Raw genomic sequence first — 111,381 nt, forward strand, 5'->3', positions numbered from 1 at the left:
GCCGGCGCCGACGAGGCGTGGGATCCGATGGCGGAGCTCCTGCTGATGACCGCCGCGCGCGTCCAGCATGTCCGCCGCGTGATCGCGCCCGCGCTGGCGCAGGGCCGGGTCGTGATTTCGGACCGCTATGCGGGCTCGACGCTGGCCTATCAGGGCACCGGGCGCGGCCTCTCCGAGGCGTTCATCCGCACGCTCCATGCCGAGGCCACGGGCGATCTCTGGCCGGATCTGACGCTCGTCCTCGATCTCGAGGCGGGCATCGGCCTCGCCCGCAGCCGCCGGAGGCTCACCGGCGAGACGCTGGACGAAGGCCGGTTCGAGAGCCTCGATCTGGCCTTCCACGAGCGCATCCGCGCGGCCTTCCTCGCGCAGGCTGCCCGCGACCCCGGCCGCCATGCAGTGATCGATGCCTCGGGCACGCCCGAGGAAGTGCAGGCCCGGGCCTGTGCGGCGCTGGCGCCGTTCCTCGCGCAGGCGCCGGTCTGACGGACCCGGTCGCGGAATCGGGCCCGGATCGCCTTTCCCCGGATCGCTGAAGATCGGCGGTCTCGCCCCTGCCCTGCGCCGCGCATCTGCCTCGGTAGGCCGGGATCGCATCCGCAGCCGAGCCCCCGTCTCACTCAGCCCAGAAAAGCCTGCCCATCCAAGGCGGTCGCCGGATCGTCTCAGCCTGTCCGCGCCGCGAGGCGGAGAGCGTGGCTCGGGTCGGAGGCGGCCGCGGGAAGGACCGGATCGTAGGCCGCGCGGATCACCGAGGCGATCTCGGGCCGCAGGATCAGCGTCTCGCCCGCGCGCGCCAGCGGAGAGCTCTCGGCGAAGGCACGCTCGGACCAGAGCAGCATCGATTGCACCGCCTGCGTGAGCGCCAGCGCCTCGGCCGGCATCGCCGAGAGATGCGCGTCCATCCGCAGGAAGACGAAGCAGGCGCGGATCGCTCCTTCGGCATCGAAGCGGAAATGGCGATACTGGTTTGCCCCCGCCGCCGCCAGCCGCGCACAGAGCGGCCCGAGATCGGGGATCATCCGGTCGAGGTTCGGCACCTCCGGCAGCTCCTCCCAGTCGCGGAAGAAGAAGATCATGAGATTGACGCCGAGTTCGGGATCGGTCTCCGCCATCCGGTGCCCGGCAAGCGCGACCACCGCCTCGACCGCGCCCTTGACGGTGGCGAGCGTGGCCTCCTCGACGCCGAACACGACGGGCACGAGCGGCCGGCCCCAGCGCGCGAACCGGAAGCGCCCCTCCGCGTCGGTGAAGAGCGCCTCGACGTCCGAAGGTGTCATGGCCGCCCTCCCCTGCCGTTCGAGGCGGGACATAGGATCTTTCCGCCGCACAGGCAACCGGGGCGGCTCCGGCGGGACCTATGAGCTTGGCAGCGCAGGAGACGCATCCTCGGGGCGCGGGATCCTTGCGCCGAGCCTGCAGCTCCTCCCCGTGCCATGGCGATCCGGTCTGCAGCGCCACGACTGTCGCCGTCCGCACGGCGCAGAGGCTCACCGCCGGCACTCCCCCGAAGATCGTCTCGGAGCGATTGACTCGCCCGGATCCGCCCGGACAGGATGGCGGCCTGATCGGAGAGACCCATGCCGCTTGCGACCACCTACGCCTTCCTCGTCCTTGCGATCCTTGCCGAAGTCGTGGCCACCACGGCGCTCGCGCGCTCGGACGGGTTCACCCGGCTCTGGCCCAGCGTCGTCACCGTGGTGGGCTATGCGATCGCCTTCGGCTGCCTCTCGGTCACGCTGAAGGTGATGCCCACGGGCATCGTCTATGCGGTCTGGTCGGGGCTCGGCATCGTCTTCATCGCGGCCATCGGCTGGATCGTCTATGGCGAGCGGCTGGACCTGCCGGCGATCCTCGGCCTCGGCCTGATCCTCTTGGGCGTGCTGGTGGTGAACCTCTTTTCCAAGACCATCCCGCACTAGCCGAGCCCGTGCCGGCCGCATGAGGCGAACGACGCGAGGCGCCTGCGCGCGGCCGCGGCGAGGCCCCGCGGGCTTGCCACGAGGCAGAACCGCTTGCCCGGGGCGACGCCTGCGTCAGTCATGCCGTCTGAGGCCGGTAGCCCCATTTGCGTCGATTTGAAGCCCGGGCGAGGGGCAATGCGGGGCGGGCGAAACCGACGTCGCGCCCGATCCGGGCAAAGCCCGCCTCTCGGGTGCGTCACCGCAGGCCACCGCCAGGGCCCTCTGCCTCAGCCGAAGAGATCCGACTGCCCCGGCCCCTTCGGCGGCTCGATCCCCATGTGACGCCAGGCCTTGTGCGCCAGCATCCGGCCGCGAGGCGTGCGCTGGATCAGGCCCTGCTGCAGCAGATAGGGCTCGATCACCTCCTCGACCGCGTCGCGGCTTTCGGACAGGGCGGCGGCGATGGTCTCGATGCCCACCGGCCCGCCGCCGTAATTCTCGGCGATGAGGCCGATATAGCGCCGGTCGCCGAGGTCGAGCCCCAGATGGTCCACCCCGAGCCGGGTCAGCGCGCGGTCGGCGATCGCCTGCGTGAGCCGCCCGTCCCCCTCGACCAGCGCGAAATCGACCACCCGGCGCAAGAGGCGACCCGCGATCCGCGGCGTGCCGCGCGCGCGGCGGGCGATCTCGCGCGTGCCCTCGGGGTCGCTGTCCACGCCCATCATGCGCGCGCCCCGCGCCACGATCAGGTCGAGCTCGTCCTCGGTGTAGAACTGGAGCCGCGTGGGAATGCCGAACCTGTCGCGCAGGGGCGTGGTCAGCAGGCCTAGCCGCGTCGTGGCCCCCACCAGCGTGAAGGGCTGCAGGTCGATCCGCACCGTCCGCGCCGCCGGCCCCTCGCCGATCACGAGATCCAGCGCGAAATCCTCGAGCGCGGGATAGAGCACCTCCTCGACCACGGGCGAGAGCCGGTGGATCTCGTCGATGAAGAGCACGTCGCGCGGCTCAAGGTTGGTGAGGATCGCGGCGAGGTCGCCCGGCTTGGCCAGCACCGGGCCCGAGGTCATGCGGAATCCCACCCCCAGCTCGCGCGCCATGATCTGCGCGAGCGTGGTCTTGCCGAGGCCCGGCGGGCCGTGGAAGAGCGTGTGATCCATCGCTTCGCCGCGCATCCGGGCGCTCTCGATGAAGACGCGCAGATTGGCGCGCGCCTCGGCCTGCCCCACGAATTCCTCGAGCGACTGCGGGCGCAGCGCGCGGTCCATGTCTTCGGGCAGCCGCTCGGGGCGAAGGGTCGGATCGGAACTTGTCATGCGCTCGCTCGGATTTGCCGGAACATTCCTCGAACGGGCCGGCGGATGCAAGCAGGAAGCGCCATCAGCTCCACGGACCGCGGCGCGCGGCCACGCGGGGAATGCGCGAGGCCTGCGGCGCGCCCTCGGCCATGGCGCGGAGCGCCGCGATCCGGTTGGCGGTGTTCGGGTGGGTCGCGAACAGCCGGTCGTGGCCCATCGCATGAAGCGGGTTCACGATGAACATGTGCGCCGTCGCGGGGTTACGCTCGGCCCGGACATTGTCGATGCGCTGCGCGAGCCCCTCGATCTTGCCCAGCGCCGAGGCGAGCCAGAGCGGACGGCCGCAGATCTCGGCGCCGATCCGGTCCGCCTCATATTCGCGCGACCGCGAGATCGCCATCTGCACGAGACCCGCCGCCAGCGGCGCGAGGAACATCAGCGCGAGCGTGCCCACGAGGCCCATCGGCCGCTCGCCCTCCTCGTTCGAGCTGCCGCCGAAGAAGAAGGCGAAGTTGGCGAGCATCGAGATCGCGCCGGCGAAGGTCGCGGTCACGGTCATCAGCAGCGTGTCGCGGTTCCGGATATGGGCGAGCTCGTGCGCCACCACGCCCGCCACCTCTTCCGGGGTCAGCGCCCGCAGAAGGCCCCGCGTGACCGCCACCGCAGCATTCTCGGGGTTGCGCCCGGTGGCGAAGGCGTTGGGCTGGTCGGTCTCGATCAGATAGAGCTTCGGCATCGGCATCCCGGCCCGGTCGGCCAGCCCCCGGACCATGTTGTAGAGATCCGGGGCCGCGCGCGGGTCCACCTCATGCGCGCCATGCATCGAGAGCACGGCCCGGTCCGAATTCCAGAAGGTGAAGAGGTTCATGCCCGCGGCGATCACGAGCGCGATGATCGCGCCGCTCTGCCCGCCGATGAGCGCCCCGACGCCGAGGAACAGCGCCGTCATGACCGCCATCAGGATGCCTGTGCGAACGTATCCCATGGATGCTTCTCCCTCACCGGAAACCGTTGCAGATATGGCCCCGCGGAGCCTCTCCAGCAAGATCGGCGGGGCCCTCGCGGTTCCCTGCCCGGCAGCCGCGGGCGGGGGCGGGATCGGGTTATGACTTCGGCGCGAGCAGCTTCAGGGCGGCCCGGATCAGCGCGGCCGTATCGGCGTCCGGGCTCTCGCCTGCGGCCTGCGCGACGGCCTGCGCCGCATCGGTCGGCTGGTAGCCGAGATTGGCGAGGGCCGAGAGCGCGTCGGCCGTGTGGCTGGGCCGCGGCGGCTCGGGCGCGCGGGTCTTGCGGCGGCTGCCGGACGACGTGCCGGGCTCGGGCTCCGGGGGCTCGGAGGGCGCCAGCGCCGCCGTGCCGCCGCCCATTGCCATCAGCGCAGGCGCCTTGCTCTTCAGCTCCAGCACCACCCGCTGCGCGATCTTGGGCCCGATCCCTGGCGCGGCCTGGATCGAGCGCGCATCGCCGAGCGTGATCGCCCGCGCGGTCCCTTCCGCCCCGAGGGCGCCGAGGATCGCCATGCCGGCCTTGGCCCCCACGCCCTGCACCGTCATCAGCAGCCGATGCCATTCCTTCTCGATCATCGTGGGGAAGCCGAAGAGCTGCAGCAGATCCTCGCGCACCACGAGCTCGGTATAGAGAGCGACCCCCTCGCCCAGACCCGGCATCGAGGCCAGCGTCCGGTCCGAGACATAGACGATGTAGCCCACGCCGCGGACGTCGATCAGCACATGATCCGGGCCGCGGAAGTCGAGGATCCCCGCCACCTTGCCGATCATCGCGCGGCCCTCGCCAGTGCGGCCTCGAGCCGGCCGGAGGACTGCACATGGTGCGCATGGCAGATCGCGACCGCGAGCGCGTCGGCCGCGTCGGGACCTGCAAGGTGAACGCCCGGCAGATGCAGCCGCACCATGTGCTGGATCTGCTCCTTGGCGGCATGGCCCACGCCGACCACGGTCTTCTTCACCGCGTTCGGGGCATATTCGCCGACCGCCAGCCCCGCCTGCGCCGGAACGAGGAGCGCGATCCCCCGCGCTTGCCCGAGTTTCAGCGTCGCCACACCGTCCTTGTTGACGAACGTATGCTCGACGGCCGCCGTGTCGGGCTGAAAGCGCGCCAGCACATCGGTCAGCTGGCCGTGCAGCGACAGAAGCCGATGCGCCAGATCGCCCGAATCGGAGTGGCAGATTCCGTTTGCGACATGAGCCAGACGCGTGCCCGACACGTCGATCACCCCCCATCCCATGTTCCGCAGACCGGGGTCGATGCCCAGAACCCTCATGTCGCCCCCTGCTTCGCGTTGCCGCAAGGGCTAGCACGAAGCGGGAACACCTGCCAGCACCTTCCGCGTCCCGCACGGCGCCACGGCGCGAAAGCCGCAGCCATGGTCGAAAAACGACACTTCTTCCGCGTGATACGACGACGGGGCCGTTCCGACCAAGCGCCCGGGATACAAGACATTTTCATGAATTGGAGCCTTGCGTTTTCTGCAATGCGGCATTGCTCCGGAACCAATTGCCGACATCAAGCCGCCGGCTTATTTGCCTGTTCAGACGCAGCGATGCTGTGATCTTCAGCAGTTTGAAAAAAGGACAGACGCCATGGCCGCCTTCGAGACGACCCGCCCGGCGCCCTTCGGCGCCATCTCCACCTTCCACTTCGTGCAGCGCATGAGCGACCTCCTCGCCACCGTCGTGGCCTGGAACGACGCCCGCGCCACCCGCGCGGCGCTGTCGAAGCTCAGCGATCGCGAGCTCGACGACATCGGTCTCTGCCGCGGCGATATCGATGACATCTGCGCGCTCCGCCGCTGAGGGCCCGCAGAGGACGGGACGCTCTCTCCCGGACCATCTGCCAAAGGCCGCTCCCCACCGGGACGCGGCCTTTTCCTTTGCCTGAGAGCGATCGGCGCCCGGGGAGAAGCCCCTCGTGCAGCCGCGCCACGAGGCCGGCCGCCGGATCGGGGCGCAGGAGCAGGCTGCCCCGCCGAAGCCCACACCGACACCGCCGTTTCCGGCCGAAGGCGGCATGGCCGCCGAGCGCGGCAGAAAGCGGACAACGTCCCGTGAAAGCAGGAAGCCTGCGCCACACCATCGGCGGCGCCGTGGATTTTCACGCGCCGGGCGCGCCCGGGATCCGCGCGCTTGCCCGGGCCGCGCCGATGCTCAGGGACGGCGCATCACGAGGCAGCACCATTCGCCGAGATCCTCTCGCTGGGCGAGTTCGAATCCTTGGGCGAGATAGGCCTCGGTGATCGAGTCGGCCTGCACCACGAGCAGTCCCGACAGGATGGCCAGCCCGCCGCCCGGCGCCACATGGGCGGCCATGGCGGGCGCGAGCTCGATCAGCGGGCCTTTCAGGATGTTGGCGAAGACGAGATCGAACGGCGCGGCCGCGGCGATGTCGGGATGATCGAAGCCCGCGGCCTCGAGGCAGGCGACCCGCCCGTCGAGCCCGTTGATCGCGACATTTGCTTCCGCGACCTCGACGGCCACCTCGTCGATGTCGGAGGCCAGCACCTGCGCCTCGGGGAAGACGCGCGCGGCCGCCATGGCGAGAACCGCCGTGCCGCAGCCCACATCGGCCACTTTCGCAGGCACGAAGCCCGCCTCCACCAGCCGGTCGAGGGCGCGGAGGCAACCCAGCGTCGTGCCGTGATGGCCGGTGCCGAAGGCCACGGTCGCCTCGATCTGAAGCGCGATCCGGCCGTCCGGCACCTTGTCCGCATCGTGGCTGCCGTAGACGAAGAAGCGCCCGGCCTCGACCGGCGAGAGCTCGCGGCGGACCTTGGCCACCCAGTCGATCTCGGGCAGTTCCGACAGGGCAAAGGGCTTTGCGCCGAAGGCCGTCGCCAGAAGCTCGAGCACCGCCTCGGAGGGCTGTTCGAGGAAGTAGGCGCCCACCTCCCAGAGACCCGAGCCGTCCTCGATCTCGAACACGCCCACGCCGGTCGGCTCGGGCTCCATCCGCTCGAGGGCGTCGGCAAGGGCCTCGGCGGCCTCCTCGCCTTCGAGCGTGGTCAGGGCGGAATAGGTGGGCATGGGGCAGCCTCCGGTGCGGTCGGGGCGGGCCTATCCCCGCCCCCGCCCCGCGTCAAGCGCCGCTCAGCGTGCGGGCGACGCGGCGCCGACCCCGGTTCCGATCGGGCAGGACACCCCGGTGCCGCCCACGCCGCAGTAGCCGGCCGGGTTTTTGGCCAGATATTGCTGGTGATAGGCTTCGGCGAAGTAGAAGGGCGGCGCGGGAAGGATCTCGGTTGTGATCCGGCCCCGGCCGGCCGCGCTCAGCGCGCCCTGATAGGCGGTGGCGGAGGCCCGGGCGGCCTCGGCCTGTTCGGGCCCGTAGGTGTAGATGGCCGAGCGGTACTGCGTGCCGCTGTCGTTGCCCTGCCGCATCCCCTGCGTGGGATCGTGGTTCTCCCAGAAGAGCTTGAGCAGCATGGCATAGGAGACGACGGACGGGTCGTAGATCACGCGGACGGCCTCGGTATGGCCGGTGCGGCCCGAGCAGACTTCCTCGTAGGTCGGGTTCGGCGTGTAGCCGCCGGCATAGCCCACCATGGTGAGCCAGACCCCTTCCGGCACCTGCCAGAACTTGCGCTCGACCCCCCAGAAGCAACCCATGCCGAACACCGCCTCGGCCATGCCCGCAGGCACCGGCGATTTCAGCGGCAGGCCCGACAGGAAATGTGTCTCGGCCGTGGGAATCGGATCAGGCCGGCCGGGCAGCGCCTCGGCGGCAGAGACCATCTCGGACTTCTTACGGTTGAGCAGGAACATGGTGCGGCCTCCGGTTGACAGGGGACGAATATAGGGAGGGCCGCCTGCCGGTGCGAGTCACGCTGACGGCACCGGAGGCCCTGCACGATCACGCTCGCGCCATCGGAGCGCGAAAGGGGCACGCGCGCTTCTCCATTGGACGCAGCAGGCCTCCTTCCGGTGCAGGGGGGCAGCGCGCCGTCGGATGGGAAGGCCCCCTCCGGCACGGGGGGCGGCCGCCGTCAGAGGAAGCTCTGCGGATCGATGTCCACCGCGAGTCGCAGGTTCGCGGGCAGCTTCACCTGCGCGATCCATTCCGCGAGCGCGGCCTGCAGCGGCGCGCCCTTCCCCGCCTTGACCAGCAGGCGCACCCGGTGGCGGCCCCGCACCCGGGCGATGGGCGCGGGCGCGGGGCCGAAGACCTGCGCCCCGATCCGGCGCAGGGGGCCGTCGGCCCGGGCAAGCTCCGCGCCCGTCTCGAAGACCTGCGCCACATCGGGCGAGGACAGGATGATGCCCGCAAGGCGCCCGTAGGGCGGCATCCCCGCCACGCGCCGCTCCTCGGCCTCGGCCCTCCAGAAGGCTTCCTCGTCGCCGCCGAGGATCGCCCGGATCACGGGGTGTTCGGGCTGGCAGGTCTGCACGAGCGCCACGCCCCGCCGGCTCGCCGAGCGCCCGGCGCGCCCTGCCACCTGCCGCACCAGCTGGAAGGTGCGCTCGGCAGCCCTCAGGTCCGATCCCTGCAGACCCAGATCCGCATCGATCACGCCCACCAGCGTCAGGAGCGGGAAGTTGTGCCCCTTGGCCACGATCTGCGTGCCGATGATGATGTCGGCCCCGCCCTCGGCGATGGCCGCGATCTGCTCCTTCACCGCCCGCGCCGAGCCGAAGAGGTCCGAGGACAGCACCGCCACCCGCGCCTGCGGAAAGCGCTCGGCCACCTCCTCGGCCAGCCGCTCGACCCCGGGTCCCACCGGCGCCATCCGCCCCTCGACCCCGCAGGAGGGGCAGGCCTCGGGCATGGGCTTCGTCGCGCCGCACTGGTGGCAGACGAGGCGCTTCTGGAAGCGGTGCTCGACCATCCGCGCATCGCAATGGTCGCAGCCGATCTGGTGGCCGCAGGCGCGGCAGATCGTGACCGGCGCATAGCCGCGGCGGTTCAGGAACAGGAGCGACTGCTCGCCCCGCGCGATCCGGGCCTCGACCGATCGGGCCAGAGCCTCCGAGATCCAGCGGTTCGCGGGCAGCTTCTCGGGGCGCAGGTCGATCGCATGCATCTCGGGCAGCTCGGCCGCGCCGAAGCGGGCACCGAGGTCGAGACGCGCATAGCGGCCCTGCGCGGCATTCACCCAGCTTTCGAGCGAGGGCGTGGCCGAGGCCAGCACCGCCGGGCAGCCGCAGATCGAGGCGCGCAGCACCGCCATGTCACGCGCATTGTAGAGCGCGCCCTCCTCCTGCTTGTAGGAGGTGTCGTGCTCCTCGTCGACGACGACGAGGCCGAGGTCGCGGAAGGGCAGGAACAGGGCCGACCGGGCCCCCGCCACGAACTGCGCCTGCCCCTCGGACACCATCCGCCAGAGCCGCCGCCGCTCGGTCGCGGTCACGCCCGAGTGCCATTCGGCGGGTCGCGCGCCGAAACGGGCCTCGACGCGGGCGAGGAATTCCGAGGTGAGCGCGATCTCGGGCAGGAGCACGAGCGCCTGCCGGCCGCGGCGCAGGCACTCGGCCACCGCCTCGAGATAGACCTCGGTCTTGCCCGAGCCGGTCACGCCCTTCAGAAGCGTCGTGCTGTAGCTGTCGGCCGCCACCGCCGCGACAAGAGCCTCGGCTGCCGCCACCTGATCGCCCTCGAGCCGCACGGGCGCGGCACCGGGATCGAGCGGCGGATAGGGCAGGTCGCGCGGCGCCTCCTCCTCGAGGATCGCGCCCGCCTTGACCAGCCCTTTCACCACCGAGCCCGTCACCCCCGCTTCGGCCGACAGCTCAGCGAGCGTCACCGGCGCTCCGCCATAGGCGGCCAGCGCGTCGAGCACCCGCTGGCGCGGCTCGGTCAGGCGCGCGGGCTCGTGGCCGGAGGCGCGGTAGACGCGCCGCACCGCCGGCGGCTCGCCCAGACCCGGCGCGCGGCTCGCGAGCCGCAGCATCGCGGGCAAAGGGGTCAGGGTGTAGTCGGCCGCCCGCGCCAGAAAGAGCCGCATCTCCTCGCGCATGGGCGCCGCGTCGAGCACCCGCTCGATCCCGCGGAGCTTCGCCGCATCGAAGCCGCCCTCGCCCGGCCCCCAGACCACCCCCATCACCCGGCGCGGCCCGAGCGGCACGACCACATAGTCGCCCAAATCGCAGCCCCCTTCGGGCGCGCGATAATCGAGCACGCGGCCCAGCGGCTCGGTGGTCAGAACGCCCACCCGTGCGCCCTCTGCGAAGCGACCTGTCACGCGGCTTCCCTTTTCCCTTGCGCCCCGATGCGCTATTACACCGCAGACGGCGGGGGCGACACCCCCGCGGAACCCCGAGCCAAGGAAGATCCCCATGAAATTCTTCGTCGACTCCGCCGACGTCGCGGCGATTGCCGAACTCAACGCCCTCGGCATGGTGGATGGCGTCACGACGAACCCGTCGCTGATCCTGAAGTCGGGCCGCAACATCCTCGAGGTGACGAAGGAGATCTGCAACCTCGTCTCGGGCCCCGTCTCGGCCGAGGTCGTGGCCGCGAAGGCCGAGGACATGATCGAGGAAGGCCGCCATCTGGCCGAGATCGCCCCGAACATCGCGGTCAAGGTGCCGCTGACCTGGGACGGGCTGCGCGCCTGCAAGGTGCTCTCGGACGAGGGCCGCATGGTCAATGTCACGCTCTGCTTCTCGGTCAACCAGGCGCTTCTGGCGGCCAAGGCGGGCGCCACCTTCATCTCGCCCTTCATCGGCCGGCTCGACGACATCAACCTCGACGGGATGGAGCTGATCGCCGACATCCGTCAGGTCTATGACAATTACGACTTCAAGACCGAGGTTCTGGCCGCCTCGGTGCGCACGCCGAACCATGTCGCGGACTGCGCCCGGATCGGGGCCGACGTCATCACCGCCCCGCCCGCCGTCATCAAGGCGCTGGCCAACCATGTGCTGACCGACAAGGGCCTCGACATGTTCAACGCCGACTGGGCCAAGACCGGTCAGTCGATCCTTCTGAAGTGAGCCTCTGACCGGCGAGGACGGCATGATCGAACAGGACCTGCGCGACAAGATCCTCGCGAGCCCCGAGGTGATCCTCGAGGATCGCGACCTGATGAAGGCCCTGATCGCGGCGAACGAGCGCGCGATGGGGGCCAACGTGATCGACCTGCGCGGCATCGCGATGGAGCGTCTGGAGGGCCGGCTCGACCGGCTCGAGGACACCCATCGCTCGGTCATCGCCGCGGCTTACGAGAACCTCGCCGGCACCAACCTCATCCACCGGGCGATCCTGCAGATGCTGGATCCGTTCGGCTTCGAGGAGTTCCTGCTGAACCTCTCGACCGAGGTCGCCCAGACGCTGCGGGTCGAGAGCATCCGGCTGGTGCTGGAAAGCCCGCAGCGCGAGGCCGATCCCGCCATCGACCGGCTGGGCGGCGTGCTTCAGGTGGTCGAGCCGGGCTTCGTCGCCGACTATGTGGCGGGCGGGCGCAACGTGCCGCTGCGCACGGTCACGCTGCGGCGCGCGCTGCCCGGGACCGCGCTCTACGGCGAGCTCTCCCCCCGCATCGCCTCCGAGGCGCTCATGCGGCTCGATTTCGGGCGCGGCCGGCTGCCGGGGATGCTCGTCATGGGCTCCGAGGATCCCGAGCATTTCAAGCCCACGCAGGGCACGGACCTTCTCGCCTTCTTCGCGGCCGTGTTCGAGCGGACGATGCGCCGCTGGCTCTCATGAGCCTCGCGATCCCGCCCGCGGCGCGCGACGCGCTCGAGGCGTGGCTCACGCATCAGCGCGCGATCGAAGGCGCCTCGGCCCATACGATCCGCGCCTATACCGCCGATGTGACGGGGTGGCTCGCCTTCCTCGCCGGGCATCTGGGCGAAGGCTACGGGCTGAAGAGGCTGGCCTCGGTGCCCCATGCCGACCTGCGCGCCTGGATGGCGCATGAGCGGGCCCGCGGCCTCGGCGCCCGCTCGCTCGCCCGGTCGCTGTCGGCGGTGCGCCAGTTCACCGGCTGGCTGGCCGAGCGCGAGGGCGTCGACGCGACCGCCGTCCTCTCGGCCCGCGGCCCCAAGTTCCGCCGCAAGCTGCCGCGGCCTCTGTCGGAGGCGGATGCGAAGGCGCTTCTGTCCACCGTGGCCGAGGACGCCGCCGAAGACTGGATCCGCGCCCGCGACCTCGCCGTGGTGACGCTGCTCTACGGCTGCGGGCTGCGGATCTCCGAGGCGCTGGGACTGCCCGGCACCGCCCATCCCCTGCCCGAGGTGCTGCGCATCACGGGCAAGGGCGACAAGGAGCGGCTGGTGCCCTCCCTCCCCGTCGCGCGCGCGGCGGTGGCGCGCTACGCCGCGCTCTGCCCGTTCGACCTCGCCTCCGGTGTGCTCTTCCGCGGGGCCCGCGGCGGCCCGCTCAATCCGCGCCTCGTCGCCCGCACGATGGAGCGGGCGCGCGCGACCCTCGGTCTGCCGCCCACCGCCACGCCCCACGCGCTGCGCCATTCCTTCGCCACCCATCTGCTGAACGCGGGCGGCGACCTGCGCTCGATCCAGGAGCTGCTGGGCCATGCCTCGCTCTCGACGACGCAGGTCTATACCGCCGTGGACGGGGCCCGGCTGATGGAAGTCTATGCGAAAGCCCATCCCCGCGCCTGAAGGCCGGAGGATTCGCTTCAAGTCGCGGCACTTTCCATGTCCGGGTAAAGGAATGGTGCACCAGTTTCACATAATGTGGCTTCGTGATCCTTTAGACAGGAGGCAGCCATGACCGTGATTGCGCTTTCCGGAACGGCCCGGTCGTCCGCGGTGATTGCGGCCCTGCGGCAGGCCCTGCCCTGGCAGCCGGGCCCGGCCGGCGGGGGCACCGCCCCGCCCGCTCCCGCCATTCCGCCGCCGGACCCCGTGCGCGGCACTCCCCTGCGGACAGACGGCCGGTCCCTCTTTCTGGCGCTGGTCGAGGCCGGCGACACCGATGGCGACGGATCGCTCAGCGCGGCCGAGCTCGACGCGCTTCTGACCATGGAGAGCGGTGGCGAGGCGGAGGATGCCCCCTCCAGCAACCCCCTCGTGGCCCTGGCCGATCAGGACGGCGACGGGGTGATCAGCGCCGACGAGATGATCGCCGCTCAGGCCGCTGTGGCGCCGCCCCCTCCGCCGCCCGCGAAGACCGGTGGGCTCGCGGTGCTGATCGCCCGGGCGGACAAGGATGGCGACGGGGCGCTCTCCTCCGCCGAGATCGAGGCCGCCCAGATCGGCCCGACGCCGCAGAAGGCCGAGGAAGCGGCCGACCGTCAGGCGGAGACCGTCGCCGCGGCCGCCCCCGACCCGGCCACGAACGACCGTCAGGCGGAGCGGGCCGTGGCGATGGAGATCTTCCGCCAGCTGCTGCTCGACAGTTTCGCGCGTCCCGGCAAGGCCCCGGATGAACGTGAGGATGCGACGCGCACCCGACGCTTCCTCGAACGGCTGCGCGAACTGGCCTGACGCTCCCCTGCGCCTGACGGCGCGCCGCACCGGGGTCCGATCGAGAGCCGGAACGGCTGCTGCGACCGTCGGCCTGACTTGCCTCAGGGCGCGGGATGCGGCATGACGGGCAGATGAATGCACGCCTCAAAGCCCTGTTCGTCCACCTGTTGACTGCCACGGGCGCCGTGCTCTCGATGCTGGCCATGCTGGCGGCGGTCGAGGGAAAATGGAGCCTGATGTTCCTCTGGCTCGTCGTGGCGCTCCTCGTCGATGGGGTCGACGGGCCGCTGGCCCGGCGCTACGACGTGAAGCGGAACTGGCCCACCTACGACGGCGTGCAGCTCGATCTCATCATCGACTATCTCACCTATGTCTTCATCCCGGCCTATGCGCTCTTCAAGTCGGGGCTTCTGACCGGCTGGACCGGCTGGCTCGTCATCATCGTCATCGTCTACGGATCGGCGATCTATTTCGTCGATACGCGCATGAAGACGAAGGATTATTCCTTCGCGGGCTTCCCGGCCTGCTGGAACATGGTCGTGCTCGTGCTCTTCGCGATTTCGCCCGGGGAATGGACCATCCTCGGCATCGTCCTCGCGCTGACCGCCGCGATGTTCACCAACCTCAAGTTCATCCATCCGGTGCGGACCGCCCGCTGGCGCATGATCTCGCTGCCGGTGGCCTCGGCCTGGGTCTTCTTTGCCGCCTGGGCCGCCTGGGTCGAGTTCAACGAACAGAGCTGGGCGCACTGGGGCCTTGTCGTGACCTCGATCTACCTCGTGCTGGCGGGCGTCGCCCAGCAGATCCTGCCGCCCCGCGAGAGGGCCTGAGCCGCCCTCAGAGCCGGGTGAGCATCACGCCCGCCACGATCAGCGCCGAGGCCATGGCCTTGTCCCGCGTCATCCGCTCGCCGAAGACGAGCCATCCGATCAGCACGGCAAAGAGGATCGAGGTCTCGCGCAGCGCCGCGACCACCGCGATGGGGGCGACCGTCATGGCCCAGATCGAGATCGCATAGGCCCCGTAGGAGGCGGCGCAGGCGGCCGTGCCGGAAGCCCAGGCCCGGGCATCGGCGCGCAGGAGCGCCGTCCCCTTCCAGGCAACCATGCCGGTGCCGAAGATGAGCCCGTCGGCCACGAACACCCAGGCCACATAGGCCACCGCGTCGCCCGAGACCCGCGCGCCCAGCCCGTCGATCATCGTGTAGCAGGCCGTGGCCGCCGCCGAGCCCAGCGCAAAGGGCAGAAGCCTGCGCTCCTCGCCCGAGGTGAAGACCCCGCGCGCCATCAGGAGGATGCCCGCGCCGAGCACCGCGATCCCGGCATATTGCCCCGCGGTCACAGCGTCGGACAGCGCGAAGGCGCCCACCAGCGCCACCGCCATCGGCGCCGCCCCCCGCGCGATCGGATAGACGCGGCTCAGGTCGCCATGTTCGTAGGCGAAGGTCAGGAAGGACTTGTAGGCGAAATGGCAGCAGCCCGCCGCGAGCACCCAGGGCCAGACCTCTGCCGCGGGCCAGGGCCGGGTCAGCGCGATGGCGAGCCCGATGGGCACCTCGGCCACCGACAGGATCACCATGGCCGCGACCTTCGAGGTCCCGACCTTGATGATCGCGTTCCAGCTCGCATGTAGGAAGGCCGCGCCGAGCACCGCCAGAAGGACAAAGAGGCTCATCCGCACCGCCTGCCACAGGACCCTCCACCGCTAGCCGGGCGGCGGCGCTTCCGCAAGGGCGGCTCAGATCAGAAGCGCGCCCTCGTGGCGCAGGAGCGCGATCTTGGTCTCGATCCCGCCCGGCGCCGAGAAGCCGCCGAGGCCGGTCGCGCCCAGCACCCGGTGGCAGGGCACGAGGATCGGCAGCGGGTTCTGCCCGCAGGCCCGCCCCACCGCCTGCGGCGGAATGCCGAGACCGCGGGCAAGCTCGCCGTAGCGGCGGGTCTCGCCGAAGGGGATCGCGAGAAGCGCCTTGTGAAAGAGCGCGGCCCGGCCGGAGCCCAGGGCCAGCGGCAGCTCGAACCGGGTCAGGCGGCGGTCGAAATAGGCCGCGATCTGGGCCGCGGCCTCGGCGAGAAGCGGGCTCTCGCCCTCCGCTTCCTCGTCGCTCCAGGAGAGGCGGACGAGCGTGCCGTCCTCCTCGATCAGCACGACCCGGCCGACCGGCGTGAGGACCGCGCCCTTCACCGCAGGGACAGCCGCACCGGCCCGCGCACGGTCGCGGGATCGACGGGACGGCCCTTCTGGCTCATGACGAGCCTGCCCTCGGCCACGCAGAGATCCGCCACGCGGCGCACCTCCTCCATGTGGGCGCGCCAGTCGGGGCCCATGCGGCGCGCGGCCTCGGAGGGGCAGAAGCTCGCGCCCCTGCCCCGCGCCTGCGCGAGATCCATCAGGATCGCGCGCACCCGCTCATCCGAGCGCGTCATTGCACCGGGCGCAGGTGCCGGGGTGCTTGTGCGTGCCCACGTCCGGCAGATATTGCCAGCAGCGTTCGCATTTGGCGCCCTCGGCGCGCTCGAACACGACGCCCACCCCCTGCACTTCCGGCAGGCGGAAGGCCTCGGACGGCATCGGATCGCCGGTCAGCGCCAGATCGGAGGTGATGCAGACCTCGGCGAAATCGACCGACTTCAGCGCCGAGAGCACGTCGGGCTCGCGCACATGGACGACGGGCGCCGCCTCGAGGCTGGCCCCGATCACCTTCGCCGTGCGCTGCACCTCGAGCGCGGCCGTCACCACGCGCCGCACCTGCCGCAGCGTCGCCCATTTGGCGGCGAGCGGCTCGTCGCGCCAGTCCGCGGGCGTCTCCGGCATGTCCTGCAGATGGATCGAGCTGTCCGCGCCGGGGAAGCGCGAGAGCCACACATCCTCCATCGTGAAGACGAGGATCGGCGCGAACCAGGTGGTCAGCCGGTGGAACAGCAGATCCATCACCGTGCGCGCCGCGCGGCGTCGGAGGCTCGAGGGCGCGTCGCAGTAGAGCGCATCCTTGCGGATGTCGAAGTAGAAGGCCGAGAGATCGCTGGTGCAGAAGGTGAAGAGCTTCTGGAACACGCCCTGGAAGTCGTAGGCCGCATAGCCGCGCCGCACCTCGGTATCGAGTTCGGCCAGCCGGTGCAGCACCCAGCGCTCGAGCTCCGGCATGTCGGCGGGGGCCACGCGCTCCTCCTCGGAGAAACCGCCGAGCGCGCCCAGCATGTAGCGCAGCGTGTTGCGCAGCCGACGGTAGCTGTCGGCGGTGCCCTTCAGGATCTCCTTGCCGATGCGCTGGTCGACCGTGAAGTCGGCCTGCGCCACCCAGAGCCGCAGGATGTCGGCGCCATACTGGTCGATCACCTCCTGCGGGACCACGGTGTTGCCGAGCGACTTGGACATCTTCATGCCCTTCTCGTCCAGCGTGAAACCGTGGGTCACGACGCCCCGGTAGGGCGCGCGTCCCTTGGTGCCGCAGGCCTGCAGCATCGAGGAATGGAACCAGCCGCGGTGCTGGTCGGTGCCTTCCATATAGACGTCGGCGATGCCGTCCTCGGTGCCGTCCGGCCGGTCGCGCAGCACGAAGGCATGGGTCGAGCCGCTGTCGAACCAGACATCGAGCACGTCGAAGATCTGCTCATAGGCCTCGGGATCGTGGAGCCCGCCCAGCACCTCCGCCTTGAAGCCCTGGCGATACCAGACGTCGGCGCCCTCGGCCTCGAAGGCGGCCGAGATGCGGGCATTGACCGCCGGGTCCTTCAGCAGGAAATCCGGGTCGGTGGGTTTCGCCCCCTTCTTCACGAAGCAGGTGAGCGGCACGCCCCAGGCGCGCTGGCGGCTGAGCACCCAGTCGGGCCGCGTCTCCATCATCGAATGGAGGCGGTTGCGGCCCGAGATCGGCGTGAACTTCACCAGTTCCTCGATCGAGCGCAGCGCACGCTTGCGGATCGTGTCGCCATACGTGCCCATCCCGTCATCGAGCGGATGGTCGATGGCGACGAACCATTGCGGCGTATTGCGGTAGATCAGCGGCGCCTTCGACCGCCACGAATGCGGATAGGAGTGCTTGAGCTTGCCCTTCGCGAAAAGGCCCCCCGCGCGGGCCAGCGCCTTGATGACCTCGACGTTGGCCGGTCCCTCCTTGCCCTCGGGCGTGATGATGACCTGCCCGCCGAAGAGCGGCAGGTCCGCCCGGTAGGAGCCGTCCTCGAGCACGTTGTAGGTCATGGGCAGGCCGAACTTCAGGCCCAGCTGATAGTCGTCGTCGCCGTGCGAGGGCGCGGTATGGACGAAGCCCGTTCCCGCATCGTCGGTGACATGCTCGCCCGGCAGCATCGGCACGTCGAAGTCCCACTCGCCCGCCGAGCCTTCGAGGCCCCGGAACGGATGGGCCAGCGTCAGACCGCGCAGCGTTTCCGCCTGCACATAAGCGAGTTGTTTGAACGCAGAGACCTTCGCCTGTTGGAACACGGAAGCGGCCAGCTCGCACGCAAGGATCAAGATGTCCCCGCTTTTCGCCTGCGCATTTTCCAGAGTTTGCTCGACCCGGTAGATTCCATAGGCAATCTCTGGGTTGAACGCCACGGCGCGGTTCTGCGGGATGGTCCAAGGCGTCGTGGTCCAGATAACGACGTGAGCCTTTTCGATCTCGCTGTGGACAGTCTCGTCCACACCGGCGCTCTCAACAAACGCAAAAAGCCGGTCCTTGACGGCCACCACCGGGAACTTCACCCAGATCTGGTGCGAGGTATGGTCGTGATATTCGACCTCGGCCTCGGCCAGCGCGGTCTTCTCGACCGGGCTCCACATCACGGGTTTCGAGCCCTGATAGAGCGTGCCGTTCATCAGGAACTTCATGAACTCCTCGGCGATCACCGCCTCGGCATGGAAGTCCATCGTCAGGTAGGGGTCGGCCCAGTTGCCGGTGACACCCAGCCGCTTGAACTCCTCGCGCTGGATCTGCACCCAGCCCTCGGCGAACTTGCGGCACTCCTGCCGGAAGGCCACCACATCCACATCGTCCTTGTTCAGGCCCTTGGCGCGATACTGCTCCTCGATCTTCCATTCGATCGGCAGCCCGTGGCAATCCCAGCCCGGCACATAGCGCGCGTCGAAGCCCATCATCTGATGCGAGCGCACGATCATGTCCTTGATCGTCTTGTTCAGCGCGTGCCCGATATGCAGGTGCCCGTTGGCATAGGGGGGGCCGTCATGCAGCGTGAAGGGCTTGCGGCCCGTCTTCTCGCGCAGGCGGTCGTAGATCCCGATCTCTTCCCAGCGCGCCAGCCACTCCGGCTCGCGCTGGGGCAGGCCCGCGCGCATCGGAAAGTCGGTCTCGGGCAGGAAGACGGTGTCCTTGTAGTCGGGGACGGTGGTCGTGTCGGCGCACATCGGATGCGGTCCTTTGGGGATGTGGGGGATCGGGCGCGCCCCCGGGGGCCTTGCGCCGCGCAAACGTCGTCACCCGGCGCCTGAGATCAGGACGCCGGGCCGGTAATTCGGGCGATGATCGCGATGCGATGCCTCATGGGCTGGCTTATAGCCGTGCCCCGCGGGCCGGTCCAGTGGCCCGCGGCAGCGCCGGTTCACCGGTCGAAGAGGCCGGTGAGGCTGCGGCTGATGAGGTTCGTGACCTTCGGGCGCGGCGCGGTGTGGAAGGGCAGCGGGCGGCAGAGTTCCATCGCGGCCACCCCCACCCGCGCGGTGAGGGCGCCGTTCACCATCCCCTCGCCGAACCGGCGCGAGACCTTTGAGAGCACGCCCCCGCCCGCGACCGAATGGAGCAGATCGTCGGTCATGGCCACCGCCCCCGCCGCGATCAGCGACGAGAACACCCGGCGCAGCAGCCGCACGCTGCCGAAGCTGCCCGAGCGCCCGCCGTAGATCTCGGCGATGCGGCGCACCATGCGGAGGTTGGCATAGAGCGCGGTCGCCACATCGGCGAGCGCCAGCGGCACCAGCGCGGTGACCGCCGCCACCTGCCGCGCCGCCGCCTCGATCTCGCGCCGCGCGCTCTGATCGAGCGTCACCAGAAGCTCGTTCTCGGCCAGGCCCAGAAGGCCATCCACGTCGAAGACCTCGGCCTGCCGCTCGGCCAGCCGCGCCTTGCCCCAGCGCAGATCGGCGCGGTGGCCATACATCTTCTCGATGGAGGTCACCACGCGGCGCGCGGCCTTGAGATCGTTCGTGGCGCGCGCGGCGATGGCGGCCTCGCGCAGGCTGTCGAGCCGCTCGAGCCGCACATAGGCCCACCATTCGCGCAGCGCGAGCGCCAGCGCCGTCAGGACCGCCGTCCCGATCAGCACGAAGGCCGCGGCACCGAGCACGCTGTTGCGCGACAGGAGCGAGGTCACGAAATCCCAGGCCGCAACCGACAGGACGAAGCTCAGGAGCGTGCCGAAGATCCAGCCGGCGAAGCGGCCCAGACGCGAGCTGCGGACGGTGGCGATGCGGCTTGCGGCCAGCATCGCCTGCCCCTGCGGCAGATCGAGGTCGGGCACCGGCGGCACGTCGGCGGGCGTGGGCCCCGAGACGGTCTCGGGCGCCGCGGCGGGGCGGCGGGCACGGGGCGCATCGGCCGCCGTTTCCTCGCGCGTGTCCCAGTCGAGGAGCAAGGGCTTCTTCGGGGGCTTGTCGCTCACGGCGTCTCTCCCAGCGGATGAAGGATGGCGGCCCGGCGGGCGATCGGATCCCGCGGGGTCCGGGCCGGGCGCAGGCCCGCGGGCGTGGCCCCCGGGCGCCTCACAGCCGGTCTCCGATCAGGAATTCGGCCGCGCGGTCGAGCCGGATGTGAGGCGGCCCCTCGCCCGGTTTCAGCAGAACGCGCGCCGGCGCGAAGGTCATCAGCGCGAATTCCGCGTCGAGCCAGCGTTCCACCCCCTCGCGGGCGGGCGAGAGGATCCGCGACGGGTCCGACGGCAGCTCGCCCGGATACATCGCCACCTGCCGGCCGTTCGCGAGAAGCCGCCCGCGCACCGCCTCGACCGTCTCGCCGTGGCGCGTCACCTCCTCCTCGACCGTGGCGCGGATCGAGGCCAGCGACATGGCAGCGGTGAGCGAGCCCGCGAAGGCCGCCCGGTCGCGTGCCTCGCGCAGCATCGCCTCCATGATCGCGGTCAGTTTCGGGTGCTGCGTGTGGTGCAGATGGTCGGCCATCGTGGCCGCGAACAGGATCCGCTCGACCCGGTGGCCGAGCAGCAGCGTCGAGAGGAACGAGTTCCGCCCCGGTCGGAAGGCCGTCAGGATCTCGGCCATGGTGCGGCGCAGATCCTCGAGCGCCTGCGGCCCGGCATGGATCGCCCCCAGCGCATCGACCAGCACCACCTGCCGGTCGATCCTGGCGAAATGCTCGCGGAAGAAGGGGCGGACCACATTCTCCTTGTAGCTCTCGTAGCGCCGTCCCATCTCGCGCCAGAGGCTGGTGCGCGTGGCCTGCGCGGGCATCGGCAGCGGCGCGAAGGTCAGGACCGGCGAGCCCGCGAGATCGCCCGGCAGCAGGAACCGGCCCGGCGTGCAGTCCGACCAGCCCGCCTTCCGCGCCGCCTGCAGATAGGCCGTGAAGCTCGCCGCCAGCGCCTGCGCCTGTGTCTCCTCGAGCGGCAAAGACCCGTCGGCCGCCCGCGCCGTCGCCATGAAGTCGCGCGCCTCCTCGCGGGTCGCCAGCCGCTTCAGCGTCTCCTCGGACCATTGCGCATAGCTCTTGTCGAGAAGCGACAGATCGAGCAGCCACTCGCCGGGATAATCCACGATGTCGAGATGGACGGTGCGCGGCCCGGTGAGGCCCGAGATCATCCCCGAGGGCCGCACCCGGAACGACAGGCGCAGCTCCGAGATCGAGCGGGTGGAGGAGGGCCAGCGCGGGTCCTCGCCCAGGATGGCCGCCAGATGGTTCTCGAAGTCGAAGCGCGGCAGCGTGTCGTCGGGCTGTGGTTGAAGGAAGACCGCCTCGATCCGGCCCTCGGCATGGGCGCGCAGCTGCGGCATCCGCCCCCGGTCGAGCAGGTTCGCCACGAGCCCGGTGATGAAGACCGTCTTGCCGGCCCGCGACAGGCCGGTGACACCGACCCGGATCACCGGCTCGAAGAAGGTTTCGGAGACGGTGCTGACGGCGCCCTCGATGCCGCGCGCCACACCGTCGGTCAGTCTGCGGAAAACCACGCGCCTGCCTCTCATTGTGCCGCTCTCAGGATAGGCGGCCCTTGCCCATGGATGTAGGCGCGCCGGGCCGCTGTGCCAACAGGCCGCAGCGGAAGTGCCCGGAGGTGGCCGCCGAGGGGCCGCGATGCTTCCCCTCCCGGCCCGCGCCGCAACCCCGACCCCTCGCCCCCGCCATTCGCGCTTCGTGAATGGCGGGCCTCGCCCGCTTGGCAGCGCGGGGCTTGAATGCTAGGGGGCCGTCATGCCGAGATATGCGCTCAGGATCGAATATGACGGGGGCCCCTTCGCGGGCTGGCAGCGGCAGGCCGCGCAGGCCTCCGTGCAGGGGGCGATCGAGACGGCGCTCGGCAGGCTCGAGCCCGGCCCCCACACGATCGCCGCGGCGGGGCGGACCGACACCGGCGTCCATGCGAGCGGACAGGTCGCCCATTGCGACCTTGTCAGGGAGTGGGATCCGTTCCGCCTCGCGGGGGCGCTGAATGCGCATCTGAAGCCCCTGCCCGTCGCCATCGTCGCCGCAGCACGGGTGCCGGAGGAGTTCCACGCCCGCTTTTCGGCCGTCGAGCGGCGCTATCTCTTCCGGCTGCTCGCGCGCCGTGCGCCCGAGGTCCACGACCGCGGCCGGGTCTGGCGCGTGCCCCATCCGCTCGATCCGGAGGCGATGCGCGCGGGCGCGGCCCATCTGGTGGGACGGCACGATTTCACCACCTTCCGCGCCGCGGGCTGTCAGGCCGCCTCGCCGGTCAAGACGCTCGACGCGCTCACGCTCGAGACAGTGGAGGGGATGAACGGCACCGAATACCGCTTCCACCTGCGCGCGCGGAGCTTCCTGCACAATCAGGTCCGCTCCATCGTGGGCACGCTCGAACGTGTGGGCGCGGGCGCATGGACGCCCGATCAGGTGCGCGAGGCTCTGGACGCCCGCGACCGCGCCGCCTGCGGGCCGGTCAGCCCGCCGCAGGGGCTCTATCTGACCGGCGTGGGCTATCCGGCCGACCCGTTCGCCTGAGGCGCGACGGTCCGAGCCTTTCCCCCTGCCCGCAGACCTCAAGCCTCCCGGGCGGCCAGCCCGATCCGCCGCGGGCGGTTCGGTGGCACCAGGGATAGGGGGGAAAGCTGCTCGGGTCTCGCCGGGCGCTGCCCGCCGCCCGGCGCGCCTTGCGCAGGCCGGCGGTCCGGGTGGGCACCGCGTCGGACGCCCGCCGACCGCTCAGGCGTCGGTCAGATGCGGCTCGTTCAGGTCCTTGAGCAGCCGTCCGTGCCGGCGCACCTCCGAGAGCACGGCGCCGAAGGTCTCGAACCCCCGCCCCTGCAGCATCGGCAGCAGCTTGAGGAAGGCATCCGCCGTGGCCACCGTGTCGCCGATGGCCGTGTGCCGCGCCTCCTCGGGGATGGTGATACCGAGCCGGTGGGTCAGCGCGTCGAGACTGTGCACGTCGCTCTGCCCGAAGAGCACCGCCGAGAGCAGCACGGTATCGAGGATCGGATTGTCGAAGCGGCGGCCGATCAGCGGCTCGGCCCGGCGCAGGAATTCCATGTCGAAGGGGGCGTTGTGGGCCACCAGCACCGCGCCCTCGGCGAACTTGTGGAAGCGGCGCCCCACCTCGACGATGTCGGGCGCCTCGGCCACCATCGCATCGGTGATGCCATGGACCTCGGTCGAGGAGGGCGGGATCGGCCGGTGCGGATTGACCAGCGTGTCGAGCACCTCGGCCTCGACCCGGCGGCCGTTCACGATCCGCACCGCGGCGATCTGCACGATCTCGTCCTGCGAGGGCATGAGGCCCGTCGTCTCGGTATCGAAGACGACATAGGTCAGATCCTCGAGCCGCGCCTCGGCCACCTTCTCGTAGCGCGCCTTCGACAGAAGCTCGAAATCATAGACCACGGCGCGCGGAATGGGCCGCGGGCGGCGGCCCGTGCGGCGCGCGGTGCGCAGCGGCAGGCAGAGGGCGGAGGCGCCGGCCCCCGCGGGCTCGGGCCAGATCTCGGTCGTGTGGGTCGAAAGCACCGTGCGCCCCGTCACCTCGGGCACGCCCGGCTCGAGCGGCTCGCCGAGCCAGTCCTCGAGAAGGCCCACGGGCAGCGGCTCGCCGTGCCAGACGAGCCGCAGCATGGCCTCGGTGCCGTCCTCGGTCAGGGTCACGCGGAAATCGTGGCCGGTGCGCCGGGCCGCCACCCGGGCGGCCAGCGTCGCCACGAGGCCGATCACCTCGAAGCCGTTGCAGCGCAGGAGGAGCGGCGCCTCGCCGATCTCGGCCGAGAGGCCCGCCTGCTCCATCCGGGCGTGCAGCCCGTCGAGCAGGTCCGAGGCGCGCGTGAGCGACAGCGGCCAGCCGTCGTGGCGGCTCTCGTCGTGGCGCGCGCCGAGTTCGGTCACGGCGGCGGCGAGACCCGCCGCCTCCTGCCGCAGCGCGCGGTCCATGTCAGGGGGCGGGCAGCTGCCGGGCGGCAGCACCTCGAACAGCGTCTGGAGGTTCGCCGCCGGCCGCCGGATCCGGTCGAAGACCTCGGCCAGCAGCGCCTCGCGCCGGGCGTAGGAGGCCAGCGCCGAGGTCACGTCGCGCAGCGTGAGCACATAGCCGGGCTTCGTCGTCTCGCCCCCGATCAGCCGCATCCGCGCGGCCAGCACCCGCGCCCCCACGACCGTGGTGCAGAGGATGTCCGAGGCCGCATCGGGATCGCCCGCCTCGATCAGCCGCCGGTGCGCATGGCGGATCGGCCCGTCGCGCAGATAGTCGAAGAGGTTGCGGTCGAGCCCCGGCGCGCCGGCCGTATTCATCAGGTCGGTCGCGGGGCCGTTGTAGAAGACGAGCTGATGGTCGCCCGAGCAGAGCAGCAGCCCCACCGGCACGTCCGACAGAAGCGCCTCGAGCCGCGCCTTCTCCGAGGACAGCCGCGAGGTCTCGCGCGCCACCGACTCGGCCAGCGCGTCGCGCGTCTCGGCGAGGGTGAGGGCGGTCGCCGAGGCGGCCGGCGCCAGATCGCCCAGATAGCGGGCGGTCGGCTCCTCGATGCCGCCGTCGATGCGGGCATGGGCGCGGGCGCGCAGCTTCGAGGCCAGCCGGATGATCGGCAGCGCCACATTGGCGTCGAAGAGATACCAGATCCAGGTGACGAGCCCGAGGATCACGAGCCCCGCGACGAGACCCACCTGCTCGAAGGCGGGCAGAAGCTCGGGGGCGTCGAGGCGCCGGTAGGCGAGGAAGAGCCCGATCGCCACCGCCACATTCGCCCCGCCCGCGAGCGCCGCGAAGAAGAGCAGGATCCGCACGCGCAGGTTGAGGCGGTCGAGCATGGCTCAGCCCCCCTCGCCCAGCAGCCGGCGCACCTCCTCGCGCAGGGCCTTCAGCTCGAACGGTTTCGAGATGAAGCCGTCGGCCCCGAGCGCGAGCCCCTTCTTGCGCTCGATGGCCGAGCCGCGGGCCGTCATCATCAGGATCTTGACGTGGGCGAGCGTCGGATCGAGCCGCACGCCCTGACAGATCTCGTAGCCGGAGACCTCGGGCAGCATCACGTCGAGCAGCACGAGATCGGGATGGGTCGAGCGGATGCGGCCCAGCGCCTCCGCGCCGCTGGCCACCCGGTCGTGCTCGTAGCCTTCGCGCGTAATCAGATAGTCGAGCGCGATGGCGATATTGTCCTCGTCCTCCACAACGAGGATCCGGCGCTTTCTGGCTCCATCGGCCATGTCACCCCTCCCTGCAGGCCGCCTTCAGCAGTTCGTCCTCCTCCCCGACCGGCGACCAGCCGGTGCCGGTGAGGGTGCCGTCGGGCCGGAGTTCCGACCCGGTCTCGAGATTCGCCGTGCGCCGGCCTCCGCAGTCGAAGGCCATGGGAACGCGCTGGGTGTTGTGCCAGCGCTGAACCACCACCACGTCGGCCCGCCGGATGCCCGGATCGCTCTCCGACCGGAGCAGCCCGGTGCGGTCGAGCGCCATGAAGCGCGTGGTGACCGGAAAGAGCATCGTCCAGGGCCGGAGGCCCACGCGGTCCTCGGGCGTCGAGATCATCACGACCTCGGCCGGCAGCGCCGCGGCGACGCGCGGATACCAGGTGTATTCGTTCCAGATCGAGAAGAAGAGCATCCCCGCCCCCGCCGCGATCGGCACGATCCATTTCGGCAGCCGCCGGCGGCTGAGGAGGCGCAGGAGCAGCGCGATCCCGGCAAGACCGGCTCCGGCGGCGAGGGTGGCGAGGAGGTCCATGACCATGGCGGGGCCTTCAGGTGCGCGCGCCGCGGGCAGAGCCCAGCGCGGATTGCATGGTGCGCACGACGACGAAGGCGTCGCGCAGGTGACTGCGCTCGAAATCCGACAGGTCCGAGGGGGCGAGGAAATTGTCCGGCGCGCGGCCCGACCGGATCAGCCGCGCCTGGTTTTCGAGCCGGATCTGGGCGATCATGTCATAGGCCTCGATCAGGTCGCGCGCGCCCGAGACCGAGATCACGCCCGCATTCTCGGCCGTGTGCAGCCGGGCGCGCGTGTTCACGGCGCCGAGCTCGCCGATCAGCGCATAGACGCGGCCGAGGTCGATCACCGGCACGACACCGTTGTGCTTGAGATCGATGTGGTTCTTGTGCTCGCCCGACCGGATGGTGGCGAAGCCGCGGATCAGCCCCAGCGGTGGCATGTGCTTCAGCGAATTCGCGATCATGTGCGCGACGAAGATCGAGTTCTTCGCGGCCATCCCCAGCGTGTCGGCCTGAAGCTCGTGGAACAGGCTCTCGTCGCCGCCGATGGGGCGCAGGTCGAACATGACCGACGACAGCATCTGCGCCATCGGGTCGGGCCGGTCGATCCAGCCGAGGAAATACTGCCGCCAGACCGCGAGCGGCTGCCGCCAGCGCGGGTTGGTGGCCATCATCTCGCCCGGGCAATAGACATAGCCGCAGGCGTCGAGCCCGTCCGAGACGAAGGCCGCGAGCGCGGAAAAATAGGGCTCGTCGGCCGGCAGCGTCTTGTCGGACAGGATCAGGCAATTGTCCTGATCCGAGACGCCGGTCTGCTCCTGCCGCCCCTGGCTGCCGCAGGCGCACCAGCAATAGGCCACCGGCGGCGGCCCGAGCTCGGCCTCGGCGAGCGCGAGCAGGCGGCGCGTCACCGTGTCGGAGATGTCGGTGATGAGCCGCGTGACCACCTCGTGCGAATTGTGCCCCGCCACGAGCTGCACGAGGAGCTTCGGGATCCGCGCCGTCACCGCCTTCAGTTCGTCGAGCGACTCGGCCGTGGCCGCATCGCGCACCAGCTGCGCCGATGAGACGGCCTGAAAGCGGGTGAGGTCGGTCTGGGTGATCATGCCGACGAGACGGCCCTCCTCGACCACCGGCAGATGGCCGATGCGCCGCTCGAGCATCACATGCAGGATGTCCGACCCCAGCGCCTCGGGCGCCAGCGCAATCGGGTCGCGGGTCATCACCTCGGCCACCGGGGTCGACGGATCGAGCCCAGTGGCCACGACCTTGTTCGTCATGTCGCGGGTGGTGACGATGCCGAGGAAGGCGCTGCCCTCGACCACGCCCAGCGACGAGACGCCCGCGTCGCGCATCTTCATGGCGGCGGCGCGGATCGTCTCGGCCGGGCCGCAGGTCACGGGCTTGCGCGCCATGAGGTCGGCCACCTTCTGCGTCGTGAGGTCGGAGGCGCGGTAGCCTTGCGTCCGCCGCCGGGTGAAGAACCGCTCGAAGGCCGGCGAGGCCGCGAAGAGCTGGCGGAATTCGTCGGCGGGCAGCATGAGCAGCACGCCCTCCGAGGTGGACTGCGCCGTGGTCGCGGCGCGGCCGTCGCGCATGAGGCCCCGTTCGCCGAAGGAGTTGCGCGGGCCCAGCACCGAGATCACGTCGCCGGACGGCTCGAGGATCTCCACCCCGCCCCGCTTGACGAGATAGAGGCCAGTCAGCCGCTCGCCGTGACGGTAGATCGTCTCGCCGGCGGCGATCTCCCTGCGGCTGAAGCAGCCGGCGACACGCGCCAGCTCGTCCCGCGGCAGGCTGTCGTAGGGATGCACCGTCTCCAGAAAGCTCACGATGGTCTGCACGTCTTCCATGAGGCTCCTCGACACTGCACCGGATCGGCGCGCCCCCCTGCCCGGGGGACGCGCCCTTGGCCCTCAGTGGGCCGTGGCCTTGCCGGCACCGCGCGGAATGCGGATGCTTTCGACCAGATCGACCACCTGACGCGGCGGAGCCTTCGTCACCGCCGAGACCCCGAAGGCCACGGCGAAGTTCAGGATGGCGCCGATGGTGCCGATCGACAGCGGCGAGATGCCGAAGAAGTAGTTGGCGGGAACGTCTTCATACATCGCGGTGCCGGGGATGAAGAACCAGCCCTTGTAGAGGAAGATGTAGACCGCGGTGAAGATCAGGCCGACGAGCATCCCGAGGATCGCGCCTTCCTTGTTCACGCGCTTCGAGAAGATCCCCATCATCAGCGCCGGGAAGATCGTCGCGGCGGCCAGACCGAAGGCCAGTGCCACCACCTGCGCGGCAAAGCCGGGCGGGTTGAGGCCGAGCCAGGTGGCGATCGCGATCGCGCCGGTCATCGAGATCCGCGCGGCCAGAAGCTCGCCCTTCTCCGAGATGTTCGGGTTGATCGACCCCTTGATGAGGTCGTGCGAGATCGCAGACGAGATGGCGAGCAGCAGGCCCGCCGCGGTCGAGAGGGCGGCAGCCAGCGCGCCGGCGGCCACGAGCGCGATCACCCAGCCCGGAAGGGCCGCGATCTCGGGGTTGGCGAGCACCATGATGTCGTTGTCGATCTTGGTGACTTCGTTGCCGGCCCAGCCGCGCTCGGCGGCCACCTCGGCCATCGCCGGGTTCTTGTCGTTGTAGTACTGGATCTTGCCGTCGCCGTTCAGGTCTTCCATCACGAGCAGGCCGGTCTGTTCCCAGGTCTTCACCCAGTTCAGGCGCGGATCGGTCTGGATCGCCTCGACCGAGATCGCATCGGCATCCAGCGCATTGCCCGTCACGGCGCCGGGCCACATGGTGGTGGTCAGGTTCAGGCGCGCCATCGAGCCCACGGCCGGAGCGACGGTATAGAGGAGCGCGATGAAGACGAGCGCCCAGCCGGCCGAGGAACGGGCGTCGGCCACCTTCGGCACGGTGAAGAAGCGGATGATGACGTGCGGCAGGCCCGCGGTGCCGATCATCAGCGACATGGTGAAGAGGAACATGTTCAGCATCGAGGGCGTATCGGCGGTGTAGGCGGTGAAGCCCAGTTCCGTGACCACCTGGTCGAGCTTGGCGAGGAACGCCTGGTCGCCGCCCGCGGGCGCATAGTCGCCGATCAGGCCGAGCTGCGGCAGGAAGGCCCCCGTCAGCGCGAGCGAGATGAAGATCGCGGGGATCGTGTAGGCGATGATGAGCACGACATACTGGGCCACCTGCGTGTAGGTGATGCCCTTCATGCCGCCGAACACGGCATAGGCGAAGACGATCGCCGCGCCGATGTAGAGACCCATGTCGGTCGAGATCTCGAGGAAGCGCCCGAAGGTCACGCCCACGCCGCGCATCTGCCCGATCACATAGGTGATCGAGATGATGATGAGGCAGACCACCGCCAGAAGCCGGGCGCCGCCCGAATAGAAGCGGTCCCCGATGAATTCCGGCACGGTGAACTTGCCGAACTTGCGCAGGTAGGGCGCGAGCAGCAGGGCCAGAAGCACATAGCCGCCGGTCCAGCCCATGAGGAAGGCCGACTGGGTGTAGCCGCCGGCCGGGGCGAGCGCGATGATGCCCGCCATCGAGATGAAGGAGGCCGCCGACATCCAGTCCGCGCCCGTGGCCATGCCGTTCATGACCGGGTGCACGCCCTGACCGGCGGCATAGAACTCTGCGGTCGAACCCGCCCGGGCCCAGATCGCAATCCCGATGTAGATGGCAAAGGTGATGCCGACCACGATCAGGTTGAGAGTGAATTGATCCATCCTGTGCGGCCCCCCTTACTCGTCCACGCCGTATTCACGGTCGAGCTTGTTCATCCGCCAGGCGTAGACGAAGATCAGCACGAGGAAGACGTAGATGGAGCCCTGCTGGGCGAACCAGAAGCCGAGGTCGGCCCCGCCCACCATGATGCCCTCGAGCGCGGGGCGCAGGATGATGCCCAGTCCGAACGAGCAGGCGAACCAGATCGCCAGCGAGATGAGGATGATGCGGACGTTCGCCGACCAGTAGGCATTCGACGACGTCCGGTCTGATGTCACATGACCAGTTCTGTCCACCATTGGACTTCCTCCCTGTAGGTTTCTTCTTCATGCCCGGTCCCTCCTCCTCGAGGGACCGGGGCTCGTTTACGCCGACACGCGGCCCACGATACGGCCCAGCGCGCTCGCGATCTCGTCGATGGCTCCCATCGCATCGATCCGTTCGAGCACGCCGCAGCCGTCGTAGTAGGCGATCAGCGGGGCCGTCTGCGCATGGTAGGCGGCGAGCCGCGCTCCCACGGTGTCGGCATTGTCGTCGGGACGGCGCTTGAACTCCGTCCCGCCGCACTTGTCGCAGGTCCCCGCGCGCGCGGGCTGCTTGAAGCTGTCGTGGTATCCCTCACCGCAGGCGGCGCAGGTGCTGCGGCCCGACACCCGCTCGACCATCGCCCCGTCATCGACCTCGAGGCTGATCGCCGCCGTGACCCGCTGGCCCGCCCGCTCGAGGAGCCCGTCGAGGGCCGCGGCCTGCCCCGCGGTGCGGGGAAAGCCGTCGAGGATGATGCCGCGCGCGACATCGGGCTGCGCCATCCGGTCGGCGAGGATCGCCAGCACGATCTCGTCGGACACGAGGCCCCCCGCCTCCATCACCGCCTTCGCGGCCATGCCTGCGGGCGTGCCCGCGGCCACCGCCGCGCGCAGCAGATCGCCCGTCGAAAGCTGGACGAGGCCGAAGCGCTCCTCGAGCATCCGGGCCTGGGTGCCCTTGCCCGCGCCCGGAGGCCCGAGCAGGATCAGCACGGGCGGACGGGTGGTCGTCTCGGTCACGCCCTCCATGCCTCAGCCCCGGTTCTTGCGGTTGGCGATCAGGTCGTCGACCACCGACGGATCGGCCAGCGTCGTGGTGTCGCCGAGCGAGCCGAAGTCGTTCTCGGCGATCTTGCGCAGGATGCGGCGCATGATCTTGCCCGAGCGGGTCTTGGGCAGGCCCGGCGCCCACTGGATCACGTCCGGCGAGGCGATGGGGCCGATCTCGGTGCGGACCCATTTCACCAGATCCTTGCGCAGCTCCTCGGTCGGCTGGACCCCGTTCATCAGCGTGACATAGGCATAGATGCCCTGCCCCTTGATGTCGTGCGGATAGCCCACCACCGCGGCTTCGGCGACCTGCGCATGGGCGACGAGCGCGGATTCCACCTCGGCGGTGCCCATCCGGTGGCCCGAGACGTTGATGACGTCATCGACCCGGCCCGTGACCCAGTAATAGCCGTCCGCATCGCGGCGGCAGCCGTCGCCGGTGAAGTAATAGCCCTTGTATTGCGAGAAATAGGCCTCTTCGAACCGCTCGTGGTCGCCCCAGAGCGTGCGCATCTGCCCCGGCCAGCTGTCGGCGATGCAGAGCACCCCCTCGGTCGCGGTTTCGTGCAGCTCGTGCCCGTCGGTCGGGTCGAGGATCACCGGCTTCACCCCGAAGAAGGGCTTCGAGGCCGCGCCCGGCTTCACCGGGATCGCGCCCGGCAGCGGCGTGATCATGTGGCCGCCGGTCTCGGTCTGCCAGAAGGTGTCGACGATCGGGCAGCGGCCCTTGCCGACATGGGTGTTGTACCAGCTCCAGGCCTCGGGGTTGATCGGCTCGCCCACCGAGCCCAAGAGCTTCAGCGACGACAGGTCGTACTTGTCGACCCATTCCGGCCCGAGGCCCATCAGCGAGCGGATCGCCGTGGGCGCGGTGTAGAACTGGTTCACCTTGTGCTTCTCGCAGACGGCCCAGAAGCGGCCCGCATCGGGATAGGTCGGCACGCCCTCGAACATGAGCGTGGTCGCGCCGTTCGCCAGCGGGCCGTAGACGATGTAGCTGTGGCCCGTGACCCAGCCCACGTCCGCGGTGCACCAGAAGACGTCGCCGTCATGGTAGTCGAAGGTCATCTGATGGGTCATGGCGGCATAGGTCAGATAGCCGCCCGAGGTGTGCACGACCCCCTTCGGCTTGCCGGTCGAGCCCGAGGTATAGAGGATGAAGAGCGGATCCTCGGCATTCACCTCCTCGATCGGGCAGTCGGGCGAGGCGTGGCGCATCAGCTCCTTCACGTCCACGTCGCGGCCGTCCATCCAGTGGATCTGGTCGCCCGTGTGCTTGACGACGAGGCAGCGCACCCGGTCCGAGCAATGGAGAAGGGCTGCGTCGGTGTTCGACTTCAAGGGCGTGCGCCGGCCGCCACGCGGAGCCGTGTCGGCGGTGATGACCACCTTGGCCTGACAGTCGTTGATCCGGTTCGCCAGCGCGTCGGGCGAGAAGCCCGCGAAGACGACGGAATGGATGGCGCCGATCCGGGCGCACGCCAGCATCGCATAGGCGGCCTCGGGGATCATCGGCAGATACATCACCACCCGGTCGCCCTTGCGCACGCCCTGGCTCACCAGCACGTTGGCCATGCGGCAGACGTTGTCGTGCAGCTCCTGATAGCTGATGTGCTGGGCCGGCACGTTCGGATCGTCCGGCTCCCAGATGATCGCGGTCTGCTTGGCCCGCGTCGCCAGATGCCGGTCGATGCAGTTCCAGGCGATGTTCAGCGTGCCGTCCTCGAACCACTTGATCGAGACCTCGCCCGGCCGGAAGTTCGTGTTCTTGACCTTGGTGTAGGGCTTGATCCAGTCGAGCCGCTTGCCCTGTTCGCCCCAGAACGCCTCCGGGTCGGCCACGGATGCAGCATACATCCGCTCGTAGCCGGCCGCGTCGACATGGGCTTGCGCAATGAAATCTGCCGACGCGGTATAGACCGCATTCGCCTGAGCGTGATCCATGAAAGCTCCTCCAACAGTCGGGCCGCGCGCGGCCCGCTACAAGGCCGCAACGGCGGCCACCCTCCTCCATTAGCCAGAGTGTAACGCATCAGTCAATTTTCGCGTAACTCTTTTTGCCACCATGATTTTTCTGTCACTTTTTTTACTGGATTCGTCGAAAAGCTGTAAATCATGAAAACGGACAGCGCCATTTGCGCTTGTTTTTCAACGTTCTGCCCGCGCGCGAATGACGCAGGGGCAGGCGCCCGCACAAGGAGAGCCCGAGGCACGGGCGCTGCGGCTCCCTCCACGCGAGAGCGGCCAGCGGCGCTATGCCGCTGCCGGCGAGGGCCCCCTCGGCTCTGCGATTCGGTCAGCTCTCGGAAAGGATCGCGTCTGCGCCCGCAATGTCTGGCGCATAGCGCACCAGCGGCTCGCGCAGGCCCTGCGCGAGGAGCACGCGGCGCACCTCGAGATTGGCCCCGGTCAGGAAGAGCTGCCCGCCCCCCCCGGTGCATCTTGTGGGCGAGGAGTTCGAACGAGCGCGCGCCCGAACTGTCGATGAAGGGCACTTCGGTGAAGTCCAGCACGAAGGCACGCGGCCGCTCGGCGAACCGGTCGAGGGCCGAGCCGAGCATCGCCGCCGCCCCGAAGAAATAGGGCCCGCGCAGCCGGTAGACGACGCGCTCGGCCGTGACGGCGCCGCCCGCCTCGGGCACCTGCGCGGGCTCGGCCGAGGCCGCGTCGGACATGCGCCGGATGAAGACGAGCCCGCCGAGCGCGAAACCCACGACGATCCCCTCGGTCAGGTCCCGGAACACCACGAGCAGGAAGGTCGCAAGCACGACCATCGCATCGCCGCGCGAGGTGCGCAGGAGGGCCCAGAATTCCTCCTTCTCGAACATGTTCCACGCCACGACGGCGAGGAGCCCCGCCAGCGCCGCCAGCGGGATGTAGGCCGCAAGCGGGGCCGCCACCAGCATGAAGCCCAGCACGAAGAGCGCATGCAGCATCCCCGATACCGGCCCGCGCGAGCCTGCGCGCACGTTGGTGGCCGTCCGGGCGATGGTGCCCGTCACGCAGAAGCCGCCGAAGAGCGCCGAGCCCACATTGGCCCAGCCCTGCGCGATGAGCTCGGCATTGGGCCGGTGCTGCGTCCCCGCCATCCCGTCCGCCACCACGGCCGAAAGAAGCGACTCGATGGCGCCGAGCAGCGTGAAGCTCACCGCCCACGGCAGCGCCGCAAGGATCGCCTCGCGGTCGAGGGCCGGCAGGGCGGGCGTCGGCAGCATCTTCGGCAATTCGCCGAAGCGCGTGCCGATGGTCTCGACCGGCAGCTTCAGCACGAGCACCGCGACCGAGGCCAGAACGATGGCGATGAGAAGGCTCGGCAGCCGCGGGGAGAGGCGCTTCAGCCCCTCGATCATGGCGATGGTGCCCACCGCCACGCCGAGGGCCGCGGGGGTGATCGTCTCGCGCGCGGCCCAGAGCGCCGCGACCTTCTCCACCAGCGCCGAAGGCTCGGGCCCCGCGAGCGTCAGGCCCAGCAGCTCCTTCATCTGGCTCGCGGCAATGATGACCGCGATCCCCGCCGTGAAGCCCACCGTCACCGGATAGGGGATGAAGCGGATGTAGCTGCCGAGCTTCAGCGTGCCCACCGCGATCAGCAGGAAGCCCGACAGGAAGGTGGCGAGGATCAGCCCCTCGATCCCCGTCTGCATCACGCAGGCCGCGACAAGGACGATGAAGGCGCCCGCGGGGCCTCCGATCTGGAAGCGGCTCCCGCCCAGCGCCGAGACGAGAAAGCCGCCCACGATGGCGGTATAGAGCCCGCGCTCGGGCCCCACGCCCGAAGCGATGGCGATGGCGGTCGACAGCGGCAGCGCGACGATCGCCACGGTCAGGCCCGCCAGCGCATCGGCGCGCAGGTCGCGCAGCCCGTAGCCTTCGCGGAACACGGTCACGATCTTCGGCAGAAAGTGATCCCAGAAGGTGAGGCTTGTCCCGCGCATGTCCGTGCCTGTATCGCTGATTTTCGCAAGCGGAGCGCCCGGCTCCGCAGCTTGTCAAGCGTTCCCCGGATCATGCCCGAGCCCCGAGACCTTCTTCAGTCGGCCGATGACGAGGCCCGCGCCCTCGCCCGGAGCCTCCTCGCCCGCGCGCGCCACGCCGCGCTGGCCGTCACCGATCCCGCCACCGGCACGCCGGGAATCAGCTTGATCGCCTTCGGGCTCGACCCGGAGGGCCTGCCGCTGACGCTCGTCTCCGCCCTCGCGCCCCACCGCGAGGCGCTGCGGCTTCACCCCGAGGCGGCCGTCCTCGTGGGCGAACCCGGCGAGAGGGGCGACCCTTTGACGCACCCCCGGCTGATGGTGAAGGTGCGGGCCGCGCAGGTCGCCCGGACGGCGCCCCGGCACGAGGCGCTCCGCGCCCACTGGCTGGCCACCCATCCCAAGGCCAGGCTCTATATCGACTTCCCCGATTTCGCCTTCGTGCGCCTCGCGCCGGTCTCGGCGGTGCTGAACGGCGGCTTCGGCCGCGCCTGGCGCCTCGCGCCCGAGGATCTGCGCCCGGAATGACGGACCACCCCGGGGCCTGTCAGGCCCGGAGCCCGCTGCCCTCCGGGCTTCCCGCCCCCTCCCCCACGCGACAGTCAGGGCGCGTAATCGCGCGCGGGCTTGCCAGCGGCCTGCCGGCCTCGCTACCTTCCGTGCATGAGGATGATCGCATGACCTTCACCCGGCGCTGGCTGCTCTCGGCGCTTCTGGCCAGCGCGGCCACGCCGGTGCTGGCCGAGGCCCCGCTCACCTCGCCGCGCCCGCCGCGCCGCGGCTTTCTCGAGCCGCCGCCCGAGGCGGGCGACCTCGTCGCGCGCGCGGCCCTCGGGGGCGCGGCGGCCTATGTGGTGGCCGATGCCCGCAGCGGCACCGTGCTCGAAGCCGCGAATGCGGCGCTCCGCCTGCCGCCCGCCAGCACGGCCAAGACGGTGACGGCCCTCTACGGGCTCGAGACGCTCGGGCCCGACTTCCGCTTCACGACCCGGCTCCTCGCCACGGGACCGATCACGAACGGCATCCTGCAGGGCGACCTCATCCTCTCGGGCTCGGGCGATCCCACGCTTTCGACCGATGCGCTGGGCGAGATGGCGGCGCGGCTCCGCGCCCGCGGCATCACCGGCATCACCGGCCGCTATCTGGCCGATGCGAGCGCGCTGCCCGCCGTGCCCTTGATCGATCCCGAACAGCCCGACCATGTGGGCTACAACCCCGCCCTCTCCGGCCTCAACCTCAACTTCAACCGCGTGCATTTCGAGTGGAAGCAGGCGGCGAAGGGCTGGTCGGTGACGATGGACGCCCGCGCTGAGCGCTTCGTGCCGCCCGTGTCGATGGCGCGGATGAAGGTCGTGACGCGCGACCTGCCGATCTACACCTATGCCGGCGATCAGGGCTCGGACAGCTGGACGGTGGCGAGCGGCGCCCTCGGTGCGGCGGGCAGCCGCTGGCTGCCGGTGCGCCATCCCGAGGCCTACACCGCCGAAGTCTTCCAGACCCTCGCCCGCGCGCAGGGCATCGAACTGCCCGCGGCGCAGGTCGTCCGGGTCCGCCCCGAAGGCGCGGCGCTGGTCGAGTGGCAGAGCGACCCCCTGCGCGAGATCCTGCGCGACATGCTGAAGTTCTCCACCAACATCACGGCCGAGGCGGTGGGCCTTGCGGCCTCGGGTGCGCCGTCGCTCGCGCAGTCGGCCGCCGCCATGAGCGCCTGGGCCAACCGGCGCTTCGGCCTCTCGACCGCGTTCCACGACCATTCCGGGCTGGGCGGCGGCTCGCTCGTCTCGGCCGCGGACATGGTGACGGCGCTCCTTGCCGCCGAGCGCGAGGGGCTCGGCCTGCGCCCGCTCCTGAAGCGGACCGAGATCGGCGGCGGCAAGGGCACGAAGAAGGGCGCGCGACGCATCGCCGTCGCGGCCAAGACCGGCACGCTCAACTTCGTGTCGGGCCTCGTGGGCATCGCCACGGCCCAAGACGGGCGCGACCTCGTCTTCGCCATCTATTGCGCCGACCGCGACCGCCGGTCGGCCCTGCCGATGGAGGCGCGCGAGCGCCCGCCCGGCGGCTCGGCCTGGCTCGGCCGGGCCCGCGCGCTGCAGCGCGCCCTCATCGAACGCTGGGCCGCCCTTCCCGCCTGACCGCTCGCCACCCCACCGCCTTCCGTCTTTCACTCTGCCCAAATATCCTCGGGGGAGCCGCCCCGGAGGGGCGGCCGGGGGCAGACAGCCCCCGTCGACGCCAGACCCCGCAAAGCGGTGCGAGGGCGCGTGACCTTCCTGCGACGGAGCGGCGATGCCTCAGACCAGCATGTGACGGGCGCGCGCGCCGCGCTCGATCGCGGCCGCATGGAGGCGGTCGATGTCGAGCTCGTTGCGGATCTCCTCGAGCATCCGGAGCTCGGGCTGTCCCAGAGCGCCGTCCGCCGCGGCCACGTCGCAGGCCAGCGCATAGGCCGTCTCGTAGAGCCGGTCCTCGAGCGCCGCCCGGATCAGGCCGAAGAGCGCATCGAGCCCCTCGTCCTCCTCGAAGAGGTCGATGATCGTCTGGGCGATGGGCCGGATGCGGTCGCCGTCGTAGCCCGCGAAGATCGGCAGATGGTTCACGATCCGCTCGATGGCGATCAGCTCGACCGTCCGCACCGTCTCGTCCGAGAAGGACACCGCGATCATGATGGCCACGAGGGCATCCTGAGGGCTGAGCGAGGAGAGCGTATCGGCCAAGGGAGGCCTCCTGAATTCCATGTTTTGGCGCACAATATGGCCTGCCCCCCGGCCCGGCAAGTCGGGCCGAACCGGATCACGGAGGCGTCAGCCGCGCCGGGCCGCGCTCTGCCCGAAACCGGGCCTGCGGCGCTGCTCCCGCCACCGGGGCGAGGCGCGCCCGGGCCTTGGGAATATTGACGCGCTCCCCCCCCGGCAATAGAGGACGGAGGTTCGGGGCGGCACGGGGCCGCCCGACTGCCCGAGGAACTCAGCCCATGTCCGCCCTCCGCGAAGCCGCGATGACGTCCAAAGCCTGGCCCTTCGAAGAGGCCCGCCGGATCCTCGCCCGCTTCAAGGGCAAGGCGCCCGACAAGGGCTATGTCCTGTTCGAGACCGGCTACGGCCCCTCGGGCCTGCCCCACATCGGCACCTTCGGCGAGGTGGCGCGGACGACGATGATCCGGCGCGCCTTCGAGGCGATCTCGGACATCCCGACCCGCCTCATCTGCTTCTCGGACGATATGGACGGGATGCGCAAGGTGCCCGACAACGTGCCCAACGGCGCCATGCTGCGCGAGAACCTGCAGCGCCCGCTGACCTCGGTCCCCGACCCGTTCGGCGAGTTCGAGAGCTTCGGCCACCACAACAACGCGATGCTGCGCCGCTTCCTCGACACGTTCGGCTTCGAATACGAGTTCATCTCGGCCACCGACTTCTACAGGTCGGGCCAGTTCGACGCGACGCTCCTGCGCGCCTGCGAGCGCTACGACGCGCTGATGGAGATCATGATGGCCTCCTTGCGTGAGGAGCGCCAGCAGACCTATTCGATCTTCCTGCCGATCTCGCCCACCACCGGCCGGGTGCTCTATGTGCCGTTGAAGGAGGTGAACGCCAAGGACGGCACCATCACCTTCGACGACGAGGACGGCACCGATACCACGCTGCCGGTCACGGGCGGCAATGTGAAGCTGCAGTGGAAGCCCGATTTCGGCGCCCGTTGGGCGGCGCTGGACGTCGATTTCGAGATGTACGGCAAGGACCATTCCACCAACACGCCGATCTATGACGGGATCTGCGAGGTGCTGGGCGGCAGGAAGCCCGAGCATTTCACCTATGAGCTGTTCCTCGACGACAAGGGCGAGAAGATCTCGAAGTCGAAGGGCAACGGGCTGACCATCGACGAATGGCTCACCTACGCTTCGACCGAGAGCCTGAGCTACTTCATGTTCCTCAAGCCCAAGACCGCGAAGCGGATGCATTTCGACGTGATCCCGAAGGCGGTGGACGAATATCACCAGCAGCTGCGCGCCTATCCCGGGCAGGAGCCGGCCAAGCAGATCGACAATCCGGTCTGGCACATCCACCACGGCGCCCCGCCCGAATCGAAGATGGTGGTGAGCTTCGCCATGCTCCTCAACCTCGCCTCGGTGGCGCAGGCGCAGGACAAGGACGGGCTCTGGGGCTTCATCAAGCGCTATGCGCCCGAGGCCAGCCCCGAGACCCATCCGGATCTCGACGCGGCGGCGGGCTTCGCGGTGCGCTACTTCCACGATTTCGTGGCGCCGAAGCGCGTCTACCGGCTGCCCACGGATCAGGAGCGCGCCGCGATCGGCGACCTGCGCGCCCGCCTCGCGGCCTGGAACGGCGGGCTCGATGCCGAGGCGCTGCAGTCGATGGTCTTCGCCGTGGGCAAGGAGCATGGTTTCGAGCCGCTGCGCGACTGGTTCAAGGCACTCTACGAGGTGCTGCTCGGAGCCTCGGAAGGGCCGCGCTTCGGCGGCTTCGTGGCGCTCTACGGCGTGACCGAGACCATCGCCCTGATCGACCGCGCCCTCGCGGGCGAGCTCGCGGCCTGACAGGCCCCGCCCCGCCCGATCCCGCTGCGGATCGGGCGGCGGACGCCTCCGACGCCCCCTCGCGGCGCTCCTCGACAGACCCGCGCGGGGCGAGCTTCCGGCTCCACCCGGACCGGGGCCCTGCGCCGCCTCCCGGACCTCCGCCTGAAACGGACGACCCGCGCAGAGCGCCGCCCGGCGGCGGTCGCAAGCGGGAAGAGCATCGCGCCCGGATGACTGGCCGCCCACCCGCCCGCTCCGACAGATCCGTCCCGCAGTGGGAATGGCCTCTCCAGTCCCCCACGGCCGCTCCCGGGCGGGAGGGGCCGCCGGCGGGGGCATCGAGCCCCCTCCGGCGGCGTTGCCACGGACAGGGCACCCGGCAGAGCCCTGCCCGCAGGCCGGTGCCTGAGGAACCGTCCGCCGCCCGCGCCGTTGCCACGGCGGGGCGACGTGCCTCGGGCAACCGGAGACGATCATGAAACGCAAGGGTTCCGCAGTCTGGATGGGCGACCTCAAGACCGGCAAGGGCACGGTCAGCACGCAATCGGGCGTGCTCTCAGAAGCCCAATACGGGTTCAACACCCGCTTCGAGGAGGGCCCCGGCACCAATCCCGAGGAACTGATCGGCGCCGCCCATGCCGGCTGCTTCTCGATGGCGCTTTCGAACGTCCTGGGCGAGGCGGGCATGACGGCGGAGCGGATCGAGACCACGGCCACCGTCTCGCTCGAGAAGCAGGGCGACGGGTTCGCCATCACCGCGGTCCATCTCGACCTGACCGCCTCGATTCCCGGCGCGAGCGAGGAGTCGTTCCGCGAAGCCGCCGAGAAGGCCAAGGCCGGCTGCCCGGTCTCGAAGCTGATGACGGCCGAGATCACCATGACGGCCAAGCTGGCCTGAGACAGGTCCGGCAGCCGGGGCGGCAGGGGATGCGCTGCCGCCCCGGCCGCCTTGTGTGCAGGGAAGGCGCGGCACGCCGCGCCCTTCGCCCTGCCGGCGCTGCGGCCAGGCAGAGGCGGCTTCCGCCACTTCCCGCAGTCCGCCTATCCGCGCCAGCGGCCTGTGGCCCGGATCTCGGTCAAGGACGGTCCATCATCGCCATGTGGACGCAGCACGGGGCCGGGGCGGAGCCGCGGCCGGGCTACCCCGCAGTCCGCCTATCCGGTCGATGACGGTCCAACATCGGCAGGTTCACGAAGCACCAGGCCGGGCCGGGGCGGCGTCCGCTACCCTTCAATCCGCCTACCCCCGCCAGCGCCCCGTGGCGCGGATCTCGGTCGAGGACAGGTCCATCATCGGCAGGTTCACGAAGCACCAGGCCGGGGCGGCGCTGCGGCCGAGGCGGGCGGCTTCCGCCTCGGGGAGAAGCGCCGAGGCATAGCGGCGCGCGGCGGGGCTCGTGCGGGCGCGCAGGCCCGCCCCGGGCCGCGCCAGCACCCCCACCGGCACGCTTTCCATGATCGCGCGCCAGCGCTCCCACCGGTGGAACTGCGCGAGATTGTCGGCCCCCATCAGCCAGACGAACCGCACGCCCGGATAGCGCCTCTGCAGCACCGCAAGCGTCTCGGCGGTGAAGCGGGTGCCGATTTCGGCCTCGAGCCCGGTCACGGCCACCCGGGGATGGCGCATCAGCCGCCGCGCCTCGGCCAGCCGCCGCGCGAGCGGCGCGGGCGGGCGGGGCTTCAGCGGATTGCCCGGCGAGACCAGCCACCAAACCCGGTCCAGCCCGAACCGTTTCAGCGCCTCGCGGGTGATATGGACATGCCCCGGATGGGGAGGATCGAACGACCCGCCCAGAAGGCCCACCACCATTCCCGCCTCAGCCCTGGGCCAGCCCTGCACCCGCTCCTCCTCGCATGGCGGGATCCGTTCCGGCCGCGCTTCTTTTCCTGCGGGCCGAGCGCCCGGAACCGCCGAGAAACCATCCTCGCGTTGTGCTTGTCCAGCGCAATCGGTAAAAGGGCCGCCAAACCGCGATTTCGGAGAGTTGGCATGGCCTCGTATCAATATGTCTACCACATGGAGGGTGTCTCCAAGACCTACCCCGGCGGCAAGAAGTGCTTCGAGAACATCCACCTCAACTTCCTGCCGGGCGTGAAGATCGGCGTCGTGGGCGTCAACGGCGCGGGTAAGTCCACGCTCTTGCGCATCATGGCGGGCATGGACAAGGACTTCCAAGGCGACGCCTGGGCCGCCAAGGGCGCCAAGGTGGGCTATCTCGCGCAGGAGCCGCAGCTGGACCCCGCGCTCGACGTGCGCGGAAACGTGATGGAAGGCGTCGCGGCCAAGCGGGCGGTCCTCGACCGCTACAACGAACTCGCGATGAACTACTCCGACGAGACCGCGGACGAGATGGCCCAGCTTCAGGACCTGATCGACGCGCAGAACCTGTGGGATCTCGACAGCCAGGTCGATATCGCCATGGAAGCGCTGCGCTGCCCGCCGGACGATGCGGATGTCGAAAGCCTCTCGGGCGGCGAGCGCCGCCGCGTGGCGCTCTGCAAGCTGCTCCTCGAAGCGCCCGACATGCTGCTTCTGGACGAACCGACCAACCACCTCGACGCGGAATCGATCGCCTGGCTGCAGAAGCACCTGATCGAATACAAGGGCACGATCCTGATCGTGACCCACGACCGCTACTTCCTCGACGACATCACCGGCTGGATCCTCGAACTCGACCGCGGCCGCGGCATCCCCTACGAGGGCAACTATTCCTCGTGGCTCGAGCAGAAGGCCAAGCGCCTGCTGCAGGAAGCGCGCGAGGACAAGGCCCGCCAGAAGGTGCTCACCCGCGAACTCGAATGGATCCGCTCGGGCGCCAAGGCCCGGCAGGCCAAGCAGAAGGCGCGGATCCAGAAATACAACGAGCTCGCCGGCCAGTCGGTGCGCGAGCGGATCTCGACCGCGCAGATCGTCATCCCGAACGGCGAGCGTCTCGGCGGCAAGGTGATCGAGGTCGAGAACCTCAAGAAGCACATGGGCGACAAGCTCCTGATCGAGAACCTGTCCTTCTCGATCCCGCCGGGCGGCGTCGTGGGGGTGATCGGGCCGAACGGCGCGGGCAAATCCACCCTCTTCAAGATGCTGACCGGGCAGGAACAGCCCGACGAGGGCACGATCTCGCTGGGCGACACGGTGCAGCTTTCCTACGTCGACCAGTCGCGCGATGCGCTCGACCCGAACAAGACCGTGTGGGAGGAAATCTCGGACGGGCTCGAGGTCATCCACCTCGGCGATGCCGAGATGAACAGCCGCGCCTATTGCGGGGCCTTCAACTTCAAGGGCACCGACCAGCAGAAGAAGGTGGGGCTGCTGTCGGGCGGCGAGCGCAACCGGGTGCACATGGCCAAGCTCCTGCGCTCGGGCGGCAACGTGCTGCTCCTCGACGAACCGACCAACGACCTCGACGTGGAAACGCTGCAGGCGCTGGAAGCGGCCATCGACGATTTCGCGGGCTCGGCGATCATCATCTCGCACGATCGTTTCTTCCTCGACCGGCTCTGCACGCATATCCTCGCCTTCGAGGGGGATGCGCATGTGGAATGGTTCGAGGGCAACTTCGAGGCCTATGAGGAAGACAAGATCCGCCGCCTCGGGCCGGATTCGGTCGAACCGCATCGGGTGAAATACAAGAAGTTCAGCCGATGACCGCAGGGCGGCTCTGGCTTGCCGCGGCCCTTGCGCTCGCCCTTCCGGGGGCGGCGCAGGCGGCCTGCGTCAAGTCCAAGGGCACGCCCCTGCGCACCGACGACGAGCTGACCCTCGACTATCTGCTCTGCAAGCACCGCGAGCAGGCCGAGGCGCTCCAGCGGCAGCGGGTCCGTCAGGTCCCGCCGCAGGACGAGACGCAGATCCCGGATGGGGTCATCGACAAGTATCAGCGCCGCACGACACCTTTCTTCGACCGCTCGCGCAGCACGCAGGACTCGCTCGATTCGATGGGCGACGTGAACACGCTGATGGGAGACCGGCTGAAGCTGCTCGAGCCGCGCCGCCTGCCCTAGCTTCGGCCGCAGGCCCACGGCACCCGCCGCGCAGCGCTTCCGCAGGCGCATGGCGCCGCCTGCTCTCCCCCTGCCGCGCGTCAGCCCTCCGCCTGCATCAGCCCGGCGCCCGGCTTCCGCCCTCCGCTCGCAGCCCCGTCACTCGAAGGCGCAGCCGGGGCGAGCCCCCATCCTGCGGAAGGCGATGGCCGCAGGGCAGAAGCCGGTGAAGGACGACTGGATCAGGTTCAGCCCGATGAAGACGGTGAACCAGACGAACAGCGGCGAGACGAACAGGGTGAGCAGGACGCTCAGGAGAACCATGGATCCGGCGAACAGCATCACCAGGCGATCGAGGGTCATGGGGGTGGCTCCGTGCGAAAGACAGTGCACCGACGCTAGCAGCTTCGCTCGACACATTCAATAACCGGAATAAAAAGGCCGGCAGGAACCGTCCAGTGGTCAAGGCGTTGGCGACGAAAGCCCTTTCCCATCCGAGGAAAACGCCATGTCGACCATCCTGCTCATCATCCTGATCCTGGTTCTCATCGGCGCCCTGCCGAGCTGGGGCTATTCCCGCAGCTGGGGCTACGGCCCGTCCGGCGTCGTGGGCGTCGTGGTGGTCATCGTGCTGATCCTCATCCTGACCGGGCGCTTCTGACGGCCCCGCCGCCTGTCGACCGGGACCCACGAAACGGAGGTCCCGGTCAGCGCCGGAGGTGGGCGCCGCACAGCCTCCGGCGCGGATGAGTCAGACCAGCGCCTGCGCCTCGGGAGAGAGGGCCATCCCAGAGCGGATCTTCTCGGCCCATGGCGCCTCGATCTCGCCGAGCTTGCGCCAGACCGCCACCTGAACCTCGGGCACCTCCGACCGGGCGGCGCTCTCGAGGCAGCGCCAGTGCTCGACCGGCGGATCGCTGTCGCAGATCGCGCACACGAGGATCTCGCCCGCGCCCTCGACCTCCACCGGCAGGCAATCGTCCATGCCGCCGCAGAACTCGCACATGCCGTGGGCGCGGCTCATCAGGGTTCCCCAGGTCATTTCCAACCTCCAGATCGCTTTGCCGAAACCCTACCGCTGCGGCAGGAAACTGCCAATGCGACGCACCGGCGTCATTATGCCCTGCCCCGCGAATCCAGTTGAAAAACGCCGCACTTCGGCCATACTGCGGTGCGCGACGTTATCTTTATCGACCACTGTCTCCCTCGCCGGCAACAGTCATTCGATCTTGCCCTGACTGAGCCGAGCCGCCGCACTTCCGCGGGCGGCATACCTGAGAGGAGACACCACGATGGCCAAAGGCACCGTGAAATGGTTCAACGCCACCAAAGGCTACGGCTTCATCGCCCCTGAAGGCGGCAAGAAGGACGTGTTCGTCCACATCACCGCGCTCGAGCGTGCGGGCATCCGCGCCCTGAACGACGGCCAGGCCGTGACCTTCGACATCGAATCGGGCCGCGACGGCCGCGAATCGGCCACGAACATCTCGATCGCCTGAGGACACTTCCTCGGCGGACAGGGGCAGGCTCCGGCCTGCCCTTTTGCATGTCAGCCCCTGCCCCCATTGCAGCGCCGCCGCTGCGGACGCAGAGTGGCGCCGCGACGGTTGGAGCGCACGGCCATGTTGGAAGCGGACTACCACGACCTCCTCGATCCCGAGACCTGGCAGTTCATCCGCGACAGCGCCCGCCATTTCCCGCCCGACAGCGACCGGCTGCCGCTCGCCGAACAGCGCGCGCTTCACGCTGGCCTCTGCCGCGCCTTCCGCGCCCCGCTGCCGCCGGACGTGACCCTGACGGACCGGACCTTCGGCACCCGCCCCTGCCGCCTCTATGAACCGGCGGCGCCTGCGGGAACGGTGCTCTTCCTGCATGGCGGCGGCTTCGTTCTGGGCGGCCTCGACGCGTTCGACGATCTCTGCGCCGAGATCGCGGCCGGAACCGGCCTGCGCACCGTCGCGGTGGACTATCGGCTGGCGCCAGAATATCCCCATCCGGCGGCCTTCCACGATGCGCTGCGGGCGGCGCAGGCGGTGGCGCAGGCCTTTCCGGGGCCGCTCGTGCTGATGGGCGAGGATGCGGGCGGCGCGCTGGCCGCCTCGGTCGCCCATGCGCTGCGCGGCCGCCGGGCGCTGGCCGGACAGGTGCTGGTCTGCCCGATGCTCGGCGGCGCCCTCGACCGGGTCAGCGCCCTCACCCACGCCACCGCGCCCATGCTCTCGCGGCAGGACGTGCTCCGCATGGGCGCCCTCCGGCACGGCGGGCGCGAGCCTGCCGCCGATCCCACCGCGGACGCGCTCCGCGACACCGACTTCCGCGGCCTGCCGCCCACGCTGATCGTCACCGCCCAGTGCGATCCGCTGACCGACGATGGCCGCGCCTACCGCGACGCCATCCGGGCGGCCGCGGGCCGGGCGCGCTGGATCGAGGAGCCGGGCCTCGTCCACGGCTTCCTCCGCGCCCGCCACCGCGTGCCCCGCGCCGCGGCGAGTTTCGCCCGCATCCTCCAGGCCGCCTCCGCCATGGCCCACGACCGCTTCGCCGCCGCCCGCCCGGGCTGAGACACGCCGCCGCCGTCGCGGAGAGGTCGCTGGGAAGACAGACGGCCCGCCCCTGCCGCGGCAGGACGACAGGAACACTGCAGGAAGGCCCCCATGACCCAGCCCAACATCCTCATCCTGATGGTCGATCAGCTGAACGGAACGCTGTTTCCCGACGGGCCGGCCGACTGGCTGCACGCGCCGAACCTGAAGCGGCTCGCGGACCGCTCTCTCCGGTTTTCGAACAGCTATACGGCCAGCCCCCTCTGCGCCCCGGCGCGGGCCTCCTTCATGTCGGGTCAGCTGCCCTCGCGCACCCGGGTCTATGACAATGCGGCCGAGTTCGCCTCGGACATTCCCACCTTCGCACATCATCTGCGGCGCGCCGGCTATCAGACCACGCTCTCGGGCAAGATGCATTTCGTGGGGCCCGACCAGCTGCACGGGTTCGAGGCGCGGCTGACGACCGACATCTATCCCGCCGACTTCGGCTGGACGCCGGACTATCGCAAGCCGGGCGAGCGGATCGACTGGTGGTATCACAACTTGGGCTCCGTCACCGGCGCGGGCGTGGCCGAGATCACCAACCAGCTCGAATATGACGACGACGTGGCGCATCAGGCGATCCAGAAGCTCTACGACCTGTCGCGCGGCGCCGATCCGCGGCCCTGGTGCCTCACGGTCAGCTTCACCCATCCGCACGATCCCTTCGTGGCGCGCCGGAAATACTGGGACCTCTACGAGGACCATCCAATGCTCGAGCCGCCCGCCTCCATTCCCTACGAAGCCCAGGACAGCCACTCGCGCCGCCTGATGGATGCCTGCGATTTCAAGGCGTTCGACATCACGCCCGAGCAGGTGCGCCGCGCGCGGCAGGGCTACTTCGCCAATATCTCCTATGTGGACGACAAGATCGGCGAGATCCTCGCCGTACTCGAGGCCTCGCGTCAGGAGGCCATCGTCGTCTTCGTCTCGGATCACGGCGAGATGCTGGGCGACCGCGGCCTCTGGTTCAAGATGAGCTTCTTCGAGGGCTCGGCCAGGGTGCCGCTGATGATCGCGGCTCCCGGCCTGCCCGCCGGGCGGATCGCGGCGCCGGTTTCGACCATCGACGTGACGCCCACGCTCTGCGCGCTGGCCGGCATCGACATGGGCGAGATCGCGCCCTGGACCGATGGCATCAGTCTGGTCCCGCTGGCCGAAGGCGAACTGCGTCCCGAGCCCGTGTTCATGGAATATGCGGCCGAGGGTTCGATCACGCCGCTGGTGGCGATCCGCGAGGGGCGCTGGAAATATGTCCGCTGTCTCGCAGATCCCGAACAGCTGTTCGATATCGAGGCGGATCCCGGCGAGCGGACGGATCTGGCGGCCGATCCGGCCCATGCCGACACGCTGGCGCGGCTGCGGTCCCTCTCGCAGGCGCGCTGGGATCTCGCGGCCTTCGACGCCGCCGTGCGCGAAAGCCAGGCCCGGCGCTGGATCGTCTACGAGGCGCTGCGGCAGGGCGGCTATTACCCGTGGGATTACCAGCCGCTGCAGAAGGCTTCCGAGCGCTACATGCGCAACCACATGGATCTGAATATTCTCGAAGAGAGCAAGCGCTTCCCGCGGGGCGAATGAACCGCCCGCGGCCTCGTCCGCGGCAGCGCCGTGGGCAGGGGTTCGATGCCCCTGCCCACGGCTCCCCCGCCGCCCGGTGGCCCTACGGACGCGTGCGCTCGAGAGCGGCCGCATCGTAGCCGCTCCGCTCGAATAGATCGCGCGCTGCGCGCAGCTCCTCGGGCGCGATCTTCGGGTCGCGGTGCAGCACCCAGCCTGCAATCCGCGTGGGCGTGCCGACCACGAACGTGCGCCCGTCGCGCGACTGGCCGAGGATCCAGTAGTCGCCGCCGAAGGGCACGCCCTGCAGGTTCACCGTCAGCTTGCCCGGCGCCACCACCTCGGCCGTCCCCGAGATCTCGCGCAGCGTGCCGCCCACCCGGCAGCGGTTGGTCAGCGCGATGCGCCCGTCCGGCAGCGGCTGGTAGTCGGCCGTGGTGCCCGTGCAGCCCCTCTGGAACGGGGCGGGGTAGCTCGCCACCTCATACCAGCGGCCCGCGAGATCGACCGGCTGCACCGCCGGATCGAGGAAGAGCGGCGCCCCCAGCCAGCGCTGCGAGGGCACATGCCGCTCGCAGGCCACCAGCGCAAGAAGGGCGAGCAGGGCCACTGCTTTCATCCGGATCTCCCTTGTCCGTTGTCGCATTCCCAGAGGCCCGGCACCCGCGCCGCGCCCCCTCACTGTCTCCGTCTCGGTCGCGGTCACGCGGCGTCGAGCAGCCCCCTGCCCCGCAGCAGCGCCTCCACCCCCGGCATCCGGCCGCGGAACGCGGTATAGAGCGCCTCCGCCTCCTCCGATCCGCCGGCCGAGAGCACATGCCGCTCGAGCTTGCGCGCCATCTCGGGATCGAAGGCCCCGCCCGCTTCCTCGAAGGCCGCGAACGCGTCCGCATCCATCACCTCGGACCACATGTAACTGTAATAGCCCGCGGAATAGCCGTCGCCAGAGAAGACATGCGCGAAATGCGGCGTGGCATGGCGCATCCGGATCGCCTTCGGCATCCCGAGCCCCGCCAGCACCTCCGCCTGCTTCGCCATCGGATCGGCCGGGGGCGCGCCCTCGTGGAAGGCCAGATCCACCATCGCCGACGAGATGAATTCGACCGTGGCAAAGCCCTGATCGTAGGTCGAGGCCGCGAGCAGCCGCTCGCGCATCTCGGCCGGCATCGGCGCCCCGGTCTGCCAGTGCCGCGCATGGGCCTCCAGCACCTCCGGCACCTCGAGCCAGTGCTCGTAGAGCTGGCTCGGCAGCTCCACGAAGTCGCGCGCAACCGACGTGCCCGAGATGAAGCCGTAGGTCACGTCCGACAGCATCTGATGCAGCGCATGGCCGAACTCGTGGAACAGCGTCCGCGCATCGTCCCAGGACAGAAGCGCGGGCTCACCCTTGGCGAAGTTGCAGACATTGACCACGATCGGCCGCACCTCGCCGCCGAGCCTGCGCTGCCCGCGCATGGTCGAACACCAGGCGCCCGACCGTTTCGAGGACCGCGCAAAATAGTCGCCGAGGAACACCGCCATGTGCCGCCCCTCGCGCGTGACGTCCCAGGCGCGCACGTCCGGGTGATAGAGCGGCACGTCGAGCGGCCGGAACTCCAGCCCGAACAGGCGCCGTGCGCAGTCGAAGGCCGCCTCGATCATCCGCTCGAGCGGCAGGTAGGGCTTCAGCGCCGCCTCATCGAGATCGAACTCGGCCGCGCGGCGCTTCTCGGAATAATAGCGCCAGTCCCAGGGCTCGAGATCGCCGTTGATTCCGTCGCGGTGCATCATGGCCTCGAGCACCGCCCGGTCCGCCTCGGCGCGGGCCTTGGCGGGCGTCCAGACCCGCAGCAGCAACTCGCGCACCGCCTCCGGCGTCTTGGCCATCTCGGTCTCGAGCTTGTAGGAGGCAAAGTCCGGGTAGCCCAGAAGCTGCGCCCGCTCCGACCGCAGCGCAAGGATCTCCGCCGCGACCGCCCGGTTGTCGGAGGCATTGCCGTTCGCCCCCCGCGCCACCCAGGCCTCGTAAGCCCGCCGCCGCAGCTCGCGCCGCGGCGAGAACTGCAGGAAGGGCACGATCAGCGAGCGGTTGAGCGTGACAATCGGCCCTCCGGCGCCGCGCTCGGCACCCGCCGCCCGCGCCGTCTCGACCACGAAATCGGGCAGCCCCTCCAGATCCTCCTCGGCGAGCGCCATCGTCCAGTCGCGCTCATCGGCCAGCAGGTTCTGCGAGAAGGTGGTGCCCAGCACCGCGAGCTGCGCCTTGACAGCTGTCAACTTCTCGGCCTCGGCCCCCTCCAGCTCGGCGCCCGAGCGCACGAACATCCGCCGGTAGAGCATCAGCACCCGCTCCTGCTCGGGCGAAAGGCCCAGAGCCTCCCGCCCCTGCCAGAGCGTCTCGATCCGCCGGAAGAGCGGGCGGTTGTTCACGATCTCGGAGGAAAAGGCCGACATCTTCGGCGCAAGCTCGCGCTGCAGCGCCTCGCGCGCCGCGTTGCTGTCGGCGCCGGCGAGGTTGTAGAACACCCCCGCCACCCGGTCGAGCGTCTCCTCGGACAGCTCCAGCGCCTCGATCGTATTGGCGAAGGTGGGCGCTTCGGGATTGTCCGCGATGGCCGCGATCGCCCGGCGCGCCTCCGCGAGTCCCGCCTCGATGGCGGGACCGAACTGGTCGTCGCGGATCTCGGCGAAGGGCGGCAGGGCAAAGGGCGTGGTCCAGGGGGCGAGCAACGGGTTGGGCATGGCGGATCTCCTTCGCCCCCAAGGCTAGGGCGCGACCCGCCTGCCGTCCATCCCCGCCGATCGGGCGGCCATGCCCTCCCCGCCCGTCAGCCGGCGTTGCCCGTCCCGCCGCAGACCGGGCAGCCGGGGCGCGGCTTCAGCCCGATCCGCCGCGTCTCGCCCCAGAGTGCATCGTAGATCAGCAGCGCACCGCGCAGCGTGGCCCCCGCGCCGGTCAGATGCTTCACCGCCTCGACCGCCATGATCGAGCCCACCACGCCCGGCAGCGGCGCGATCACGCCCGCCTCGGCGCAGGTGGGCACGAGGCCCGGCGCCGGCCGCTCGGGGAAGGTGCACTGGAAGCAGGGCCCGCCCGCCGCCGGATGGTAGAGGCTCACCTGCCCTTCCCACTGCGCGATGGCGCCCGCGATGAGCGGCTTGCCCGCCGCCACCGCCACCCGGTTGACGAGATAGCGCGTGTCGAAATTGTCGGTCCCGTCGAGGATCAGGTCATAGTCGGCCAGCAGTGCCGCCGCATTTTCCTCGGTCAGCCGACGCTCGTAGGGCCGCACCTCGATGAAGGGATTGAGCGCCCGCATCGCCTCGGCCGCGGAATGGACCTTGGGCCAGCCGATCCGCGCATCGGTATGGATCACCTGCCGCTGCAGGTTCGAGGCCTCGACCTGGTCGGCATCGATCACCCCGACCGTCCCCACTCCCGACGCCGCAAGGTAGAGCAGCGCGGGCGAGCCCAGCCCCCCGGCGCCCACCACCAGCACGCGCGCCTGCTTCAGCCGCTTCTGTCCCGGCCCCCCCACCTCGCGCAGCAGGATATGGCGCGCATAGCGCTCGAGCTCGGCCGGCCGGAAGGCGCCCGGCGCCGCGGCCGGCCGAACGGGCGCCGCGCGCCGCCGCAGGGCCCCGAGCGCCAGCCGGTAGCCCAGCCCCAGCACCGCAACGCCGCCCAGCACCAGCCAGGGCTCGGCGCGGCCGCCGGTGGCCGCCCGCAAGGGATGGGCCTCGGGCAGCAGCAGATGGGCCAGCACCACCGCCAGCCACAGACAGGCCAGCATCAGCAGCCTGAGACGTCCCGGCACGCCGAAGGCCCAGCCCAGCCCCCAGAGCACCACGGCCAGAAGACCCAGCGCCAGCATCACGCGGTCCCGGTCGAGCCGAAGCCGCCCGCGCCCCGCGCCGTGGCCCCGAGCCCGTCTGCCAGCTCGAACCGGGCCTGCACCACGGGCGCCACCACCATCTGCGCGATCCGGTCGCCGTGCGCCACCCGGAAGGGCTCGTCCCCCAGATTGACGAGGATCACGCCCAAGGGCCCGCGATAGTCGCTGTCGATCGTGCCGGGGCTGTTCGGCAGCGAGATCCCGTGTTTCAGCGCCAGCCCCGAGCGCGGCCGGATCTGCACCTCGAACCCGTCGGGGATCTCGATCCTGAGCCCGGTCGGCACCAGCACCCGCCCGAGCGGCGCCAGAACCAGCCCCTCGGCCCGGCTCTCCGGCGGCAGGTTCGCCCTGAGGTCGGCCCCCGCCGCGCCCGCCGTCTCGTAGCCAGGCAGAGGCAGCGCCGTATCCGCCCAGTCTTCCCGGATCACCCTCACCACCGGCCGCATCCTCGCCTCCGTCTCTTCCTGCCCGCCCTCTCCCGCCGGACAGGGCGGGCTTCGGGTCGCGCTTTCATTCTGGTCCAAATATCCCCGCCGGAGGCGCACGCATCCTCAGGCGATCCGCTCGGCGATCCGGGCGGCCAGTCGCTCTGCCACCGCCGCCTTGTCCATCCGCGGCCAGTCCTCGACGCCCGTTTCGGTGATGAGATGCACCGCATTCTCGGTCCCGCCCATGATGCCCGTCGCAGGCGAGACATCGTTCGCCACGATCCAGTCGCAGCCCTTGCGGGCGCGCTTGGCGGTGGCATGGGCCAGCACCTCGTCGGTCTCGGCGGCAAAGCCCACCACGAGCCGCGGGCGGCCCTCGGCCCTCCGCGCGACCGTGGCGAGGATGTCGGGGTTCTCGGCGAAGGAGAGCGCGGGCCCGCCCGTCCCCTTCTTCATCTTCGAGCCGGAGGCATTCTCCACGCGCCAGTCCGCCACCGCCGCGGCGAAGATCGCCGCCTCCACCGGCAGCGCCGCCTCGACGGCCGCCATCATCTCGCGCGCCGTCTCGACCCGCACGAGCTCGACCCCGGGCGGCGGGGGCACGGTCGCGGGCCCGGTGACGAAGGTCACCCGCGCGCCCAGATCGCGCAGGGCCGCGGCGATGGCCGTGCCTTGCGCGCCCGACGAGCGATTGGCGATATAGCGCACCGGATCGATCGGCTCATGGGTCGGCCCCGAGGTCACCAGCACCCGCCGCCCGGCGAGCGGCCCCGCCCCCAGCGCCGTCTCGATGGCGGCGAGGATCTCCATCGGCTCGGCCATCCGCCCCGGCCCGTATTCGCCGCAGGCCATGTCGCCCTCGTTCGGCCCCACCGCCAGCACCCCGTCGCACGTGAGCGTCGCGAGGTTCCGCTGCGTGGCCGGATGCTGCCACATCCGCACGTTCATCGCCGGCGCCATCAGGACGCGCGTGTCGGTGGCCAGCAGCAGCGTCGAGGCCAGATCGTCCGCCCGGCCCTGCGCCATCCGGGCCATCAGATCGGCCGTCGCAGGCGCCACGACCACCAGATCGGCCACCCGCGACAGGGCGATATGCCCCATCTCGGCCTCCTGCGTGAGGTCGAAGAGCTCGCGATGCACCTGCTCGCCCGCCAGTGCCGCAACCGAAAGCGGCGTCACGAATTCCGCCGCGGCCCGGGTCATGACCGGCGTCACCGCGGCCCCGCCCTCGCGCAGGCGGCGGATCAGCTCCAGCGTCTTGTAGGCCGCGATCCCGCCGCCGATGATGAGGAGTATCCGTTTTCCGTCCAGCATTCCGTGCCCCCCGAGGCCGAAGCCAAGCTGTAGGGGCCCGGGCCGGGCGTGACAAGCCGCTCTCAGCCCGCCCCGCCGCCCTCCGCGAAGCCCGCACACGGGTCGGGCCGCGGCGCCGGCGCCGTCACCAGCCACAGATCGAAAGGCACCTCCCCCTCGGGCGGCGCCTCGAACTGGCCGATGGACAGGACCCGCAGCGCGGGCGCCGCCTCGGCCAGCAGAGCCGGCACGCCCACGTCGCGCCGCGCATGGCCCGTGCCGGTGATGACGGCGACCGGGCCGCCGGTCTCCTCCATCGCCTCCATCACCGCGCGCGCGAGCGCCGCATCGCGCAGCCGCTGCGCCTCGACCATGCCGGACAGGAGATCGGCCGGCAGCGCCCCGCAATGGGCCACCCTCTGCTCCTCGATCCGCTCCGCCAGATCCTCGGGCGCGAGCGGCCGGTCGAGGCCGAAGCGGGCGGCCTCGGCCCCGAACGCCGCGGCGGCTCCTTCCGACACGGCCGCGCGGGCCTCGTCGCGCGGCACCTCGGCGCCGAACACCTGCGCCTCGGGCGCGGCCAGCAGGATCGGATGATACATGGCGAAATCGGGCCAGCCCGACCGATCCCAGTCGAGCACCGCGGCAAGGCGACGCTCGGAGGGGCGCAGGTCGGGCGTGACCAGCGCCGCCTTCTCGGGTGTCAGCATCTCGAAGACGAGAGCGGCGGGCCTGAGGCCCGCCACCGCCAGCGCCTGATTTTCATGGTGGCGCGGATTGTCGTGCACCTCGCCCAGGATCACCACATCGGCCGGCGTCAGACGCGCCAGCTGGGCCGGTTCGATCCGGTCGGCCAGCCCCGGCCGGGCGACGACGGCCAGCCCGGCCGCGAGGAGGAAGCTCCGTTTCATAGGAGGAAGTGATGCACCTCCCGCGACTGGGCTTCAAGGCTCCGCCGCATCTTCGCAAAGGCCGCTGCTTCAAGCTGCCGCACCCGCTCCTTGGAAAGCTTCAGTTCTTCGCCGAGGCTTTCGAGCGTCCGGGGCACGTCGCGCAGCTTGCGTTCGGTCACGATGAACCGCTCGCGCGCGTTCAGCTGCTGCATGGCCGACACCAGCCAGCCCCGCAGCCGCGCGGCATCGAGCGAGCCCTCCACCACCTCGGCCGCCTGTGCCGAATCGTCCTCGAGCGCGTCGATCCACTCCCGCCCCTCGTCATCGGCCGACTGGGTGGCGTTGAGCGAGAAGTCCGAGCCCGAGAGCCGCCCCTCCATCATCTCGACATCCGAGAGCGGCACGCCCACGTCATGAGCCACCATCTCGCGCAGCTGATGCGCATCGAGCGCTTCGCCCCGTTGCGAGGCCTCGCGCTCGAGCCGGGCCTGCACCCGGCGCATGTTGAAGAACAGCGCCTTCTGGCTGGAGGTGGAGCCGGTCCGCACCAGAGACCAGTTCCGCATGACGTAATCCTGGATCGAGGCCTTGATCCACCAGACGGCATAGGTCGAAAAGCGCACGCCGCGGTCGGGATCGAACTTGTCGGCGGCCTTCATCAGCCCGAGCGACGCCTCCTGGATCAGGTCGTTCATCGGCGCGCCGTAGCGGCGGTATTTCGAGGCCATCGAGATCGCAAGGCGCATGTAGGCGGTGATCAGACGGTGGAGCGCCCGCTCGTCGCGCTGGTCCCGCCAGGCATAGGCGAGGCGCAGCTCCGTCTCTGCGTCCAGAAGCTCCGCCCTCATCGCTTGGCGCGACATCGTTTGATCGGTATATCCGTCCAGTGCCATCAGGACCCCCTGTCGAACCCGGCCGCGTCTCGGGATTTACTACGGAAAAAACACATGTCCGGATCACATATTTTCGCGCTGCCCCCGCTCACGCTTGTGCTGGGAGGGGCGCGGTCCGGAAAATCTCGGCTGGCGGAACGGCTTGTCATCGGGTCGGGCCGCCCCATGTTCTACCTGGCCACCGCCGAACCATGGGATGACGAGATGCGCGAACGGATCGCGGCTCACCGCCACGACCGGGGCAGCGGCTGGCAGACCGTCGAAGAACCGCGCCATCTCTGCCCTGTCTTGTCACGGATGCCTCCCGAGGCTTGCGTCCTGCTGGATTGCGCGACGCTCTGGCTGACCAATCATCTGCTTGCGGAAAGCGACCTCGATGCCGAAATCGCCTCGCTTCTTCATGCGCTTGGGGCCTGTGCGGCGCCCGTTGTCGTGGTGTCCAACGAGGTGGGGTGGTCCATAGTTCCCGAAAATTCTTTGGCAAGGCGCTTCCGCGACGAACAGGGACGGCTGAACCAGCGCCTCGCGGCGCAGGCGGAGCTGGTGGTGGCCGCCATGGCGGGGCTGCCGCTCCCGCTGAAGGGCCGCCTGCCCGAGGGGTTCGCATGACGCGCCTGCACTGGGTGCGCCATGGGCCGACGCACGCAACCGTGATGGTGGGCTGGACCGATCGGCCCGCCGATCTCTCCGATGGGGCGGCCCTCGCGCGGCTGGATGCGGCGCTGCCGCGGGAAGCGCGGCTCGTCTCCTCCGATCTCTGGCGGGCAAGGGCCACGGCCGACCGGCTCGCCGAGGGCCGCCTGCGGCTACCCGCCGACCCACGCCTCCGCGAAATCCATTTCGGCGCCTGGGAGGGCCGCAGCTTCGCCGAGATCGAGGCCGGCACGCCGCAGCGCATGCGCGCCTTCTGGCAGGAGGCCGGCCCCGCCCGCGCCCCGGGGGGCGAGACCTGGCACGAGCTTCAGGCCCGCGTGACCGAGGCGCTGCAGTCGCTCTGCGCCGCACACCCGGACGAGGAGATCGTGATCGTCTGCCATTTCGGCCCGATCCTCGTGGCCCTGCAGGTGGCACTGGGCCTCGGCGTGCAGGAGGCTTTCGCCCATCGGATCGAGCCTTTGTCGATCACCTCGATGACATTGGTGGGGGGCAACTGGCGCGTCGAGGCGATCAACCGCCTCGCCTGAGGCCGGCTGCGGCGACGCATCGCGCGCACCGGCCTCCGGCAGCCCGCCTGCAGCTGTTCCCCGCCCTGCAGGAAAGTGGCCGGCTCCCGCAGCATCCTGTTGCAGCCGCCTCGGCAAGCCGCTATACCGCGCCCAACGCACCCGTAGCTCAGCTGGATAGAGCGCTGCCCTCCGAAGGCAGAGGTCACACGTTCGAATCGTGTCGGGTGCGCCAGAAATCAGACAGTTAGCGGTTAGCTGGACAGCAGCGCCACGGATACGCCCCGGAAACCGGCGGTTTCGAGCGCTGCGCGGTCATTTCCGTCGCCTCTCCATCGCCTCGACGGCGCTCGCCTGATGGTCCGGATGGTGGTGGGCATAAACCTCCTCCATCGTCTCCCGCGACACGCCGAAGAAACCGCCCGCCTCCCACATGTCGGCACCCCGCTGCATCGCCCAGGTGATCGCCGTGTGGCGAAGGACATGCGGCGTCGTGTCGGACAGATCGATCTCGCGCCCCGCCTTCGCCGCCAATTCGGCGGCCTTCACCACGGCTCCCGCCCAGGCCTTCTTGATGTCGGCGACCCGGTTGTCCCGCTCTCCGTCCCGACCGACACGCGCCAAAACCTCGGCCTCGATCCGCTTGCGATCCGCCAGGGCGAAGCGGGCGTGAAGCAGTTGGGCTGCCACGCTGCGCGCACGCAGCGCTGCGACCGCCTCGATTGCGTCATCCACCGAGTTTCGCACCCAGACACAGGCCGCTCCCCTCCGCACCGCCTCCGCCAGAAGGTCGGCCGCGTCCTCGGCCTGCTGCACCCGGGTGACGCGAACGGCTCCCTTCACCGGACGTCTATCGGGTGGAAATTCCACCCTCGCCTCCCCTCCCGCCAAGGTGAGCGCCGGGTAGGCAGGTCCCGGATTGTCTCCGCCATACGTCGCCAGCAAGCGTCCCCGCAATGCCATAGGCAGGGTCGCCGTCGGCAGAATGGCCGAACCTCCGGCCGCGCGGTGCGTCTGCAAGAGGCGCTCCAGTTCGCGCCCGATGTAGGGTTCGCCCATCTCATGCACCTCATCCTCAATCAGGATCTTGGAGGAGAGGCCGAAGTGCCGCAGGGTCTGGTGTCGGACAGGCAGCACGGAGAGCAGGGCCTGATCGATCGTGCCCACCCCCACATCGGCCAGAAGGGCGCGACGGCGGCTTTCGGCAAGCCATTGGGTGCAGGATGCTGCATCCTCCGCTCGGGGCTTTCCGACCACGAGGTCGCGGAAGCCCTCGGACAAGCCAGCGCGACCGTGTGCGAGAGTCAACGACGGCGCAGTCAGCATCCGTCCGATCACCTGTTCCGCGCGGCTGAACATCGCGTCGCTGGTCGCCATGGTGGGCAAGGCAAAGTAGAGACCGCGTCCCTTGCCTGCCGCGATCATCCGATGCGCCAGAAGGAGCGCCGCCTCGGTCTTGCCTGCGCCCGTTTCATCCTCGATCACGGCCAGCGTCGGGCCCGACGGCAACAGGATCTCGGCGCAGGCGGCCTGCAACGGGCGCAGCGCGAAGTCGAACAGGCGTCCCTGTTTCACGGCGCTCCCCGCCAGACCGGCCGCAGAGACGGCTTCTTCGGCGCGAGCCTGGGCGCAAGCCAGATAGGCCGCAAGTTCCGGCCGAGTGCCATCCGGCGGAAACCACATCATGTTGGAGCCAATCCAGTCTGCCGCCATGCGGAGCCCGGGAAGGCACCAAGACAAGGCGGTTGTATCCACCCCGCACTCGAGCCCCGACAGCGAGGCTTCGGGCCAAAGGTCACAAAGCGCCTCGATCACCTCGGCCGCCGGCTCCAGGCCCGAGCCTAAAGATGTGAGCGCCGCCCGAAGCCCCCGCGCGGCGGTCGGAAGCCCGGGCCGCCCACCGAGATCGAGATCCGACGGCTGGCCATGATGGCCGGCAACGGACGCGTAAAGCGCTTGCCGTTGGCGCCAGGTCCCGCCGATCCTTCTCGCCAACCGCTCGTCATGCGCGAAAAGAAGCGCCTCTGTCAGTTGCCAGTGCCTGAACTTCTACGGCTGGCCGCTTTCGATCATGGCGCGGAAGCTGTCGCTGATCTTTCCAAGGTCGTGCAACGCCACGAGCAGCACGAGGGCGCCGCGCAACGCCGGCTCGAACTGGAAAGGTGCAATCAGGCGCTCGGCCACGGCCGCTACGTCCAGCATGTGCAGCACGGCGGAATGCCTGACGGTTGAGCCGTCCGGTGCACTCTTTCCGGGCCAATCGAAAAGCTGATTGGTTACCTCGCTCGCCGCCACTCTTCCCTGTCCGCCCACCGACTCACAGATCGCCCCAACCTACACTCATCGCCACCTTGCTCTCCGTACGGCAATTAGTCTTCAGCTTTTACCTCATGCGAGCCCCCTGCCCTCCGCCCATTATGGTGGGGCCGGGTTTGGACGGCTGCGGCTAAAGGTCTTCGGCGGCAGCTTCAACCACCCCGCCCATGCGGGGCGGCTCCCAGCTCAATCCCAAAGCTGCCGCCCGCGCGAGCCGCAGCGAAAGACCGCAGGCGGCGCTCTGCCGCCCTTCGGGACCCGCGCAGCATGACGCCAAGTGCCGGCACGCCGGGCTGAAAGCCGACTTGTAGCGCTGCCGCGCGGCACTCGCAGCGAAACTCGGCAAGAGGAGAAGATTCTCGCTTCTCGATGTCACAACCGCCTTCCCTCGCCCGTCATGGGGGTGTCAGTTGCAAAAGGAGAGAGCGATGACGCCCCGCATGACCGACCATTTCAAACGCATCGGCCAAGCCTTCCAGGGACTGGTCACCTTCGAGACCGAACTGCGCAAGGGTCCCCTGGAACCAGCGCTGCTGCATCTGGTGAAGATGCGCGCCAGCCAGCTCAACGGCTGCGCCTTCTGTCTGCAGATGCACGCTTCCGAGGCGCTGAAGGACGGCGAAACCCACCTGCGGCTGCACATGCTGGCGGGCTGGCAGGACAGCTCGCTGTTCTCGCCGCGCGAACGGGCGGCGCTGGCCTGGACCGAGGCAGTGACGCTCATTGCTCAGAGCCACACGCCGGATGCGGACTGGGAGGCGCTACGCGCCGAATTCTCCGAGGATGAGGCGGCCTATCTAACCTTCGCCATCGCGGCGATCAACCTGTGGAACCGAACCCAGATCGCCTTCCGCGTGGCCCATGCCACCGAGCTTCCGGCCGAGCGCGCCCGTGTCGCCTGACGTCTACCTGCAGATTTTCGAGACGCGGCGGCCCCAGCTGCTGCGTCTTGCTTATCGGATGCTGGGCTCCCATGCCGAGGCCGAAGATGTGGTACAGGAGGCATGGATCCGCTGGCAGGCCGCCGATCAGGCACAGATCGCCATCCCGGCGGCTTGGTTGAACCGGGTGGTGTCGCGCCTCTGTCTGGACCTGATGCGCTCGGCCCGGCACCGTCGCGAGAGCTACATCGGGCCTTGGCTGCCCGAACCGCTGATTGAAGAGGAGGATGCCGATCACCGCCCGGACAACCTGACCCTGTCGCTGATGATGGCGCTGGAGCGGCTGTCCCCGCTGGAGCGTGCCGCCTTCCTTCTGCATGACGTCTTCGGCCAGTCCTTCGATGAGGTGGCGCTGGCCCTCGACCGCTCACCTTCAGCGGCACGCCAGCTGGCGGTGCGCGCGCGGGCACATGTCCATATCGACCGCCCGCGCTACAAGGTGGAGCGCGAGGCAGCGGAAGGCCTGACCCGCGCCTTCTTCGAGGCCTGCAAGACGGGCGATGCGGCGGTTCTGTCGGGCCTCTTGGCCGAAGACGCGGTGCTGCATTCGGACGGTGGCGGCAAGGTCTACAACCTGCTGAACGTGATCGTGGGCGCCCAAAAGCTGCTGCGGATGTTCACCAGTCTGTCGCGCAAGCGGGGGGACGAGATGGAATTCGTGCAATTCACCTTGATCGACGCTCTTCCCGGCTATGTCTGGCGAATGGGAGACCAGATCCAGACCACCGCGCTGGAGGTCGAGGACGGCCGCATCACCCGGGTCTACACGACACGCAATCCCGACAAGCTGACCCGTATCAGGCTCAACTGATCGTGCCACAGGGGGGCGGCTTCCGGGTACGCGGCCACGCAGCATTGGTCGAGGCCGACCGGCAGCTTTGGGCCGGGTGCGCATGGTTGGGCGAGCCGCGTCCTTCCGAGCGCGGTGTCCGCTAGATGCGCATCGCGGCCATCAGAACGCGGCACGGCGAAGGCGCGCAGGCAGCTCTGCGGACATGCGACCCTCCCGGAGCTGCCGCCGAAGCGGCCGCTTGCGCGTGCCGAAGCGTGAGGCGCGCGCAGCGCTTTGCTGACCGTCGAGCCCATTGCGGCATGGCCAGCGGCACCGACGCGGCAGGCGGGGAGCGGTCTGACGGCGGCGCGGCAGGGTGGTCGCAGAAACCCACGCTAGCGGACGCTCGCTCCGATGCAGCAATTGGCAGCGATGCGGAGGAAGCGGACCGTAATTCCCAAGGGCGCCTTCCGATGTTGACGCCATTCACGTTCATTCAGGTCCCTGAAACACCGCTTCAACGTTGTTTCCAGCCGGATCGATGACGAAAGCCGCATAGTATCTGTCATGATAACTCGCGCGTACGCCCGGGGCGCCGTTGTCTATTCCGCCAGCGATCACGCCTGCGGCATGAAATGCCTGCACCTCTTCACGGCTCCCGGCACGAAAGGCCACATGAACCGGAGCGGGCTCTGTTCCCTGAACCTCAGTGAGGAAGAGCTCGACGCGGTCGCGCCCGAAGCCGGCAACATTGCCTTCGGCGCGCTCCACATAGAACCTCCTGTCTATGCCCAAGGTCGCGAGGGCTGCTTCATAGAACCGCCGGGTCTCTTCCAGACGGGTGGTTCTGAGGCTCACATGATCGAAAATGCTCATCCGGCTGTCCTTTCATTGACTGCCTTGATTGTCCGCAGGCGGTGTCAGACGGTCGGCAGCATTCCCCCGTCCAGGCGAAGGTTCGAGCCGGTGATGTAAGAGGCGCGGGGACTGGCGAGGAAGGCCACGGCATCCGCGATCTCATCCAGCGTGCCAACCCGTCCTGTGGGGACGCTCGCGAAGAGTGGAAGGGCCTCTGCTTCCACCACTTCCCATGGCGCTTCCGGCGCAATGCCCCGCTGCTGCGCCACCTCGCGAAACTTGCGGTCGAGCTTCTCGCTGTGGATCGTGCCGGGAGACACGGTATTCACGGTCACCCCATCGGCCGCAACGGCCTTGGCCATCGAGGCAGACATCGCCAGCATCGCGGCCTTGGCGGCCGAATAGTCCGGGTTGCCGGCAGGTGGCATCAGCGCGGCGAGGCTGGAAATGTTGATGATCCGTCCCCACCCGGCATGGCGCATCTGTGGCAGGACCGCCTTCGCAATGCGCATGGCCGCCAGCACGTTGGCATCATAAGTTGCTGCCCATGCGCCAGCCTTTGTCGTGGCCCAGTCCGAATTCCCGCCCGAGCCGCCTGCGTTGTTGACGAGGATGTCGATGTCTCCGATGGCGCGCACCTCAGCGAGAAGAGTATCAACCTCCGCTTCCTCTGTCAGATCCCCCGTCACGACATGCGCCGTTCCGCCGTCCTGCCGGATTTGCCGCGCCACGGCAGTCGCTTGTTCCCGGTCGCGCCCGTGAACCATCACCACCGCGCCTGCGCGTGCCAGCCCGCGTGCGATACCGGCGCCGATGCCCTTGCTGCTTCCGGTCACCAAGGCAATCTTACCTTCGAGATGTAGATTCACGGTCGGGCTCCTTTTATGGTGAAGCCATGATGTAGGAACGACATGATGGACCCCTCAAGAACGCACAAAAAGGTGCCTGTGGCCGAGCTCGATCGGAGTGCCTGCCTCGGACCGGATGGCGCGGTGGCTCAGGTCGCCCGGTGCCTGAAGATGATCAGCGGACGATGGAAGCTGCCTATCCTTTTCCGACTTTATGCCGATGGGATGCAGCGCAGTTCCCTGCTCCTGCGCGACATTCCCGACGTTTCGCAGAAGATGCTGACCCAGCATCTGCGCGAACTCGAGGACGACGGACTGGTCCGGCGGACGGATTTCGGTGAAAAGCCCCCACGGGTGGAGTATCGCCTGACTGACCGTGGCGAAGCGCTGATGCCCGTGTTGCTTGCTGCACGCCAGTTCTCGGAGGAACACGATCGAGCTGTCTGATCATGCGGGACCCGGCTCGCGCGATCCCCTTTCATCTGGGCGCTCTTGGGCAGGTGCTGCTATCCGTGCGTGCACCTGACGATGCCCGTTTCGGGCGGCCTCGGACTCTTGCTCTTTCGGCGTGAAGGCCCGCTTCGGGTCAAGCCTGCCTGCTGCGAGCCGGCCCAACGGACGGCAAGCGGCCTGTGGTTGCGGCATCCGCGGAGTGGCCGTAGCCGCAGTTCGCGGGTCTCCCTGTGGACGGTGCAGGACGCAAGAGGTGCCGCTGGTTGCTCAGGGTTGCGGTCGCTCCATCAGGACGAGGCGCAGCCCCACTGCAACGAGCAGGCCACCCGCAGTCCGCTCCAGCCAACCCCGCAGCTTCAGCGACTGGCGCAGGCGATAGCCTATCGATCCCGCCAGAAGTGCCATTCCTCCCTCGACCACCAAGGCCACCACCCGCATGAGGATGCCCAGGAAAACGAATTGGGCCATCACCGATCCGTCTTCCGGGCGGACGAACTGCGGCAGGAAGGCCAGAAGGAAAATATGACTCTTGGGGTTCACAAGGCTGGCGATGAAACCTTCCTTGATTGCGGCTCCAGTAGAGGCATGATCGGCCGAAACGGTATCTCCCTGTCCTGCATTGCGGATCATCACGATCCCGCGCCACATCAGATATGCACCACCGCCATAACGCAGGACGTCGAAAAGCGCGGGGCTGCCAGCAACGACGTTGGCAAGTCCAAAGGCAAGCAGCGGCACCTGGATGAAGCCCGCGAGAAAGAAGCCGAAAGCGGTGAACAGGGCGGCGGCCCGACCTTGAGAGATGCCGCGCCCCACGATCAGGAAAAGATCGGGGCCGGGCGTGATCGTCAGAACGATCACCGCAGACACGAACATGAAGAGTGTGACGCAATCCATTTCAAAACGCCCACAGATGGAGGATAACGCACTTTTACAGAGCACCTGACCGTGCGCAACGGAGTGCGAGCGCCTCTTGCTGCGACTCGCTTCACCGGCGGTCTGCGCACGGCTTCCGTCGCAGGCTCGGGTATCTGCAAGCCTTCGCTGACCTCTGACCATGACTGCCGCAGCCTGCCAGTCGTTGATTGCCGCCCCGACAGACAGTCAGATGACTTCGCAGCCATTGCTGCCATGGCCTTGCTCTCTTATCCTCACGGCATCCCGCGAACACTGGAAGCCGCAGCATGAATTTCCGCACCGGGCAGCCGTCTGACGCAGCTGCTCTTGCCGCAATTTCAATCGAAGTCTGGCTGGGGACCTATATGCGGAAAGGCGTCAGCGCCTTCTTTGCTGAATATGCCTTGAATGAGTTCACATCGACAAAGATGGCGTCACTGCTGAAGGATCCGAATGAGCATGTGATTGTGTCGGAAAACGAAGGCGGAATTGACGCATTCATCCGCCTCGGTCAAGGCAGAGCAGCTCCTGTCTCCGGCTGTTCGACCTTGGAGATAGCAACTCTCTACGTTCAGCCGAGACACCACAGGAGGGGACTCGGGCGCGCCCTTCTCGAGCAGGGCCTGGCCTACGCACGTCAAGCAAGTGCTCCATCGGTCTGGTTGACAACCAATTCCGAAAATGCACCAGCGATTGCATTCTATCTCGAGCAGGGTTTTGAGAAGGTCGGCACCACGCACTTCAATATCGGGGATCAGGCGTACCTGAACGATGTCTTCAGACGCATCGTGTCAATGTGAACACCCTCGACCGGCAGCCAGGGGCTACTCAGCCTCTCGCCGAGACGTGCCTGAACGGCGGTTTCGGAGGGCCCCGTGCGGTGAACGAGCTTCGGCTCAGGGCCGAAAGCTGCGGGTGATGCGGCTGGGGATGTGCGATCAGCAACAACCGCTTCCTGTGCATCACATCGCTCCCGGAATGCACCGAGGGCGGCCGGATGCACCAGATTCCGCGAATGGACTGCAGCGACCTCGCAGGTCGCTCCCCGTTCAAGCGCACCGCGATCCTGCCTGGCGGCACCCTCTGGACTTGAGATGGGCCGCTGCGGAATCGGCGGCTCCTACCGCTCATCGTTGCAGTTGAGCTCTCCCAAGCCTTGGCGCATCTGCTCGACGTCTGCACCGTGGTGCGTGTTCAGGCGCTTCCGGTCACTCGATCGTCAAGACGATCTTGCCGCGCACACGGCCCGCTGCGGACAAGGCGAGCGCCGCCTTGACGTCGACAAAGGGGAAGGTCTTCTCGACGTGGGGTGTAACTTTGCCTGCCTCGACGAGCGCCGTAATTGCCCGGATGCTGCCGGCATTCGCCGCCGTGAAAGCCCGCTTGACGCGCACTCCGTGGGCTTTGGCTTCCTCTCCGTCGGGGAAGGCCACAATCGTGACCATAATCCCGCCCTTTCTCAACGTCGTGAGGGCTCGCTGGAACGTGTCGCCTCCGACGGTGTCGAGCACCACATCCATGTCATGGACGATCTCCTCGAACGGCCTCGCAGTATAGTCGACCACCTCATCGGCGCCGAGGGCGCGAACGAACTCCGCGTTGCGCGCCGAGGTCATGGCTGTGACATGCGCGCCCTTGGCTTTGGCCAGTTGAACGGCAAGCGAGCCGACGCCACCGGACGCGCCGGTGATCAGCAGGCGTTGACCGGCGCGGAGCCCCGCTTCATCGAACATGGCCTGCCAAGCCGTCGTGCCCGCGAGCGGCAGCGCCGCCGCCTGCGTGATGTCGAGATTTCCGGGCTTGCGCACGATATCGGCCGCATTGACCGCGACATATTGCGAGAAGGCGCCGGTCCTGACCATGCCGAAGACGATCTCCCCGCGCTCGAAGCCCGCGACGCCTGGGCCGATGTCCTCGATCGCGCCGACGAACTCGCCGCCCAGATGGATCGGAAGCGTCAGCCCCATCCGTTCCCCCGCTCCGTCCCGGATCTTCCAGTCGATCGGGTTGACCCCCGCGGCGCTGACCTTGATCAGCACCTCGCCGGCCTGAGGGGAGGGACGTTCCACCTCCGCCACCTCCACCACGTCGTTGGCGCCATAGGCGTTGATGAGGACCGTGAGCATGCGTTGACCTTGTCGCTTGGTGATCGTTCCCTGTCCTGCTAGCAGAGTCTCTCATCGACGTGTCGCCAACCTGCATCGCGGAACCGCCACCCCATGACGCGGCCCTTCACCTTGACGCGCCTGCGTAAGCCGCGCGGAGAGAGCCTGCCGGACCATTCCCACGGCGCGGCCCAGCTGACCTTCGCCGCCTCCGGCATGGTGCAGGTCCGCACGGAGGACGGCGTCTGGCTGGTTCCGCCCCAGCTGGCGGCCTGGATCCCGCCGGGTGCACCGCATCGTCTGGACATCCTGACAGATGCCGATCTGTGGATGATCTTCTGGGAGCCGTCGGCAATGGCCTGCTGGATGCCCGGGACCTTCCCCGCCCGCGCCTTCGTCTCGCGCGTGTCGCCGCTGCTGCGCTCGCTTCTGGATGCGGCCACGGCGGCCGATCCGGCATCGGAGAGGGTGGAGCTCATGGTCAGGCTGATCCTTCACGAATTGACAGCGACCGAGGAGGCGCCCACCTTCCTTCCGCGGCCGACGAGCGCGGAGGCTCGGCGCGTGGCGGATCTCGCGCTCGCTGACCGCCGTAACGAGCTGGACCTCGACACCCTTGCGCGCCGCGCGGCGACCTCTGTCCGCACGGCCAGCCGGCGGTTTCCGGAGGAGACCGGGATGACGCTGAAGGCCTGGCGCCAGCGCGCGCGCATCCTGTGGGCGATGACGCAACTCGGACAGGGCCAGCCCATCGCCCGGGTGGCCCGCGACGCGGGCTTCGCCAGCACGGCCGCCTTCTCTCATGCCTTCAGGCAGGTCACGACCGTCACGCCAAGCGCATTCCTCTCCCCGCCCTGACGGGCCGCCTGTGCCTCCGATCTGGCTGCTGCGCCTGAACGGGAAAGCCGCATTGGGTGGCTGCTCCGCACCGCTGCGCGCGGCTTCGAGTAGCAGCAATGGGCCGGGTTCATCGGCCGCGCCAGGCGTGCCGCCCCGCACGCCATGTCCGCTCCTTGCACATGGCAGAGGGTCCGGCACGCCTCGGGTGCCGAACCAACGGCGAGACCGGCAGAGGCCGTCGAGAAACTCCCGGTCGGCTGCGCTGCTTGAACCCTTCCCATCAACCCAACCGGCGCAACGGTCCGGAACATCTTGACCTGTACCGCATTAACGGCATCCGAAGAGAGGAGTTCGACATGGGATTTCTGGCACTTGACGTGACAAGGACGGGAGTGGTGCTGCGCAAGTTCGATGAACGCGGGACGCGGATCCTCGAGCGCTTCAACACGCATGAGGTGGGGATGCGCCGGGCCCTGATCACGGCGCAGCGCGAGCTTGCCCGCGACGACGACCTGACTGAGGTTAGGGCAAATGTTCAGGAGCCCGAGCTGGCGCAGCGCCTCAAGCACTGTGTGACGACCGAAGCCAGTGACGGCGGCAAGCTTCAGGCGCTCGCAGACGCGCTCTGAGTAGTGACGCCTGGCGCCTGTGGACGCGGGATGGTCAAGCCGCCCGCGCCTTCGCCGGCGCCCGAGAGCGCGGCCGAGATCGCACCATGGCCCTCGGCTTCGAGGAACCGGGCGGCGTTGTCCGGGGCGCCCTTGGTGCGGGCGAGCGCCTGGACCATGAAGCTTACAGCCACCCCGTGATGCGCCGGATCGGACGCCACGGACGCCACGGCCGGCACGGCATCCGCGCAGCCGGAGAGCCCCGCCGCGGGCGAGGATGGGAAAGGGGCGACGGGGGAAGCCAGACGTCTCGGCTTAGGCGCGACGGGGACAAAGGCCGCGCGTCAAGGCGACGTCCGGGCACGACCCCGAGGCCGCTTTCGGAGCCGCGCCTCCTGCAGGGCGTCTCATCGTCGCAATTGAAGAGCGGTTCGAGCGAAGGATTGAAGGTGGCGGACTTTTTCGAAGGCTTCACGGAGCAGGCTGAACCATGACGAAAACCGAGATCACCGAAGCCCACCGCGCCTATATCGCCTGCCTGAACCGTCAGGACTGGGAGAGGATTCACGAGCATGTGGCCGACCGGGTGACATATAATGGGGCCGTCATCGGGGTGCACGGCTACAGGAAGATGCTCGTCGAGGATTTTCGCGCGATCCCCGATCTTGCCTTCAACATCGCCCTGCTGGTCTGCGACCCTCCGGTCATCGCCAGCCGGCTGATCTTCGACTGCACGCCGAAAGACGTGCTCTTCGGATTGCCCGTGAATGGGAAACGTGTGCGGTTCGAGGAGAACGTCTTCTACCAATATCAGCAAGGGAAGATTGCGGCCGTCTGGTCGATCATCGACAAGGCGGCCGTGGCTGCACAACTCTGAATGCCTGCCGGAAGGGAGGCTCGGCCATGATGAGCGGCGCTCGGGCTGAAGGCGCACTCCGGGCTGGTTCATCGCTCCGACCGTCGCGGTTACATGATGCCGCGCCCATTCAAGCGGTCGATCGGATGGTCGGGCATGACGCATCGGAGCCGCTATCGGGAGCGGCTCGCCGCGGCTTGCGGTCGCAGAGCTCCGGACCTGCCGCAGCGGGATCAGCCGGCAATGCCGGGCACGGGGAGTGCGGACTGCCCGGATATGAGTGATCTCGACCGATCTGAAACTGTCCGGTTTTGCCGCGGCTCAGGGCCTCCCGATATTGACCGCGCGGCCACATTCTCGGCGGGCGCCATGAAGATTGACGCACCCGGGCCGCCGCAAACCCCGGTGCGGCGCGGTGCGACCCTACGGCTTTTGGACATTGCGGTGCCGGGTGGCGGGCTCTAGTCTTCGCGCCATTCTATTGAAGTGACCGGGTTTCATGGCGTTGCTGGGGTTCTTGCGATCGAGGCGAGAGGACAAGACGCCTCTCCTCGAGCGCTGTTTATCCGTCGATCTGGAAGTCCATCCCAAGACCGCCGAGATTTTCGACATGGCGGCGGTGCGGTTCGGGGATGGGCCGGCCGTCGTTGCGCCGAAGGCAAACATCCGGCAGGGACTGGATCGGCTCGAACAGGCGCTCGGCAAGGCCACGCATGTCGTAGGCCACAATATCCTGCGCCACGATATCGAGCATCTGCTGGCGGCGCGGCCGCAACTCCTCGAGAAGATGGCCGCGCCGATCGACACGCTCTGGCTCAATCCGCTGGCCTTTCCGCGCAACCCCTACCACCATCTCGTGAAGCATTATCACGACGGGCGGCTGCAGGCGGGGCATGTCAACGATCCCGAGCTCGATGCGCGTCTGGTATTCGAGGTGCTGGAAAACCAGATCGCCGCGCTGAGCGAGATCGGCGGGCGCTCGCCGGAAACCCTGATCGCCTATCACTATCTGGCCACCCGGATGGACCGGGCCGAGGGGTTCGACGCGGTCTTCTCCGAGATCCGCAGGGCACGGCAGCCCGATCGCGCCGAGGCGTTCGCGGCGATCCGGGGGCTGCTTGCCGGCAAGGCCTGCGGCGCACGGGTGGAGCCGGCGCTCGAGGCGCTGTCGGACCCGCGCGCGGGCTGGCCCATGGCCTATGCGCTGGCCTGGATCTCGGTTGCGGGCGGAGACTCGGTGATGCCGCCGTGGGTGCGCGCCGCCTTTCCGCAGGCAGCGCTGATCGTGCGCGATCTCAGGGATACCAACTGCGGCGACCCGGCCTGCGGCTGGTGCGCCGAGATGAACGACCCTGTGGGGGCTCTGCGGAAGTGGTTCGGGTTCGACGGCTTCCGTCCGCAGCCCGCGGACGCGCACGGCCGGCCGCTTCAGCAGGTCATCGTGGCCGAGGCGATGGCGCACCAGAATGTCCTCGGCATCCTGCCCACGGGCACGGGCAAGTCGGTGTGTTATCAGGTTCCGGCGCTGAGCCTGTTCGACAAGACCGGGGCGCTGACGGTGGTGATCTCGCCGCTCGTGGCGCTGATGGCCGATCAGGTGCAGGGGATGGAGCGGGCGGGGATCTCGTCGGCGGTGACCGTCAACGGCATGCTCTCGATGCCCGAACGGCAGGACGCGCTGGATCGGGTGCGTCTCGGCCAGGCGGCGATCCTGCTGATTTCGCCCGAGCAGCTGCGCAGCGTCTCGGTCCGCGCCGTTCTGGCGCAGCGCGAGGTCGGGCTCTGGGTGCTGGACGAGGCGCATTGCGTCTCGAAATGGGGCCACGATTTCCGGCCCGACTACCGCTACATCGGGCGCTTCATCCGCGAGTTCTCGGGCGATGCGACGCCCGCGCCGGTGCTCTGCCTGACGGCCACGGCGAAGCCCGAGGTGGTGCGCGACATCACCGAGCATTTCCGCGGGCGTCTGGGGGTCGAGCTCGGGCTCTTCGACGGCGGGGCCACGCGGACGAACCTGACCTTCTCCGTGCTGGCCACGACGAAGGAAAGCAAGCTCGGCGACATCATGACGACGATCTCCGGCCATCTGCCGGCGGACGAGCGATCTGGCGCCGTCATCTACTGCGCAACCCGGGCAGAGACCGAACGCATCGCCGAGTTCCTGAAGCGTCAGGGGATTGCGGCCGAGCATTTCCACGCAGGCCTGACGCCCGACGACAAGCAGACGGTGCAGGAGCGTTTCCGCGTGGGCGATCTGCGGGTGATCGCGGCCACCAACGCCTTCGGCATGGGCATCGACAAGCCCGACATCCGGCTGGTGCTGCACGCCGACATTCCGGGCTCGCTCGAGAACTACCTGCAGGAGGCGGGCCGGGCCGGGCGAGACCGACAGCCCGCCGACTGCGTGCTGCTCTATCATTCCGACGATGTGGAGCGACAGTTCACCCTGACGGCGCGCTCGCGTCTCGAACGGCACGAGATCGGCGCCATCCTCAAGGCGCTGCGCCGCATCGACGAACACACCCGCAACAGCGGCAAGGTGGTGGCGAGCGCGGGCGAGATCGTGCGCGAGGAGAAGGACCGCGCCTTCGTGCGAGACAGCGCGACGGACGACACACGGGTCAAGACGGCGGTCTCGTGGCTGGAGGAAGCGACCCTCGTCTCGCGCGAGGAAAACCGGGTGCAGGTGTTTCCGTCGTCGCTTCTCGTTCGGACGCTCGCCGAGGCAGAGGCCCGGCTGGCGGGAGCCGGGATCACCCAAACGCGTCGCAGGCAGCTTCTCGGCATCGTGCGCCACGTCATTAACACGCCGCCCGATCAGGGCATTTCGACGGACGAGCTGACAGGCATCAGCGGGCTCACGCATCGAGCGCTCGGGAAGGCCATGGCCGATCTCGAAGCCCTTGGGATCGCGCGCAACGACCTCGCCCTCACGGTCTCCGTGCATGTGGGCATCGAGAACCAGTCGCGCCAGCGGCTGACGCGGGCGGTGCGGCTGGAAGAGGCGCTGATCGCGCGGATGCGCGAGCTTGCGCCCGAGGCCGATGTGGGCCAGGGCGCGCCGCTCGATCTGGCGGCCGCGAGCCAGGTTCTGCGGGGCGAAGGACACGAGGAGGCAAGCCCGCACATCCTCGACCGCCTTCTGCGCAGCATCGAGCGGGACGGGCGCGACAGCGACGGCGGGCGCGGCAACATCCGCCTGCGCAAACTTTCCAGCAAGACGCTGGAGGTGATCCTGCAACGCTCGTGGCGGGTGGTGGGCCAGACGGCCTCGGTGCGATGGGGGGCGGCCGAGAAACTGCTCGAAGTTCTGATCGGCAAGGTGCCCACCGGCACGAGGGGCAAGGACATTCAGGTCGAGACCACGGCGGGCGAGCTGCTGGCGGCGCTGAGCGGGGATGCGATCGCGGCGGCCGGCGTGAAGGACAGGACGAAGCTCATGGAGCGCGCGCTCCTCTGGCTGCACGAGCAGCAGGTGATGACGCTGGGCAAGGGACTGACGGTGTTCCGCTCGGCCATGACCATCCATCTCAAACCGGGACATGCGGGCTTCACCAAGAAGGATTTCCTGCCGCTGGAAGACCATTACCGCGAGCAGACCCTTCAGACCCATGTGATGGCCGCCTATGCCGAGAAGGGGCTGGAGCGGATCGAGGAAGCCGTGCGGCTCTCCGAAGATTATTTCGCGCTGGATCAGGAGAGCTTCCTGCGCCGCTGGATGCCCGGCCGCGGGGTCGAGCTCCGCCGCCAGACCACGGGCAAGGCGTGGAAGCAGATCGTCGAGGATCTGGGCAACCCGGTGCAGCAGGAGATCGTCGCCGACGACCGCGAGGAGACGAACGTGCTGGTGCTGGCCGGCCCCGGCTCGGGCAAGACGCGGGTGCTGGTCCATCGCATCGCCTATCTGCTGCGGGTGAAACGCGAGGACCCGAGAGGTATCCTCGTTCTCAGCTACAACCGCCATGCCGCCGCCGAAATCCGGGCCCGGCTGCGCCATCTGGTGGGCGAGGACGCCGCGCGCGTGACCGTCTCGACCTGTCACGCGCTCGCGATGCGGCTGGTGGGCGCGAGTTTCACCGGCGGCACCGCCGAGCAGCACGACTTTCAGGACGTGCTGCGCGAGGCGGTGCGCCAGATCAATGGCGAGGGGTTGAGCCGCACCGAGGCCGAGGCCCAGCGCGAGGCGCTCATTCAGGGCTATCGCTGGATCCTCGTCGACGAATATCAGGACATCGGGCGCGAGGAATACGATCTCATCGCAGCGGTGGCCGGGCGCTCGCTCGAGGATCCCGACCAGCGGCTGAGCCTCTTTGCCGTGGGGGATGACGACCAGAACATCTACGCCTTCAATGGCGCCTCGGTCTCCTACATCCGCCGTTTCGAGGAGGATTACCGCGCGAGGCCCAAGTTCCTGACCGAGAATTACCGGTCGACCCGCCATATCGTGGAGGCGGCGAACCAGGTCATCGAACCGGCCCGGGGGCGGATGAAGGCCCGCCATCCGATCACCGTGGACAAGATGCGCAGCCTCTATCCGGGGGGCGGCGCGATGGCGCGCCACGATCCGGTCGGTCAGGGACGGGTGCAGTTTCTGGATGTCGCTGCCGATGACACGGCGCAGGCGATGGCGGCGGTCGAGGAACTGGTGCGGATCGCGCGGCTCGATCCCGATTTCTCCTGGGCGCGCTGCGCGATCATCTCGCGCGACTGGCGCAGGCTCGGCCCGGTGCGGGCCTACGCCGAAAAGCTCGGCCTGCCGGTCGAGATGGCGAATGAGAAGCTGCCCAGCCTCTGGCGCCTGCGCGAGATGCAGCGCTTCGTGGCGAGCCTGAACCGGCGGCCGGCGGCGATGCTCACCATCCCGGACATGCTCGAGCTGCTCAACGAACAGCGGTCGAACCGCTGGATCGATCTGATCGCCGAGGGCATCGCGGATCTCGCGCGCGAGCTGGGCCGGAAGACGATGCCGGTGCCCGACACGATCGAATGGGTGGCGGAATGGGCGCAGGATATCCGCAGCGCCCAGCGGGGGCTCCTGCTGCTGACCGCCCACCGCTCGAAGGGGCTCGAGTTCGACCATGTGGTGATCCTGAACGGCGGCTGGAAGACGCTGTCGCAGGGCGAGGACGGCGAGGCGCCCCGCCGCCTGTTCTATGTCGCCATGACCCGCGCACGCCGCAGCCTCGCAGTGGTCACCCACGGGCTCCATCCCTTCGTCGAGGCGGACAGCGATTGCGAGATGCTGCGCAGGGTCGAGATGCCCCGCAGGCTCGATCTGCCGCAGCCGGATCACTATCAGGTTCCCGACATGGGCGTGGTCGACCTGTCCTATGCGGGCCGGCTGCCGGAGACGAGCCCCACGCTGGCCGCCATCGCCGCGGCTCAGGTCGAGGATCCCGTAACGATCGAGCGGCGCGAGGGGAAATGGCTGATCCTCGACCGACGTCGCCGTGTCCTCGGGCGCATGGCCGGTGGCTGGGCACCGCCCGAGGGGACCGATCTCGTGTCGGGCAAGGTGGGCGCCATCGTGCGCTGGCGCCGGTCGGACAATGAGGAGCGCTTCCAGAGCTACCTCAAACGCGAGGAATGGGAGACGATCCTGCCCGAATTCGTGTTCCGGAAGACCGCGCCCGCGCGCACCGTCTGACGCAACAGGTCGGGATGCCCGGTCGACCCGCTCTCTGAGGCGGCGGCCTATCTGGTCCTGTCCTGGGTGCTGTACGGTCGATGGCTGCCCCTTGACCCGCAGGCTTCACCCTGAGCGAGGTCTCGGAGGCGGTCCCTCCTGCGCCGGACCGCGAAACCGGTGGAGGCACGTCGGGAAGGTGCGCACGGCGAGGCGGCACGGCCTTCGGTCTCTTCGCAGGCAAGCGGAAGATGCCGGTTCGAACCGGTTCAGACAGTGCAGACGACGGGAGAGGAGAGTGGTGCCCAGAGCCGGAATCGAACCAGCGACACGCGTATTTTCAATCCGCTGCTCTACCAACTGAGCTATCTGGGCACCGTTTCCGGCAGCGCCGGGTTGGTGGAGCGGTCTTTAAAGTGAAGCGCGGAGGCTGTCCAGAGGGTCCGCGAAAAATCTTCGCCGGTCAGTGCCGGGGCGCTTCGGGATCGTCCGGGCGGCGGTCGTCCGGGGTCTCCTCCTCGTCGCCCAGAGCCGGGATCCGGTAGTTGCCCTTCAGCCAGTGGCCGAGATCCACGTCGGCACAGCGGCGCGAGCAGAAGGGGCGATAGCGCGCCTCGGCGGGGCGGCCACAGATCGGGCAGGTCACGTCAGAAGCTCCGTCAGCGGGATCCGGTCGCGCTTGCGCACGAGTTCGTAGAGGCCGAGCGGGGTCCAGCCGGCGAGGCTGGTCTCGGCCGACTCGCCGCGGAAGGCGGCGCGCAGCACCTGCTCGAGCGCCACACGGTCGCGCTTGGGCATGGGGGCGAAGTCGATCACCACCTGCCCGCCCAGCCCGCGCAGCCGGAGCTGGCGCGGCAACTCGCGCGCGGCCGCGACATTGGCCTTCAGCGCCGCAGCGGGGGAGGTGTCGGAGCCGGTGTTCACATCGACCGCAACCAGCGCCCGCGTCGGCTCGACCGCCATATGCGCCCCGCCGCCGAGCGGAACCTGCGCGGACAGGAGCGCCTCGCAGGCCTCGGCCACGCCATGACGCTCGAAGGCGCCCTCGGTCTCGTCGATCTCGTCCGGAGACGGATCCGACCAGTCGCGCCAGGCGAGCTGATGGGCGCCGGGCGCATCGACCAGAAGTTCGGGCTCGCCCGCGACATCGGCCAGCACCGCCTCGGCGAGGGCCCGGGTCTCGACGATCTCGGCGGCGATCTCGGAGTCGGGAGCGGTCTCGCAGGCCGACCGCAGGATGAGGCCCAGATCATCGGCCGCGCCGGTCATCGCCTCGGCTGCGATCGCGGAGAGTTCCTCGCGCAGCGCCTCGTCGCGGATGCGGCGCGAGATGTTCAGGCCCGGCGCGCCGGGCGTGAGGATGCAGAGGCGGCTCTTGAAGAGGAGCCGCGCGGTCACCGGCACGGCCTTGCCGGGCTCGGCCACGCCCGAGACCTGCACCAGAAGACGCTGGCCCGGGGCCAGGCCCGAGACCTGCCGCAGGAAGCCCGTGCCGCCCTTGGGGAGGCGGACGAAGACGCCGCCCTGCCCCTTCACCGGCCGGTCGACGATCGCCCGGAAGATCGCCTCGGGTGCCGGACGGTCCTCGGGCGGGTCGATGAGCAGATCCTCGAGGCGGCCGTCGACGATCAGCGCCGCCGCCTCGCGGCCGCCGCGGCTGTCGAGACAGATCACCCGGCCCTTCATGCCGCGGCCCGGTAGAGGGGGACGCCCGCCGCCGCCAGCAGCGTGGCGGTCTCGGCCAGGGGCAGGCCCACGATGCCGGTGAAGGAGCCCGAGATCCAGGGGATGAAGGCCGAGGCGAGGCCCTGGATGGCATAGCCGCCGGCCTTGCCCTCCCACTCGCCGCTGGCGAGATAGGCGTTCAGTTCCAGATCCGACAGACGCTTCATCTTCACCTGACTCACCACCTCGCGCTGCCAAAGCCGGTCTCCGCGGCGGACGGCCACCGCGGTGATGACCTCATGCCGCCGGCCGCCCAGGGCCACGAGAAAGCGCGCGGCCTCGCCCGCATCGGCAGGCTTGCCGAGAATGCGACGGCCGAGCGCCACCGTCGTGTCGGCGCAGAGCACCACATCCTCGGGCCCCGCCGCGACCGCCGCCGCCTTTTCGGCCGCGAGACGGGCGCAATAGGGCCGAGGCAGTTCGCCCCGGCGCGGCTCCTCGTCGATGTCGGGGGGCAGGATGGCGTCGGGGGTCACCCCGAGCTGGGCCAGCAATTCGCGGCGACGCGGGCTGGCCGATCCGAGAATCAGCGTCACTTACTTGAAGCGGTAGTTGATGCGGCCCTTCGACAGGTCGTAGGGGGTCATCTCAACCTGCACCTTGTCGCCGGCAAGGACACGGATGCGGTTCTTGCGCATCTTTCCTGCCATTACCGCGATCAGCTCATGGCCGTTATCCAGCTCGACCCTGAATGTCGCGTTTGGCAGGAGTTCCTTCACGACACCGGGAAATTCGAGCGTATCTTCCTTGGCCATGGTCTCTCCAATGGGATTTGGCCCGCGTCAAGCGCAGGCTCGGAAGTCAAATGCGCGTTTTCGCGCCAATTTTCAAGGGAAAAAACACCCCGACTCCCAGCTGGGCAGAGGCGGCACAGGCAGGCGCCACCCCGGACGACGCCATAGCAGGCCGCCAAGGGTGAGGGGAAGCCCTCATCCGAGACTCACGCCCCCAGCCAGCCGCTCCGCCTGCTCGGGCCAGTGGGCGTGGTTCAAGACCCCGCCCTCGCGCCGGACGAGGGCCACGGCGGCCATATCGACCTCGGCGATGGCCCAGCCCGGCACATCGAGATCGGTCTCGACGAGGATGCCCGTGGCGGGCCAGCCGTGATCGGGCGGGCCGTAGATCGCGGCGCGGCCCACATTCTCATCGACCGCCGGGCAGAAGTCGCAGAGGCCCACAGTGGGCGCATGCACCACCACGCACTGATTCTCGAGCGCCCGCGCCATCGCCCCCACCCGCACCCGGGTGAAGCCCGCAAGACTGTCGGTGCAGGAGGGGGCGAGCAGGATCTCGGCGCCCTGTTCGACCATCGCCCGCGCGAGCAGGGGAAATTCGCTGTCGTAGCAGATCACGATGCCGATCCGCCCGAGCGCGGTCTCGAAGACCCGCGCCTCCGATCCCGGCACCACGTCCCAGATTTCGCGCTCGAAGCGCGTCATGATGAGCTTGTCCTGATGGCCGATCACGCCTGCGGGCCCGTAGAGAACGGCGCGGTTCACCGGCCGCGGGCCCTCGAACACCGGCGCCGAAGGCCCGAGGATATGCACCCCATGCGCCGCGGCGAGCCGGGTCAGAAGCGCCCCCACCGCCGGACCATGCCGCGCCACCTCGTGCAGGGCCGCCTCGAGATCGGCCGCGACGGCCCGGCCGCCGAGGCTCGCAAGTTCCATCGCACCGTATTCGGGAAAGACCAGCAGATCGGCCCCCTGCCCCGCGGCGCGGGACACCCAGTCCGTCAGCTTGGCCTCGACCTCGGCGAAGCTGTCGAACCAGTCGAGCGGATAGGCGGCGGCGGCGATCTTCATGGCAGCTCTCTCGGGACGGTCACAGGTCGCGGATCCAGAACTGGAGCGGCTTCTGCGTCTCGCGCTCCTCGCCCACGTCGGTCCAGCCATAGTGGGCAACCACCCCCGGAAGAGGCGCATAGCCGCGCTTGCGCCAGAAGGGCTCGTTGCTGCGGGCGGCGGCGGGGCGCAGCGGATGATCCTCGGGCCGGATCACCGAGCAGAAGGCCGAATGACGCCGCCCGAGCGCGCGGGCATGGGCCTCGCGCAGGTCGAAGAACCGGTGCCCCATGCCGTGCCCGCGATAGTCCGGCAACAGGACCGACTCGGCGCAGTAGAAGATTTCATCAAGCGGCAGGCCGGTTCGGGCAAAGGCCGCTGCGAAATCCTCGGCATGATCCTCCATCGGCGTGCCGGTCGAAGCCCCCACCAGCCGGTCGCCGTCGAAGGCGCCGACGAGGATCGCGCCGGGGCTCGTGCGGTAGGTGGACAGGTAGCTCCGCTCATAGTCCATCGAGCCCTCGTAGAGGTAGGGCCAGTCGCGGAAGACCGCGATCCGCAGGCGCGCCACCTCGTCGAGCCGGGCCTCGAGCGCCGCGCCCGTCAGGACGCGCGCCTCGAGGCTCATGCCGAGACCTGCCGGATCCAGTCGCTGAGGTTGTAGAAGGTGGTCACCCGGGCGATCCTGCCGTTCCGCAGGTCGAAGAAGGCGCCCGCGGGCAGGACATAGGTCTGGCCCTGCGCCTCGGGCAGGCCGGGATCGGTCTGCAGGTACGTGCCGTGCACCACGAATTCCGCAGCCCCCCGCGTGCCGTCCTCGGTCACGAAGATCACCATGTCGCGCAGTTCCTCGCGGTAGCTCACCCCCATGTGCGAGCAGAAGTCCGCGAATGCCTCCCGGCCGTGGCGCACCTCGCCCTCGTTCACCCGGTGCTCGATATCGTCGGTGACGCAGGCCAGCATCCCCTCCGCATCGCCCGCGTTGAAGGCTTCGTAATAGCGCCCGATCAGCTCACGTCCCGTCATCATCCCTCTCCTCTGCCCCGTCCCGCGGCGTGCCGAAGCGCGCCACCATCCGGCCGCGGATCTGGTCGCGCACCTGCCGGTAGACGGAGAGCTTCTGCTCGCGCCCCTCGCCCAGCCCCGTCGGATCCATGATCGGCCAATATTCCACATCAAGGTGATAATATCGGGTGAGTTCAAGGGCCATCCGCTGGCTCGCGGGCGAGAGCGCCACGATCAGATCGAACCCCGACAGATCGTCGCCCCAGTCCATCATCTCCTCAAAGGAGCGCGCGCGGTGACGCGACAGCTCGACCCCGATCTCCTGACAGACGGCGACGGTGAAGCCGTCGATCTCGCGGTCGTTCTTCACGCCGGCCGACTGCACATAGGCCTGCCGGCCGTAGAGCTTCTTCATCAGCCCCTCCGCCATCGGCGAGCGGACCGAATTGTGGTCGCAGCAGAACAGCACCGAGGACGGCGGCTTCTGCGGCACGGTCACCCCCAGTGCAGGACGCAGATGAGGGTGAAGAGGCGCCGCGCCGTGTCGATATCCACTTCGGCCTTGCCCTCCAGACGTTCCTTGAGCACCCGTGCACCCTCATTGTGGATGCCCCGGCGCGCCATGTCGATGGCTTCGATCTGGCTCGGCGGCAGCCGTTTGACCGCCTCGAAGTAGCTTTCGCAGATCTGGAAGTAGTCCTTCACCACCTGCCGGAAGGGGCCGAGGCTCAGGTGAAACTCGCCCACCGTCTCCTCCTCCTCCGAGCGGATATCGAAGACGAGCCGCCCCTCGCGGATCGCGAGCGTCAGCCGGAAGGGCCCCTCGGCCGGCGCCCGCCCCTCGCGCGCGGGCAGGGCGAAGCTGTTCTCCTCGAGCAGATCGAAGATCGCGACCTGCCGCTCCTGCTCGATCTCGGCAGTGGGCGGGATCGGGCTCGTCTGGTCGATCTCGATATGGCAGATGCGGTTCATCTCTCAGCCCTCGTTCAGCCGGTCGAGCCGGGCGCGGACGGACAGGCCGTGCGCCTCGAGGCTCTCCGAAATGGCCAGCCGCTCGGCGGCGGGGCCCACGGCGCGCAGCGCCGCGGGCGTCATCCGGGCGAGCGTGGTGCGCTTGAGGAAATCCATCACCGACAGGCCGCTCGAGAAGCGCGCCGAGCGGGCGGTGGGCAGCACATGGTTCGGCCCGCCCACATAGTCGCCGATCGCCTCGGGCGTCCAGCCGCCGAGAAAGATCGCCCCCGCATGGCGGATCCGCGCGGCCAGCGCCTCGGGATCGGCCACGCACAGTTCGAGATGCTCGGGCGCCACCCGGTCCGACAGCGCCGCCGCCTCCTCCAGATCGCGCGTCACGATCACCGCCCCGTAGTCGCGCCACGAGGCGCCCGCGATCGCCCGCCGCTCGAGCGTCTCGAGCCGCGCCTCGACCGCCTGCACGACGGCCCGTCCGAGCGCCTCGTCGGGCGTGACGAGGATCGACTGCGCGCTCTCGTCATGCTCGGCCTGACTCAGAAGGTCGAGCGCGATCCAGTCGGGATCGACCGCGCCTTCCGCGATCACGAGGATCTCGGAGGGGCCCGCGATCATGTCGATCCCCACCCGGCCGAAGACCCGCCGCTTGGCCGCCGCCACATAGGCATTGCCCGGGCCGGTGATCTTGTCGACCGGCCGGATCGTCTCGGTGCCGTAGGCCAGCGCCGCCACCGCCTGCGCCCCGCCGATCCGGTAGACGGCATCCACGCCCGCCAGCCGCGCGGCCAGCAGCACCAGCGGATTGACCACGCCGCCCGGCGTGGGGCAGGCCACGACCAGCCGCTCCACTCCCGCGACCCTGGCGGGGATCGCATTCATCAGCACCGAGGACGGATAGGAGGCGAGCCCCCCCGGCACATAGAGCCCGGCCGAGGCGATGGGCCCCCAGCGCCAGCCGAGTTCGGCGCCGGCCGCATCGGTCCAGCGCGCATTCTCCGGCATCTGGCGGGCATGATAGGCCCGGATCCGCTCGGCCGCGAGCTCCAGCGCCGCGCGGTCCTCGGCAGATACGGTCGCGATCTCCGCCTCGATCTCCGCCTCCGAGAAGGCAAGCCGTTCGGGCGTCAGCTCCAGCCGGTCGAACCGCGCGGTCAGCTCGATCACCGCCGCATCCCCGCGCGCCCGCACATCCGCGATGATCCCGGCCACCACCGCATCGACATCGGGGCTGTCCTCGCGCTTCATGCCGAGAAGCGCGGTGAAATCCGCCTCGAAGCCGGGCCGACGGGTGTCGAGAAACTGGGGCATGACGGACCTCCTTGCGTGCGCTTCCCTTAGCGCGCATCCCCCCCCGTCTCAAGCGCCGCCCTGCCCCCGCGGAGTGACACTTTCGCACGAGGCGGCGCGGGCCCGACCGCCTCCCATTCACTCTGTCCAAATATCCTCGGGGGGAGGGCCCGGCCGAAGGGCCGGGCCCCGGGGGGCAGACAGCCCCCCGCCCGTCCGTCCCGGGCTCACCCGAGGGCCCGTCAGTCGCGATGGTCGGGCACCCGTCCCGAGGGCGCCGCATAGGGCCGCGTCACGTCGCGCAGCACCACCTCCAGCGCCTCGACCTCGAGCGCCACCGCCCCGTCGCCCGCCAGCACCAGAAGGATCCGCCCGCCTCCGTCGGCCCCCGGCTCGAACTCGACCGACAGGAGCGACAGGACGAGATCCGCGTCCGACCGGTCGAAGCCCTGCGTCCGGACCGACAGCACCTCATCGATCGCCAGCACCGACTGCACCCGCTCGTAGGGCCGCCGGTCGCGTTCGGCCGCCTCGCGGTCCTCCCAGCGGAACCGGTTCAGGAGCAGCGCAAACCGCCGCTTGCGCGGCAGCCAGCGCATCTCGCCCGCAGGCAGGACCGCATCCTGCACCAGCGCCGAGATCACCCCCAGATCCTCGGGCGTCTCCGCGCCGAGATAGAGCGGCGCCTCGCCTCCGGCGTCTTCGAACCGCGCATCCGCCATCAGCCGGGGATCCTTCTGATCTGCGCGCCGCAGGCGCTCAGCTTCTCTTCCACCCTCTCATAGCCGCGATCGAGGTGGTAGACCCGGCTCACGATGGTCTCGCCCTCGGCGGCGAGCCCGGCGAGGATCAGGCTCACCGAGGCGCGCAGGTCGGTGGCCATCACCGGCGCCCCACGCAGCTTCTCGACGCCCGTCACCGTGGCGGTGCCGCCGTGCACCTCGATCCGCGCCCCCATCCGGATCAGCTCCGGCGCATGCATGAAGCGGTTCTCGAAAATCCTCTCCTCGAGCACGGAAGTGCCCTCGGCGGTGCAGAGAAGCGCCATCATCTGCGCCTGCAGGTCGGTGGGAAAACCCGGGAAGGGCTCGGTCATCACATCGACGGCCTTCACCCGGCCGTTCCTGCGCGCCACGCGCAGCCCGCGCTCGGTCTCCTCGACCGAGATGCCGGCCGCATCGAGCTTCTCGCAGAAGGCGCCGACCAGCTCGATCCGCCCGCCCAGAAGCTCGACCTCGCCGCCGCAGATCGCGGGCGCGAGCATGTAGGTGCCGAGCTCGATCCGGTCGGTGACGACGGGGTGCGTGGCCCCGCCCAGCCGGTCCACGCCCTGAATGGTCATGATCGAGGAGCCCTCGCCCTCGATCTGGGCCCCCATCCGCCGGAGGCAGCGGGCCAGATCGACGATCTCGGGCTCGCGCGCCGCATTCTCGAGCACGGTCGTGCCCTTGGCGAGGGTCGCGGCCATCAGCGCATTCTCGGTCGCTCCCACCGAGACGAGCGGGAAGACCACCCGCGCCCCCTTCAGCCCGCCCGCCGGGGCCTTGGCGTGGATATAGCCGTCGCGCAGGTCGAGCTCGGCCCCCATCGCCTCGAGCGCCTTCAGATGCAGGTCGACGGGCCGCGCCCCGATGGCGCAGCCGCCGGGCAGCGACACCACCGCATGGCCGTCGCGCGCGAGCATCGGCCCCAGCACGAGGATCGAGGCGCGCATCTTCCGCACGATGTCGTAATCGGCGCGATGGTCGGTCAGCGCATGCGACGAGAGCGCCAGCACCTGCCCGCCCTGCAGGCTCGCCACCTCCGCGCCGAGCGACTGCAGAAGCTGCGTCATCGTGCGGATGTCCGACAGCCGCGGCGCATTGGTCAGCGTCAGCGGTTCGTCCGACAGGAGCGTGGCCGGCATCAGCGCCAGACAGGCATTCTTCGCCCCCGCGATCGGGATCTGCCCGCGCAGCTCGCCATTGCCCTTTACGAGAATCGAATCCATCCGCCTGCCCTCATTCCGGCGCGTCCCCGGGCCCCGCCTCGCGGGCCGCGCGCGCCTTCGCCTGTGCTTTCCGCCGGGCCATATTGGCCTTCAGCGCCGCCTTCAACCGGTCTTCGCGGCTCTCTGCCGCAGGCCCCTTCGGCCCCGGCGGAGCCTTGCCGCCGTCCGCGTCCTTCGACGCCCGATCCTTTGTCTTTCCGCTCATGGCACCTTTCGTAGCGCAGCGGCAAAAAAGCGTCCAGTTGACCCTTGCACGGCGATCCGATTGCGTCTAATCACCCGCCACGCCCGAAGGCGGCACCCGACGCCGCGGCACCGGCGCTGCAGTAGCTCAGTGGTAGAGCACTCCCTTGGTAAGGGAGAGGTCGAGAGTTCAATCCTCTCCTGCAGCACCACTCTTCCCCATGAAGTCCATGCAGATCCTGCGAGGCGCGCGCGTCTTCGTTCGCTGAAGAGGAATGCTCCCAGCGCCCGAACGGACGCTGAGCCTGCCTTCCGGCGATGCCTCGCGGCGGATCAGCCCGCCCGGGCGGGCAGTCAAGATCCGATGGGCCATGCAGGAGCTCGGCCGGAAATCGGAGAGGGGCGCGAAGCCACGACCCTAAGGTTGGCTGGTCTTCAGGGATGAGGGAACGCAGGAGCCTGAGGGCTCTCGATCCTCGGGAGGCGGGCCTGCCGGTCAGGCCGGCGTCAGGCCCTGCTCATCCTCGGAAGCCCGAGAGGGGACGGCAGTCTCGCGTCCGCCCTGCCCCCCAGGCGAAAGACCCCTGCCGCGCCATGCGGAACAGGGGCCGGGCGCCGCTAGAACATCAGGCTCGGCAGGCCGGTCACGAGCACGGGCCATTCGACGAGAATCGCGAGCAGCACCAGATCGACCGCGATGAACCAGCCCACACCCTTGAAGATCGTCGTGAGCGACACCCGGTCTCCGAGCGCGCCCTTGATGATATAGACGTTGAGGCCGACCGGCGGGGTCAGCAGGCCGATCTCGAGCAGCTTCACGAGGATGATGCCGAAGAAGATCAGATCGAGCCCCGCCTCGCGCGCCATGGGCAGGATGATCGGCATGGTCAGAAGCAGGATCCCCATGGAATCGAGGAACATGCCGAGGAAGATGTAGAGAAGGCTCACCGCAAGGAGCACCATGAGCTGGGTGGTGCCGAACTCGATGAGAAGCGAGGCCGCATAGGCGGGCACCCCGGAGATCGCCATGAACTTGCCCAGCAGCGAGGTTCCGATGATGACGAGGAAGATCGAGGCGGTCGACATCAGCGTGGCCTCGGTGGCCCGCTTCATGACGGCGAAATCGATCTTTCCGCGGAGAAGGCCCAGCAGGATCGCCAGTGCCGCACCGACGGCTCCGGCCGCGGTCGGGGTGAAGAAGCCCACGAAGATCCCGCAGAGCACGCCGAGGATGATGACCGGCAGCGGCCAGGTCTCCTGAAAGGCCGCGAGCTTCTCGGCCCGGGTGAAGCGGTCCTCGACCCTCGGCGCGAGGCGCGGGTTCACGAGGCAGCGCACCACGATCATGGCCGAGAAGGCGAGCGCCGTCAGGATGCCCGGAACGATCCCCGCCGCGAAGAGCTGGGCGATCGAGACCTCGGCCAGATAGCCGTAGAGCACCATGAGGATCGAGGGCGGGATCAGCGCGCCGAGGGTCCCCGCGGCCGCGATCACGCCCGTGGCGAGGCCCGGGTGATAGCCGTAGCGCAGCATCTCGGGCGTGGCGATCCGGGCGAAGGCCGAGGCGGTCGCGACGGACGAGCCCGAGGCGGCGGCCAGAACCGCATTCGCCCCCACGCTCGAGACCGCAAGCCCGCCCGGCAGCCAGGACAGAAGGATCCGCATGGCGCGAAACAGCCCGCTCGAGAGCCCGGCCTCGGAGGCCACGAACCCCATCAGGAGGAACATGGGGATGGCGGTCAGATTCCAGTCGCCCACGAAGTTGAACGGGATCGCCGTGACGATGCCCCAGGCGGCCCGCCAGCTGAGCAGGATGCCGATGCCCACGAAGGAGACGAGACCCAGCGCCACGCCGATCTGGACCCGGAGGGCGAGGAGGATCAGGCCGATGCCGATCCCGGTGAAGCCGATGGCGACGTTGCTCATGGTTCGCGCTCACACATGGGTTTCGGTGGTTTCGGGGGCGAAGGTCGCCAGCGGCGCGGTGAAGGACCTCAGGAAATGGCGCAGGCAGACCAGGGTGATCGCGCCGAAGCCCACCGGCAGGATGAACTTGGCCGGCCAGACGAGGACATAGACGGCCGCCATCATCAGCTCGTTCTTGCGCCACGAGGCCACCGCATCGATCCAGGTCTGACGCGCGAGGATGGCGAAGAAGATCGCGCAGATCAGATAGCCCAGGGCCAGCGAGGCGCGCTGCGCCCAAGGCGGCATCATCAGATAGAACAGGTCCACCTGAATGTTCTCGTGCTTCCATTCCACCATGGCGATGGGCAGGAAGACCACGAGCACCATGTGATAGACCGAGATGATCTCGAGGTTTCCCGCGATGGGCTTTCCGAAGAAATTGTCCGCGATCACGTCCACCACGGTCTGCACCATCATCAGGATCAGCCCGACGCTGGCCACCAGCATCAGGAGGCGCGACATACGATAGAGGAGTCTTTCGATCATCTTGGCGTTCCCCGCGCAGGGGGCGCCGCAGCGGCAGCTCCGATGCGGCGCCCGATCCTCATCTGCCGTAGCTGGCGAGGTCGATGCCGGAATAGAGCTCCTCGCGCATCACCTTGCGCAGGGCCTCGGCATCGTCGCGCGGAATGTCGGCCAGACGCTCGTCCCACTTGGCGTAGGTCGCCATGAAGCGGTCGGCCAGCGCCTTCGGCTCCGCCACACCCAGCTGGGTGCCCGTCTCCTCGATCAGCCGGTCCATGTTCTCGACCACGAACGTGTCGAGCGCCTTCGACAGCTCGGGCGCGGGGTCGAGCACGGTCACGCCATGGGCCTCTGCCTCGGAGAGCGCATCGTCGACCGCCGCCTGGAAGGCCAGCGACACATCGACCGTGTTGCCCGCCACCGCATCCATCAGAAGCGCGCGATGCTCGTCGCTGAGCCCGTTCCAGGTGTCGCCGTCGATCGCATATTGCCAGCCCGCATAGTAAGGGCCCACCGGAAGGCGGGTCGCGAATTTCGCCACATCCCAGAGCGAGCGCGATTTCAGGTCGTTCAGCGCGTTGATCGCGCAGTCGAGCTGACCCTTCTCCAGCCCCGAGAACATGTCGGCCGACGGCACGTTGACCGAGGCCGCCCCCACCGAATTGGCGAAGGCCGTGTGGATGGTCGAGGGCATCCGCAGCTTGGCACCCTTGATCTGCTCGAGCGTGGTGATCTCGCGCGTGCACATCATCTCGTAGAGCGGCGAGGACATGGCGCCGAGGAACACGATGCCGTGCCGGTCGAACATGGCCTTCATCTCAGGATCCGAGGTGTAGAAGTCGTTCACCGCGAAGAGGGCGGTGATCGGATCCTTGAGCCCGATGGCGAGCGTGGCGATGACATTGTCCTCGGGCAGGTCCGAAGGGGTGTAGGTGCCCGCGTGATAGGTCATCTGCACCAGCCCGTCGGTCAGGCCGGAGAGGTGGGCCACCGGCGGCAGCAGCGCCGTGCCGGTATAGAGCTTCATCGTCAGGCTGCCGTCCGACCGCTCCTCCAGCTCCTTGGCCAGCGGCACATAGCCGTCGCGCGTGAGCGGATGGGTGTCGGGGAACCAGATGCTCGCGGTGATCTCCTCCGCGAGGATCGGCGTGGCGGCCAGCAGGCCGAGCAGGCTCGCGCCGGCAAGAGCGGTCAGTCTCTTCATGTCTCGTGCTCCTTGTTGGCTGGGGGTCTTGCCCGTTGACCGGGCGATCTTGTCGGTGTCCCGCCGCCCCGGGGCGGCGGGAAAGGTCATTCGGGAGTGAGGATGCTCCAGAACTTGCGGACGGGCACGGTCGAGCGCCATCCCGCGGTGGTGCCCTCGGGCATCAGGAAGACGGCGCCCGGCCCGAAGGTCCGCTCGTGCCCCGCCGCGTCGAAGACGGTGACGGCCCCGTCATGAAGCTGCATCAGCTCGTAATAGCCGTAGCGCACCGGCCGGCGCTCGAAGGGGGTGGCGCTCCAGAGCCCCGCCGACCAGCTTCCGTCCGCGCTGGCCGCGAGCGTCCGCTTGGTGCAGGAGGGCACCGGGCCCTGCAGCAGATCCGCCGCGGGCGGCGCCGAGGGCTCCTGAGGCGCCTCCCGGTCGATCCGGGCGATGGCGGGCGTGGAGGTCGCCGCGGCCGCGCCTGCCCGGCCGTTGACGATCCAGCGCGCGCCCGGGCCCGCCGTCCAGTCGAACCGCACTCCCGGCGCGATCAGGGCGATATCGCCCGCGGCAAGGCTCACCTCGAGGCCCCTGCCCCGCAGCCCGAGCGTGCCGTCGAGGAGGAGGACGACGAGGTGCCATCCGCCGCTCTCGTGCGTGCCGGCCATCTCCGCGCCCGAGGCGCGCCAGAACTCCCAGCCCGGATGATGGCTCACGGCGAGCCGCTGGCCGAGAAAGCCCGCGCCCGCCTCTCCGGCGACGGGCACCTCGCGGAGGTCGAAGACGGTGAGGCCCGTCGCGGCCGGCGGCATGAGTGTCGCGTCGGTCATGAGGCAAATCCCATCCTGTCCTTCAGCCAGTACCAGCGGATGCCGGCATTCATCACCGGCTCGCGCAGCCGGTGCCAGGCGAGCGGGCGGATCGGGGTCACGGGAAAGACCGGCTCCTCGCCGGACGCGAGGTGGTTCGCCACCATGCGCCCCAGCGCGGTCGCGAGCGCGATGCCGCGGCCGTTGTAGCCCAGCAGCACCTGAAGCCCCGGCTCGGGCGCATGCAGATGCGGCAGCCCGTCGAGGGTCAGCGCCAGCTGCCCCGACCAGCGCTGCGCGATCCCGAAGCGCGCGGCCTCGGGGAAGATCCGCGCGAGCCCCGCCTCGAGCGCGGCCATCAGGCGGCCATCCTCCATTGGCCCCACCGCCCCGCGACCGCCCAGAACCAGCCGCCCGTCGTCGGACTGGCGCATGTAGAAGGCGAGCTTGCGGGTCTCGGACAGGACCACGCCCCCCGGCATCAGCCGGGCGCGCAGGTCTTCGGGCAGGGGGGCGGTGGCGACCAGCATGCTCTGCACGGGCAGGATGCTCTGGGCGAGACCGGGCAGGAGCCCTTCGCCATAGGCATTCGTCGCGATCAGCACCCGGTTCGCGCGCACGAGCCCCTCCGGCGTGCGGATCTCCCATCCCGCGCCCTTGCGGATCAGGGAGAGGGCAGGGCTCTCCTCGAAGAGATGTGCGCCCGCCGCAATGGCCGCGCGCCCGAGGCCCCGCGCATAGGCCAGGGGATTGAGCCCGCCCGCGCGCGGATCGTGCCAGCCACCGTGATAGAGGCTGGTGCCGGTGCGCGCGGCGATCTCGTCGCGCGAGAGGATCGAGACGCCGACCCCCCGCTCCTGCCACTGGCGGGCACGGTTCAGAACCGCCGGCAGCGCGCGTTCGGAATGGGCGGCCTGGATCCAGCCCGCGCGCCGCGGGGCGCAGCGGATCCGGTGGCGCTCGATCAGGTCGAAGACCCCATCGGCCGCCCCGCCCACGAGATCGATCAGCGCCCGGCCCCGGTCGGGCCCGAACTTCTGCAAGAGGGCTTCGGGATCGTATTTCAGCCCCGGAATGACCTGCCCGCCGTTGCGCCCCGAGGCGCCGAAACCCACATGCCGGGCCTCGAGCACGAGCGGCGCAAGTCCCGCCTCGGCCAGATGCAGGGCCGTGACGAGGCCGGTGAAACCGCCGCCCACGATGGCCACATCCGTGTCCGTCGTCCCGCGCAGCGGCGGCGCGGCGAGCGCGGGTTCGTCGCTCGCGCCCCACCAGAGCGCCCGATCGAAGCTGTCGGCGCTGCGCCCCATCTCAGGCCCCGCCCCGGCCGGCGAACTGCGGATAGATGCGGCGGGCGGTTTCCTCGCCCAGCATCCCGTTCGCGATGTCGGTCTCGATCTCGGCCAGCGCCCGGTCTGCGGGCGCGCCATAGCCCGCGCCGCCGCCCAGCCGGAAGACCACGAGATCGCCCTTCTGCAGATCGCGCATGTCCTTGGAGCCCAGGCGGATGATCTCGCCGTCGCGATGGATCTCGCAGGCGCCGCGCGTGCCGGGCGTGCCCCCGAACAGCGGCTGCGGCTCGCTCCGGAACCGGTCGGAATAGAGCGCGACCGTGGCATTGTCCTTCAGGATGCGGAAGGCCTTCTGGAAGCCCGCGCCGCCGCGGTGGGCGCCGTGGCCGTAGGCCTCGGGCTCCAGCGCATAGCGCTCGACGCGGAAGAAGGAATAGTCCTGATCGATGGCCTCGACCGGCGTGTTGGCGCAGTTGGCCATCGGCATGTCGATGGCGTCGCAGCCGTTGGCGCTCGACGAGGCGCCGTAGCCGCCGCCGTAGATCTCGAGATAGACCGAGAAGCCGGTCGGCCCGAGCCACGACAGGCAGCCCGAGGTGGTGGTGTCGAAGCCGCTGGCGATCACCTGATCGGGAACGGCCTGCGCCAGCGCCTTCATCGTCGCATTGTAGGCGCGGTAGCAGATGTTCATCCGCGCCCGCACCGGGGCGGGATAATGCGGGTTCAGGATGGTGCCCTTGGGCACCTTGACCGAGATCGCGCGGCTCACGCCCGCGTTGAAGGGAATGTCGGGCGAGGTCAGGACGCTCTTCACGCAGGAGACGGTGGCCGACATGGTGGCGGCGAGCGGCGCGTTCAGCAGCGTGCGGACCTGCGCATCGGTGCCCTCGTAATCCACCTCGATCCGGTCGCCCGCGATGGTCACCTTCGCACGCACCCGGACCGGCTCCGAGCCGATCCCGTCGTCGTCGATGAAATCCTCGCCGTGATAGACGCCGTCGGGGGCGGCCGCGATGCCCGCGCGGAAGCGGCGTTCCGAATAGTTCTGGAACTCGGTCATCACCTCCATGACCTTGGCCGCGCCGTATTTGCTGCAGAGCTCGCCCACGCGGCGCGCGCCGACCCGGTTCGAGGCGATCTGCGCATCGCAATCGCCCATGGTCTGCAGCGGCGTCCGGACGTTGGCCCGCAGGAATTTCTCGAGGATGCCGCCGTTCCAGTCGCGGCTGTAGGAGAATTTCGTGGGCGGGATCACGATCCCCTCGGAATGGACGTCCCGCGCATTGGGGCTGAGGCCCGGCGAGCCGCCGCCGATATCGAGATGGTGCGCCACCGAGGCCGCGAAGCCCACGCGCTGGCCCTCGTGGAAGATCGGGCTGAAGAAGAAGATGTCCTGCAGGTGCTGGCCGCCCGAATAGGGGTCGTTGATGATGAAGAAATCATCCTCGGTCAGGCTGTCGAGGTCGTAGGTCTCGGCGCAGGCCTGAAAGACCGAGCCGATGGTGCCGAGCTGCATCGGGATCAGTTCGGCCTGCGCGATGGTGTTGCCGTCGCGGTCCAGAAGCGCGGCCGAGCCGTCGCGGGCCTCGCGCAGGATGGTCGAGAAGGCCGAGCGGATCAGCTTCTCGCCCATCTCGCGGGCGGCGGCGGCCAGCGCCTGGCTGATGACCGCGTAATCGGTGGGATCGAGCGCCATGGATCAGCCCTTCCTGCTCACGATGAAATTGTCGTTCCCGTCGCGGACCGCGGTCCAGCCGTCGGGCACCAGCGTCGTCGTCGAATAGCCCTCGATCAGCGCCGGGCCCTCGACCGGGGTGTCGGGGGCCAGCGAGGGGGCGCTCACCACCAGAACGTCGCGCGGCCCCTCGCTCGTGTGCAGCTGGGCGGTCTGGCGGGCGGGCCGGTCGGGCAGCTCCTTCTCGCTCAGAAGCGGCAGGCTCTCGATGGGCCGGGTCGCCTCGAGGCGGAAGCCCACGATCTCGATGGCCTGTCGGGCCGAGGCGCCGTGCAGATAGACCCGGTGGTGGGCCGCGATGAAATCCTCGACCAGCCGCTCGCGGGTCAGCCCTGGCAGCGCCTCGCGGTCGATGTCCACCGCGATCTCGAAGGCCTGGCCCACGAAGCGCATGTCGGCCACGAACTTGAAGCTCAGCGCGCCCGCGATGCCATAGTCGCGGAAATCGCCTTCGGCCTCGGCCACCATCTGCGCGTAGAGGTCGCGCACCACATCGGAAGCTGCCGCATCGACCGGCGTGCGGCGGGTGATCGTGTAGATCTTCGAGAAATCCGAGGCGATCAGCCCGTAGGCCGAGAGGACGCCCGCGTTCGGCGGAACGAGCACGCGGTCGAGCCCGAGCTCCTCGGCCACCTCGACCGCCATCAGGGGCCCGGCCCCGCCGAAGGGCACCAGCGCATAGTCGCGCGGGTCGTGGCCCTTCTCGGTCGAGATGAGCTGGATCGCCCGCACGATATTGGCCGCCGCCAGCCGCAGCGCCGCATTGGCCGCCTGCGGGATGCTCATGCCCAGACGTTCGGCGAGCGGGGCGAAGGCCGCCTCGGATTTCTCGCGCAGGATCTCCATCGTGCCGCCGAGGAAGGCCTCGGGGCGGATGGTGCCGCGGATCACATGCGCGTCGGTGATGGTGGGCAGCGTCCCGCCGCGGTTGTAGCAGGCCGGCCCCGGCACGGCGCCCGCACTGCGGGGGCCCACGCGCAGCATGCCGCCGTCGTCGATCCAGATCAGGCTGCCGCCGCCCGCACCGATGGTCGCGATGTCGAGCACCGGCGTGCGCACCGGCAGCCCGTCGAGCACCGTGTCGGGCGAGATGCCGGGCCGCCCTTCGGTCACGAGGCAGACGTCGGTCGAGGTGCCGCCCATGTCGAAGGTGATGAGATGGCCCGCGCCCGAGCGCGAGGCCTGCCGCGTAGCGCCGACGACCCCGGCCGCGGGCCCCGAGAAGAGGGCCGAGATCGCATTGCGCCGCATCCCGGTAACGGGCAGGCGCCCGCCGTTCGACTGCATCACCGACAGCCGCTGGCCGAAGCCGCGCTCGGACAGTTTTTCCTCGAGCCGCAGCAGATAGGCGTCGATCACCGGCTGCACATAGGCGGCCAGCGTCGTGGTCGAGGCGCGCTCGAACTCGCGGAACTCGCGGCTGACGTCGGAGGAGCAGGTGACGAAGGTGCCCGGCAGAGCCGCCTCGAGGGCCGCCTGAAGCGCCCGCTCGTGATCGGGATTGGCATAGGAGGAGAGAAGGCAGATCCCCACCGCCTGATAGTCGCCCGCGCGCAGCTGCGGCACGAGATCGGCCGCGGCCGCCTCCACATCGAGCGGCAGGATCACCTCGCCCGCGGCATCGACCCGCTCGGCCACCTCGAAACAGTCGCGCCGCTCGACCACCGGTACCGGGCGCTGGTAGCGCAGGTCGTAGATGTTCAGCCGGTCGTGGCGCTGCAGATGCAGGATGTCGCGGAACCCTTCGGTGGTGATGAAGGCGACCTTCGCCCCCTTCCGCTCGAGCAGCGCATTGGTCGCGACCGTGGAGCCGTGCACGAAATCCCGCGAGCTCTCCAGCGCAAGCCCCGCCCCTTCCACCGCGTTCATCACGCCGATGTCCGGGCTGTGCGGCGTGCTCGGCACCTTCGTCAGCACGATGCGGCCGTCCTCGACCGCCACCAGATCGGTGAAGGTCCCGCCCACTTCCACTCCGACTCGCATCGCCCCTCCCGCTTCGTTGAACATTTTGGCCGATTAAATTCATTTTTTTGCCGACCATCAACGTTTATTTTCTTTTTGATGAAGATTTCCAGATTTACTTTCAGTTTTTCCATGCTTATGCCTTGGAAACTGGCAGTTTCCCGTTGGCGCGGGGGCTCCCGACCACCTCCTGCGCTCTGCGGCGGAGCCCTGGCGGCGGCTGCCGCGTTCGTGTCCGTTCCAAACCGGAGCTTGCGCTCATGAATTCCAACCATCTGATTGGCCAGCGCCTGCGTCAGATCCGGAAGAACCTCGCCCTCTCGCTGTCCGGCCTGTCGGAACGGTCGGGCGTCTCCGTGGGGACGCTCAGCCAGCTCGAGCGCGGCCTGGGCCGGCCCTCGCTGCGCACGATCGAGCGGATCTCGCAGGCCCTGGGCGTGCCGCCCTTCTGGCTGCTCGAGATGCCCGACCAGCACAACCCCGAGCACGACCAGATGATCGTCCGCTCGGGCCAGGGCGTGCAGCTGACGGTGACCGAGCCCGGCATGACGAAGACGCTGGTCACGCCGCGCAGCTTCGATGCCATGCAGCTCATGACCGTGGTGATGGAGCCCGGCAGCAAGTCCGGCGCGGGCTTCTACCGGCACGAGGGCATCGATGTGGGCTACATCCTGTCGGGCTCGCTTAACCTCGAGGTCGACGGGCGCACCCATGTGCTTTCGGCGGGCGACTGCTTCGCCTTCGACAGCCAGCTGCCGCACCGGTTCGAGAACCGCGGCGGCAGCCGTGCCGAAGTTCTCTGGATCAACACCAAGTCCCGCCTGAACGGTCTGCCGCCGCTGGAACCTGCGACCGCCGAGCCGAGGCCCGACCCCGCCGCCTCCGGCGAGATCTAGGCCGCGATGGCGCAGGCCCGCCGCCTCGTCCGCCCTCTGGATGCCGCGGGCCTCGCGATCATGCTGGGCCTGTGCCTCGTCTGGGGGTTCCAGCAGGTCGCGATGAAGGCGATGGCGGGCGCGGCCGACCCTCTGCTGCAGGTGGCCGTCCGCTCCAGCGGGTCGGCGGTGCTGGTCTGGGCCTACAGCCGCTTCTGGCGCCGCGACCGCTGGCTTGCGGGCCTGACCTGGCGCGAGGGGCTGCTGGTGGGCGCCCTCTTCGGCGTCGAATATCTGTTCGTGGGCATCGGGCTGCGCCATGTCGGCTCGGGCCTCATGTCGATCCTGCTCTATACCGCGCCGCTGTTCGTCGCCGTGTCGCTGCATCTCACGCTGCGCGAAGAGCGGCTGACGGGGCGGCAGTGGATCGGCTGCCTGCTCAGCTTCGCGGGGGTGGTGGTGATCTTCCTGCGCCCGGGCGAGGCTTTGCGCGGCGAGGAGGGGGCGGCGCTTCTCCTCGCAGGCTCGCTCTGCGCGCTGCTCGCGGGCTTCTGCTGGGGGATGACGACCGTCGCGGTCCGGCTCACCCGGCTCTCCGGTGCGCCCTTCGCCCAGACCCTGTTCTACCAGCTTCTAGGCGGCGCGCTCTGCGCCTGGCCCGTGGTGCTGGCGGAGGGCCGGACCGGCTGGGCGGGAGGCCTCGATCTCTGGCTGCTGACCTTCTACCAGACGGTCATCGTCTGTTTCGCGAGCTACCTCGTGTGGTTCTGGCTGCTCCAGCGCTATCTCGCCTCGCGGCTCGGCGCCATGTCGCTCCTATCGCCGGTCTTTGCCGCGGCCCTCGGCGCGGCCCTTCTGCGCGAGCCGCTGACGCCGGGCTTTCTGCTGGCCACCGCGCTGATCGTGGCGGGGCTGGTGACGGTGATGCTGCACGACCGTCGCGAGCGCCCCCGCCTCCTGCCGCCGCGATAGCGGGCCACGGACGCTCCCCGGCCCGGAGAAGATGACGAAGACAGTCGCCGCCCGCCGTGGACCGCGAGGGCCCTGGTGCTGCCGGCCGGAAGTCACCGCAGATCGGGCGCCGCGGCCAGATAGGCCGCGCGGCGGCAGACGGCCCGGGACAAGAGGGTCCGAGGCCGCCTGCGGCGATCCGCCGTCTGCGCGACTCTCCCCCGGCCGTGCCATCCTGTTCGACGTGAGAAAGTGATGGCTTGCAGGTAACCCTGTCGGCGCCGCCCTCGGGGGCGCGAGCGGCTGGCAGCGCGCCCCGAGGGGCGTGAGAGCGGGGTGGCCGGTCCCGGTGCGGACCCGCCACCCTGCGCGGGCCTCCCGGATCCCCCTGGCTTCTGCAACCGCCTGCCCTCTCCCGACCTTCGAGGCTGCTTGCCGCGGCTTTTCCGTTGCCGGCCGCGGTGTTGGTGCCGCTGGACCTTCAGGAAAGTCTGGCAATTCCCTCGCCTTCCGGCAACTGTGGGCTGCGGGACGGAGAGGGTTCGGAGTGTTGTGGTTGAGATCGTCCGCGGGACGTGAAGGCGGCGCGGGCGCGCCATTGTGGCTTGTCTGGCCGCTCGCGGTGGCGGGATATGTGCTGATGGGCCGCCTCGGCCTCGTGACGGCCATGCCGCCCACCGGCGCGGTCGTGCTCTGGCCGCCGAACGCGGTGCTTCTCACCGCTCTCCTCGCCTCAGCCCCCCGCCACTGGCCCGTCGTTCTTCTCGGAGGCGTCGCAGCCGAGGTCGCCGTCAACTGGCACACGCTGCCGATCGCCTGGGCGCTGGCCTTCGGCACCGTCAATGCCGCCGAATCCACCCTTGCGGCCAGCCTCCTCAGACGCTTCTCCGATGGGCCCGTGCGGCTCGACGGGCTTGCCGCCGTCGTCCGCTTCGTGCTGCTGGCCCCGCTCGCGGCATCGGCCACCGCGGCACTGGCCGGAGCCGCGCTCATCGCTCTGCGCTTTCCCGAGGTCGATTACCTGCACACCTGGCAGGTGTTCTGGCTCGGCGACGGGTTGGGACTGCTGATCGTCGGGACGACCCTTCTCGTCTGGCTCGCCCCCCGCGCTGCACCCGAGGCGAGGATCCGGGGCCGCGGGCTCGAGGGGCTTGTCCTTGCGGCGGGCCTACTCTTCGTCTCGGTGCTGACGCTCCGCCTCGATGCCGATCTGGGCCGCCTCTACCTGCTCTTCCCGTTCCTCGTCTGGACGGCGCTGCGCTTCGGCATGAAGGGGGCCACGCTCGCCATCCTGTCGATGACCGGCGTCGCGACCTGGGCGATGATGGACGGCCGCGGCCCCTTCGTGGATCTCGCCGGGATCGATCAGGTGGCGGCGAGGCAGGTGCTGATTGCGGTGGTGGCTCTCTCCACCTTCATCCTCGCCGTGGCGGCCGACGAGCGTCGGCGGGTCACCCGGCGGCTTCTCCAGTCGGTGCGCGAGCTGGAGCAGGCCCGCTTCGATCTGGAGCGGATGAACGCGGACCTCGACGAGATCGTGACCGAGCGCACCCGCGCGCTCCGCAGCACCCTCGCCCGGAACGAGATGCTGTTGCGCGAGGTGCATCACCGGGTGAAGAACAACCTTCAGCTCATCTCGAGCCTCGTGGCGCTGCAGCGGCGCGGCGTGCAGGAGCCCGCGATGCGCGAACGGATGGCGCGGATCCAGGGCCAGATCGGCGCCATCGCCAAGACCTACGACCTGCTCCACCAGTTCGGCGCCAGCGAGACGGTGGACTTCGGCCCGTTCGTGCCGGCGCTCTGCGCCGCCATCGAGGGGGCCGAGGGCGGGCGCGCCCGCATCGAGGCCGAGCTGCAGGGCAGCGCGCAGGTCTCGGCCGACAGTGCCATCGCCCTCTCGCTCGCGCTGAACGAACTGGTGACCAATGCGCTGAAACATGCAGGCCCCACGCCCCGTATCCGCGTGGCCTGCGGCCGGGAGGGAGATGCGCTCGTGCTGCGGGTCGAGGATGACGGGCCGGGATTGCCCGAGGGCTTCGATCTGACAGCGCAGGCAGGCTTCGGCGTGCGGATGGTGGCGGGCCTCATCGGGCAGGCCGGCGGCACGATCCGCACGCTTGCAACCGAAGGCGGCGCGGCCTTCGAGATCCGCGTGCCGGTGACCGGCGCCGCCTGAGGCTCAGAGCCCGAGGCGGCGGAGACCCCGATCCGTCGCGGCCCGCAGTCCGAGCGTCATCGCCGCCAGAACCGCCAGCGCCGCGAACATGAGGTCGGTCTTCATCCGTGCGTTGGCGAGCAGCATCAGATGGCCGAGCCCCGCCGAGGATCCCACCCATTCGCCGATCACCGCCCCGATGGGCGCATAGACCGCCGCGATGCGGAGGGCCGCCGCCAGATGCGGCAGCGCATGGGGCAGCCGCAGCCACACCAGCGTCCGCCAGCGCGGCGCCCGCGCGAGCCGCGCCAGATCGAGCGCGGCCTCGGGCGTGGCGCGCAGCCCGTCATGCAGGGCCGAGGCCACCGGGAAGAAGGTGATGAGCACCACCACCGCCACCTTCGAGCCCATCCCGTAACCCAGCCAGAGCGTGAGGATCGGCGCCAGCGCGAAGACCGGCACCGCCTGACTGAGCACGAGGAGCGGGCGCAGAAGCCGCTCCACCTGCGTGGAAAGCGCCGTCGCCAACCCCGCGGCCAGCCCGATCAGCAGCCCGAGCCCGAGGCCCAGCAGGATCTCGGCCAGCGTGGCGAGACCGTTCCGCGCAAGCATCCCGCGGTTCTCCGCCAGCGCGCGCAGCACCGCGGCGGGGCCGGGCAGGATATAGGGCGGCGCGCCCGAGAGGCTCACGACCGCCTGCCAGAGCGCCAGCAGCGCGAGGCCCGTCGCGAGCGCCCTCATGCCGCAAGCCGCGCCATCAGCGCCTCGGCCTCGGCTGCAAGCGCGGGCAGCGGGCGCGGCACCGGCCCGTCGGGCAGCGACACGGGCCGGAGCCTGCCTTCCTCCAGAAGCCACACCCGATCGCCCAGCCTCAGCGCCTCGAGCGGGTCGTGGGTGACCATCAGGACGGCGGTCCCGGCGAGGCGCGCGCAGGCCAGATCCTGCATCCGCCGCCGCGTGGCGGGATCGAGCGCCGAGAAGGGCTCGTCCAGCAGCGCCAGCGGCGCCTCCTCCATCAGCGCGCGCGCCAGCGCCACCCGCTGCCGCTGCCCGCCGGACAGGCTGGCCGGACGCCGCGCCTCGAGCCCCTCGAGGCCCACCGCCGCCAGAAGCGCCCGCGCCCGCCCCTCGTCCAGAGGCGCCCCCGACAGCCGCTGCCCGATAAGCACATTGCCCAGAAGGTTCGCGCGCTCCTGCAGCAGATCCTGCTGCGCCATCCAGGCGATGCGCGGCGGCGCCGAGATCCGGCCCTCGAAGCGCGCCGCGGTGGGCAGGCCCGCGAGGAGCCGCAGGATCGTGCTCTTGCCCGCGCCGGACGGCCCCAGCAGGCAGGTCCAGCCCGGCGCGAGCTGCAGGTCGAGGTCGCGGAAGAGGGGGCGGCCCGCCAGAGTGGCCGAGCCCTCGATGCCGAACGCCATCAGTCGGCCGGGGCCGAGAGATCCATCGCCACCTCGGCCACTTCCGGCGCAGCGGGGATCAGACCCACCTCGGCCATGTAGCGCCCGAAGGCCGCGTAACGGTCCGCGTCGAGTGCCATGGGATGGGCCGCGAAATGGGGAAGCGTATCGCCCCAAGCGGCGGCGTTCAGATCGTCATCGACCTCGGCCGACCAGCCGCGGAAGATCTCCCACGCCTCTTCGGGGTGATCGGCGATGAAGCCCGCCGCGCGCTCGGTCACCTTCAGGAAGGCCACCACCTTCTCGCGGTCCATCCGGTCGGGATTGGCCACATAGATCAGCTCCTCGTAGCTCGGCACGCCGTTCTCTTCCGGCAGGAAGCAGCGGCCCTCCGACCCCGCCGCCGCGATCTGGTGCAGCTCGAAATTGCGGAAGGCTCCCGCCACCGCATCGGCCTGCCCGCTGGCCAGCGCCGGCGTCAGGGCGAAGTTCACGTTGACGAACTCCACTTCGGCGGGCTCGACCCCGTTCGTGCGCAGCATCGTGTGCAGCAGCGCCTCCTCGATCCCCGCGACCGAGAAGCCCACCTTGCGCCCCTTCAGATCGGCCAGACCCTGCACGGGGCCGTCGGCCTTGGCCATCACGCAATAGAGCGGGCTCTCGACCAGCGTGCCCACGCGCTTGAGCGGCAGCCCCTCGGCATGCTGGAGATAGAGCTGCGGCTGGTAGGTCACCGCCAGATCCGCCTGCCCCGAGGCCGCCATCTTCGGCGGATCGGCCGGATCGGCGGGGGCCACGATCTCGACCTCGAGACCCGCTTCTGCGAACCACCCCTGACGCTCGGCCACGATGATGGGCCCATGGTCGGGGTTCACGAACCAGTCGAGCACCACGGTCAGGGGCTCGGCCATGGCGGGGGCCGGCAGCAGGAGGGCCAGAAGGGCTGCGCGTTTCATGAAGGGCTCCTCATCAGGAAGAAATGGTCGGTGGGGCCGTGCCCGCTTCCGACCGAAAGCGCCTCGGCGCCGGCGATGGCGCGCGAGACATAGGTCTTGGCCGCCCGGCAGGCCGCCAGCGGATCGCCCAGCAGCGCGAGCTGCGTGGCCAGCGCCGAGGAGAGCGTGCAGCCCGTCCCGTGCGTGTTGCGCGTGTCGGTGCGGGGGCTGACCAGCCACTCCGCCCGGTCGCGGTCGAGATAGAGATCCGGGCAGTCCGCGCCCGCCAGATGCCCGCCCTTGAGCAGCACCGCGGCGGGCCCCAGCGCCAGAAGGGCGCGCGCCTGCCGCTCCATCCCGGCACGGTCGGACACTTCGGCCTCGCCCAGAAGGTCGGCCGCCTCGGGCAGGTTCGGCGTGACGATCCGCGCGAGCGGCATGAGCCTGCTGCGCAGCGCCGCCACCGCCTCGGCCGCCAGAAGCCGGTCGCCGCCCTTGGCCACCATCACCGGATCGAGCACGATGGGCGCCGCCTGCCCCGCCAGCTCCGCCGCCACCGCCTCGGTGACGGCCGCCGTGCCGAGCATGCCGATCTTGACCGCATCCACCCGCACATCGGCAAAGATCGCCTGCAGCTGCGCCGTCACGAAGGCGGGCGGGATCAGCTCGATCCCCGTCACGCCGCGCGTGTTCTGCGCGGTGAGCGCCGTCAGCACCGCCATGCCATAGCCGCCGTTCGCGCCGATGGCCTTGATGTCGGCCTGAATGCCTGCGCCGCCCGACGGGTCCGAGCCCGCGACCGAGAGGATGTTCGGGATCATGCGCGCTCCCATTCGAGCGCCAGCGCCCGGGCGGCGGCCTCCGGATCCGCGGCCGCGCCGATGGCCGAGACGATGGCCATGCCGGCCGCGCCCGCGGCCTTCACCGCGTGGGCATCCCCCGCGCCCAGCCCGCCGATGGCGACCGCCGGGACGGGTGCCGCCGCCACCAGCCGCGCAAGCCCCTCGAAGCCGATGGGAGGCGCATGGTCGGGCTTCGAGGCCGTGGCCCGCACCGGCCCCGCCCCCACATAATCGACGATCCCGAGGGGCAGCGCCTCCAGATGCTCCGGCGCCTCGACGGAGAGGCCGAGGAGACGGTCGGGCCCGATCCGGCGCCGCGCTTCGGCCACGCCCAGATCGCCCTGCCCCACATGAAGCCCCGCCGCCCCCGAGGCCAGCACCACCTCGATCCGGTCGTTCACGATGAGCGGCACGCCTTGGGCGTCGAGCGCCGCCACCAGCCGCCGCGCGAGCGGGATCAGCTCCGCGTCGGAGCGGTGCTTGTCGCGGAGCTGGACGAGCGTGGCCCCTCCCCGGACGGCCGCCGCCACCAGCTGCTCGAGACCCTCGGCCCCGTCCGGCGTCACGAAATAGAGCGAGAGGTTCATGCGGCCTCCAGCCTGGCGCCACGGTCGAGCGCCTCGGGCGACAGGGTGTGGAGCGCGTCGAGGAAAGCCACCTGGAAGCTGCCGGGCCCGGTCGCTGTCTTTGCGGCCTCTTCGCCCGCGAGCCCGAAGAAGGCGAGCGCCGCCGCCGTCGCCTCGAACGGCGGCCGGGTCGCCGCGAAGGCGCCCACGATCCCGGTCAGCGAGCAGCCGAGCGCGGTCACCCGCGGCATGAGCGGATGGCCGTTGGCGCAGCGGATGCCGCGCCGGCCGTCGGTCACGAAATCCACCGGCCCCGTCACCGCGACCACCGCGCCCGAGCTTTCGGCAAGGCGCTGCGCCGCCGCCTCGGCGGCCGCGACCGGATCGGCGCTGTCAGCGCCCTTGCCCCGGGTCTCGGCCCCTGCCAGCGCGAGGATTTCCGAGGCATTGCCGCGGATGACGGTGGGCTTCAGCGCCAGAAGCCGGGCACCGAGGCCGCGGCGGAAGGCCGTGGCGCCCACCGCCACCGGATCGAGCACCCAGGGCCGCCCGGCCGCCGCAGCACCACGCGCCGCGGCCTCCATCCCCTCGACCCAGCGGGGGCTCGGCGTGCCCATGTTGATCGTCAGCGCCTGCGCAATGGCGGCGAACTCGCCGGATTCCTCGGCGTCATGCACCATCGCGGGCGAGGCACCCGCCGCCAGAAGCACGTTGGCCACGACATTCATGGCGACGAAATTGGTGATGCATTGCACCAGCGGCGCCTCGCGCCGCATGGTGTCGAGATAGGTTCCGCAGCCGTCCATCGCTCTCCTTCCGTGACGGAGGGAGGCGAAATGCATTCAAGTGCGGGACCTGCAGCATCGCGACTTCCTCCGCCAGCATGACCTGGTTCAGGTTCAAAGGGTGCTTCTCAGCCCGGGAAGGTCCCGGACGCCCCTGTCACTCCGGATAGGCTTAACGCGAAGCCGCGGCCCGGCGCAAGGGCCGTGCGGGAGGCGCGGACGGCGAGCCGACAGCCACGCCCTGCATTTCGCGAAGCGCGGATGACCGGCGGCGGAGTGCCGGCTCGTGCTGGGAGGATCTCGTTCCGGCGAAACGGACGAGCCACCGGAGCCGCGCCTCCGCGACCTCCAGTGGACCTGCGCCCTCGGGGCAGCGTCTGCGGATCCTGGCGCCCGCGCTCAGCGCAGGCCGGTCTCTTCCAGGAGGCCGAGGCGCTTGGCCTCGTAGTAATAGCCGTTGCGATACCACTGGATCGCGCGCTCTTCGTCGCCCTGCGCCACGAGCCACGCCCCGCGGAGATATTTCCCGCCGTAGGTGAGGTTCGTCTTGGCGTCGAGCAGGCTTTCGGGCGCGCCGCGATAGCCCATGGTCTTGGCCGTCTGGGGATGGATCTGCATGAGCCCCATATAGGGCCCGTTCTTGGCCCCCGGATTGTAGCCGCTTTCGCGCTTCACGATCCGGTGCATCAGCGACGGCGGCACATGGTAGAGCTTGGCGTAATCGCTCACCATCCGCATCACCTCGGGCTGCCCGGACATCTCGCCGCGTCCCTCGGGCGCCTTGGCGCCCCCGCCGCAGCCCGCCAGTGCCAGAGCCGCCGCAAGAAGCGCGGCGCCTGTCGTTCCCTTCATCCTGCCTGTCCCTCTGCTGCCTTCACGACGGCTGTCAGATCGTCCCACACCTTCGGTGCGGCGACGAGCACCATGCCACCGGCGGCGTCTTCGGGAAAGGGGGCAGTGCGTCCTCCGGCTTCCTCGACCATCAGCATGGCCGCCAGACAGTCCCAAGGGTTCATGTGCGGCTCGTAATAGCCGCCGAGCCGGCCCGCCGCGACCGAGGCCAGCATGATCGCGCCCGAGCCGTTGCGGTAGAACATGCCGCCCCGCCGCATCAGTTCGCGCACCAGCGCCGAGGCGAAGTCGGGCGAGGTGCGGTGGCTTGCGCCGAGCGCCACGTTGCAGGAGCCGATGGTGAGATCCTCGCGCGCGCGGAGCCGCTCGCCGTTCAGGAAGGCTCCCTGCCCCCGCTGCGCCGAGAAGGTCTCGCGCGCGAGCGGATGTTCGATCACCCCCGCGACGGTGCGCCCCTCCTCCTGCAGCGCGAGCACCACGCACCAGTGCGGCAGCCCGGCCAGGAAGGGCGCGGTGCCGTCGATCGGGTCGATCACCCAGGTGAAGCCCGACCTGCCCTCCTCTGCGCCATGCTCCTCGCCCAGCACCCCATCGTCGGGGAAGCGCGCGGCGATGCGGGCGCGGATCAGCGTCTCGACCTCGCGATCGGCGCGGCTCACGATGTCCTGCGGGCTGGCCTTGGCCTCGACCGCGAGGCTCTCGCGGCGGGCGAAGAAATCGAGCGCGAGGCGCCCGGCTTCGGCCGCCACTTCGAGCGCCAGCGTCAGGCGGTCCTTCACCGGATCGGTCAAGATATGGTCCTCATTCGTGGAATTTCGGGGCCCGATGCCAGCGCCAGGCATCGGCGATCATGTGCGGCAGGGTCGAAAGCTCGGGCTCCCATCCCAGTTCACGCACCGCGCGCTCCGAGCCGCAGACGAGGGCCGCCGCATCGCCCGACCGGCGGTCGCCGAACAGGATGGGCACTTCGCGGTTGGTTACGGCGCGCGATTGTTCGATCACCTCGCGCACCGAGAAGCCGCGCCCGGTGCCGAGGCAGAAGACCCGGTTCGGGCCGCCGTCGAGCAGGCGGTTCAGGCCCAGCACATGGGCCTGGGCCAGATCCATCACATGCACATAGTCGCGGATGCAGGTGCCGTCGCGCGTGGGATAGTCGGTGCCGAAGACGGTGAGCGCGGGCCGCCGGCCCGCCACCGCATCGAGCATGAGCGGGATCAGATGCGTCTCGGGATCGTGCTGCTCGCCGACCTCGCCCTCGGGGTCGGCGCCCGCCACGTTGAAATAGCGGAAGATCGTGTGGTTGAGCCCGAAGGCCGCGCCGAAATTCGCCACCATCTCCTCGATGGCGCGCTTGGAGGCGCCATAGGCGTTGATCGGGCGCTGCGGCGTATCCTCGTCGAGCACCACGCCGTCCTGATCGCCGTAGGTGGCGCAGGTCGAGGAGAAGACGAAGTTCTTCACCCCGGCCGCCACCGTCGCCTCGAGCAGGTTGAGCGCGCCGGTCACGTTCACGCGCCAGTAGGTGCCGGGATCGCGCATCGACTCGCCCACGAGCGAGAGCGCCGCGAAATGCATCACCGCCACGGGTTTCCAGGTCTCGAGCGCCGCGTCGATGCTCGCGCGGTCCATCAGGTCGCCGCGGGCGAGCGGGCCGAACTTCACGGCCTGCTCCCACCCCGTCGAGAGATTGTCGAAGGTGACGGGCTCGAACCCGGCCCGCTTCAAGACCTTGCAGGCGTGCGAGCCGATGTAGCCCGCCCCTCCCGTCACCAGAACCCGCTGCGCCATCGCCCGATCCTACCGTCCGACGCCCACATAATGGGTGAAGCCCGCGGCGCGGGCATCCGCCGGCGCATAGACGTTGCGCAGATCGGCCATCCGCGCGTCGGCCATGCCGCGCGCAAGCCGCTGGAGATCGAGCGCGCGGAACTCGTTCCACTCGGTCAGGATCACCAGCACCGAGGCGCCTTCGGCCGCCGAATAGGCATCCTCCATCCAGCGGACGCCGGGCAGGAGATGCTCGCCCTCGCGCCGGCCCTCGGGATCGACCACCCGCACCTTGGCCCCCGCCCCCACCAGAGCGGGCACGATGGTCAGCGCGGGCGCATCGCGCATGTCGTCGGTGTTGGGCTTGAAGGTCACGCCCAGCACCGCGATCACCTTGTCGCGGCACGAGCCTTCGCAGAGATCCTCGATCTTCTCGATCATCCGGCGCTTGATCTCGTCATTGACCTTGATGACGCTCTCGACGATCTGGATCGGCGAGGCATGATCCTGCCCCATCCGGGCGAGCGCCTTGGTGTCCTTGGGGAAACACGAGCCGCCATAGCCCGGGCCCGCATGCAGGAACTTGTTGCCGATGCGGCCGTCGAGGCCCATGCCCTTGGACACGGCCTTGATGTCGGCCCCCACCCGCTCGCAGAGGGCGGCGATCTCGTTGATGAAGGTGATCTTCGTCGCGAGGAAGGCGTTCGCGGCATATTTTATCATCTCGGCGCTCTCGAGCCCTGTGTAGACCACCGGGAAGTCGCGCAGGAAGAGCGGGCGGTAGATGTCGGCCATGATCTTCTTCGCGCGCTCGGTCTCGACGCCCACCACCACCCGGTCGGGGCGCATGAAATCGTCGATGGCCGCGCCCTCGCGCAGGAACTCGGGGTTCGAGGCCACGTCGAAATCGGCGGCCGGATTGGCCGCCCGGATCGTCTCGGCCACCTTCCGGTTGGTGCCGATCGGCACGGTCGATTTCGTCACCACCACCGCGTAATGATCGAGCGCATGGGCAATCTCTTCGGCGGCGGCCATCACATAGGTGAGGTCCGCATGGCCGTCGCCGCGCCGGGTGGGCGTGCCCACGGCGATGAAGACGGCATCTGCGCCGCGCATGGCCTCGGCCAGATCGAGCGTGAAGGACAGCCGTCCCGCCGCCACGTTCCGCGCCATCAGCGCCTCGAGACCCGGCTCGAAGATCGGGACCTTGCCGTCCCGCAGCTTGGCGATCTTCGTCGCATCCTTGTCGACGCAGACCACCTCGTGGCCGAAGTCCGAAAAGCACACACCCGAGACGAGGCCCACATAGCCCGTGCCGATCATCGCAATCTTCATGGAAAAAGCTGTCCTCTTCCGTTTGCGGACTGTGTGTCAGCCGCTCTTTGATCTGTCAATTTCAACTCTAGGTATTTTCGAGGGCGACAGCGCTCGCCCGCCGTTTCAGCACGGATTCCCGCCAGGTAATGTAGCTGATGGCGGAAATGATGATCCCGCCGCCCAGAAGGACGAAGGGATCGACCCGCTCGCCGAAGGCCAGTGCCCCGAGGAGCGTGGCCCACAGCAATTGCAGGAATGTGACGGGCTGCGTCACGGTCAGCGGCGCAGCCCCGAAGGCGCGGGTCATGCAGTAGTGGCCCGCCGTGGCGAAGACCGCGACCAGCGCCAGCCAGAGGAGTTGGTCCACCCCGACCGGCACCCAGACGAGCAGCGCGAAGGGCAGGAGGCCGAGCGTCACCGTGGCCGACATCATCGCGACGATGGCCCCCGCCCCCGCCACGTCCGACAGGCGGCGCGCCAGAAGGTAGCTGCCCGCGAACAGCGTGGCCGCGCAGAGCTGCGACAGGTGCCCCGCCGAGAGCTCGCGCAGCCCCGGCCGGAGCACGATCAGCGCCCCCACCAGAGCCACCGCCACCGCAAGGATCCGCCGCAGCGCCAGCCGCTCGGAGAAGAAGAGCGCGGCCCCGACCGTCACCAGCACCGGGTTCAGATAGCCGATGGCCGTCACTTCGGCGACCGGGATGCGGGCCATGGCGTAGAACCAGCAGATCACGGCGGCCGTGTGGAACGCGCCGCGCAGCCCGTAGAGCTTCAGCGTGCTCATCGGCACGCCCTGCCGCAGCACCGGCACGAGCGTGGGCAGCAGGAACAGGGCCCCGAAGGCAAAGCGCAGGAAGGCCCCCTGCGCCGCAGGAATGTCGGTGCCGAGATAGCGGACGATCCCCGTCACGCCCACGAAGCTCACCCCCGAGGCGAGCATCCAGAGCACGCCCTCCAGCGTGCGTGTCCGGCTGGGAACTGCGGGGCGGGCGCTCATGGCGGGCAGTCAATCCGATCCCGCAGGCCACCGCAAGAGCCGTTCGGCGCCCCGTCCGGCCGCCTCCGGCAGCCGCCGGGATCGCGGCGCGACAGTGGGCATGGACGTCCTCGGGCAGCGGTGCGGGCCGCCGCCCTCTGGCCGGGCCCGCCGCCGCGCGGCGGACCGACCGGATCTCAGGCGTCGAGCTTCGCCGCCACATCCTCGGGGATGTCGAAGTTGCCGGTGACGGTCTGGACGTCGTCGTCCTCCTCGAGCGCGTCGATCAGCTTCATCAGCTTCTGCGCCGTCTCGAGATCGACGTTGGTGCGGTTCTGCGGCTTCCAGACGAGCTTGGCTTCCTCGCTCTCGCCCAGCACCTTCTCGAGCGCTTCGGACACTTCGTTGAGGCTGGTGTCGCCGCAATAGATCCAGTGGCCCTCTTCGTCCGACTCGACATCGTCGGCGCCGGCCTCGATGGCGGCCATCATCACCGTGTCGGCGTCGCCCGCCGCGGGCTTGTAGGTGATCTCGCCCACGCGGTCGAACATGAAGCTGACCGAGCCCGTGGTGCCGAGGTTGCCGCCGTATTTGGTGAAATAGCTGCGGACGTTCGAGGCGGTGCGGTTCACGTTGTCGGTCATCGTCTCGACGATGATGGCGATGCCGTTCGGCCCGTAGCCTTCGTAGCGGATCTCCGAGTAATCCTCGGCATCGCCGCCCTGCGACTTCTTGATCGCGCGCTCGATCACGTCCTTGGGCATCGAGACGGCCTTCGCCGCCTTCACCGCCAGCCGCAGGCGCGGGTTCTTGTCGGGGTCGGGGTCACCCATCTTCGCGGCGACGGTGATCTCCTTCGCCAGCTTCGAGAACATCTTCGAGCGCAGCTTGTCCTGCTTGCCCTTGCGATGCTGGATGTTCGCCCACTTGGAATGGCCCGCCATGACCCTCTCCGATCGTTCCTTGCATCGCGCGCCTATAGCTCAGCGCGCCGGGGGGCCGCAAGCCCGGCCGCGGGGTCGCGGCGGACGAGTCGGCTCAGAAGGGGAAAAAGACCGGGATGAGGAGGCTCATGACCACCATCATCAGGATGTTCAGCGGCACGCCGATGCGCAGGAAGTCGGTGAAGCGGTAGCCGCCCGGCCCGTAGACGAGCGTGTTCGTCTGATAGCCGATGGGCGTGGCGAAGCTCGCCGAGGCGCCGAACATGACCGCGACCACGAAGGGCCGCGGATCGACGCCCAGGGATCCCGCAAGGCCGATCACGATCGGGGTGAGGATCACCGCCACGGCATTGTTGCTGACGAGCTCGGTCAGGATCGAGGTCAGCGCATAGACCACGAAGATCAGCGCGAAGGGCGGCAGCCCTTGCATCCACGGGGCTACGGCACCCACGACCATCTCGACCGCGCCGGAATGTTCGAGCCCCGCCCCCACCGCCAGCATCCCGAAGATGAGCGCGAGCAGCCGCCCCTCGATATAGCCGAAGGCCTCGTCGGCATCGATGCAGCGGGTGACGAGCACGACCGCCACGCCGATCATGGCAAGGATCGCGATGGGCGCCACGTCGAAGGCCGACAGGAGCACCACCGCCGCCAGAACCGCCATCACCACGGGCGCGCGGCTGCGCCGGTAGGCCCGGTCCGACGGCTGGGCGATGTCGACCACCTGCATCTCGGAGGCCAGCCGCTCGATATCGGCCTGCGCCCCCTCCAGGAGAAGCGTGTCGCCCACCTGCACCACGAGATCGTCGAGCTGGCGGCCGATGTTCTGGTTGCGCCGGTGCGCGGCCAGCACATAGACCCCGTAGCGCCGCCTGAGGCGCATGGCGCCGAGCGAGCGGCCCACCATGAAGCAGCCGGGCGTGATGAGCACCTCGACCACCTGCGTCTGCACCGACGAGAGCTTGTCGACGAGCCGCAGCTCCTTGTTCGACTGCAGGCTCAGCACCTCGGACATGGGGGTGCGCAGCACCACCCGGTCTCCGGCCTCGAGCGTTGCCTCGGCCAAGTTGCGGCGCAAGGAAATGTCGCCGCGCAGCACGTCGATCACGCGCAGGCTGTCGCGCTTGAAGATGTCCACATCCTCGACCTTGCGGCCGATCAGGGCCGAGCCCTCGGGAACGGCCACCTCGGTGAAGAACTTCATCCGGCTCCGGTCCGAGAGCAGCATCCCCATGCTGTCGCGGTCGGCCAGCAGGCGTGGCGCGAAGAGCCAGAGGTAGCCCAGGCCCACGGCCGCGAGGGTCAGGCCCAGCGGCGTGATCTCGAAGATCGAGAAGGGCTCGAGGCCCGACCGGCGCGCCACCCCGTCGACCAGCAGGTTCGTGGAGGTGCCGATCAGCGTCACGGTGCCGCCGAAGATCGACAGATAGCTGAGCGGGATCATGACCTTGGAGGGCGAGACCTGCATCTGCCGCGCGATCTGCATGAAGACCGGGATCATCACCACCACGATGGGCGTGTTGTTCATGAAGGCCGACATGCCCACGATCACAAGCGACAGGAGAGCGAGGGTGCGCAGGGGCCGCGTCGCCGCATGGCGGACGGCGATCTGGGTCACGGCATCGAGGGTGCCGGTGCGCACCAGCGATCCCACGATGATGAAGAGCGCCGTGATGGTCCAGGGCGCGGGGTTGGAAAGCACCCCCAGAAGGTCGTCCTGCGGCAGGATGCCCACCGCCAGCATGAGCGCCCCGCCCGCAAGGGCCGTCACCTCGACCGGATAGATCTCGCGGACGAAGAGCACGAGCATCCCGGCGAGGATCGCGAGCGCCGTCCAGGCCTGCATCGGTTCCGACATCTCGAAGCCGAACATCATCTCTCCCTCAGAAAGGTCTTGGCCTGAATACGATGGTGAGACGCCCGCGCAAAGCCGCCGTGCGACCGGACCCTCGGCGGCGCACGGCGCGCCTGTCGGGCGGGCAGGCTCAGGGCCGCGACTCCTGCAGCCGCCCGCCGAGCCGCACCGGCACGATCCGCTGGGCCAGCCCCGTGCGGTCGTCGGTCTCGACATAGACGCCCGCGAGCGTCGCAGGCCCCCCGGCAGGCTCGAACCGACCCTTCGGCATCTGGGTGATGAAGCGGCGCAGCGGCTCGGTCTTCTCCATCCCGATCACCGAATCGTAATCGCCGCACATGCCCGCATCGCTCAGATAGGCCGTGCCGCCGCGCAGGATCTGCGCATCGCCCGTGGGCACATGGGTGTGGGTGCCGACGACGAGGCTCGCCCGCCCGTCGCACCAGTGGCCCATCGCCATCTTCTCGCTCGTGGCCTCGCAATGGATGTCGAGGATCGTGGCCTGCACCGCGCCGCCGAGCGGCATCGCCTTCAGCACCTGATCGACCGCCGAGAACGGATCGTCGAAGGGCCGCTTCATGAAGACCTGCCCCAGCGCCTGCAGCACCAGCACCTTGCGGCCGCCGACGGTGAAGACCCTCGCGCCCTTGCCGGGGGCGGTCCTGGCATAGTTCAGCGGACGGACGATGCGCGGCTCGGTCTCGATGAACTGCAGCATCTCCTTCTGGTCGAAGGCATGATCGCCGAGCGTCACGCAGTCCGCGCCCGCGGCGAGCAGCTTCTTCGCGTGGTCGGCGGTGATGCCCGCGCCGCTCGAGGCGTTCTCGCCGTTGACCACGACGAAATCGAGCCCCCATTCCGTGCGCAGCGCCGGCAGCCGTTCCGCCACCGCCGAGCGTCCCGCACGCCCCATCACATCGCCAAGAAAGAGTAGCCTCATCCCGGCAGCGTTAGGGCCGAGCCCCGCCAAGGGCAAGAGGATTCGGCCCTTTCCGCCCTATCCCCCGCGCCCTATCCTCTGCTCATGAGCCCGCTGCCGCCGTTCCTCGCCCCCTATTTCGACGCCCGCGGCTGGACGCTCCACCCGCATCAGGAAGAGATGCTGGCCCGTGCGGAGGAGCCCGCGCTCCTCCTCGTGGCGCCCACGGGCGGCGGCAAGACGCTGGCCGGGTTCCTGCCCACGCTGGCCGAACTTGGCCCCGCGCCGGGGCCGGGCCTCCACACGCTCTACATCTCGCCGCTGAAGGCGCTGGCCGCCGACATCCGCCGCAACCTCCGCGCCCCGATCGAGGGCGCGGGTCTCGCCATCCGGGTCGAGGACCGCACCGGCGACACCGGCAGCCACGTCCGCCGCCGGCAGCGCGCCGATCCGCCCCACATCCTGCTGACGACGCCCGAAAGCCTCGCGCTGCTCCTGTCCTACGAGGATGCGCCGAGGATCTTTGCCGGCCTGCAACGGGTGATCGTGGACGAGATCCATGCGCTGGCCGAATCGAAGCGCGGCGACCAGCTGATGCTCTGCCTCGCGCGGCTCCAGCGGCTGGCGCCGGGGCTGCGCCGCGTGGGCCTGTCGGCCACGGTCGAGGATCCGCCGGCGCTGGCGCGCTTCCTCGCCGCCCATCCCGGCCCCTGCCGCGTGCTGATGGCCGATCCCGGGCCCGATCCCGACATCGCCATGCTCGAGACCGAGGCGCCCCCGCCCTGGGCCGGCGGCGGCGGGCGGCATGCGATCCCCGAGGTGCTGGCCGAGATCCGCCGCCACCGCACCACGCTCGTCTTCCACAACACGCGCGCGCAGGCCGAGCTTTTCTTCCACGCGCTCTGGCTGGCCAACGAGGACGACCTGCCCATCGGCATCCATCATGGCTCGCTCTCGCGCGAGCAGCGCGAGCGGGTCGAGGCGGCGATGGTGTCGGGCGCGCTGCGCGCCATCGTCTGCACAGGCTCGCTCGATCTGGGCATCGACTGGGGCGACGTCGATCTCGTGATCCAGGTGGGCGCGCCGAAGAACGTCAAGCGCCTCGTCCAGCGCATCGGGCGGGCGAACCACCGCTACAACGCGCCGTCGAAGGCGCTCCTCGTGCCCGCGAACCGGTTCGAGGTGGTCGAATGTCTGGCCGCCCTCGAAGCCGTGCGCGACCATGCGCTCGACGGCGAGCCGCGGGGGCCGGGGCCGCGCGATGTCCTCTGCCAGCATATCCTCGTCACCGCGGCGGCCGGGCCTTTCGGGGCCGATGCGCTTTACGCGGAGGTGACGAGCGCCGGCCCCTATGCCGCCCTCTCGCGCGCGGATTTCGATGCCTGCCTCGATTTCGTGGCCACGGGGGGCTATGCGCTGCGCGCCTACGACCGCTGGCAGCGGATCCGGCTGAAGGAGGGGCTCTGGCAGCTCCGCGACCCGCGCACGGCGCAGGTGATCCGCATGAACATCGGCACGATCATCGACACCGAGGTGCTGAAGGTGCGGATGCGCGGCCGCGGCGGCACGCCGCTGGGCGAGATCGAGGAGGGGTTTGCCGCCACCCTCACGCCCGGAGACACGTTCCTGATGGCGGGACAGGTCGTGCGCTACGAGGGGCTGCACGAGATGACGGTCGAGGTCACGCGCAACCCCGGCCGCGATCCGCGAGTGGCCACCTTCAACGGCACCAAGTTCGCCACCTCGACGCTCCTCACCCACCGGATCCTCGAGCTGTTCCAGCAACCCGGCTGGCCCGACCTTCCGCGCCACACCGCCGACTGGCTGGCGTTGCAGCGCGAGGTCTCGCGCCTGCCCGAGGCCGACCGGCTGCTCGTCGAGAGCTTCCCCCACGACGGGCGCGAGCATCTGTGCATCTACGGCTTTGCGGGGCGCAACGCGCAGCAGACGCTGGGCCTTCTGCTCACCAAGCGGATGGAGGAGGAACGCCTGTCGCCCCTGGGCTTCGTCGCGACCGACTATGCGACGCTCATCTGGGGGCTCGAGGCCGTGACCGATCCCGCGCCGCTGTTCGAGCCCGACCGGCTGCGCGAAGGCCTCGAAGGCTGGCTCGCCGGCAATGCGGTGATGAAGCGGACCTTCCGCAATTCCGCCATCATCGCGGGCCTGATCGAGCGCACCCACATGGGCCGGCGGCGCACGGGCAAGCAGGCGACCTTCTCCTCCGACATCCTCTACGACACGCTGATGCGGCACGATCCCGGCCACCTCCTGCTGCGCATCACGCGCGAGGAGGCCGAGCGGGGCCTCGTGGATTTCGGCCGGATCGAGGAGATGCTGGCCCGCACCCACGGCCGCATCGACGCGGTGCGGCTCTCCCGCGTGACGCCTCTGGCCGCGCCGCTCTTTCTCGAGATGGGCCGCGTCCCGGTTGAGGGCGCCGGCCGCCAGCGGCTGATGGAGGAGCAGGCCGCGGCCCTGATGGCCGCCGCGGGGCTGAGCTGACCCGTCCCGCGCAGCGCCGGTGAGGCCAGCCGCGGGGCGCGCAGGCGCCGCCTCCCCCTCACGCTGGGGCTTGCGCGAGAGCCGCGGATCGGACAGGAACGGGCCATGAACGGACATGCTTTCTTCTTCGCCGGTGTGCGGCTCACGGCGCTGCCTTCGGGCGCGCTCTGGTGGCCTGCGGAACGGCTCCTCTGCGTCTCGGACCTGCATCTGGGCAAGGCCGAGCGGCTGGCGCGGCGCGGAGGCACGCTCCTGCCGCCCTACGAGACGCAGGCGACGCTCGCCCGCCTCGAAGCCGATCTCGAGGCCACGGGGGCCGAGCGCGTCCTCTGCCTCGGCGATTCGTTCGACGACGGGGCCGCGGCCGACG

Annotated in this window: 106 protein-coding genes, 3 tRNA genes, 2 pseudogenes and 1 riboswitch (2 of these 112 running past the window's edge); of the genes and pseudogenes, 36 read left to right on the forward strand and 75 right to left on the reverse strand. The window is 69.5% G+C overall.

The features are described 5' to 3' along the window. On the forward strand, positions 1-486 hold the 3' portion of the coding sequence (gene tmk, locus RSP_RS11050) for a dTMP kinase (protein ID WP_002720716.1). The gene continues 168 nt to the left of window position 1, outside the view; 486 of the gene's 654 nt are visible here — the last part of the coding sequence; its start codon lies beyond the left edge, outside the window; its stop codon occupies positions 484-486. Positions 487-665: 179 nt separating this feature from the next. Here tmk and RSP_RS11055 read toward each other — a convergent pair whose 3' ends face one another. Then, complete coding sequence (locus tag RSP_RS11055) at positions 666-1,313, reverse strand: hypothetical protein (RefSeq protein ID WP_011338312.1); 648 nt, start codon at positions 1,311-1,313, stop codon at positions 666-668. A gap of 267 nt (positions 1,314-1,580) precedes the next feature. Between RSP_RS11055 and RSP_RS11060 the strand changes: the two genes are divergently transcribed. Further along, positions 1,581-1,922: an SMR family transporter gene (locus RSP_RS11060; protein WP_002720718.1), complete on the forward strand. Its 342-nt coding sequence runs from the start codon at positions 1,581-1,583 to the stop codon at positions 1,920-1,922. 269 nt (positions 1,923-2,191) lie between these two features. Here the strand turns inward: RSP_RS11060 and ruvB are convergent, their stop codons facing one another. The 4 genes from ruvB to ruvC all read right to left on the reverse strand — a co-directional run bounded on the left by ruvB (position 2,192) and on the right by ruvC (position 5,480). After that, positions 2,192-3,217 carry a Holliday junction branch migration DNA helicase RuvB gene (gene ruvB / locus RSP_RS11065; RefSeq protein WP_011338313.1) on the reverse strand — a complete coding sequence of 342 codons (1,026 nt, stop codon included), beginning with the start codon at positions 3,215-3,217 and terminating at the stop codon, positions 2,192-2,194. Between the two features lie 64 nt (positions 3,218-3,281). After that, positions 3,282-4,184 (reverse strand): zinc metalloprotease HtpX, encoded by a 903-nt coding sequence (gene htpX, locus RSP_RS11070; RefSeq protein WP_011338314.1) that lies wholly within the window; start codon positions 4,182-4,184, stop codon positions 3,282-3,284. A gap of 118 nt (positions 4,185-4,302) precedes the next feature. Continuing rightward, positions 4,303-4,977: a Holliday junction branch migration protein RuvA gene (ruvA, locus tag RSP_RS11075; RefSeq protein WP_011338315.1), complete on the reverse strand. Its 675-nt coding sequence runs from the start codon at positions 4,975-4,977 to the stop codon at positions 4,303-4,305. Then, the gene (ruvC, locus tag RSP_RS11080) at positions 4,974-5,480 is read right to left on the reverse strand and encodes a crossover junction endodeoxyribonuclease RuvC (protein ID WP_002720722.1); all 507 of its coding nucleotides are present in this window, start codon (positions 5,478-5,480) and stop codon (positions 4,974-4,976) included. Before ruvC ends, ruvA begins: the two co-directional genes overlap by 4 nt. A gap of 319 nt (positions 5,481-5,799) precedes the next feature. Here ruvC and RSP_RS11085 point away from each other — a divergent pair, with 319 nt between their 5' ends. Next, positions 5,800-6,012: a DUF1127 domain-containing protein gene (locus tag RSP_RS11085; RefSeq protein ID WP_002720723.1), complete on the forward strand. Its 213-nt coding sequence runs from the start codon at positions 5,800-5,802 to the stop codon at positions 6,010-6,012. Positions 6,013-6,363: 351 nt separating this feature from the next. On the opposite strand, the gene RSP_RS11090 is transcribed toward RSP_RS11085, so the two are convergent. The 3 genes from RSP_RS11090 to RSP_RS11100 form a co-directional block, all read right to left on the reverse strand. Further along, positions 6,364-7,239, reverse strand: a complete 876-nt coding sequence (locus tag RSP_RS11090) for a 50S ribosomal protein L11 methyltransferase (RefSeq protein ID WP_009561968.1) — start codon at positions 7,237-7,239, stop codon at positions 6,364-6,366. 63 nt (positions 7,240-7,302) lie between these two features. Then, positions 7,303-7,977, reverse strand: a complete 675-nt coding sequence (msrA, locus tag RSP_RS11095) for a peptide-methionine (S)-S-oxide reductase MsrA (protein ID WP_011338316.1) — start codon at positions 7,975-7,977, stop codon at positions 7,303-7,305. A gap of 221 nt (positions 7,978-8,198) precedes the next feature. Next, the gene (locus RSP_RS11100; protein ID WP_011338317.1) at positions 8,199-10,391 is read right to left on the reverse strand and encodes a primosomal protein N'; all 2,193 of its coding nucleotides are present in this window, start codon (positions 10,389-10,391) and stop codon (positions 8,199-8,201) included. A 94-nt stretch (positions 10,392-10,485) separates the two neighbouring features. Here RSP_RS11100 and fsa point away from each other — a divergent pair, with 94 nt between their 5' ends. The 5 genes from fsa (at position 10,486) to RSP_RS11125 (ending at position 14,414) form a co-directional block, all read left to right on the forward strand. Beyond that, entirely contained in the window at positions 10,486-11,145 is a 660-nt protein-coding gene (fsa, locus tag RSP_RS11105; RefSeq protein ID WP_002720727.1) for a fructose-6-phosphate aldolase, read from the forward strand. Positions 11,146-11,167: 22 nt separating this feature from the next. Then, entirely contained in the window at positions 11,168-11,857 is a 690-nt protein-coding gene (locus RSP_RS11110; protein WP_011338318.1) for a DUF484 family protein, read from the forward strand. After that, complete coding sequence (locus RSP_RS11115) at positions 11,854-12,774, forward strand: tyrosine recombinase XerC (RefSeq protein WP_011338319.1); 921 nt, start codon at positions 11,854-11,856, stop codon at positions 12,772-12,774. The genes RSP_RS11110 and RSP_RS11115 overlap by 4 nt, the downstream gene beginning before the upstream one ends. 108 nt (positions 12,775-12,882) lie before the next feature. Continuing rightward, positions 12,883-13,602: an EF-hand domain-containing protein gene (locus tag RSP_RS11120; protein WP_011338320.1), complete on the forward strand. Its 720-nt coding sequence runs from the start codon at positions 12,883-12,885 to the stop codon at positions 13,600-13,602. A gap of 95 nt (positions 13,603-13,697) precedes the next feature. Then, complete coding sequence (locus tag RSP_RS11125) at positions 13,698-14,414, forward strand: CDP-alcohol phosphatidyltransferase family protein (protein WP_009561962.1); 717 nt, start codon at positions 13,698-13,700, stop codon at positions 14,412-14,414. A 7-nt stretch (positions 14,415-14,421) separates the two neighbouring features. Here the strand turns inward: RSP_RS11125 and RSP_RS11130 are convergent, their stop codons facing one another. From RSP_RS11130 to RSP_RS11155, 6 genes are all read right to left on the reverse strand, one after another. Beyond that, on the reverse strand, positions 14,422-15,258 hold the full coding sequence (locus RSP_RS11130) for an EamA family transporter (protein WP_011338321.1): 837 nt from the start codon (positions 15,256-15,258) through the stop codon (positions 14,422-14,424). A gap of 63 nt (positions 15,259-15,321) precedes the next feature. Further along, positions 15,322-15,765, reverse strand: coding sequence for a methylated-DNA--[protein]-cysteine S-methyltransferase (locus RSP_RS11135; protein ID WP_011338322.1), 444 nt, complete (start codon positions 15,763-15,765; stop codon positions 15,322-15,324). Next, a complete protein-coding gene (locus tag RSP_RS11140; RefSeq protein ID WP_011338323.1) occupies positions 15,762-16,007 on the reverse strand; it encodes a DUF3253 domain-containing protein in 246 nt (81 codons plus the stop codon). Before RSP_RS11140 ends, RSP_RS11135 begins: the two co-directional genes overlap by 4 nt. Continuing rightward, on the reverse strand, positions 15,991-18,945 hold the full coding sequence (gene ileS, locus RSP_RS11145; protein ID WP_011338324.1) for an isoleucine--tRNA ligase: 2,955 nt from the start codon (positions 18,943-18,945) through the stop codon (positions 15,991-15,993). Before ileS ends, RSP_RS11140 begins: the two co-directional genes overlap by 17 nt. 194 nt (positions 18,946-19,139) lie before the next feature. After that, on the reverse strand, positions 19,140-20,195 hold the full coding sequence (locus RSP_RS11150; protein WP_011338325.1) for a YcjF family protein: 1,056 nt from the start codon (positions 20,193-20,195) through the stop codon (positions 19,140-19,142). Between the two features lie 100 nt (positions 20,196-20,295). Next, positions 20,296-21,711 carry a YcjX family GTP-binding protein gene (locus RSP_RS11155; protein WP_002720737.1) on the reverse strand — a complete coding sequence of 472 codons (1,416 nt, stop codon included), beginning with the start codon at positions 21,709-21,711 and terminating at the stop codon, positions 20,296-20,298. 241 nt (positions 21,712-21,952) lie between these two features. On the opposite strand from RSP_RS11155, the gene truA reads away from it, so the two are divergent. Further along, positions 21,953-22,720 carry a tRNA pseudouridine(38-40) synthase TruA gene (truA, locus tag RSP_RS11160; RefSeq protein ID WP_011338327.1) on the forward strand — a complete coding sequence of 256 codons (768 nt, stop codon included), beginning with the start codon at positions 21,953-21,955 and terminating at the stop codon, positions 22,718-22,720. 201 nt (positions 22,721-22,921) lie between these two features. Here the strand turns inward: truA and RSP_RS11165 are convergent, their stop codons facing one another. The 9 genes and pseudogenes from RSP_RS11165 to RSP_RS11205 all read right to left on the reverse strand — a co-directional run bounded on the left by RSP_RS11165 (position 22,922) and on the right by RSP_RS11205 (position 34,646). Then, positions 22,922-25,009, reverse strand: coding sequence for an exonuclease domain-containing protein (locus tag RSP_RS11165; protein ID WP_011338328.1), 2,088 nt, complete (start codon positions 25,007-25,009; stop codon positions 22,922-22,924). A gap of 3 nt (positions 25,010-25,012) precedes the next feature. After that, complete coding sequence (locus RSP_RS11170; protein WP_002720740.1) at positions 25,013-25,402, reverse strand: response regulator transcription factor; 390 nt, start codon at positions 25,400-25,402, stop codon at positions 25,013-25,015. Between the two features lies 1 nt (position 25,403). Beyond that, positions 25,404-25,925 carry a hypothetical protein gene (locus tag RSP_RS11175; RefSeq protein ID WP_011338329.1) on the reverse strand — a complete coding sequence of 174 codons (522 nt, stop codon included), beginning with the start codon at positions 25,923-25,925 and terminating at the stop codon, positions 25,404-25,406. Between the two features lie 10 nt (positions 25,926-25,935). Then, the gene (locus tag RSP_RS11180) at positions 25,936-27,756 is read right to left on the reverse strand and encodes a DUF294 nucleotidyltransferase-like domain-containing protein (protein ID WP_002720742.1); all 1,821 of its coding nucleotides are present in this window, start codon (positions 27,754-27,756) and stop codon (positions 25,936-25,938) included. A gap of 63 nt (positions 27,757-27,819) precedes the next feature. Continuing rightward, positions 27,820-29,637 (reverse strand): sodium:solute symporter family protein, encoded by a 1,818-nt coding sequence (locus RSP_RS11185; RefSeq protein ID WP_011338330.1) that lies wholly within the window; start codon positions 29,635-29,637, stop codon positions 27,820-27,822. A gap of 15 nt (positions 29,638-29,652) precedes the next feature. Next, positions 29,653-29,934: a DUF4212 domain-containing protein gene (locus tag RSP_RS11190; RefSeq protein WP_002720744.1), complete on the reverse strand. Its 282-nt coding sequence runs from the start codon at positions 29,932-29,934 to the stop codon at positions 29,653-29,655. Between the two features lie 66 nt (positions 29,935-30,000). Further along, positions 30,001-30,690 carry an adenylate kinase gene (locus RSP_RS11195; RefSeq protein WP_011841527.1) on the reverse strand — a complete coding sequence of 230 codons (690 nt, stop codon included), beginning with the start codon at positions 30,688-30,690 and terminating at the stop codon, positions 30,001-30,003. Positions 30,691-30,693: 3 nt separating this feature from the next. After that, complete coding sequence (gene acs / locus RSP_RS11200; RefSeq protein WP_009561943.1) at positions 30,694-32,655, reverse strand: acetate--CoA ligase; 1,962 nt, start codon at positions 32,653-32,655, stop codon at positions 30,694-30,696. Between the two features lie 352 nt (positions 32,656-33,007). Beyond that, a pseudogene (locus RSP_RS11205) lies at positions 33,008-34,646 on the reverse strand (SulP family inorganic anion transporter). Between the two features lie 72 nt (positions 34,647-34,718). On the opposite strand from RSP_RS11205, the gene RSP_RS11210 reads away from it, so the two are divergent. Then, positions 34,719-35,213 carry a pyridoxamine 5'-phosphate oxidase family protein gene (locus RSP_RS11210; RefSeq protein ID WP_011338334.1) on the forward strand — a complete coding sequence of 165 codons (495 nt, stop codon included), beginning with the start codon at positions 34,719-34,721 and terminating at the stop codon, positions 35,211-35,213. A gap of 149 nt (positions 35,214-35,362) precedes the next feature. After that, positions 35,363-36,820, forward strand: coding sequence for a D-alanyl-D-alanine carboxypeptidase/D-alanyl-D-alanine endopeptidase (gene dacB / locus RSP_RS11215; RefSeq protein WP_011338335.1), 1,458 nt, complete (start codon positions 35,363-35,365; stop codon positions 36,818-36,820). A 159-nt stretch (positions 36,821-36,979) separates the two neighbouring features. On the opposite strand, the gene RSP_RS11220 is transcribed toward dacB, so the two are convergent. Further along, a complete protein-coding gene (locus tag RSP_RS11220) occupies positions 36,980-37,402 on the reverse strand; it encodes a tellurite resistance TerB family protein (protein ID WP_002720750.1) in 423 nt (140 codons plus the stop codon). 257 nt (positions 37,403-37,659) lie between these two features. On the opposite strand from RSP_RS11220, the gene RSP_RS11225 reads away from it, so the two are divergent. Together RSP_RS11225 and RSP_RS11230 are read left to right on the forward strand one after the other, a co-directional pair. Next, positions 37,660-39,240: a lysine--tRNA ligase gene (locus RSP_RS11225; RefSeq protein WP_011338336.1), complete on the forward strand. Its 1,581-nt coding sequence runs from the start codon at positions 37,660-37,662 to the stop codon at positions 39,238-39,240. Positions 39,241-39,697: 457 nt separating this feature from the next. Further along, a complete protein-coding gene (locus tag RSP_RS11230; protein WP_011338337.1) occupies positions 39,698-40,120 on the forward strand; it encodes an OsmC family protein in 423 nt (140 codons plus the stop codon). A gap of 342 nt (positions 40,121-40,462) precedes the next feature. On the opposite strand, the gene RSP_RS11235 is transcribed toward RSP_RS11230, so the two are convergent. Then, positions 40,463-41,062, reverse strand: a complete 600-nt coding sequence (locus tag RSP_RS11235; RefSeq protein WP_227590607.1) for a nicotinate-nucleotide adenylyltransferase — start codon at positions 41,060-41,062, stop codon at positions 40,463-40,465. Between the two features lie 150 nt (positions 41,063-41,212). Here RSP_RS11235 and ettA point away from each other — a divergent pair, with 150 nt between their 5' ends. Next, positions 41,213-42,868 carry an energy-dependent translational throttle protein EttA gene (gene ettA / locus RSP_RS11240; RefSeq protein WP_002720754.1) on the forward strand — a complete coding sequence of 552 codons (1,656 nt, stop codon included), beginning with the start codon at positions 41,213-41,215 and terminating at the stop codon, positions 42,866-42,868. Continuing rightward, complete coding sequence (locus RSP_RS11245) at positions 42,865-43,224, forward strand: hypothetical protein (RefSeq protein WP_009561932.1); 360 nt, start codon at positions 42,865-42,867, stop codon at positions 43,222-43,224. Before ettA ends, RSP_RS11245 begins: the two co-directional genes overlap by 4 nt. A 138-nt stretch (positions 43,225-43,362) precedes the next feature. Here the strand turns inward: RSP_RS11245 and RSP_RS11250 are convergent, their stop codons facing one another. Continuing rightward, a complete protein-coding gene (locus RSP_RS11250; protein WP_002720756.1) occupies positions 43,363-43,566 on the reverse strand; it encodes a YgaP family membrane protein in 204 nt (67 codons plus the stop codon). A 145-nt stretch (positions 43,567-43,711) separates the two neighbouring features. Here RSP_RS11250 and RSP_RS11255 point away from each other — a divergent pair, with 145 nt between their 5' ends. Then, positions 43,712-43,864, forward strand: a complete 153-nt coding sequence (locus RSP_RS11255) for a DUF3309 family protein (RefSeq protein ID WP_002720757.1) — start codon at positions 43,712-43,714, stop codon at positions 43,862-43,864. 90 nt (positions 43,865-43,954) lie between these two features. Here the strand turns inward: RSP_RS11255 and RSP_RS11260 are convergent, their stop codons facing one another. Further along, positions 43,955-44,245 (reverse strand): hypothetical protein, encoded by a 291-nt coding sequence (locus RSP_RS11260; protein ID WP_011338338.1) that lies wholly within the window; start codon positions 44,243-44,245, stop codon positions 43,955-43,957. A 250-nt stretch (positions 44,246-44,495) separates the two neighbouring features. On the opposite strand from RSP_RS11260, the gene RSP_RS11265 reads away from it, so the two are divergent. From RSP_RS11265 to betC, 3 genes are all read left to right on the forward strand, one after another. Continuing rightward, entirely contained in the window at positions 44,496-44,702 is a 207-nt protein-coding gene (locus RSP_RS11265; RefSeq protein WP_002720759.1) for a cold-shock protein, read from the forward strand. A gap of 123 nt (positions 44,703-44,825) precedes the next feature. Continuing rightward, entirely contained in the window at positions 44,826-45,764 is a 939-nt protein-coding gene (locus RSP_RS11270; protein WP_023003699.1) for an alpha/beta hydrolase, read from the forward strand. 93 nt (positions 45,765-45,857) lie between these two features. Next, positions 45,858-47,363 carry a choline-sulfatase gene (gene betC, locus RSP_RS11275; RefSeq protein ID WP_011338340.1) on the forward strand — a complete coding sequence of 502 codons (1,506 nt, stop codon included), beginning with the start codon at positions 45,858-45,860 and terminating at the stop codon, positions 47,361-47,363. An 82-nt stretch (positions 47,364-47,445) separates the two neighbouring features. Here betC and RSP_RS11280 read toward each other — a convergent pair whose 3' ends face one another. The 7 genes from RSP_RS11280 to RSP_RS11310 form a co-directional block, all read right to left on the reverse strand. Next, the gene (locus RSP_RS11280; RefSeq protein ID WP_011338341.1) at positions 47,446-47,961 is read right to left on the reverse strand and encodes a lipocalin family protein; all 516 of its coding nucleotides are present in this window, start codon (positions 47,959-47,961) and stop codon (positions 47,446-47,448) included. An 83-nt stretch (positions 47,962-48,044) separates the two neighbouring features. Continuing rightward, on the reverse strand, positions 48,045-50,063 hold the full coding sequence (locus RSP_RS11285) for a M3 family metallopeptidase (protein WP_011338342.1): 2,019 nt from the start codon (positions 50,061-50,063) through the stop codon (positions 48,045-48,047). Between the two features lie 86 nt (positions 50,064-50,149). Next, positions 50,150-51,196 carry a HesA/MoeB/ThiF family protein gene (locus RSP_RS11290; protein WP_017139929.1) on the reverse strand — a complete coding sequence of 349 codons (1,047 nt, stop codon included), beginning with the start codon at positions 51,194-51,196 and terminating at the stop codon, positions 50,150-50,152. After that, a complete protein-coding gene (dut, locus tag RSP_RS11295) occupies positions 51,196-51,663 on the reverse strand; it encodes a dUTP diphosphatase (protein WP_011338344.1) in 468 nt (155 codons plus the stop codon). The genes RSP_RS11290 and dut overlap by 1 nt, the downstream gene beginning before the upstream one ends. Positions 51,664-51,768: 105 nt before the next feature. Next, the gene (gene coaBC / locus RSP_RS11300; RefSeq protein WP_011338345.1) at positions 51,769-52,959 is read right to left on the reverse strand and encodes a bifunctional phosphopantothenoylcysteine decarboxylase/phosphopantothenate--cysteine ligase CoaBC; all 1,191 of its coding nucleotides are present in this window, start codon (positions 52,957-52,959) and stop codon (positions 51,769-51,771) included. Between the two features lie 62 nt (positions 52,960-53,021). Then, a complete protein-coding gene (locus RSP_RS11305; protein WP_011338346.1) occupies positions 53,022-53,849 on the reverse strand; it encodes a ChaN family lipoprotein in 828 nt (275 codons plus the stop codon). Beyond that, the gene (locus RSP_RS11310) at positions 53,846-54,724 is read right to left on the reverse strand and encodes an RNA polymerase factor sigma-32 (RefSeq protein ID WP_002720768.1); all 879 of its coding nucleotides are present in this window, start codon (positions 54,722-54,724) and stop codon (positions 53,846-53,848) included. Before RSP_RS11310 ends, RSP_RS11305 begins: the two co-directional genes overlap by 4 nt. 54 nt (positions 54,725-54,778) lie before the next feature. Here RSP_RS11310 and cobU point away from each other — a divergent pair, with 54 nt between their 5' ends. The 3 genes from cobU (at position 54,779) to RSP_RS11325 (ending at position 56,122) form a co-directional block, all read left to right on the forward strand. Continuing rightward, complete coding sequence (cobU, locus tag RSP_RS11315; RefSeq protein ID WP_011338347.1) at positions 54,779-55,333, forward strand: bifunctional adenosylcobinamide kinase/adenosylcobinamide-phosphate guanylyltransferase; 555 nt, start codon at positions 54,779-54,781, stop codon at positions 55,331-55,333. Next, positions 55,330-55,908: a histidine phosphatase family protein gene (locus RSP_RS11320; protein ID WP_011338348.1), complete on the forward strand. Its 579-nt coding sequence runs from the start codon at positions 55,330-55,332 to the stop codon at positions 55,906-55,908. The genes cobU and RSP_RS11320 overlap by 4 nt, the downstream gene beginning before the upstream one ends. Before the next feature lie 137 nt (positions 55,909-56,045). Further along, positions 56,046-56,122, forward strand: a tRNA-Arg gene (locus RSP_RS11325). Positions 56,123-56,202: 80 nt separating this feature from the next. Here RSP_RS11325 and cas3 read toward each other — a convergent pair. Then, positions 56,203-57,600, reverse strand: coding sequence for a CRISPR-associated helicase Cas3' (gene cas3 / locus RSP_RS11330; RefSeq protein WP_160384050.1), 1,398 nt, complete (start codon positions 57,598-57,600; stop codon positions 56,203-56,205). Next, positions 57,574-58,200: pseudogene (locus RSP_RS22435) on the reverse strand (CRISPR-associated endonuclease Cas3''); the annotation flags it as partial. The pseudogene RSP_RS22435 and the gene cas3, both read right to left, overlap by 27 nt. 431 nt (positions 58,201-58,631) lie before the next feature. On the opposite strand from RSP_RS22435, the gene RSP_RS11340 reads away from it, so the two are divergent. Continuing rightward, entirely contained in the window at positions 58,632-59,105 is a 474-nt protein-coding gene (locus tag RSP_RS11340; protein ID WP_011338351.1) for a carboxymuconolactone decarboxylase family protein, read from the forward strand. Next, a complete protein-coding gene (locus RSP_RS11345; protein ID WP_011338352.1) occupies positions 59,095-59,955 on the forward strand; it encodes a sigma-70 family RNA polymerase sigma factor in 861 nt (286 codons plus the stop codon). Before RSP_RS11340 ends, RSP_RS11345 begins: the two co-directional genes overlap by 11 nt. 453 nt (positions 59,956-60,408) lie before the next feature. On the opposite strand, the gene RSP_RS11350 is transcribed toward RSP_RS11345, so the two are convergent. Next, on the reverse strand, positions 60,409-60,792 hold the full coding sequence (locus RSP_RS11350; protein WP_011338354.1) for a VOC family protein: 384 nt from the start codon (positions 60,790-60,792) through the stop codon (positions 60,409-60,411). Positions 60,793-60,836: 44 nt separating this feature from the next. Next, positions 60,837-61,643, reverse strand: a complete 807-nt coding sequence (locus RSP_RS11355; RefSeq protein ID WP_011338355.1) for an SDR family NAD(P)-dependent oxidoreductase — start codon at positions 61,641-61,643, stop codon at positions 60,837-60,839. Between the two features lie 78 nt (positions 61,644-61,721). Here RSP_RS11355 and RSP_RS11360 point away from each other — a divergent pair, with 78 nt between their 5' ends. Further along, positions 61,722-62,069: a winged helix-turn-helix transcriptional regulator gene (locus tag RSP_RS11360; RefSeq protein ID WP_227590608.1), complete on the forward strand. Its 348-nt coding sequence runs from the start codon at positions 61,722-61,724 to the stop codon at positions 62,067-62,069. Between the two features lie 273 nt (positions 62,070-62,342). Here the strand turns inward: RSP_RS11360 and RSP_RS11365 are convergent, their stop codons facing one another. Beyond that, positions 62,343-62,972: a LysE family translocator gene (locus RSP_RS11365; RefSeq protein ID WP_011338357.1), complete on the reverse strand. Its 630-nt coding sequence runs from the start codon at positions 62,970-62,972 to the stop codon at positions 62,343-62,345. A gap of 287 nt (positions 62,973-63,259) precedes the next feature. On the opposite strand from RSP_RS11365, the gene RSP_RS11370 reads away from it, so the two are divergent. Then, the gene (locus RSP_RS11370; protein ID WP_011338358.1) at positions 63,260-63,772 is read left to right on the forward strand and encodes a GNAT family N-acetyltransferase; all 513 of its coding nucleotides are present in this window, start codon (positions 63,260-63,262) and stop codon (positions 63,770-63,772) included. Between the two features lie 408 nt (positions 63,773-64,180). On the opposite strand, the gene RSP_RS11375 is transcribed toward RSP_RS11370, so the two are convergent. Continuing rightward, positions 64,181-65,098: an NADP-dependent oxidoreductase gene (locus RSP_RS11375; protein ID WP_011338360.1), complete on the reverse strand. Its 918-nt coding sequence runs from the start codon at positions 65,096-65,098 to the stop codon at positions 64,181-64,183. 93 nt (positions 65,099-65,191) lie between these two features. On the opposite strand from RSP_RS11375, the gene RSP_RS11380 reads away from it, so the two are divergent. The 4 genes from RSP_RS11380 to RSP_RS11400 all read left to right on the forward strand — a co-directional run bounded on the left by RSP_RS11380 (position 65,192) and on the right by RSP_RS11400 (position 73,028). Continuing rightward, the gene (locus RSP_RS11380) at positions 65,192-65,935 is read left to right on the forward strand and encodes an AraC family transcriptional regulator (RefSeq protein WP_011338361.1); all 744 of its coding nucleotides are present in this window, start codon (positions 65,192-65,194) and stop codon (positions 65,933-65,935) included. Between the two features lie 338 nt (positions 65,936-66,273). Continuing rightward, a complete protein-coding gene (locus RSP_RS11385; protein WP_002720785.1) occupies positions 66,274-66,546 on the forward strand; it encodes a hypothetical protein in 273 nt (90 codons plus the stop codon). A gap of 469 nt (positions 66,547-67,015) precedes the next feature. Further along, complete coding sequence (locus tag RSP_RS11395; RefSeq protein ID WP_011338364.1) at positions 67,016-67,402, forward strand: ester cyclase; 387 nt, start codon at positions 67,016-67,018, stop codon at positions 67,400-67,402. 589 nt (positions 67,403-67,991) lie between these two features. After that, on the forward strand, positions 67,992-73,028 hold the full coding sequence (locus RSP_RS11400; protein ID WP_017139934.1) for a RecQ family ATP-dependent DNA helicase: 5,037 nt from the start codon (positions 67,992-67,994) through the stop codon (positions 73,026-73,028). A 278-nt stretch (positions 73,029-73,306) separates the two neighbouring features. On the opposite strand, the gene RSP_RS11405 is transcribed toward RSP_RS11400, so the two are convergent. The 14 genes from RSP_RS11405 to RSP_RS11470 all read right to left on the reverse strand — a co-directional run bounded on the left by RSP_RS11405 (position 73,307) and on the right by RSP_RS11470 (position 81,975). Further along, positions 73,307-73,382, reverse strand: a tRNA-Phe gene (locus RSP_RS11405). An 88-nt stretch (positions 73,383-73,470) separates the two neighbouring features. Then, complete coding sequence (locus tag RSP_RS11410) at positions 73,471-73,653, reverse strand: DNA gyrase inhibitor YacG (protein ID WP_002720789.1); 183 nt, start codon at positions 73,651-73,653, stop codon at positions 73,471-73,473. After that, positions 73,650-74,693: a ribonuclease E/G gene (locus tag RSP_RS11415; protein ID WP_011338367.1), complete on the reverse strand. Its 1,044-nt coding sequence runs from the start codon at positions 74,691-74,693 to the stop codon at positions 73,650-73,652. Before RSP_RS11415 ends, RSP_RS11410 begins: the two co-directional genes overlap by 4 nt. Continuing rightward, complete coding sequence (locus RSP_RS11420; protein WP_009561904.1) at positions 74,690-75,268, reverse strand: Maf family protein; 579 nt, start codon at positions 75,266-75,268, stop codon at positions 74,690-74,692. Before RSP_RS11420 ends, RSP_RS11415 begins: the two co-directional genes overlap by 4 nt. Next, complete coding sequence (gene infA / locus RSP_RS11425; RefSeq protein WP_002720792.1) at positions 75,269-75,487, reverse strand: translation initiation factor IF-1; 219 nt, start codon at positions 75,485-75,487, stop codon at positions 75,269-75,271. A 174-nt stretch (positions 75,488-75,661) separates the two neighbouring features. Continuing rightward, entirely contained in the window at positions 75,662-76,537 is an 876-nt protein-coding gene (locus RSP_RS11430; RefSeq protein ID WP_011338368.1) for a carbon-nitrogen hydrolase family protein, read from the reverse strand. 19 nt (positions 76,538-76,556) lie between these two features. Continuing rightward, positions 76,557-77,144 carry a GNAT family acetyltransferase gene (locus RSP_RS11435; RefSeq protein ID WP_011338369.1) on the reverse strand — a complete coding sequence of 196 codons (588 nt, stop codon included), beginning with the start codon at positions 77,142-77,144 and terminating at the stop codon, positions 76,557-76,559. Next, a complete protein-coding gene (locus tag RSP_RS11440) occupies positions 77,141-77,542 on the reverse strand; it encodes a ketosteroid isomerase-related protein (RefSeq protein WP_011338370.1) in 402 nt (133 codons plus the stop codon). The genes RSP_RS11435 and RSP_RS11440 overlap by 4 nt, the downstream gene beginning before the upstream one ends. Further along, complete coding sequence (locus RSP_RS11445) at positions 77,529-78,020, reverse strand: arsenate-mycothiol transferase ArsC (RefSeq protein WP_011338371.1); 492 nt, start codon at positions 78,018-78,020, stop codon at positions 77,529-77,531. Before RSP_RS11445 ends, RSP_RS11440 begins: the two co-directional genes overlap by 14 nt. Continuing rightward, on the reverse strand, positions 78,017-78,493 hold the full coding sequence (locus tag RSP_RS11450; protein ID WP_011338372.1) for a UPF0262 family protein: 477 nt from the start codon (positions 78,491-78,493) through the stop codon (positions 78,017-78,019). The genes RSP_RS11445 and RSP_RS11450 overlap by 4 nt, the downstream gene beginning before the upstream one ends. 3 nt (positions 78,494-78,496) lie before the next feature. Further along, positions 78,497-79,801 (reverse strand): histidinol dehydrogenase, encoded by a 1,305-nt coding sequence (gene hisD / locus RSP_RS11455; protein WP_011338373.1) that lies wholly within the window; start codon positions 79,799-79,801, stop codon positions 78,497-78,499. A gap of 221 nt (positions 79,802-80,022) precedes the next feature. Then, on the reverse strand, positions 80,023-80,502 hold the full coding sequence (locus tag RSP_RS11460; RefSeq protein WP_011338374.1) for a DUF2948 family protein: 480 nt from the start codon (positions 80,500-80,502) through the stop codon (positions 80,023-80,025). After that, on the reverse strand, positions 80,502-81,770 hold the full coding sequence (murA, locus tag RSP_RS11465) for a UDP-N-acetylglucosamine 1-carboxyvinyltransferase (RefSeq protein ID WP_002720800.1): 1,269 nt from the start codon (positions 81,768-81,770) through the stop codon (positions 80,502-80,504). The genes RSP_RS11460 and murA overlap by 1 nt, the downstream gene beginning before the upstream one ends. A gap of 10 nt (positions 81,771-81,780) precedes the next feature. Further along, positions 81,781-81,975, reverse strand: coding sequence for a hypothetical protein (locus RSP_RS11470; RefSeq protein WP_009561892.1), 195 nt, complete (start codon positions 81,973-81,975; stop codon positions 81,781-81,783). A gap of 115 nt (positions 81,976-82,090) precedes the next feature. Between RSP_RS11470 and RSP_RS11475 the strand changes: the two genes are divergently transcribed. Next, positions 82,091-82,165 (forward strand) — tRNA-Thr (locus tag RSP_RS11475). A gap of 406 nt (positions 82,166-82,571) precedes the next feature. On the opposite strand, the gene RSP_RS11480 is transcribed toward RSP_RS11475, so the two are convergent. From RSP_RS11480 to RSP_RS11510, 7 genes are all read right to left on the reverse strand, one after another. After that, positions 82,572-83,879, reverse strand: coding sequence for a TRAP transporter large permease (locus RSP_RS11480; protein ID WP_011338375.1), 1,308 nt, complete (start codon positions 83,877-83,879; stop codon positions 82,572-82,574). Between the two features lie 9 nt (positions 83,880-83,888). After that, entirely contained in the window at positions 83,889-84,407 is a 519-nt protein-coding gene (locus RSP_RS11485) for a TRAP transporter small permease (RefSeq protein WP_011338376.1), read from the reverse strand. A gap of 58 nt (positions 84,408-84,465) precedes the next feature. After that, positions 84,466-85,590 (reverse strand): C4-dicarboxylate TRAP transporter substrate-binding protein, encoded by a 1,125-nt coding sequence (locus RSP_RS11490; RefSeq protein ID WP_011338377.1) that lies wholly within the window; start codon positions 85,588-85,590, stop codon positions 84,466-84,468. An 86-nt stretch (positions 85,591-85,676) separates the two neighbouring features. After that, a complete protein-coding gene (locus RSP_RS11495) occupies positions 85,677-86,402 on the reverse strand; it encodes a cupin domain-containing protein (RefSeq protein ID WP_011338378.1) in 726 nt (241 codons plus the stop codon). Continuing rightward, complete coding sequence (locus tag RSP_RS11500) at positions 86,399-87,691, reverse strand: NAD(P)/FAD-dependent oxidoreductase (RefSeq protein WP_011338379.1); 1,293 nt, start codon at positions 87,689-87,691, stop codon at positions 86,399-86,401. The genes RSP_RS11495 and RSP_RS11500 overlap by 4 nt, the downstream gene beginning before the upstream one ends. A gap of 1 nt (position 87,692) precedes the next feature. After that, complete coding sequence (locus RSP_RS11505; protein WP_002720819.1) at positions 87,693-89,369, reverse strand: hydantoinase B/oxoprolinase family protein; 1,677 nt, start codon at positions 89,367-89,369, stop codon at positions 87,693-87,695. A 3-nt stretch (positions 89,370-89,372) separates the two neighbouring features. Next, positions 89,373-91,391, reverse strand: coding sequence for a hydantoinase/oxoprolinase family protein (locus RSP_RS11510; RefSeq protein ID WP_011338380.1), 2,019 nt, complete (start codon positions 91,389-91,391; stop codon positions 89,373-89,375). A 239-nt stretch (positions 91,392-91,630) separates the two neighbouring features. On the opposite strand from RSP_RS11510, the gene RSP_RS11515 reads away from it, so the two are divergent. The 3 genes from RSP_RS11515 to RSP_RS11525 all read left to right on the forward strand — a co-directional run bounded on the left by RSP_RS11515 (position 91,631) and on the right by RSP_RS11525 (position 95,372). Next, positions 91,631-92,266, forward strand: a complete 636-nt coding sequence (locus RSP_RS11515; protein WP_011338381.1) for a cupin domain-containing protein — start codon at positions 91,631-91,633, stop codon at positions 92,264-92,266. Positions 92,267-92,272: 6 nt separating this feature from the next. Beyond that, a complete protein-coding gene (locus RSP_RS11520; protein WP_011338382.1) occupies positions 92,273-93,217 on the forward strand; it encodes a DMT family transporter in 945 nt (314 codons plus the stop codon). Between the two features lie 577 nt (positions 93,218-93,794). Continuing rightward, a complete protein-coding gene (locus RSP_RS11525) occupies positions 93,795-95,372 on the forward strand; it encodes a sensor histidine kinase (RefSeq protein ID WP_227590609.1) in 1,578 nt (525 codons plus the stop codon). Between the two features lie 3 nt (positions 95,373-95,375). Here RSP_RS11525 and RSP_RS11530 read toward each other — a convergent pair whose 3' ends face one another. The 14 genes from RSP_RS11530 to RSP_RS11595 all read right to left on the reverse strand — a co-directional run bounded on the left by RSP_RS11530 (position 95,376) and on the right by RSP_RS11595 (position 108,527). Then, a complete protein-coding gene (locus RSP_RS11530; RefSeq protein ID WP_009561875.1) occupies positions 95,376-96,092 on the reverse strand; it encodes an ABC transporter permease in 717 nt (238 codons plus the stop codon). Further along, entirely contained in the window at positions 96,089-96,769 is a 681-nt protein-coding gene (locus RSP_RS11535; RefSeq protein ID WP_011338384.1) for an ABC transporter ATP-binding protein, read from the reverse strand. Before RSP_RS11535 ends, RSP_RS11530 begins: the two co-directional genes overlap by 4 nt. Further along, positions 96,769-97,704, reverse strand: a complete 936-nt coding sequence (locus RSP_RS11540) for an ABC transporter substrate-binding protein (RefSeq protein ID WP_011338385.1) — start codon at positions 97,702-97,704, stop codon at positions 96,769-96,771. Before RSP_RS11540 ends, RSP_RS11535 begins: the two co-directional genes overlap by 1 nt. Beyond that, positions 97,701-98,504, reverse strand: a complete 804-nt coding sequence (gene thiD / locus RSP_RS11545) for a bifunctional hydroxymethylpyrimidine kinase/phosphomethylpyrimidine kinase (RefSeq protein WP_011338386.1) — start codon at positions 98,502-98,504, stop codon at positions 97,701-97,703. Before thiD ends, RSP_RS11540 begins: the two co-directional genes overlap by 4 nt. Then, positions 98,501-99,112, reverse strand: a complete 612-nt coding sequence (gene thiE / locus RSP_RS11550; protein WP_011338387.1) for a thiamine phosphate synthase — start codon at positions 99,110-99,112, stop codon at positions 98,501-98,503. The genes thiD and thiE overlap by 4 nt, the downstream gene beginning before the upstream one ends. Continuing rightward, entirely contained in the window at positions 99,109-99,897 is a 789-nt protein-coding gene (gene thiM, locus RSP_RS11555) for a hydroxyethylthiazole kinase (RefSeq protein ID WP_011338388.1), read from the reverse strand. The genes thiE and thiM overlap by 4 nt, the downstream gene beginning before the upstream one ends. Positions 99,898-99,944: 47 nt before the next feature. Further along, positions 99,945-100,042: riboswitch (TPP riboswitch) on the reverse strand. Positions 100,043-100,275: 233 nt separating this feature from the next. Beyond that, complete coding sequence (locus RSP_RS11560; protein ID WP_002720830.1) at positions 100,276-100,728, reverse strand: lytic transglycosylase domain-containing protein; 453 nt, start codon at positions 100,726-100,728, stop codon at positions 100,276-100,278. Continuing rightward, positions 100,725-101,519, reverse strand: coding sequence for an inositol monophosphatase family protein (locus RSP_RS11565; RefSeq protein ID WP_011338389.1), 795 nt, complete (start codon positions 101,517-101,519; stop codon positions 100,725-100,727). The genes RSP_RS11560 and RSP_RS11565 overlap by 4 nt, the downstream gene beginning before the upstream one ends. Before the next feature lie 10 nt (positions 101,520-101,529). After that, positions 101,530-102,516: a UDP-glucose 4-epimerase GalE gene (gene galE / locus RSP_RS11570; protein WP_011338390.1), complete on the reverse strand. Its 987-nt coding sequence runs from the start codon at positions 102,514-102,516 to the stop codon at positions 101,530-101,532. A 9-nt stretch (positions 102,517-102,525) separates the two neighbouring features. Further along, the gene (locus RSP_RS11575) at positions 102,526-103,830 is read right to left on the reverse strand and encodes a UDP-glucose dehydrogenase family protein (RefSeq protein ID WP_002720833.1); all 1,305 of its coding nucleotides are present in this window, start codon (positions 103,828-103,830) and stop codon (positions 102,526-102,528) included. A gap of 67 nt (positions 103,831-103,897) precedes the next feature. Then, positions 103,898-104,809 (reverse strand): DMT family transporter, encoded by a 912-nt coding sequence (locus RSP_RS11580; protein WP_011338391.1) that lies wholly within the window; start codon positions 104,807-104,809, stop codon positions 103,898-103,900. A 176-nt stretch (positions 104,810-104,985) separates the two neighbouring features. Next, positions 104,986-105,732, reverse strand: coding sequence for a YebC/PmpR family DNA-binding transcriptional regulator (locus tag RSP_RS11585; RefSeq protein ID WP_011338392.1), 747 nt, complete (start codon positions 105,730-105,732; stop codon positions 104,986-104,988). Between the two features lie 94 nt (positions 105,733-105,826). Continuing rightward, positions 105,827-107,605, reverse strand: coding sequence for an SLC13 family permease (locus RSP_RS11590; RefSeq protein ID WP_011338393.1), 1,779 nt, complete (start codon positions 107,603-107,605; stop codon positions 105,827-105,829). A gap of 112 nt (positions 107,606-107,717) precedes the next feature. Further along, the gene (locus tag RSP_RS11595) at positions 107,718-108,527 is read right to left on the reverse strand and encodes a TIGR00282 family metallophosphoesterase (RefSeq protein WP_011338394.1); all 810 of its coding nucleotides are present in this window, start codon (positions 108,525-108,527) and stop codon (positions 107,718-107,720) included. Positions 108,528-108,611: 84 nt separating this feature from the next. Here RSP_RS11595 and RSP_RS11600 point away from each other — a divergent pair, with 84 nt between their 5' ends. Both RSP_RS11600 and pdeM read left to right on the forward strand, forming a co-directional pair. Continuing rightward, the gene (locus RSP_RS11600; RefSeq protein WP_011338395.1) at positions 108,612-111,011 is read left to right on the forward strand and encodes a ligase-associated DNA damage response DEXH box helicase; all 2,400 of its coding nucleotides are present in this window, start codon (positions 108,612-108,614) and stop codon (positions 111,009-111,011) included. A gap of 105 nt (positions 111,012-111,116) precedes the next feature. Next, positions 111,117-111,381, forward strand: partial view of a ligase-associated DNA damage response endonuclease PdeM gene (gene pdeM, locus RSP_RS11605; RefSeq protein ID WP_011338396.1) — the 5' end (the start) only. 422 nt of this gene lie beyond the right edge of the window; the window shows 265 of its 687 coding nt (coding positions 1-265); it begins with the start codon at positions 111,117-111,119; its stop codon lies off the right edge, out of view.

The sequence above is a fragment of the Cereibacter sphaeroides 2.4.1 genome, assembly GCF_000012905.2.
Lineage (GTDB): Bacteria > Pseudomonadota > Alphaproteobacteria > Rhodobacterales > Rhodobacteraceae > Cereibacter_A > Cereibacter_A sphaeroides.

Excerpts from the sequence above, each read along its gene's own strand:
- RSP_RS11265 (WP_002720759.1), top strand. The coding sequence starts at position 44,496 with ATGGCCAAAGGCACCGTGAAATGGTTCAACGCCACCAAAGGCTACGGC.
- thiD (WP_011338386.1), bottom strand. The coding sequence starts at position 98,504 with ATGATCCCGAACATCCTCTCGGTCGCGGGCTCGGACCCGTCGGGCGGC.
- msrA (WP_011338316.1), bottom strand. The coding sequence starts at position 7,977 with ATGTTCCTGCTCAACCGTAAGAAGTCCGAGATGGTCTCTGCCGCCGAG.
- RSP_RS11060 (WP_002720718.1), top strand. The coding sequence starts at position 1,581 with ATGCCGCTTGCGACCACCTACGCCTTCCTCGTCCTTGCGATCCTTGCC.
- dut (WP_011338344.1), bottom strand. The coding sequence starts at position 51,663 with ATGCGGCCGGTGGTGAGGGTGATCCGGGAAGACTGGGCGGATACGGCG.
- RSP_RS11515 (WP_011338381.1), top strand. The coding sequence starts at position 91,631 with ATGAATTCCAACCATCTGATTGGCCAGCGCCTGCGTCAGATCCGGAAG.
- acs (WP_009561943.1), bottom strand. The coding sequence starts at position 32,655 with ATGGATCACGCTCAGGCGAATGCGGTCTATACCGCGTCGGCAGATTTC.
- RSP_RS11340 (WP_011338351.1), top strand. The coding sequence starts at position 58,632 with ATGACGCCCCGCATGACCGACCATTTCAAACGCATCGGCCAAGCCTTC.
- RSP_RS11270 (WP_023003699.1), top strand. The coding sequence starts at position 44,826 with ATGTTGGAAGCGGACTACCACGACCTCCTCGATCCCGAGACCTGGCAG.
- RSP_RS11575 (WP_002720833.1), bottom strand. The coding sequence starts at position 103,830 with ATGAAGATTGCGATGATCGGCACGGGCTATGTGGGCCTCGTCTCGGGT.
- RSP_RS11320 (WP_011338348.1), top strand. The coding sequence starts at position 55,330 with ATGACGCGCCTGCACTGGGTGCGCCATGGGCCGACGCACGCAACCGTG.
- RSP_RS11535 (WP_011338384.1), bottom strand. The coding sequence starts at position 96,769 with ATGGCGTTCGGCATCGAGGGCTCGGCCACTCTGGCGGGCCGCCCCCTC.
- RSP_RS11470 (WP_009561892.1), bottom strand. The coding sequence starts at position 81,975 with ATGAGCGGAAAGACAAAGGATCGGGCGTCGAAGGACGCGGACGGCGGC.
- RSP_RS11280 (WP_011338341.1), bottom strand. The coding sequence starts at position 47,961 with ATGAAAGCAGTGGCCCTGCTCGCCCTTCTTGCGCTGGTGGCCTGCGAG.
- ruvC (WP_002720722.1), bottom strand. The coding sequence starts at position 5,480 with ATGAGGGTTCTGGGCATCGACCCCGGTCTGCGGAACATGGGATGGGGG.
- RSP_RS11590 (WP_011338393.1), bottom strand. The coding sequence starts at position 107,605 with ATGTTCGGCTTCGAGATGTCGGAACCGATGCAGGCCTGGACGGCGCTC.
- RSP_RS11260 (WP_011338338.1), bottom strand. The coding sequence starts at position 44,245 with ATGACCTGGGGAACCCTGATGAGCCGCGCCCACGGCATGTGCGAGTTC.
- RSP_RS11365 (WP_011338357.1), bottom strand. The coding sequence starts at position 62,972 with ATGGATTGCGTCACACTCTTCATGTTCGTGTCTGCGGTGATCGTTCTG.
- RSP_RS11210 (WP_011338334.1), top strand. The coding sequence starts at position 34,719 with ATGCCCGAGCCCCGAGACCTTCTTCAGTCGGCCGATGACGAGGCCCGC.
- RSP_RS11180 (WP_002720742.1), bottom strand. The coding sequence starts at position 27,756 with ATGGAAGACGTGCAGACCATCGTGAGCTTTCTGGAGACGGTGCATCCC.
- RSP_RS11380 (WP_011338361.1), top strand. The coding sequence starts at position 65,192 with ATGACGCGGCCCTTCACCTTGACGCGCCTGCGTAAGCCGCGCGGAGAG.
- RSP_RS11125 (WP_009561962.1), top strand. The coding sequence starts at position 13,698 with ATGCGGCATGACGGGCAGATGAATGCACGCCTCAAAGCCCTGTTCGTC.
- RSP_RS11520 (WP_011338382.1), top strand. The coding sequence starts at position 92,273 with ATGGCGCAGGCCCGCCGCCTCGTCCGCCCTCTGGATGCCGCGGGCCTC.
- RSP_RS11450 (WP_011338372.1), bottom strand. The coding sequence starts at position 78,493 with ATGAACCGCATCTGCCATATCGAGATCGACCAGACGAGCCCGATCCCG.
- RSP_RS11415 (WP_011338367.1), bottom strand. The coding sequence starts at position 74,693 with ATGAAGGGCCGGGTGATCTGTCTCGACAGCCGCGGCGGCCGCGAGGCG.
- RSP_RS11255 (WP_002720757.1), top strand. The coding sequence starts at position 43,712 with ATGTCGACCATCCTGCTCATCATCCTGATCCTGGTTCTCATCGGCGCC.
- ettA (WP_002720754.1), top strand. The coding sequence starts at position 41,213 with ATGGCCTCGTATCAATATGTCTACCACATGGAGGGTGTCTCCAAGACC.
- RSP_RS11305 (WP_011338346.1), bottom strand. The coding sequence starts at position 53,849 with ATGAAACGGAGCTTCCTCCTCGCGGCCGGGCTGGCCGTCGTCGCCCGG.
- RSP_RS11290 (WP_017139929.1), bottom strand. The coding sequence starts at position 51,196 with ATGCTGGCGCTGGGTCTTCTGGCCGTGGTGCTCTGGGGGCTGGGCTGG.
- RSP_RS11600 (WP_011338395.1), top strand. The coding sequence starts at position 108,612 with ATGAGCCCGCTGCCGCCGTTCCTCGCCCCCTATTTCGACGCCCGCGGC.
- htpX (WP_011338314.1), bottom strand. The coding sequence starts at position 4,184 with ATGGGATACGTTCGCACAGGCATCCTGATGGCGGTCATGACGGCGCTG.
- RSP_RS11395 (WP_011338364.1), top strand. The coding sequence starts at position 67,016 with ATGACGAAAACCGAGATCACCGAAGCCCACCGCGCCTATATCGCCTGC.
- RSP_RS11580 (WP_011338391.1), bottom strand. The coding sequence starts at position 104,809 with ATGAGCGCCCGCCCCGCAGTTCCCAGCCGGACACGCACGCTGGAGGGC.
- infA (WP_002720792.1), bottom strand. The coding sequence starts at position 75,487 with ATGGCCAAGGAAGATACGCTCGAATTTCCCGGTGTCGTGAAGGAACTC.
- thiM (WP_011338388.1), bottom strand. The coding sequence starts at position 99,897 with ATGGACGGCTGCGGAACCTATCTCGACACCATGCGGCGCGAGGCGCCG.
- RSP_RS11595 (WP_011338394.1), bottom strand. The coding sequence starts at position 108,527 with ATGAGGCTACTCTTTCTTGGCGATGTGATGGGGCGTGCGGGACGCTCG.
- RSP_RS11055 (WP_011338312.1), bottom strand. The coding sequence starts at position 1,313 with ATGTCCCGCCTCGAACGGCAGGGGAGGGCGGCCATGACACCTTCGGAC.
- RSP_RS11170 (WP_002720740.1), bottom strand. The coding sequence starts at position 25,402 with ATGGCCGATGGAGCCAGAAAGCGCCGGATCCTCGTTGTGGAGGACGAG.
- fsa (WP_002720727.1), top strand. The coding sequence starts at position 10,486 with ATGAAATTCTTCGTCGACTCCGCCGACGTCGCGGCGATTGCCGAACTC.
- galE (WP_011338390.1), bottom strand. The coding sequence starts at position 102,516 with ATGGCGCAGCGGGTTCTGGTGACGGGAGGGGCGGGCTACATCGGCTCG.
- RSP_RS11130 (WP_011338321.1), bottom strand. The coding sequence starts at position 15,258 with ATGAGCCTCTTTGTCCTTCTGGCGGTGCTCGGCGCGGCCTTCCTACAT.
- RSP_RS11540 (WP_011338385.1), bottom strand. The coding sequence starts at position 97,704 with ATGAAACGCGCAGCCCTTCTGGCCCTCCTGCTGCCGGCCCCCGCCATG.
- RSP_RS11310 (WP_002720768.1), bottom strand. The coding sequence starts at position 54,724 with ATGGCACTGGACGGATATACCGATCAAACGATGTCGCGCCAAGCGATG.
- RSP_RS11185 (WP_011338330.1), bottom strand. The coding sequence starts at position 29,637 with ATGGATCAATTCACTCTCAACCTGATCGTGGTCGGCATCACCTTTGCC.
- RSP_RS11195 (WP_011841527.1), bottom strand. The coding sequence starts at position 30,690 with ATGGAGGGCGTGACCGAGACGACCACCCGTCCGCCCGTGCTGATCCTG.
- ruvB (WP_011338313.1), bottom strand. The coding sequence starts at position 3,217 with ATGACAAGTTCCGATCCGACCCTTCGCCCCGAGCGGCTGCCCGAAGAC.
- RSP_RS11490 (WP_011338377.1), bottom strand. The coding sequence starts at position 85,590 with ATGAAGAGACTGACCGCTCTTGCCGGCGCGAGCCTGCTCGGCCTGCTG.
- RSP_RS11495 (WP_011338378.1), bottom strand. The coding sequence starts at position 86,402 with ATGACCGACGCGACACTCATGCCGCCGGCCGCGACGGGCCTCACCGTC.
- RSP_RS11350 (WP_011338354.1), bottom strand. The coding sequence starts at position 60,792 with ATGAGCATTTTCGATCATGTGAGCCTCAGAACCACCCGTCTGGAAGAG.
- RSP_RS11460 (WP_011338374.1), bottom strand. The coding sequence starts at position 80,502 with ATGGCGGATGCGCGGTTCGAAGACGCCGGAGGCGAGGCGCCGCTCTAT.
- truA (WP_011338327.1), top strand. The coding sequence starts at position 21,953 with ATGCCGAGATATGCGCTCAGGATCGAATATGACGGGGGCCCCTTCGCG.
- RSP_RS11485 (WP_011338376.1), bottom strand. The coding sequence starts at position 84,407 with ATGATCGAAAGACTCCTCTATCGTATGTCGCGCCTCCTGATGCTGGTG.
- murA (WP_002720800.1), bottom strand. The coding sequence starts at position 81,770 with ATGGATTCGATTCTCGTAAAGGGCAATGGCGAGCTGCGCGGGCAGATC.
- RSP_RS11110 (WP_011338318.1), top strand. The coding sequence starts at position 11,168 with ATGATCGAACAGGACCTGCGCGACAAGATCCTCGCGAGCCCCGAGGTG.
- RSP_RS11505 (WP_002720819.1), bottom strand. The coding sequence starts at position 89,369 with ATGGCGCTCGATCCCACCGATTACGCGGTCATCAGCCAGGCGCTGGCC.
- RSP_RS11435 (WP_011338369.1), bottom strand. The coding sequence starts at position 77,144 with ATGAGCCTCGAGGCGCGCGTCCTGACGGGCGCGGCGCTCGAGGCCCGG.
- thiE (WP_011338387.1), bottom strand. The coding sequence starts at position 99,112 with ATGAACCTCTCGCTCTATTTCGTGACGCCGGACGGGGCCGAGGGTCTC.
- RSP_RS11530 (WP_009561875.1), bottom strand. The coding sequence starts at position 96,092 with ATGAGGGCGCTCGCGACGGGCCTCGCGCTGCTGGCGCTCTGGCAGGCG.
- RSP_RS11585 (WP_011338392.1), bottom strand. The coding sequence starts at position 105,732 with ATGGCGGGCCATTCCAAGTGGGCGAACATCCAGCATCGCAAGGGCAAG.
- RSP_RS11370 (WP_011338358.1), top strand. The coding sequence starts at position 63,260 with ATGAATTTCCGCACCGGGCAGCCGTCTGACGCAGCTGCTCTTGCCGCA.
- RSP_RS11175 (WP_011338329.1), bottom strand. The coding sequence starts at position 25,925 with ATGGTCATGGACCTCCTCGCCACCCTCGCCGCCGGAGCCGGTCTTGCC.
- RSP_RS11430 (WP_011338368.1), bottom strand. The coding sequence starts at position 76,537 with ATGAAGATCGCCGCCGCCGCCTATCCGCTCGACTGGTTCGACAGCTTC.
- RSP_RS11375 (WP_011338360.1), bottom strand. The coding sequence starts at position 65,098 with ATGCTCACGGTCCTCATCAACGCCTATGGCGCCAACGACGTGGTGGAG.
- betC (WP_011338340.1), top strand. The coding sequence starts at position 45,858 with ATGACCCAGCCCAACATCCTCATCCTGATGGTCGATCAGCTGAACGGA.
- RSP_RS11400 (WP_017139934.1), top strand. The coding sequence starts at position 67,992 with ATGGCGGCGGTGCGGTTCGGGGATGGGCCGGCCGTCGTTGCGCCGAAG.
- RSP_RS11285 (WP_011338342.1), bottom strand. The coding sequence starts at position 50,063 with ATGCCCAACCCGTTGCTCGCCCCCTGGACCACGCCCTTTGCCCTGCCG.
- hisD (WP_011338373.1), bottom strand. The coding sequence starts at position 79,801 with ATGCCCCAGTTTCTCGACACCCGTCGGCCCGGCTTCGAGGCGGATTTC.
- RSP_RS11085 (WP_002720723.1), top strand. The coding sequence starts at position 5,800 with ATGGCCGCCTTCGAGACGACCCGCCCGGCGCCCTTCGGCGCCATCTCC.
- RSP_RS11250 (WP_002720756.1), bottom strand. The coding sequence starts at position 43,566 with ATGACCCTCGATCGCCTGGTGATGCTGTTCGCCGGATCCATGGTTCTC.
- RSP_RS11560 (WP_002720830.1), bottom strand. The coding sequence starts at position 100,728 with ATGAAGGGAACGACAGGCGCCGCGCTTCTTGCGGCGGCTCTGGCACTG.
- coaBC (WP_011338345.1), bottom strand. The coding sequence starts at position 52,959 with ATGCTGGACGGAAAACGGATACTCCTCATCATCGGCGGCGGGATCGCG.
- RSP_RS11245 (WP_009561932.1), top strand. The coding sequence starts at position 42,865 with ATGACCGCAGGGCGGCTCTGGCTTGCCGCGGCCCTTGCGCTCGCCCTT.
- ruvA (WP_011338315.1), bottom strand. The coding sequence starts at position 4,977 with ATGATCGGCAAGGTGGCGGGGATCCTCGACTTCCGCGGCCCGGATCAT.
- RSP_RS11090 (WP_009561968.1), bottom strand. The coding sequence starts at position 7,239 with ATGCCCACCTATTCCGCCCTGACCACGCTCGAAGGCGAGGAGGCCGCC.
- RSP_RS11500 (WP_011338379.1), bottom strand. The coding sequence starts at position 87,691 with ATGGGGCGCAGCGCCGACAGCTTCGATCGGGCGCTCTGGTGGGGCGCG.
- RSP_RS11480 (WP_011338375.1), bottom strand. The coding sequence starts at position 83,879 with ATGAGCAACGTCGCCATCGGCTTCACCGGGATCGGCATCGGCCTGATC.
- RSP_RS11115 (WP_011338319.1), top strand. The coding sequence starts at position 11,854 with ATGAGCCTCGCGATCCCGCCCGCGGCGCGCGACGCGCTCGAGGCGTGG.
- dacB (WP_011338335.1), top strand. The coding sequence starts at position 35,363 with ATGACCTTCACCCGGCGCTGGCTGCTCTCGGCGCTTCTGGCCAGCGCG.
- cobU (WP_011338347.1), top strand. The coding sequence starts at position 54,779 with ATGTCCGGATCACATATTTTCGCGCTGCCCCCGCTCACGCTTGTGCTG.
- RSP_RS11510 (WP_011338380.1), bottom strand. The coding sequence starts at position 91,391 with ATGCGAGTCGGAGTGGAAGTGGGCGGGACCTTCACCGATCTGGTGGCG.
- RSP_RS11385 (WP_002720785.1), top strand. The coding sequence starts at position 66,274 with ATGGGATTTCTGGCACTTGACGTGACAAGGACGGGAGTGGTGCTGCGC.
- RSP_RS11190 (WP_002720744.1), bottom strand. The coding sequence starts at position 29,934 with ATGGTGGACAGAACTGGTCATGTGACATCAGACCGGACGTCGTCGAAT.
- cas3 (WP_160384050.1), bottom strand. The coding sequence starts at position 57,600 with ATGGCGGCAGACTGGATTGGCTCCAACATGATGTGGTTTCCGCCGGAT.
- RSP_RS11440 (WP_011338370.1), bottom strand. The coding sequence starts at position 77,542 with ATGACGGGACGTGAGCTGATCGGGCGCTATTACGAAGCCTTCAACGCG.
- ileS (WP_011338324.1), bottom strand. The coding sequence starts at position 18,945 with ATGTGCGCCGACACGACCACCGTCCCCGACTACAAGGACACCGTCTTC.
- RSP_RS11140 (WP_011338323.1), bottom strand. The coding sequence starts at position 16,007 with ATGACGCGCTCGGATGAGCGGGTGCGCGCGATCCTGATGGATCTCGCG.
- RSP_RS11230 (WP_011338337.1), top strand. The coding sequence starts at position 39,698 with ATGAAACGCAAGGGTTCCGCAGTCTGGATGGGCGACCTCAAGACCGGC.
- RSP_RS11120 (WP_011338320.1), top strand. The coding sequence starts at position 12,883 with ATGACCGTGATTGCGCTTTCCGGAACGGCCCGGTCGTCCGCGGTGATT.
- RSP_RS11165 (WP_011338328.1), bottom strand. The coding sequence starts at position 25,009 with ATGCTCGACCGCCTCAACCTGCGCGTGCGGATCCTGCTCTTCTTCGCG.
- RSP_RS11225 (WP_011338336.1), top strand. The coding sequence starts at position 37,660 with ATGTCCGCCCTCCGCGAAGCCGCGATGACGTCCAAAGCCTGGCCCTTC.